This window comes from Selenomonas sp. oral taxon 137 str. F0430 (assembly GCF_000183625.1).
GTDB classification, from domain to species: Bacteria; Bacillota; Negativicutes; order Selenomonadales; family Selenomonadaceae; genus Centipeda; species Centipeda artemidis.
This window is the reverse complement of the sequence record NZ_AENV01000009.1, coordinates 57,672-173,014: the sequence shown is the minus strand read 5'-3', so window position 1 is coordinate 173,014 and position 115,343 is coordinate 57,672. Positions and strand designations below refer to the sequence as shown.

Below are 115,343 nucleotides of genomic sequence, written 5' to 3'. Positions count from 1 at the left end.
AAGATTCCCGTCTTTGCGGCAGGCGGCATCCTGACGGGACAGGATATCGCAGATCTGCATAAACAGGGCGCCGACGGCGTACAGCTCGGCTCTCGTTTTGCCGCCTGCGTGGAGTCCAACGCGGCACCGTCGCTCAAAAGATACTATTTGAAATCGAAAAAAGATGACATCGTGATTATTCACAGCCCCGTGGGGCTGCCGGGGCGCGCCGTTCGCACACCGTTTTCGGCGCGGATCATGGAGGGACCCGTACCGCCGACGGTCTGCGATCGGTGTCTTAAGCACTGCGATCATCACTTCTGCATTATCCGTGCGCTCTCGCGTGCACAGCAGGGGGATCTCGAGACAGGGCTCGTGTTTACAGGCGAATACATGCCGCGCATCGACCGGATTTTGAGTGTTCATGAGATATTTGAAGAGCTGAAACAACAGCTCGAGGCAGCGAACTAGAGTGTCCGAGGATGCTCCGGGAAAGGAGTCGATTGGTTTGAAGAAGAGAATTGTCGTTACGGGGGTTGGTCCCATTACGCCGATCGGCATTGGAAAGGACGCCTTTTGGGACGCCTTGCTTGCGGGGAAAAACGGTATTGATAAGATCACTCGTTTTGATGCGACGCGCTACGCTGCGCAGATTGCAGGCGAAGTCAAGGACTTTAGTATCGACGGTTATATCGATAAGAAAGAGGCAAAGCGCATGGATCGCTATGCCCAGTTCGCCGTTGTGTCCGCAGGCATGGCGATCGCGGATGCGGGGCTTGACCTCAATGCAGAGGATCATGACCGCATCGGCGCCTATGTCGGTGCGGGCATCGGCGGCATTGAGACCATGCATAGTACCTATGAGCGGCTTTTCGACAAAGGTCCCGAGCGCGTCAGCCCCTTCTTCATTCCGATGATGATTGCCAATATGGCGGCAGGACAGGTTGCCATCAACTACGGTCTGCACGGGCCTGTCTCTTGTGTCGTGACGGCATGCGCGACGGGGGCGAACTGCATCGGCGATGCGTTCCGTGTGATGCAGCGCGGGGAAGCGGACATTATGATCGCGGGCGGTACGGAGGCATCGATTTCCGAGGCCGCCAGTGCGGGCTTTGCGGCGATGAAGGCGCTCTGTACCGATCATAACGACGATCCTGCACATGCATCCCGCCCGTTTGATAAAAACCGCTCGGGCTTCGTCATGGGCGAGGGTGCGGGGCTGGTCGTGCTCGAGACCCTCGAACATGCCGAGGCACGCGGCGCGCATATCTATGCGGAGCTTGTCGGCTATGGTTCAAACTCGGACGGTTACCATATTACAAGTCCGGCACCGCAGGGCGAATATCAGGCGAAATGTATGCGTCTTGCCCTCTCGGATGCAGAGATGCAGCCCGAGGATATCGACTATATTAATGCGCACGGTACCTCGACGCATATGAACGATCTCTGCGAAACCGAGGCGATTAAAACGGTGTGGGGCACAGCGGCAAAGGATGTTTCCGTATCCTCCGTTAAATCCATGACCGGGCATCTGCTCGGTGCTGCGGGCAGCGTAGAGCTGATCGCAACCGTACTCGCCGTTGAAAACGACATGCTGCCGCCGACAATTAATTACGAGACGCCGGACGAGGGGCTGGATCTTGACTATGTGCCGAACGTCGCACGTGCAAAGACGGTTCGTGCCGCGATTTCGAATTCCTTTGGTTTCGGCGGACATAATGCATGTCTCGTCGTTAAAAAATTTGAGAAGTAGCGCAATGGCGGAAGGACTATCGCCCGCACGGCGTGCAGAGCTGGAACGGCTTGCCGCGCATATGGGCGTTGCGTTTTCCAATATCGCCCTGCTCGACGAGGCGCTGACCCATCCGTCCTATGCAAATGAGTCGCGTGACTCTATACCGCATAATGAGCGCCTGGAGTTTTTAGGCGATGCTGTGCTGGAGCTTGCCTCCAGCACATATTTATATAAGCACTTTCCACAATGCAGCGAGGGGGAGCTGACCAAGATGCGCGCAAGCCTTGTGCAGAGCGATACGCTTGCGCGGCTTGCGCGTCGGCTGCATCTGGGGAGGCATCTGCGTCTCGGGCATGGAGAGCTGCGCGGCGGCGGTGCCGATCGGCAGAACAACCTTGAAAATGTATTCGAGGCAGTCATTGGCGCCGTTTATCTTGACCGCGGATGGGAATCTGCACGAGATTATGTATGCACGCAGCTTGTACCGGAGATTGGAAATGTGCAGCCCGCACAGGTGCGGTGCGACTATAAAACTACCTTGCAGGAGCACGTGCAGAAGGATCGGCACATGTCGGTTGCCTACGAGCTTGTCGGAGAGAGCGGGCCGGATCATGACAAACGGTTTACGACCCGTGTTTTGGTCGGCGGAGAAACACTCGGCGAGGGAACGGGCCCAAGCAAGAAAAAGGCTGAGCAGCAGGCGGCTGCGCACGCGCTTTCGAAGCTCGGACAGAGCTAAAATTTCAGTTAAACTTATCGGTGTGTGGGATTTCATTCCTTGACTTTTCCAACATGCTTCGATAATATAAAGTTGCTATGGCAGGGAGTCCCGTGCGGATACCTGCCGTTTCTTCATAGAGAGTATATTTAGCGGAGAAGAAACATTGTCCGAGGGAATGGGACAAAGAGGAGGTTTTTTATTTGTTTGGCATCAAGAAGAGCGTATTTGCACTTATTTCTGTGCTCGTATGCAGCATACTCATGGCAGGGTGCGGCGGCGGGCAGCAGAGCGGTACGCGTGCGACCCAGGTCAAGGCGATGAATGTCCTGCAGCAGGATACGCCGCTCACGCATGTGTACGCAGGACAGATTGTCGGAACAGACGAGGTGAATATCCAGTCGCGTGTTTCCGGCAACATCGTGGAGAAATATGTGCAGGGCGGACAGCTTGTCACGGCGGGGCAGCCTCTCTACCGCATTGACGACCGCCAGTACCGCAGCGCGGTGCTTCAGGCGCAGGCGACGCTCGCGCAGTCCGAGGCGACGCTTAACAACGCGCGTATGGATCTCTCTCGATACGAGCAGCTCTATGCCGATGCCGCGATCTCCGAACAGACCTTGACGACCCAGCGTGCGCAGGTGAGTGCCTACGAGGCAGCGGCAGCCGCAAACGCCGCGCTTTTGCGCCAGGCACAGGAAAACCTCGACGATACGACTGTCTATGCCCCTATGACGGGTCAGCTTTCTGTGAACGATGTGGGCGTCGGCACCTTTGTCTCGGCAGGGACGACAACGCTCGTCTCCATGGGGACATCGAACCCCATCTATGCGCAGTTTAGCCTCTCGGAGAACGAATACCTGAACTTCGTGGAGCAGGCGGCGCAGCAGAGCGGTATCGGCGGCGTCATCGTACAGCTGACCCTTTCGAACGGATCGAAATATCCGCTCACCGGACACATCGCAACGGCAGATCGCGCACTCGCCACGAACACGGGCACGCTGACGCTCAAGGCTCTCTTTGACAACCCCGACGGACTCCTTCTTCCGGGCATGTTTGCCCGTGTCAGCCTTATCGGCGATACCATTCCAAACGCACTGCTCGTCCCGGAGCGTGCAGTGCAGCAGCTCCTCGGCAAATCCTTCGTCATGGTTGTCGGTGACGGCAATAAGGCCGCCGCACGCACGGTGACACTTGGTGATAAGGTCGGCAGCTACTATGTCATCAAGGACGGTATAGATGCCTCCGATATTGTTGTTGTCGAGGGACTTACGACACTCCAGGAAGGCGGCGATCTTGCCGTAACAATGGTGACGCCGGACGAGATGGGCTTCTCCATCGACGGGGATGATTCCGACTTTAACACGCGTGCCCTCACGCCCGCGGAGTAAGGAGGAAACCCTTTGGCAAAATTTTTCATTCATCGTCCGATCTTTGCGATTGTCATCGCGTTGATGATCGTCATTGTCGGAACGATTGCAGGATTTTCTCTGCCGATCGCGCAGTACCCGCAGATCTCGCCGCCGACGGTCGCGGTCTCCGCGTCTTATACGGGGGCAAGCGCAGCCGTTGTCAACGAAACCGTTGCGCAGGTCATCGAGGAACAGGTCAACGGAACGCAGGGCATGGATTATATGGACTCCACGTCCGACGATACTGGACGCTATAGTCTCTCCGTGACCTTTGAGGTCGGCACGGACGGCGACATGGACGCCGTGAAGGTGCAGAACAACGCGGCGGGAGCAAACGCCAGTCTCCCGTCCTCCGTGCAGTCCGCAGGCGTGACCACGCGCAAATCCTCGGGGCAGATGGCGTACTTCGTCTCGCTGTACTCCGAGGATGGCAGCTATGACCGCGCGTTTATGAAGAACTATGCGACGCTCTACTTCCTCGACGCCATCAAGCGCGTCAACGGTGTCGGCGAGGTTCAGGTCTTTGGTGCGGATTACGCCATGCGCGTCTGGCTGAATCCGGATCGCCTCGCAGAGCTAGGACTCACCGTCGCGGACATCACGGCGGCGATCAACGAGCAGAACGTGCAGGCGCCCGCGGGCACGGTCGGCGGAATGCCGACGGTCAACGGTCAGGAAAAGCAGTTCACGGGCAAGGTACAGGGACGACTCACGACGCCTGAGGAATTTGGCAACGTTATCATCGCCTCGGGCAAGGACGGCTCCTTCGTTCGTCTGAAGGACGTCGCGCGAATCGAGACGGGACAGCGGCAGAACAATATTGTCGCAAAATTTAACGGCTATCCTGCCGTCGGTTTCGGCATTCAGCTCACCTCCGATGCGAACGCAATGACGACCATCGCCGAGGTGCGCAAGATTTTGGATGATGCCGAGGCGAATTTCCCGCCCGGACTCAAGATGAAGTCTATCTTTGACAGTACGGACTACATCAACGCCTCCATTAGCGAAGTTGTGCATACCTTTGTCGAGGCGTTGCTCCTCGTCGTTCTTGTCATCTTCGTGTTCCTGCAAAGCTGGCGCGCGACGGTGATCCCTCTGCTCGCGGTTCCGGTGTCTCTTATCGGAACGTTCGGCGCGTTTGTGCTGCTCGATTTCTCTATCAACACACTGACACTGTTTGCGATGGTTCTTGCGATCGGTCTCGTCGTCGATGACGCGATCGTCGTCATTGAGAACGTCGAGCATCATATGGAAAGCGGACTCTCGCCGATTGACGCCACCGAGCGCGCGATGGCGGAGGTGCAGGGACCTGTCGTCGCGATCGCGTTCGTACTCGCGGCGGTCTTTGTCCCCGTTGCATTCCTCGGCGGCATGATGGGCGTCCTGTATAAACAGTTTGCACTCACCATCGCCATCTCGATGGCGCTTTCCGCGTTCGTTGCGCTCACACTCACACCCGCGCTCTGCGCGCTCATGCTGAAGCCGAAGAAGGAAAATGCGAAAAAGGGATTCCTCGATCGCTTCTTCGATGGATTCAACAATTGGTTCAACCGTGCCCGCAAAGGCTATATCGGCATCGTCACAAACTCGATCCGCAAATCGAGGATTGCCATTGTGTTCCTGCTGATCGTCTGCGGCGTGACTGCGCTCATCTATAAGAATCTCCCGTCCACCTTTGTTCCCGAAGAAGATCAGGGCTATATGATGATTGCGATTCAGCTCCCCTCGGGAACCTCCACGAACCAAACGCAAAAAGTTGTGGACAAGATCCAGCAGGCGGCGCAGCGCGAGATTGATGGGCAGAGCGCTGTCATGTCCATCAATGGATTTGACATCCTCGCGGGCGGCGCGAACTCCAACGGCGCCGTCATCTTTGTCGGCATGAAGGATTGGTCGCAGCGTCCGGGCTTTGCACAGTCTGTCACGGCAGCGGTATATAAGATGTTCCGCGTCGGCGCGATGGAAGCGCCCGAAGCGCTCGTCATCGCCATCAATCCGCCGGCGCTTCCGGGACTCGGCAACGTTGGCGGTTGGTCGCTCGAACTTCAGGATATGACCGGTCATACAGATCTCGAACTCAACGATCTCGTGAACGGGATTCTCGCCGAGGCGAATACGCGTCCCGAGCTACAGGGCGTGCGTACGACGTTTAAGATCAACGCGCCGAGTTATCGGTACGAGATCGACCGTGAGAAGGTCAAAAATCTTGGCGTCGAGCTCACCGATGTATTCACCGCACTCCAAGTCAACTTCGGCGGCTATGAAGTCAACGACTTCAACCAATTTGGACGCACCTACAAGGTTGTTCTCCAGTCCGACGTCACCTATCGCACGGAGGCGGAGGCGGCAAAGTTCGTCTTTGTCCGCAACTCCTCAGGCGGCATGGTTCCACTCGACACGCTCCTAAAGCCCACACTCACAACGGGACCGACCCAGATCAGCAGATTTAACGGTGCGCGCTCGATCACCATTCAGGGGAGCGCGGGGCAGGGCTATAGCTCCGGTCAGGCGATGAACGCCATCACCGAGATCGTGCAGAAACACGCCCCCTCGGGCTACAACATCGAATGGTCGGGGCAGAGCCGCGAAGAGCGGAAATCTGCGGATTCCACCATGCAGGTGCTCGCGCTTGCCCTCGTATTCGTATTTCTCGCGCTCGCAGCGCTCTATGAGAGCTGGAGCGTACCGTTCGCTGTCCTGCTCACCGTACCGACCGGCATCTTTGGGGCGCTCTTCTCTGAGTACGCGCTCGCGTTCATCTTCGGTATGATCGGGATACCCGCCGCGGGCTTCCAGAACAGCGTTTATATGCAGATCGGTGTCATCATGGTCATTGGTCTTGCGGCAAAGAATGCAATCCTGATTGTTGAATTTGCAAAGGTTCGTGTGGATCGCGGCATGGATCCACTGAAAGCTGCAATTCAAGCGGCGGGGCTGCGGCTTCGCCCGATCCTTATGACGTCATTTGCGTTCATCATTGGCTGTCTGCCGCTTGCTATCGCATCCGGCGCAGGCGCTGCTGCGCGTAACGGTATGGGCGTCGCCGTCGTCGGCGGTATGCTCTTCGCAACCGCCCTCGGCATCTTCCTCATTCCGGTCTTCTATGTCGTTGTCGATCGTATCGCGCGAATGCTTGGCGGCAGAAAGAAACCAAAGATAAAGACTGCAGATGAGTACATGTAAAAACTGAATCAAACGACGATCCGTTGGAAAAAGGACGCTTGCACGGTTTGCGCAGGCGTCCTTTTCACGTATGAATCGTATGAGATCAGTGGGGGAATATCAGCTGAACCAGGAGCATATAAACGATTGTTCCTCCCGCCATGGAGATCAGCATTTGCCGCAGGCGGATGTGGAGAATCGCGGTGACGGCAATACCGATGAGCTCGGGGAGACCGTGGTCGGCGCGGAGGAATGAGGTGTCTTTGAGACAGTAGACGACGAGCATCCCGAAGACGGCGGCGGGCAGCACATTCCCGAGATAGCGCACGAGCGGCGGTGCAGGCTTATTGCCGGTGAGAAAGAGGAAGGGAAGCGCGCGCGTCAGAACACTAGCGAGAATACAGAGCGCAATCGTAATGCATTGCTCGAAAAAGGTCATTTCGCCGCCCTCCTCTCAAGATAGGGGCGCGCGATCAGGCAGACCGTTAGGATGACCGTCATCGTGGGGATCATAAAAGCATCCCTGCCAAATACCGTAAGACAGATACCCGCCGCAGCAAGCCCCAAAACACCGGTATAATGCTGTGTGTCATTCATCCACTGCTCAATGAAAATGACCACGAACATCGCGGTCATTACAAAATTGATGCCTGTCGTATCAAACGGCAGACTGCCGCCGATGAGACCGCCGAAGACCGCGCCCGCCACCCAGTAAACGTGATTGAGCAGCGTGACGAAGAACATAAACCAGCCCGCATCGACGTCATGCGGGATCTTTGCCGTATAATTGACCGCAAAGGATTCGTCGCACATACCGAAGATGAGATAGGGCTTCTTCCATCCCGTACCGCCGTATTTTTCAAACATGGAGAGCCCGTAAAATATATGGCGCGCTTGTACCATGAGCGCGAGGAGGAACGTCTGCATCGGGGCAAAGGGACTGAGGAGGAGCGCCACGGCAATGAACTCGAGCGAGCCGCCGAAGATCAGCGCGCTCATAAAGAGGGGATACCAAAACGAAAATCCCGACGCATTCATATAGACGCCGTACGCGACGCCGACAAACCAAAATCCGGCGAAGATGGGAACGGTATAGGGGAACGCGGCACGCAGGGCAGCAAGCCGCGTACTCTTAGTGTTCACGTTTTGCTCCAATCGCATTCGTCCGTATGCGCGGCGAGCACGCCGATCGCTTGGAGCGTCGAATAGATGCAGGTCGAGCCGACGAATTTCATCCCGCGTTTTTTGAGATCCTTTGAGATCGTGTCAGAGAGGGGAGAAGTTGTCCGCAGAATACAGCTCTCGCGGATGGATTTGCCGTCCGTAAAGCCCCAAATATAGCGGTCAAAACTGCCGAACTCCGCCGCGATCGCAAGGAAGATGCGGCTGTTTACGATGCTCGCCTCGATCTTGCGGCGATTGCGGACAATGCCCGCATCCTGCAACAAGGTATTGACCTTCGCCGCATCAAACGCCGCGACTCGTTCGGGGACGAATCCCTCGTACGCGCGGCGAAAATTCTCCCGCTTGCTTAGAATTGTCGCCCATGAGAGCCCCGCTTGGAACGTCTCGAGAATCAGCAGCTCATAGAGCGCACGGTCGTCGTGGAGCGGAACGCCCCACTCCTCATCGTGATATTTTATATAGATAGGATCGTTTAACCTCACCCAAGGGCACCGCTGCTTACGCCCGACCGTCATTGTCCCGCCTCCTTCGATAAGAAAAAGCCGGTGCTTGTCGGGGCTCCGGCTCGTCGATGTTATGCTTATATTCTAGAGAAATTTGTACCTCTTGTCAACAGGGATCGTCCGGTTCCTGAGGCTCATCAAAGGCGGCGTCGCTGCGTGCGGCGGTACGGTCTGCCGCAGCGTGGAGACCTGTTAGTGCGGAAAACGGGGCAAACTGTCCGGCACGGTCTCTGAGCGACATGGGGGGATGTCGCTTTGAGACATGGTGTGGTAAACGTATGATGTCCGCATAGTCGGAAATACTGCGTATGGGTCGCTGCATCTGTATGCTCCTTTTACTGCGTTATGCTTTATGTCCGCCGATTTGGCTGTTGCGCAGCCGTGCGGTAGCGTCTTCAAGGAGATTCGCGCCGCGCAGAATGGCATTTTTTCCATAGACCTTTTTGATAGCGACAATGGCTTCCTGCAGGGCATGATTTTTCACGTGAGATTTTTTATCCGCTTCTGTGAGTGACGCCTGTGCGGTTTCTTCTGCGGAAAATAGGTCAATCTGCTCGATTGGCGGAATCTCGTCCGTACGCATAAGATGATGTGCGGAGATACTGAGACGGCGGATGAGGAGCGCGGGATTTATGATCTCGTCGTAGAGGGCAGTGAGCGCCTCCATTATGGTATGGGTGGAAGTACCGCGCTCCACGAGCGCTCTTCCGTGTGCCGGCCAGGGAACACGGCGTCCATAGCGGTCGAGTCGGATACGCCCCCGGTATGCGGTGCTGATTTCGGGACGTGTCAAGCATTCGATGTCATAGCCGACAGTCAGTTCAAGGCGATCGGTCGTGAGGTGCTTCTCTGCGAGCTCAAGAGACAGCGCATCTGCCATTTCCCAGACAATGAGGCGTGCTTTCTCTGCATTGTACGGATTTTGAAGGACTTGTCCCATATGGGTGCTGCGCGATTTCGGACGATAGCTCTTGATGTCCTCCATGCGGACAGGTTCATGTCCCCAGGCATGGTCGATGAGAAGTTCGGCTTGAATGCCGAAGAGCCGGTAGAGCAGGTCTTCGTTAAGCGGTTCCCGCGGATTGCCGAGAGAACAGCGTGCGATGTCGCCCATGGTATAGAGACCGTGAGCTTCAAGCTTCTTGGCCGTTCCTCTGCCGATGCGCCAAAAATCAGTGAGCGGCGTATGTGCCCAAAGGCGGCGGCGGTACTCCAATGCGTCGAGTTCTGCGATGCGTACGCCGTCCGCATCGGGCGGAATATGCTTCGCTACAATATCCATGGCAATTTTGGCAAGATAGAGATTTGTGCCGATGCCCGCCGTGGCGGTGATGCCGGTTTCACGGAGCACATCACGGATGAGACGAATGGTAAACGCATGTGCCGAGATGCCCTCTGTGTCCAGATAACTCGTTGCGTCGATGAATACTTCGTCGATGGAATAGATATGAATGTCGGCAGGGGCGATGCGCCGGAGATAAATCTCATAGATGCGCATACTGTAATCCATATAGAGTGCCATGCGCGGCAGCGCAATATGGTAGGAAACGGCGAGGGACGGACGATTTGCGAGCTCTTTTGCGTCTGTACTTTCGCCCGTGAGTTCCCGGCGGGGGGCGCGGATACGCCGTCTCCGGTTGACTTGTTCGATTTGGCGGATGACCTCAAAGAGCCGCGGACGTCCTCCGATGCCGTGTGCCTTGAGTGCGGGGGAGACGGCGAGACAGATGGTTTTGCTCGTACGGCTTTCATCCGCGACAACGAGATTGGTCGTTAGGGGATTGAGTCCGCGCTCAATACACTCGACGGAAGCGTAGAATGATTTGAGATCGATTGCGATATAGGTATGTTGCTGCACATTGGGCTCCTCCTTTTTGTATAGTATAGCACATGCGTTTGTAAAATGTAAATCATTTTGATCCGAAGTACTGAAAAAGGGAAAAAGGACTTGTTGTCGAATATTTTTCATAGAATAAACGCCAAAGGAGCAAATCTCATGAATCTCATCGTCACGGGCGGCGCCGGATTTATCGGTGCGAATTTTGTCTACTACGAGCTGCGTACGCATCCGGAGGATCGCATTGTCTGTTATGATGTGCTGACCTATGCGGGGAATATTGCGACACTCGACGAGGCGAAGCGGTCGCCGAACTTCACCTTTGTGCGTGGCGATATTGCCGACCGTGCGGCGGTGTATGCGCTGTTTGAACGCGAGAAGCCCGACGTTGTGATTAATTTTGCCGCCGAGTCGCATGTGGATCGCTCCATCGAGAATCCCGAGATATTTTTGCAGACAAATATCATCGGCACGAGCATCCTGCTTGATGCATGCCGCAAATACGGAATCACACGCTATCATCAGGTTTCGACGGACGAGGTCTACGGTGATTTGCCGCTTGACCGTCCCGATCTCTTCTTTACCGAGGAGACACCCCTGCACACATCGAGCCCGTATTCCTCCTCAAAGGCGGGCGCGGATCTCCTCGTGCAGGCATATGCGCGCACCTACGGCATACCCGTATCGATCTCTCGCTGCTCGAACAACTATGGTGCGTTCCAGTTCCCGGAGAAACTGATCCCACTCATGATCATCCGCGCGCTGCGCGGGGAGAAGCTGCCCGTCTACGGCGACGGTCTCAATGTGCGCGATTGGCTCCATGTGGACGATCACTGCGCGGCGATCGATGCCATCGTACGCCGGGGGGACGCAGGGGAGATCTACAATGTCGGCGGTCATAACGAGCGATCGAATATCGACGTCGTTCGTACTATTCTTCGCTTACTTGGCAAAGGGGAGGAGCTCATCTCCTATGTTGAGGATCGCAAGGGGCATGATCGCCGCTATGCCATTGATCCCGCGAAGATCGGGCGCGATCTCGGCTGGCAGCCGGAGACCTCGTTCGAGGATGGCATCCGCAGCACGATTCGCTGGTATGAGGAACATCAGGAATGGTGGGAAGACATCGTGAGCGGATCGTACCGGCTGCGCAACGAGGCTGCGAGATAAGACGGGGCTCTTTGTACCGAAAATTCAGTATTGACATTGTGTAGGCTTTTCGCTATACTACCATTTGTCAGCGCTTAGGCGCGGGGGCATAGCTCAGCTGGGAGAGCGCTTGCATGGCATGCAAGAGGTCAGGGGTTCGATCCCCCTTGTCTCCACCATATCGGATGCTAGAGGATGTGAGAGAAATCTCGCATCTTTTTTGTTTGCTTTTGGTAAAATAAAAACCGCATCGCTTCTCAAAGCGATACGGATTCATATCAATGGTGCATCCGGGGGGATTCGAACCCTCGACCCACGGCTTAGAAGGCCGTTGCTCTATCCAACTGAGCTACGGACGCGCTGGTCGGGATGACAGGATTCGAACCTGCGACATCTTGCTCCCAAAGCAAGCGCGCTGCCAAACTGCGCTACATCCCGATACCGCACTATTATAATGAGCGATACGGGAAAAGTCAATACAGAGAGCCGACTTGAAGAGGCGTCCTATTTCACAATATGCTTGCCGCCGAGGAAGCGCGGTTTCCAGTAGTCGTTCGAAAGAGTGTCGATGCGGACGCCTTTGCTCGTGGAGGCGTGGATAAATTCGCCCTTGCCGAGATAGATGCCGCAGTGGGAAGCACCTTTTTCATACGTTTCGAAAAAGACGAGGTCACCGGGGACGAGCTCCTTTGCGCTCTTTGTCCTAAGCCCCAGTTTATACTGCTCATCCGCTGTACGGGGGATGGCGATGCCCTGCTTTTGAAAGACGTACTGGAGGTAGCCGGAGCAGTCGAATCCCTTTGGTGTTGCACCGCCGAATACATAGGGCGTCCCCATATATGCCTTCGCCGTTTTAATGATGCTCGAGACTTTGCTCGCGGGGAGGATGGGCTTGCCGTTCGGTGCAAGAGGCAGGGTATCCTGCTTTGCCGGCGGCGGAACGTCGACGCCCCACGGGCGCGTGGCAGGTGCATCCTTGAGTGCACGCCATGTTGCGTTGTTGACGACGCCCGTGATTTTTATTTTGCTGTCACGCTGGAATTCGGCAACGGCGCGTTCGGTATCTTTATCAAAGACGCCGTTGGCATTTTTGATCTTATAGCCTGCGTTTTGGAGCGCTTGCTGGAGGACGAGTACTTCGTGTCCGTGCGAGCCTTCCCGGAGCGTCGGCGACGCGGATGCCGTGCCGGCTGCGAGTGAGAATGCAATGCCGGTGCCGATGAGGAGTTTTGCGAGGCGTTTCATGACGGTTCTTCCTTTCCGTATCAATGCGGAAGTTTGTTATCCGTGCCGGACGTGTTCGAGTCCTTGACTCAGGAAGCTGAGCACATGCTCGTCGTCTACGGAGTAGAGAACTTCCTTGCCGTCGCGGCGGAACTTGACGAGGCGTGCGTTGCGCAGGACGCGCAGCTGATGTGAGATCGCGGATTGTCCCATGCCGAGACCGTCGGCGATGTCATAGACGCGCAGTTCCTGCTCTGCAGCGAGCAATGAGATGATCTTGATGCGTGTGGGATCGCCGAGCGTCTTAAAGAGGTCGGCGAGATGCTGTGCGGTGTCTTGGTCAATGCATTTCAGAGGGGCGGCAGAAGTCATTCTTCCGGAGTCCTTTCTTATCAATAAATCTTGTTAATCTCAAATCCATTCTCTGCGAGGGCGCGAATGATGCGGTCGATGTGTTCCTGACCGTGCGCCTCGACAGTGACGGTGAGCTGCACTTTTTTGAAGCTGTCCGTGACCATGCTCTGATCGTGGTCGAGGCGTATGACGTTCGCGTCCAAATCGGTGAGGATCTGTGCGACGTTGAGCAGCTGTCCGGGTTTGTCGGGGAGCTGCACGGCGAAGCGGAAGACGCGTCCGCGTGAGATGAGCGCCTTTGAGATGAGTGCGGAAATCGTTGAGATGTCTATGTTGCCGCCGCTGACGAGAACGGCGATCTTCTTGCCGCGTATGTTGAGTTTTGGCAGTGCGGCGAGGGGGAGTACGCCAGCGCCTTCGGCGATGAGTTTGTGCTTCTCAATGAGGGAGAGCAGGGCACTCATGATCTCCATCTCGGAGACGGTGATGATCTCATCAAGATAACGGCGACAGAACTCGAATGTGAGCGTGCCCGCCGTCTTGACAGCGCAGCCGTCGGCAACGGTATCGGCGGAGGGGAGCGTGATGAGCTTTCCTCCGGAGAGCGCCGCCTTCATGCAGGCGGCATTTTCCGGCTCGACGCCGATGATCTTCACATGCGGGTTGACGAGCTTTGTTCCAAGGGCTACGCCTGAGACAAGACCGCCGCCGCCGACAGGAACAAGAATCGCATCCACGTCTTTGAGCGCGTCGATGATCTCGAGTGCGATCGTGCCTTGACCAACAATGACATCGCGGTCGTTGAACGGGTGGATGTAGACGAAGCCTTTCTCCTTTTGGAGCGCTAGACTGTGCGCGTAGGCGTCGTCGAAGCCGTTGCCGTGCAGAATGACCGTCGCACCTAGTGCGCGGGTCGCCTCGACCTTTAGAATCGGTGTCGTGGCAGGCATACAGATGACGGCGTCAACACCGAGTTTTTGTGCGGCATAGGCGACTCCCTGCGCATGATTGCCCGCCGAGGCGGTGATGACGCCGCAACGCCGCTCCTCCTCGGTGAGCATGCTGATGCGGTTGTAAGCGCCGCGCAGTTTGAATGCACCGGTGGTCTGGAGGTTTTCGAGTTTGAGATAGGCGGCGTTGCCGGAGAGATCGGAGAAGTACTCGCTGTATATGAGCGGGGTCTTTCGCACAATGCCCTCGAGCTGTTTTGCGGCGGCATAGATGCTCGCAATCCCTGTCGATGAAACGATGACCTCTTGTTCCGTTTGTATTTGATCGTCTCCCATGTGCATGCTGCCTCCATATTACTTGCTTTTTATTTAGGTCAGTCTATCATTTTCGCCGTGGAACGTCAAATATTTTTGCACAAAAGCAGTCAGAATAAAGAAGGATTTCGACGCATTTTCAAGAATAAATACTATAACAGGAAGGGGGACGTGATGGACGCTTGTTTGCTGTATGCACGGATTCTCGTTCCTGTCGACGGCTCGGAGGGAGCGCTTCGCGCAGCGCAAAGCGCAGGGGAAATTGCCCGCGTGACGGGCAGCACGATAGACTTCCTCTACGTCACGCCCTTTGACGAGCGCACGGACGACGGTGCGGCATCATGGCTCCCGGAGACGGTGACTGCTTCTGCATCGGCACGTGCGCAGGAGATTTTCTCCGCAGCGGCGGCGGTTTTGCCCGCAGGTGTCGCGTATAGCAGCTTCCTGCGTGTCGGGAGTACTGTTGAAGAGATTCTGCGCTTTGCCGATGAGGAGGAGAGCGCACTGATTGCCATTGGTGGGAGAAAAACTTCGCGCGTGAGCGGTATTCTGCTCGGGAGCGTTTCGCAGGCAGTGCTCGAACGTGCGCATACGCGTATCTTGGTGGCGGGGCGGGCGTGAGTTTTGCGATAGAGTGGTTTAGGTTCTTTGAGGAAAAGGAGGAACTGCCATGATGAAGAATATTTTGGTGCCGGTGGACGGTTCGGAAGGCGCTGACCGCGCCATTGAAAAGGCGGTCATGCTGGCAAAGCTCTGCAATGCGAAGGTAAACTTCCTCTACGTTGCAAATATTAATCAGCTCGCCATCAACGCGGTGCTTTCGGATGCGATTTTGGACTCCGTAACGAAAGCGGGGAATGTGATTCTTGAGCGCGCGATGGAGATGGTGCCGGAGGGCGTCGAGAAGGAGTCGTTCTCGGATACCGGTTCGCCGGCGGTCGTTGTCCTCGACTTTGCGGAGTCGAACAACATCGACCTCATCGTCATGGGCAGCCGCGGGCTTGGTGTTGTCAAGGGCGTACTCCTCGGCAGCATCAGTCAGTACGTTGTAGAACAGGCAAAATGCCCTGTGCTCGTGGTTAAGTAAATTTTGTAAATTTCTGTGGGGCTGCTGCGGCGTATGTTCGCGGCAGCTCCCTTTGTCGTGTATGCCGAGATTTTAGGAGAGAAAGGCAGAGGTCTATGGATGTGCGCAGCCGCTTTATGCGGACTGAGATGTTGCTCGGCGTGGCCGGTATGGCGCGGCTTGCGGGCGCCTCCGTCGCTGTGTTTGGTATTGGCGGCGTCGGTTCGTTTACCGCCGAGGCTCTCGCCCGTGCGGGTGTTGGGCATTTGACACTCGTTGACAACGACTGCGTCGATGTGACGAATATCAACCGGCAGATCCACGCATGTACGGATACCATTGGGATGCCGAAGGTCGAAGCAATGACGGCGCGCATTCACGGTATCAACCCGCACTGCAAGGTGACAGGGATGCAGGCGTTTTATCTGCCGGAGAATGCGGATGATTTTTTTGCGCAGCGTTATGATTATGTCGTGGATGCGGTGGATACGGTGTCGGCAAAGATTGATCTGGCGCGCCGGTGCTGCGCACGCGGCATACCGATCATCTCGAGCATGGGGGCGGCGAACAAACTCGATCCGACACTGTTCGAGGTATTGGACATCTACGAGACGAAGGTGGATCCGCTCGCGCGTGTGATGCGGAAAAAACTTAAGGAGTATAACGTGCCGCATCTCAAGGTCGTCTGCTCGCTCGAACGTCCGCAGCATCCGACCGGCGGAAAAGAGCCCCCTGCCCCCGGCAGGAACAGCTTGCCGGGGAGCGTCTCTTTCGTTCCGCCGGTCGTGGGGATGATTATAGCGGGCGAAATCATTCGTGATCTGTTGGGGATTCATGTGGAGGTATCGGCATGAAGATTTCTGTACTTGGATGCGGGCGTTGGGGCTCCTTTCATGCGTGGTATGCACATCGGATCGGACATGAGGTCATGCTGTGGGGACGGGAAGGCTCGCCGCATCTCGCGCAGCTCTATGCGTCGCGGCGGAACGAGTTCCTGACGATGCCCGAGGCGGTGCGGCTCACGGATGATCTTGCGGCGGCGCTTCGATTTGCGGATACGGTGATCATCTCGATTCATGCACAGGCGCTGCGCAGCTTTCTGTGTGATCTCAATGCTGCGGGAATGACCGGTCTGCTCACAGGAAAGCAGGTGATCCTCTGCATGAAGGGGATCGAGATCGGCACAGGAAAGCGGCTGACAACCGTCGTGCATGAGGAGCTTGGCGATACAGTACGTCCCCTCGTATGGGTGGGCCCCGGGCATGTGCAGGATTTTGTACGCGAGATTCCAAACTGTATGGTGATTGCGGGGGAGGAACGCGAGGAGCTGCGCGCGCTTGTTGAGGAAATTTCAAGCCCCTTGATTCGTTTCTATTATGGAGAGGATCTGCTCGGCACGGAGGTTGGTGCGGCGGCAAAGAACGTCATTGGTCTTGCCGCAGGGATGCTGGACGGGTTGTCTTATGGCAGCCTCAAGGGCGCGCTCATGGCGCGCGGCACGCGAGAGCTCTATCGGCTCGTGCAGGCGATGGGCGGCGACGGTGAGACCATCTACGGACTTTCGCATCTCGGCGACTATGAGGCAACGCTGTTTTCGCCGCACAGCAACAACCGCCGCTATGGCGAAGCGGTGGTACGCGGCACGGCGGATGAGTTTCATAAGATTGCCGAGGGGGTCTATACGTCGGAGGCTCTCATGGCGCTCTCGCAGAAATACGGCGTTGATTTGCCCATCTCCGAGACCGTCTATGAGATTGTCGTACGCGGTGCCGATCCGCGGGAGCAGCTGACACGGCTGTTCCTCCGCGCGACCAAGGGGGAGAAGGATTAGGATATGAGCGAAATACGAAAACATATCGATGTCGTTGCCGGCGCGATCCTGCGCGAAGGAAAGGTATACGGCGCCTGCCGCAGTTACGGTGACTACGCGGGGACGTGGGAGTTCACGGGCGGCAAGGTGGAGCCGGGCGAGACAGACGAAGCGGCGCTTATCAGAGAGATTCGTGAGGAACTCGGCATTGAGGTTACTGTGGAGGAGCTGCTCGGCACACTGGATCACGACTATCCGGAGTTCCACATGAATATGCGCCTCTATATCTGCCGCCATGTATCCGGCGAGCCGGAGCTGCGGGTACACTCGGAGGGACGATGGCTTGGGCTGCAGGATCTTTATACGGTGCGATGGTTTGAAGCGGATGCGGAACTCATCCGCCGGCTTGAAGCATATCTGCGTTGACAATGCTCCCTTTGCAATGCTATAATACACAGCGAGCCGACAGGCTCCACGCGCCGAAGTGGCGGAATTGGCAGACGCAGCAGACTCAAAATCTGCCGTTGGCAACAACGTGCCGGTTCGACCCCGGCCTTCGGCACCACAGCAAATATCCCTACGGGGTAATCTCCCTAAGAGCAGCGCAGAGCTCTTAGGGATTTTTTTACAGCAAGTCAAAACACTTGAAACTATACGTATATCACGGGTAATATTCGGCGGCGACGGGTTGACACATACGTCGGAAACGTGTATATTTGACAGAAAAATTTGATGAAGAAACAGAAAGGAAGGGTCAAGTTGGCACATTATTACACGGAGCCATCCCACACATTTGGAGAGTATTTGCTCATTCCGGGATACTCCTCGGCAGAATGCTTTCCGGCGAATGTTTCTCTGCGCACGCCGCTCGTCAAATTTCACCGAGATGAAGAGCCGGCGCTTTCAATGAATATTCCGCTCACATCTGCAATCATGCAGGCCGTTTCGAACGATACAATGGCAATTGCACTTGCTAAACAGGGCGGCATTTCATTCATTTATGGATCGCAGAGTATCGCAGAGGAAGCGGCGATGGTTTCCCGTGTAAAAAATTATAAATCCGGGTTTGTCAGCAGCGATTCGAATATCAGCCCGGAGACGACGCTCGGCGGCGTGCTCGATCTGCTCGCAAAGACAGGGCATTCGACGATGGCAGTAACCGAGGACGGTTCCGCCAACGGGAAACTTGTCGGAATTGTGACGAGCCGCGATTATCGCGTATCGCGCATGTCGCTCGATACGAAGGTCGCTACATTTATGACGCCGTTCGAAAAACTCGTTTGGGCGGATGCAGATTCCACGACGCTGACACATGCGAACGATCTCATTTGGGATCATAAGCTCAATATGCTCCCGCTCGTAGATAAAAATCAACGTCTTCGCTATATGGTGTTCCGCAAAGACTATACGGATAATAAGGAAAACGATCTCGAGCTGACGGACGACAACAAGAGCTATATTGTCGGTGCGGGCATCAATACGCGCGATTATGCCGAACGCGTGCCTGCACTTATAGCGGCGGGCGTGGACGTCCTCTGCATCGATTCCTCCGAGGGCTTTTCCGAGTGGCAGCGGCTCACGATACAGCATATTCGTGAGGAATTTGGCGATGCGGTAAAGGTTGGTGCGGGCAACGTTGTAGACGGGGAGGGATTCCGCTTCCTTGCAAATGCAGGCGCAGACTTTATCAAGGTCGGTATCGGCGGCGGTTCTATCTGCATCACGCGCGAGACAAAGGGCATAGGGCGCGGGCAGGCGACGGCGCTCATCGATGTCTGCGCGGAGCGCGATAAATATTATAAGGAAACGGGCGTCTACATTCCCATCTGTTCCGACGGCGGCATTGTTTACGATTATCATATGACGCTCGCGCTCGCAATGGGGGCAGATTTCCTCATGCTCGGGCGCTACTTCTCCCGGTTCGACGAGAGTCCGACAGATCGCGTCATGGTGAACGGTACCTATTATAAGGAATATTGGGGCGAAGGGTCGAACCGTGCGCGCAACTGGCAGCGCTATGACCTCGGCGGCAGTAAAAAACTTTCCTTTGAAGAAGGCGTGGATTCGTATGTGCCTTATGCAGGACCTCTGAAGGAAAACGTCGAGACAACGCTTTCGAAGATTCGCTCAACCATGTGCAACTGCGGTGCACTCTCCTTGCCGGAGTTCCGTGACAAGGCAAAGTTGACGCTTGTCTCCTCGACCAGTATTGTCGAGGGCGGGGCGCATGATGTGATATTGCGCGACAAGCTCGGTCGCGACTAAGAAGGCGTGACACGCGATTTTGGCGCATCGCTGTGTCACTGCGAAAAATCCTGCGGTCGACGTAGGTTTCATCTGCGCCTTCCCTTGTATTTTTCTTGTTCCTTGCGCTGCATCCAAACTTCCGCGTCACTCAGGTTGCGGTATAAGGCGCGATCTTGGCGCACAGCGGTGTCATGTCGTCGAATGCTTCGCTAGGAGTAGCTTTTGACTACGCCGTCGCGCGCATTCTCCTCATTCCTTGCTATGCATCAAATCTAGCGCGTCACTTGGGTTACGGTAAAACGCGCGATTTTGGCGCATAGCTGTGTTGCTGCGAAAAATCCGGTATTCGACGTAACTTATATTTACATCGAATACCGGATTTTTCTATGCCCTTTGCATAAATGTACGATAGGTTTTCTCCATCTCCTTGCGTGTCTTGGTCGCCGGCCATAGTTCGCCGAGCGCGCCCTCGCGCATTCCGGCAGAGAGGTGATCGTAGAGCAACGGATTTTCCATGCCGAGTCTCGCGATGAGCTCCTTCACTGTTTGACGCGTCGTATTGCCGTTATGCGGGCAGGGGGACGGCAGCGGTGTGAACCCATGATATCGTATCGCGTCGATGAGTTCCTGCTCGCGGAAGTAGACGAGCGGACGAATAACCGTCAGATTTGTCCGCTCCAGATAGGTCTTTGGACGGAATGTGTTGAGCTGCCCCGAATAGAAGAGGCTCATTAAAAATGTCTCCACTGCGTCATCATGATGGTGCGCGTATGCCACCTTGTTCATATTATGCTCCGCAGCGTAGCGGTTCACGGTGCCGCGTCGGAAGAATGCACAGGTGAAACAGGGGCTTTTATCGTCCTGTGCCGCTATCGTTCCCGCAATGTCCACATCTACAACCTCATAGGAGACGTCAAGGCTTTTGCAGAACGCGGCGATGGCATCCGTATCGAACGGCTCGTCGAACTGCGGGTTTACCGTAAATGCCGCGATGGAGAAATCTTTTTTTAACCGCTCGCGCAGAATAGCGAGCGCATAGGTTAGGAAGATGCTGTCCTTGCCGCCCGAAACACCAATGAGAATGCGGTCGCCGTTCTCGATGAGTTCGAACTCGACCACCGCGCGCATGAGTTTGCTGAAATAAGACTGCGGTATATTGATATTCATGAATCCTAAAACTCCCACCTATTCCTGCCAGCAGAGATAGACGCCGAGAATGCCGCGCTCTAAATGAATGGAGAAGCGCCGTGCCGTATTCTTCGGAGAAATGATATTGCTGATGGTTGTTGATGCACGTGCGGAGATCACTGTGCCTGTTAGCTCCCAATGCAGCCCCTGTGTCGTTACCCCCGCACATTCCTCCGTAAAGGGGAGTAAGGAAATGGCGCGCGGCATCTCGTCACATGCGATAGAAATCGATTCACCGCCGTGTAAATAGAGGAGCGCTTCCTTTTCATCAATCAAAATGCACGGAACGGGCGCGTGCGCGCAGATCGCAGCAGTACTGAAAAGATGATCCAAACGACCGCCAAACGCCGCCGTCAAAATGATCAGTGGGCGCGTGAAATGCTGTGCCGCAATTCGGAGAGAAAGAGCCGTATCCGAATCGTCTTTTTCCACAGGGAAGCGATATACCTCTGCTCCGTGCTCGACCGCCCAAGCCCATGCTTCTGGAGAAGCGCTGTCTCCGTCACCAATCAGTAGGGAGGGGGACTTTGAGACTGCACGACACAGATTGACACCTTTGTCAATTGCCAAAATATGAGATGTAATGCCGGACTTTTCCATTGCGGATAGAAGATCTGTGAACCATGTCGGAGAGGGAGCACGTCCGCCCCCTATACAAATCAGTAGTTCTGCAGCAGCACAGGGAAGAGTGACATGTATTCCGGAAAGAGAAAGCGTATGCATAGACGCTGCTCCTTTCTATATATTATGAATTATAGCATAAGATTTTTGACATAAACAATGAAAATTATCAAAAAAGGGGCTTGACGCAAAAAAAGACCTATGTTATATTATATAAACCGCGCCGATATGAGGAAATAATCTGAAAACGGCACGAGATGTACCCTGAAAACTACACAATGCAGAGAGGTTAGAGATAATCTAACCGAAGCCAGATGCAACATCGTTGATAATTTGGTCAACGAAAACAATTCTTTTACAGAATGACATTAATGAGTCGAGTGAGGCTCTTCTTTTACGGAGAGTTTGATCCTGGCTCAGGACGAACGCTGGCGGCGTGCTTAACACATGCAAGTCGAACGGAGCGAATGAAAGCTTGCTTTTATGAGCTTAGTGGCAAACGGGTGAGTAACACGTAGACAACCTGCCGATCAGATGGGGACAACATTCCGAAAGGAATGCTAATACCGAATGGCGTGTACGGGAGGCATCTTCCCTACATGAAAGATGGCCTCTATATATAAGCTATCACTGATCGATGGGTCTGCGTCTGATTAGCTGGTAGGTAAGGTAACGGCTTACCTAGGCGACGATCAGTAGCCGGTCTGAGAGGATGAACGGCCACATTGGGACTGAGACACGGCCCAGACTCCTACGGGAGGCAGCAGTGGGGAATCTTCCGCAATGGGCGCAAGCCTGACGGAGCAACGCCGCGTGAGTGAAGAAGGTCTTCGGATCGTAAAGCTCTGTTGAAGGGGACGAACGTACGCAGTGCGAATAGTGCTGAGTAATGACGGTACCTTTTGAGGAAGCCACGGCTAACTACGTGCCAGCAGCCGCGGTAATACGTAGGTGGCGAGCGTTGTCCGGAATCATTGGGCGTAAAGGGAGCGCAGGCGGCCATGTAAGTCTTGCTTAAAAGTTCGGGCTCAACCCCGTGATGGGCAAGAAACTATATGGCTTGAGTGCAGGAGAGGAAAGCGGAATTCCCAGTGTAGCGGTGAAATGCGTAGATATTGGGAGGAACACCAGTGGCGAAGGCGGCTTTCTGGACTGCAACTGACGCTGAGGCTCGAAAGCCAGGGGAGCGAACGGGAGTAGATACCCCGGTAGTCCTGGCCGTAAACGATGGATACTAGGTGTGGGAGGTATCGACCCCTACCGTGCCGGAGTTAACGCAATAAGTATCCCGCCTGGGGAGTACGGTCGCAAGACTGAAACTCAAAGGAATTGACGGGGACCCGCACAAGCGGTGGAGTATGTGGTTTAATTCGAAGCAACGCGAAGAACCTTACCAGGTCTTGACATTGATTGACAGGGATAGAGATATCCTATTCTCTTTGGAGACAAGAAAACAGGTGGTGCATGGCTGTCGTCAGCTCGTGTCGTGAGATGTTGGGTTAAGTCCCGCAACGAGCGCAACCCCTGTCCTTTGTTGCCAGCATGTAGTGGTGGGCACTCAAAGGAGACTGCCGCGGAGAACGCGGAGGAAGGCGGGGATGACGTCAAGTCATCATGCCCCTTATGACCTGGGCTACACACGTACTACAATGGGACGGACAGAGAGCAGCGAGAGAGCGATCTTAAGCGAACCTCAAAAACCGTTTCTCAGTTCGGATTGCAGGCTGCAACTCGCCTGCATGAAGTCGGAATCGCTAGTAATCGCAGGTCAGCATACTGCGGTGAATACGTTCCCGGGTCTTGTACACACCGCCCGTCACACCACGGAAGTCGTTCACACCCGAAGCCGGCGCAGCCGTCTAAGGTGGGGAAGGTGACTGGGGTGAAGTCGTAACAAGGTAGCCGTATCGGAAGGTGCGGCTGGATCACCTCCTTTCTAAGGTGCTATGCTGTCGAAGAAGCGAACCGCAAGGCGAAGCTGATTCGGTAACAGCATGTATGCGAAAACGTCCAACGAATCGAGCCGTAAGGCGAAGATGAGTTGCTGACGTTGACCGCGCACTAAGCTGTTATAAGCAAGTAACAGGTCGACATCTGGCATAACTCTGCATTGTCTAGTTTTGAGGGTATATTATCCTCTATAAGGAATCCTGCATATGCAGGAAAACCTAAGCGAAGTGGGAGCAATCCTGATTCGCGTCTATTGTTCACTGAAAACTACACAGAAGAAACATTTAAGAAAATCTAAAAAGAAATGACAAAAGTCATTTTCACTGAGGTCATCTATCACGGCAACGAGATAGAAAGAAACAGAATAGATTTTCCCAAGCAAATTAGGATAAAGCGAAAATACCTTTTAGTCGTAAGACGTAAGTCAAGCGAAGAAGGGCATACGGCGGATGCCTAGGCGTTTCGAAACGAAGAAGGACGCGATAAGCTGCGATAAGCCATGGCGAGCTGCAAGTAAGCATTGACCCATGGATTTCCGAATGGGGCAACCCGGCAGGAGTAATGACCTGTCATCCTACTTTCGAGGTAGGAAGACCCACCCGATGAACTGAAACATCTAAGTAGTCGGAGGAAAAGAAAACAAAGGTGTTCTGCTCATGAATGGGCTGGATGCAGATCGACAGGATATTTACTTCTCAGCAAGGAAGAAGACGGAGTCGTAGTCGGAAGCTACGGCGACGGCTGATGACACAGCTGAGGAGGAAATAGACCGAGAGATGCGCCAGAATGTTCATGAGTAGAGCACAGTGATTCCCTGAGTAGCGGCGAGCGAAACGGGAGGAGCCCAAACCAGAGGACTTCGGTTCTTTGGGGTTGCGGACCTGCAACAAGCTTCATCATCTAGTGGAAGTATCTGGGAAGGTACGGCGAAGAGAGTGAGACCCTCGTACACGAAAGAAGAGAGAGTGGGCAGGAATCCAGAGTACCACAGGGCACGAGGAACCCGGTGGGAAGCAGGGTGGACCACCATCCAAGGCTAAACATGACGAAACGACCGATAGCGGAAAGTACCGTGAGGGAAAGGTGAAAAGAACCCCGGGAGGGGAGTGCAAAAGAACCTGAAACCGTATGTCTACAAACAGTCGAAGCACAATCAATGTGCGACGGCGTGCCTATTGAAGAATGAACCGGCGAGTTGATTTATACTGCGAGGTTAAGCGGGAGACGCGGAGCCGCAGCGAAAGCGAGTCTTAAGAGGGCGGAAGTAGTATGGATCAGACCCGAAACCACAGTGATCTATGCATGTCCAGGTTGAAGCTCAGGTAAAAATGAGTGGAGGACCGAACCGGTGAGTGTTGAAAAACTTTCGAATGAGGTGTGCATAGGGGTGAAATGCCAATCGAACGTGGAGATAGCTGGTTCTCCCCGAAATAGCTTTAGGGCTAGCCTTAAGCGAATAACCATAAAGACGGTAGAGCACTGATCGGGCAAGGGGCGTAAAGCCTACCGACCCCAGTCAAACTACGAATGGCTTATATGGGCAGCTTAGGAGTCAGCGTGCGAGTGATAAGACCCGTACGCAAGAGGGAAACAGCCCAGACCGCCGGCTAAGGTCCCAAATGCTGTGCTAAGTGGAAAAGGATGTAGGACTTCGAAAACAACCAGGATGTTGGCTCAGAAGCAGCCACCATTAAAAGAGTGCGTAATAGCTCACTGGTCGAGAGGCCCTGCGCCGAAAATATCCGGGGCTCAAGCACAGAACCGAAGCCGCGGCAAAGTAGTAATACTTTGGGTAGGGGAGCGTTCTTACTTGGAAGAAGGCAGACCGGAAGGACTGCTGGACGAGTAAGAAGTGAGAATGCCGGTATGAGTAGCGAAACGACAGGTGAGAATCCTGTCCACCGAAAGCCTAAGGGATCCTGGGCAACGCTCGTCGCCCCAGGGTAAGTCGGGACCTAAGCCGAGGCGTAAAGCATAGGCGATGGACAACCGGTGAAAATTCCGGTACCGGGTCAGTTTGTTTGAGGATGGAGTGACGCAGGAAGGAAGCTGAGCGCGCGACTGGTTGGGCGCGTCGAAGGCGGTAGGCTAGTACGGAGGCAAATCCCCGTACTATAAGGCCGAGAACCGATAGATAGGAGAGACTACGGTCAATCTGAATTCAGCCGCACTACACTGCCAAGAAAAGCTTCTAACGAGAACTGATCCGCCCGTACCAAAACCGACACAGGTAGGCGGGGAGAGAATCCTAAGGTGCGCGGGAAAACCCTCGTTAAGGAACTCGGCAAAATGCATCCGTAACTTCGGGAAAAGGATGGCCGGAGGTTGTGAAGTTATTTACTGATGGAGCGACAGCCGGCGGCAGAAAAGAGGCCCAAGCGACTGTTTACCACAAACACAGGTGCCTGCGAAAGCGCAAGCTGAAGTATAGGTGCTGACGCCTGCCCGGTGCAGGAAGGTTAAGGAGAGTTGTTAGTCTTTGGGATGAAGCAGCGAACTGAAGCCCCTGTAAACGGCGGCCGTAACTATAACGGTCCTAAGGTAGCGAAATTCCTTGTCGGGTAAGTTCCGACCCGCACGAAAGGCGTAACGATTTGGGCACTGTCTCAACGAGGGACCCGGTGAAATTGAAATACCTGTGAAGATGCAGGTTACCCGCGACTGGACAGAAAGACCCCATGGAGCTTTACTGCAGCTTGGCATTGGTCTTTGGCATATAACGTACAGGATAGCCGGGAGACTGGGAAAATATCTCGCTAGAGGTATTGGAGTCACCGTTGGGATACCGGCCTTTATATGCTAAGGATCTAACCGGAATGTTAACAGCATTCGGGACAGTACCAGGCGGGCAGTTTGACTGGGGCGTCGCCTCCGAAAGAGCAACGGAGGCGTCCAAAGGTTCCCTCAGCGCGGACAGAAATCGCGCGCAGAGCATAAAGGCAGAAGGGAGCTTGACTGCGAGACTGACGGGTCGAGCAGGTACGAAAGTAGGGCTTAGTGATCCGGTGGAAGAGAGTGGAATTGCCATCGCTCAACGGATAAAAGCTACCCTGGGGATAACAGGCTAATCTCTCCCAAGAGTCCATATCGACGGGGAGGTTTGGCACCTCGATGTCGGCTCATCACATCCTGGGGCTGAAGCAGGTCCCAAGGGTTGGGCTGTTCGCCCATTAAAGTGGTACGTGAGCTGGGTTCAGAACGTCGTGAGACAGTTCGGTCCATATCCATCGCGGGCGCAAGATACATGAGGGAGGCTGCTCCTAGTACGAGAGGACCGGAGTGGACGAACCAACGGTGTACCGGTTGTCCTGCCAAGGGCACGGCCGGGTAGCTGCGTTCGGAAGGGATAAACGCTGAAAGCATCTAAGCGTGAAGCCCGTCCCGAGATGAAGTATCTCATCTCAATAAGAGAGTAAGACCCCTTGCAGAAGACGAGGTAGATAGGCTGGGCGTAGAAGTGCGGCAACGCATGCAGCTGACCAGTACTAATCGGTCGAGGGCTTGATTTATTGATGGAAAGTGCGCAGCACTTTCCATGATGACAGGTTATTTCGCAACTAATTTGCAAAAGAGTTTCTTCTGTCTAGTTTTGAGTGAACGATAGGTAGTTTACTCAAGTATGCGGTGATGATGCCCGGACGGTTCCACCTGTTCCCATTCCGAACACAGCAGTTAAGCGTCCGCAGGCCGAGGGTACTTCGTTGGAGACGACGCGGGAGAGTAGGTAGTTGCCGCAATGGGACTCGTGAATCGCGTGGTTCACGAGTTCTTTTACAAAATATTATAACGGCGGCTTTGGTGAAGCGGTTAACACACTGGATTGTGGCTCCAGCATGCATGGGTTCGATCCCCATAAGTCGCCCCATAGGGGTATAGCTCAACTGGTAGAGCAACGGTCTCCAAAACCGTAGGTTGTGAGTTCAAGTCTTACTGCCCCTGCCATTGAAATTTACCGTATTGCTCTTGCGATACGGTCTTTTTTATGTTCTTTTTTCCTTGTCAAAGATTCAATAATAGTGTAGAATGACACATGTGCAAAACTGCATATACTTATTGTGAATCTAAGGAGGAGATATACTCATGAAGAGATTTGTCCAAATGGTGCTTGTGCTCTGCCTCACGCTGTTTGCCGCGCAGGCAGGAGCGTCCCCTTATTCCGACAAGGTGACACTTCCCGAGGGGGCTGTCATTACGAATGTGAACCGTTTGGCTGTCGGGGCTCCTCTCTATGTACAGGTGGAGGATACTTCGCCGTCGCTTGAGATTCTGACGCAGATTGTTTCGGATGCGAGCCGTATCACACGTGCGAATATTGTTCCCTATGATATGGTCGTCAAGGGAATTCAGGAGTCGAAGGGGGTTGATCTTAAGACGCTCCCCCGCCGCGATGCTGCAAAGATCTTTAAGGAGAATGTTGCGGACTATGCGGACGCCTATATTATTCTGACTGTAGCAAACAACAGCCGGACGACGTTCTTCTTTGATGTTTACCGCTCCGGTTCGAACGATCTCCTCTACACCTATGAGGTTCGTGCGAACAAGTCGGACGGCAATACGGTTGCGACGTTCTCCAGCCTTTCCGAGCAGTTCTATAAGAATTGGCAGCGTTCGGTCGAAGAGCAGAATAAAGGAAAATAAGATTATTGTACGTTGCGAGAGATTGCTGCACTTCTGTGCGGCAGTCTCTCTTTATTATTTTACAGATCTCAAAAAAATTCAATTTTTATCCTGTACAATAACCATACCTACCGGATAGAAAAATACCGGGCGGACGATGGGAGGGCGCCTTCAAAAAACTACCTTGCAAAGTTGAAAAACGTCGATGAAGGAGCCTATAAAGTCTTGAAAACCATAAAAAATTTGAAACCAAGAAAGATCGATAATATTTTTTACGTAAATTATCTTGCCTCCCTGAAAAAAATATGATAAGATGACTGCGTTGTTAGGATGAATACTTGTCACTAAATACGGTGAGTACATTTGCTAAGGAAGGAAGAGATAAATGGGTGAAAATTCATTCTTTTCCCGCATGAAAGATACATTTTCAAGCGTGGTGAACTCATTTATGCCGATGATGGAAGAAGAGTTTGAAGAGGAGATTGCGCAGGAGCGCGCTTCTCAGAAGGCGGAGATGCGGCGGGAGACATCTGCGCTGCGGGAGCGTCGGGTCGCTAATGGTGGAACGGTCTCATATGACACCTCTTCCTATGGCGCAGGGACTTCCGCCTCGGCGATGCATACGACCTCTACCGGGGATTCCGGTACGCAGTTCACTGTCCATACGACGAAGGTTGCGGAGCTGAAGGTTCGTATTCATCGTCCGCGTCGCTATGACGATGCTGCGCCTGCCGTGGTTCAGCTCAAACAGGGAATTGCGATCGCGGTTAATTTCGACTGTATGAATGAACCTGAGCGCCGCCGTGTCTGCGACTTCCTGAACGGCGCCTGCTATGTTCTGCATGGTTCGGCACGTGTCATTTCGAGCACGATCATTCTCTACGCACCGAAGGGCGTGGACGTGAGTGAAGCAATGACCATGGCAAAGTAATTTTACGATATTGTTTATGTACACGGAGAGATGATGTTCGCTCCGTGTTTTTGTTTGCAAAGAAATTTTTTCCGAAGCGTTGTTTTACATCTGTTCTTATGTTATAATACTCGGCAGTGTGAAAAAGCACGCGATTCCGATAGCCAACCTGTGCTGCTGATGCGGTGGTATGGCACATGAGGAACGCGGAAGAACAACAGGAGGTATATTCATGGCAGTCATTTCTATGAAGCAGCTTTTGGAGGCAGGCGTCCACTTCGGACACCAGACGCGCCGCTGGAACCCGAAGATGGCGCGTTACATCTTCACGGAGCGCAACGGCATCTACATCATCGATCTGCAGAAGACGGTGCGCAAGGTGGATGAGGCGTACAACTTCCTTCGCAGTGTTGCGCAGGAAGGAAAGTCCGTACTCTTCATCGGTACGAAGAAGCAGGCGCAGGAAGCGATCCGCGAGGAAGCTCTGCGTGCGAATATGTTCTATGTCAACGAGCGCTGGCTCGGCGGTATGATGACGAACTTCCAGACCATTCAGCGCCGTATTCACCGTCTCAAGGAGCTTGAGGCGATGGAGGAGAACGGGACGTTCGAGGTTCTGACGAAGAAGGAAGTGCAGGGACTGCGCCACGAGATGGAGAAGCTCGAGCGCTATCTCGGCGGAATCAAGGATATGAACCGTCTGCCGGGTGCACTCTTTGTCGTTGACCCGCGCAAGGAGCGGATTGCGGTCGCCGAGGCACGCAAGCTCAATATCCCCATCGTGGCGATTGTCGATACAAACTGCGATCCGGACGAGATCGACTATGTGATCCCCGGAAACGACGATGCGATCCGCGCGGTGAAGCTCCTCACGGGCTGTATGGCAGACGCCGTGCTCGAGGGCAATCAGGGCGGCGCAGCGGAAGAAGCTGCGGCTGAGTAAGGAATAAAGAGGGGGTAAGGGAGTGTTATCCCTTGCCCTTTTTTGATGAAGGCGATCAATGCAATAGGAGGCATACAATGGCAACAATTAATGCTGCAATGGTAAAGGAACTGCGCGAGCGTACGGGCGCAGGAATGATGGATTGCAAGAAGGCGCTCGCTGAGACCGACGGAGACATGCAGAAGGCGATCGACTACCTGCGTGAAAAGGGAATTGCAAAGGCGGAGAAGAAGGCCGGCCGCGTTGCGGCTGAGGGGGCTGTGACGGCGTATCTCTCGGCTGATGCGAAGGTTGGCGTGATCGTTGAGATCAACTGCGAGACGGACTTTGCGGCGGGCAACGAGCAGTTCCGTGCGCTCAGTGCAAAGGTCGCAAAGCATATCGCTGAGACCGATCCCGCAGATCTCGACGCGCTGAATGGAAGCACTCTTGACGGCAAGGATGTCGCTGCCCTCATCACGGAGGCGACAGCAACGATCGGTGAGAAGATTTCCCTGCGCCGATTTGCACGCTATGAGAGTACAGGGCGTGTTGCAACCTATATCCATATGGGCGGCAAGATCGGCGTGCTCGTAGAGCTCACGGGCGGCGATGAGCAGCTCGGCAAGGATATCGCGATGCAGATTGCGGCGGCGATGCCTCTGGCGATCGACCGTTCCGGCGTGACGGCAGATCACATCGAGCACGAGAAGGAAGTACTGCGCAAGCAGGCGCTCGAAGAGGGCAAGCCGGAGAAGATTATCGAGAAGATGGTCGAAGGGCGCATCAATAAATTCTACGAGGAAGTCTGTCTGCTCGAGCAGAAATTCGTGAAGGATCCCGAGAAGAAGATCTCCGAGGTGCTCGGAGATGTTCAAGTTAAAGCGTTCACACGCTTCCAGCTGGGCGAGGGCATCGAGAAGAAGCAGGAAGATTTTGCTGCTGAAGTTGCTGCACAGATGCAGTAATAGACCGAGAAGGAGAGCTGCCTGCCGGCAGCTCTTTTTTGCAGAGATAAAGCGGATTTTTTTAGAAATCTATGCTATAATGTCGCAGAGTAGAGAGCGTGACAGGAGGAATCATCTTGGATGCGAAATATCGCCGTATCGTTTTGAAACTCAGCGGGGAAGCCCTTGCGGGCGAGCAGGGATTCGGCATCAATCCCTCTGTGGTCGAAGAGATTGCCGCACAGATCAAGAAGGTGCGCGATCACGGCATCGATGTTGCGATTGTTGTCGGTGGCGGTAATATCTGGCGCGGGCTTTCGGGCAGTGCTAAGGGCATGGATCGTGCTACTGCGGACTATATGGGCATGATGGCGACGGTGATGAACGCTCTTGCCCTGCAGGATGCGCTTGAGAAACAGGACGTCGATACGCGCGTACAGAGCGCGATCGAGATGCGTCAGGTCGCGGAGCCGTACATTCGCCGCCGTGCGATTCGCCACATGGAGAAGGGGCGCGTCGTGATCTTTGGCGCGGGGACGGGTAATCCATACTTTTCGACGGATACGACGGCGGCGCTGCGTGCCGCAGAGATTGAAGCAGACGTGATCCTCATGGCGAAAAAAGGAACGGATGGCATCTATGATTCCGATCCAAACAAAAATCCGAATGCAAAGCGGTTTGAGAAGCTGGCCTATATCGATATTCTGCAAAAGGGGCTTGCAGTCATGGATGCAACGGCAACGAGCCTGTGTATGGATAATAAGATTCCCATTGTTGTGTTCAGCATGGATCGCTATGAGAACATTGCACGCGCTTCGTTTGGAGAGGCGATTGGAACGACCGTAGGAGGCGAAGCAAAATGATCAAGGAGATTCTTTCAAAGCACGAAACGAGCATGACGAAGGCGATCGAATCGCTGCGCCGCGAGTTCTCCTCGCTGCGGGCGGGGCGCGCGACGCCGAATCTCCTCGACAAGGTGATGGTGCCGTATTATGGCACGCCGACATCGGTCAATCAGCTGGCGAAGGTGACAGTGCCGGAGCCGCACATGATCGTTATCACGCCGTGGGAGAAATCCGTGCTGCACGATATCGAGATCGCGATTTCCAAATCGGATCTTGGTCTTTCGCCGAACTCCGACGGCAATGTGATTCGCCTTGCGATTCCTCAGCCGACGCAGGAGCGACGGAAGGAACTCATCAAGACAGTCGGAAAAAAGACGGAAGAGGCGAAGGTCGCTCTGCGTAATATCCGCCGCGATGCGAACGAGGCGATCAAAAAACTTGAGAAGGATAAGGAAATCAACGAGGACGAATCTAAGCGCGGTCAGGAATCCGTGCAGAAGCTTGTGGATAAATTCGTGAAGCAGATGGAAGAGATGCGCGCCGCGAAGGAAAAAGAGGTTATGGAGATCTGATGCCGGCCGTCTATGAAGGGCGCCCTTGGGCAGATGTACAAATGGAACTCGATGCCGCAGGAATCTCCTATGCGCTGTGTCAAACGTGCGCGCCCCGGGATTTTTTCAAAACGGATGTACGGCAGCCTTATGTTGTTCGGACACGAGAGCTGCATGGAGTATTCGAAGTGACACTTGCTTTCGCTCCGAAACGAAGTCTTTCACTTGCAGAAGATGATGAGATACGCTGCTAAGCGGAAAAGCATTACCCCTTCCGGCAAAGCCGGAGGGGGATTTTGGCAGTGAGATACAGAGAAGTGGAACCTCTAAGGGGAGACGGAGCGCCATGTGGAAAAAGATTTTTGGCGGTGGGGCAACGGATGCCGCTTCGCACGATACCTCGCCGATATGTGCGGTTCGTTGTGAAAATATGCCGCATCATCTCGCTATTGTTATGGATGGTAATGGTCGCTGGGCAAAGGCGCAGGGGCTTTCACGGTCAGCGGGACATGAGGCGGGCGTGCGCACGCTCAAGCGTATTGTGCGTGCGGCGTCCGATATGGGGATCGAGGTACTCACGGTATATGCGTTTTCAACGGAGAACTGGAAGCGACCTCCGATAGAGGTGGATTTCCTCATGCGTCTCTTTGATTCGTTCCTCCAAAAGGAAATTGAAGAGATGCACCGGGAGAATGTACGGATTCATTTCATAGGGCGACGCGACCGTTTCGGTGATCGATTTCGACGTCGGATGCAGGAAGCAGAGAACCTCATGGCAAATAATACAGGGCTTCGATTTAATGTCGCGGTGAACTACGGCGGTCAGGATGAGATCCTGCGTGCGGCACATAGTCTTGCTGAACGCGTTGCCTCGGGGCAGCTTACCCCGAAGGATATTGATGAGACTGTGTTCTCAAATGAATTGGATACAGCGGGAGATCCGCCCGTTGATCTGTTCATTCGAACGAGCGGGGATCTGCGTTTGAGCAATTTTCTTCTATGGCAGTCTGCCTATGCTGAGTTCTACTTTACGGATACGCTGTGGCCGGATTTTACGCCGGATCACCTTGCGGCGGCAGTGGAGGACTTCGCGGGCAGAACACGCCGATTCGGAGGGCTCACCGCAGAGGATTAGCATAGGAGGCTGTCTTTGATTACACGCATTATTTCCGGTATCGTCGGCATCGGTTTGTCTGCCTATATCATTCAGGAGGGGGGACGAACGTTTGGGATTGCGGCGGCAGTCCTTGCCATGCTCGCTTGGATTGAGTTTACACGGGCATTTTCGCATCGCGGAGGCAACCCAACGCTTTTTACGGGCGTGCTTGGTATCGCCGGGATCCTGTACGGCGCTTTTTATGGGCAGCACGATTTTATTTTGCTTTCCATTATGGCGGCGACGCTGCTTGCCGCGCTTAGCTGTGTGCTCCTGCGTGGGGATGTATCCGTTCCGGACGTTGGGATCTCCATCGCGGGGATCTGCTATATTGGACTGCCGTTTGCGCATCTCATGATGCTGCGGCAGCTCTCAGGGAACCTGTATACGACACCTATTGGAACGTTTGACCTTGGCACGGCGATGGTATGGGTCATGTTTATTGGAACATGGGCCAGTGACAGCTTTGCCTATTTCGCCGGAAATGCGTTTGGCTCCCATAGACTTGCACCTGCAATTAGCCCGAATAAAACAATAGAGGGCTTTGTTGGAGGGCTTCTCGGCACGGTAGGCGTAGTCGTTGGGCTTGGATATTTCCTGCATTTTCCGCTCGAATATATGGCGGGGCTCGGCTGTGCGATCGCGATTCTCGGCACGCTCGGCGATCTTGTGGAATCCATGATGAAACGCCATACGGGCATCAAGGACTCGGGCGCGATCATCCCGGGACACGGCGGCGTATGGGATCGGTTTGACAGCGTGCTGTTTACGGCGCCGCTCGTTTACTATTATACGATTTACTTTGTGCTTCGATAATCACGGCATCATAAAGGAGACCCGATGTTAGAGAAGATTGTTGCAACGATTTTTGTATTTGGACTCTTGGTCTTTGTCCATGAACTGGGACATTTTATTACGGCGAAACTGACGGGGATGCGCGTCGATGAGTTTGCTATCGGTTTTGGACCGCGCCTCGTGAGCTTTCGCTATGGGGAGACAGTTTATTCTATCCGTATTGTACCGCTCGGCGGGTTCAACGATATTGCAGGAATGACGCCCGATGACAACGAGGCGGGGGAGCGCGGCTACTGCCGCAAACCGATTCTGTCGCGCATGTTCGTGATCCTTGCAGGTTCTGCGATGAACCTCATTCTGCCCGTTGTGCTCTTTTTTGGAATTTTCTTCTTTGCGGGGGTACAGACGCCGAATCCCGCGCCGGTGCTCGGCACGGTGCTTGCAGATCAGCCTGCGGCGCAGGCGGGGCTCTTACCGCAGGATCGCATTGTTGCGATTGACGGGAAGCCAATAGATACGTGGCAGTCGATGGTCGAGATGATTCGTGAGAATCAAGGAAATGTGCCGCTCACGATGCAGATCGACCGTGCGGGGCAGGATTTGACCGTCAGTGTGACGCCGCGTTACGATGCGGCGCAGAATCGCGGTTATATCGGCATTGTCAACGCCTTTAACAGTACCTATCCGGGATTTTTACAGTCCCTTACGATGGCGTTTGAGCGCACGGGCATGATCATCGTGATGATGCTCGACGCGCTCTACCGCATCATCCTCGAACTCTCCGGCTCCGAACTGGCGGGACCGATCGGCGTCGCACAGATGGCAGGCGAGGTCGCGGAGATGGGCATTGTGCCGCTGCTGAACTTTGCCGCACTCCTCAGTCTCAACCTTGGCATCATCAATCTGCTGCCGGTACCCGCGCTCGACGGCGGACACTTCCTTACGCTCTGCGTCGAGGCGGTGCGCGGCAAGCCGCTGAGCCCGAAGGTGATGCATTATATTCAAAACGCGGGTGTCGGGCTCATCATCTTGCTCATGCTGCTCGCGATGAAGAATGATGTCGTCCGTATCTTTGCAGGAGGCTGACCGCCCTTATGCTCACATATGAACGCCGAAAGACACGGCAAATAAAAATCGGGAGTATTCCTATCGGCGGCGGTGCCCCCATCTCCGTGCAGTCGATGTGCAATACCAAGACCACGGACACGGAAGCAACCGTACAGCAGATCCGCGAACTTGCGGCGGCGGGCTGTGACATCGTGCGCGTCGCCGTGCCGGATATGGCGGCGGCGCAGAATCTTGGAAATATTATCCGTCAGGTCAAGACGCCGCTCGTTGCGGACATTCACTTCGACTATAAGCTCGCGCTCGAGGCGATGAAGCAGGGCATTGCCGCACTGCGCATCAATCCCGGCAACATTGGCGGGACGGAGCGCGTCAAGAAGGTGGTCGCAGCAGCGCGCGAGGGCAGCATCCCAATTCGCATCGGCGTCAATGCCGGCTCGCTCGACCATAAGATGCTCAAACAATACGGCGGCGTCACGGCAGAGGCACTTGTCGCGTCCGCAATGGAGCATGTGCGTGTCCTTGAGGAACTCGATTTTTACGATATGAAGATCTCGCTCAAGGCGCATGATGTCCCGCTCACTCTTGCGGCATACCGGCTGATGAGCGAGCGCGTAGACTACCCGCTGCATCTCGGTATCACGGAGGCGGGAACGGCGGGGACGGGCATCATCAAGTCTTCGGTCGGCGTCGGCGCGCTTCTCGCGGAGGGCATCGGCGATACGATCCGCATCTCGCTCACGGGCGATCCCGTCGTTGAGGTACGTACGGCGAACGAGATTTTGAAGGCGCTCGGGCTCAAGGAATACGGTCCCACACTCGTCGCCTGTCCGACCTGCGGGCGCACGAGCATCAATCTCGTGGAGATTGCCGAAAAGGTGGAAGAGCGGCTGCGCGGTATGGAGGATCCCATTGAGGTCGCCGTCATGGGGTGCGTCGTCAACGGTCCCGGCGAAGCGCGCGGCGCGGATGTCGGCATCGCGGGCGGCAACGGCGAGGGGCTGATCTTCCGCAAGGGAGAAGTCGTGCGCAAGGTGAACGAAGAGGAACTGCTGTCCGAGCTGTTTAAGGAAATAGACGCGATATTGGAGGAACGCAAGCAATCATGAGAGCAACGAATCTTTATGCGCCGACCCTTAGAAATACACCCGCCGAGGCGGAGATCGCAAGCCACCGGCTCATGTATCGGGCAGGACTCATCCGTAAATCCGCGGGCGGTATGTATACCTATCTGCCTCTGGCGTGGCGCACGCTCCGCAAGATCGAGCAGATCATCCGTGAGGAGATGGATGCGGCGGGCGGTCAGGAGATCATGATGCCGATTCTTCAGCCCGCCGAGCTGTGGGAAGAGAGCGGGCGTTGGGGGGCATACGGCGCGGAGATGATGCGCATCCAGGATCGCCACGAGCGCGCGTTCTGCCTCGGCCCCACACACGAGGAGATGATCACGGCGCTCGTGCGCGACGAACTGCGCTCCTATAAGCAGCTCCCCGTGATGCTCTATCAGATTCAGGATAAATTCCGTGACGAGCGCCGCCCGCGTTTCGGCGTCATGCGCAGCCGAGAGTTCATCATGCAGGATCTCTACTCCTTTGACAAGGACGTTGAGGGAATGCACGAATCCTACCGCAAAATGTACGAGGCGTATACGAATGTCTTTACGCGCTGCGGACTGAACTTCCGCGCGGTGGAGGCGGACTGCGGCGCGATCGGCGGCGGACGTTCCGAGGAGTTCACCGTGCTCGCGCCCGAGGGCGAGTCGCGCATTGCCTGCTGTGATGCATGCAGCTATGCGGCGAGCGATGAGAAGGCGCAGCTGCGTCCCCTCGACGCGCCGGATGAGGCGGAACTTCCCCTTGAGAAGGTCTCGACCCCGCACACGAGCACGATCGCACTGCTCGCGGAGTTCCTCAAGATTCCCGTCGAAAAGACGATCAAGGCGGTAGCGTATCAGACGGAGGAGGACGTGCTCGTCCTCGCCTTCCTGCGCGGCGATCACGAGGTCAACGAGGTGAAACTCGCGAACGCCGTGCCGGGCGCTCGCGAGCTGCGCATGGCGGATGAAGCCGCCATCCGTGCAGCGGGGGAATGCCCCGGTTTTATGAGTCCCATCGGCATCAAGGAGGGGACGCATATCGTCGTTGACGAGACGGCAATGCGGATGAAGAACGCCGTCTCGGGCGCGAACGAACAGGACTATCACTATACGAACGTCAATCCTGTCCGTGATTTTGCCCACGTGACAGTCGCCGATATTCGTCTCGTCGCCGAGGGGGATCTCTGCCCTGCCTGCGGCGAGGGGCATCTCCATATCAGCCGGGGCATTGAGGCGGGACAGATCTTTGCGCTCGGGACGAAGTACAGTGAGGCAATGCAGGCGAACTTCCTCGATGTCGACGGCAAACTCAAGCCCCTGCAGATGGGGTGCTACGGCATCGGTGTCGGGCGTACCATGGCTGCCGCCATTGAGCAGAACCACGACGAGCACGGCATTATTTGGCCGCGCGCGATTGCGCCCTATGAAGTCGTCGTCGTTGCCGTCAATGCAAAGGTGGAAGAACAGCTCGCTTATGCCGAGGAGATCTATGAGGAACTGCGCGCGGCGGGCATCGATGTCCTGCTGGACGACCGCAGGGAACGCGCGGGCGTCAAGTTCAACGACTGCGACCTCATCGGATACCCCGTGCGCATCGCCATCGGTCCGAAGACGATCGAAAACGGCTCGATAGAGGTTAAGCTGCGCCGTACGGGCGAACTTGTGAACTTTGCACGCGATACCTACCTCAAAGGCGTCCGCGATATGCTTGCGGCGCTTTGAGGGCAGAGGGGCACCGCAGTTTTCTGCGGACGTATTGAAAACACCGCATGTAATTGATATAATGATCGTGTCGAAATAAATGTTGACTGACTTGGAGGTGGCTGCTATGATTCGCCCATTGCCGTTCAATTTGAAAGAGAACGCTGAGAAGGGACAAGAGATGCTTGTCAAGGTGCTGGAAGCGATCGTGGATCATTCCTTTAACCCGTTGGATAAGGTCGGCGGCATGATCTTCCCGTTTCGTGTCGATGTGATCGACTGCGAGAACCGCTATGAACTCTTCGCGGAGCTGCCCGGTTTTTCGAAGGCGGCGATACAGGTAACGGTACACGAAGGCGGTCGGCTTAAAATCAGGGCGGAGCGCGATGACACGGACTTTGCCGATGCTAAATTCCTCTGCCGTGAGCGCAAGAAGGGCGTCTTTGAACGCGTTTTCTTCGTGGATGATATTGAGGAAAACGGGATCACGCTGTCGTATGAGAACGGTATCCTGCATGTGATTGTACCCAAGCTCGAGGAGACGAGCAGCTGCCGTGTCTTTACGGTTCAGTGAGAGTGATTCGTGTAGGGGATTTTTGGAGGGAATTGTATGGCCGAAGATCGGGACTGGGAGATTTTTAAGCAGAAATTAAAGGCGAAGACAGAGATCGATCTCGACCTTTATAAAGAACCGCAGATGAAGCGGCGCATCAATAATTTGATCACGCGCGCGGGACATAAATCCTGCACAGAATACTTTGACCATGTGTGTGGAGATAAGGATGAATTTGCGGCATTCATCGAGTATCTGACCATCAACGTGTCGGAGTTTTTCCGCACGCCGGAGAAGTTCAGCAAGCTCGAGACGGATGTCATTCCCGATCTCCTGAAGCGCTCGCCGAAGCTCAACATTTGGAGTGCGGGATGCTCGATTGGGGCAGAGCCGTATTCGCTTGCGATCATCATGAAGGAGATGACGCCGGGAACGAAGCACCGCATCCTTGCATCCGATCTCGACATCGAAATTCTCGCAAAGGCAAAGCGGGGCGTCTACACAGCGGACGAGATCAAGAGCATGGCGCCGGAGCGTCGCCGCAAGTATTTCAACGAGGAAGGGGAGCTCTTTGCCGTAAAGCCGGAGATCAAGAGCATGATCGAATTCAAGCGGCACAATCTCCTGCAGGATAAGTTCGAGACGGGCTTCGACCTCATTCTCTGCCGCAATGTCGTGATCTACTTCACGGATGAGGCAAAGGATCAGCTCTATCGGCATTTCTTTGACGCGCTCAAACCGGGCGGAATTCTCTTTGTCGGTGCGACGGAATCAATCCTGAATTTCCGCAAGATGGGCTATACGAGCTTCCAGCCGTTCTTTTATCAGCGGCCGCTTGAGTCGTGACGGCGGCGGAGCAGCTCGTGCTCCTGCAGCGCCAAATCGCGTGGGCGGCGGAAAAGACGGCGTTTTACCGCGACGCGTTTGCGCGCGCGGGCGTTTGCGCGGGCGATGTGCATACGCCGGCGGATATGAATCGTCTGCCGCTCTTGGAGCGTGCGGCATGGGAAGGGGCGGGCGCCCCTTTTTTCATGCTCGCACTGCCGCTCTCGGGGCTGATGCGCATGAGCCTCTTGCGGGATTCGGCACATGAGCGCGGTATCTTTCATTGCTGTACGCAGGAAGACGTCGCCCGCCGGGTTCGGTCGGCGGCGCAGATGCTTTCGGCGGCGGGGATCAATCGTGCGAGCAACGTGCTTCTCGTCGGAGATTTTACCGACAGCAGAATGCTTGACCTTCAATATGCGCTGGATACACTCGGGGCTATGACCATGCCGATTGGGACGGATGCGTCGGCGGCGGACATCGATCGGATATTAAGCGTCATCGTGCCGGATACCGTCATTGTGTGGGAGAACCTTCTTTCACCTGTCGCGGCAGCATTGCAGGAAAAGCGGATTATGCTGCATCGGCTCGTCACCGTCGGTGCGCGGGTTATGCCGCAGGAGGAAACGCGTGCGATTTCCGGAAATTTTGCGAGAGGGCACGTACATCTCTATACCGACGCCGTACTTGGGGCATTGATCGCGGGCGGTGCGATCGGCGGCATGCGGATTGACGCGGAACAATTTTTTGCAGAAGCCCTCGATGCTGCGGGCGCAGGGCATACGGAGGACGGCGCCGCAGGGGAACTCGTTCTCTCGACGATTGCAGCGGAGGCCATGCCCGTTCTGCGGTATCGTACGGGAAGAGCGGTGCGGTTCGTGCGGCGCGCCGCAAGCGGCAGCACATCTGAATTATACATCACGGAGGGATGAACGTGGCGGACGAGAGACTGATTGCGGCGCTGGACGTTCCGACGCGGGCGGCGGCGGAGCGCCTTGTCACGCGTTTGGGGAGCAGCGTCGGATACTATAAGGTCGGCATGGAGCTTTTCTATGCGCTTGGCGGGGAGATTGTCACATGGCTGAAGGAACGCGATAAGAAGGTTTTTCTCGACCTCAAGCTCCACGATATTCCGAATACGGCGGCGCAGGGGCTTTGCTCGCTCCTGCGCCTGCGTCCGGATCTGCTCAACGTCCACACGGCGGGCGGCCTGCGCATGATGCGAACGGCTGCCGAAGCCCTGGGCAGGGCTTCGGAGGAGCAGGGCGTACCATGCCCGAAGCTCATCGGCGTGACCGTACTCACGAGTATGGACGCTGCGGATTGGACGGGACTTGGACATGTGGGCACGATTGAGGAAGCGGTGCTTCGCCGTGCGCAGCTTGCGCAGGAGGCGGGACTCGACGGTGTTGTGGCATCGCCGCAGGAAACGGCGCGTATTCGGCGTGCATGCGGGGCCGGTTTTCTCATCGTGACGCCGGGCATCCGTCCCGCAGGCGTATCGAATGACGATCAGCGGCGCGTGACGACGCCGGCGGAGGCGATCCACGCGGGAGCCTCGCATATCGTCGTGGGGCGTGCGATCTCAGGCGCGCAGGATCCGCGCGCGGCGGCGGAGCATATTTTACGAGAGATGGAGGAAGCATGATGACGCAAGAGGAAGTACGCGGCCTGCTGCTCGAAACGGGCGCGATTATGGAGGGACATTTTCTCCTGACATCGGGACGGCACAGCGCGCAGTATGTGGAGAAATTCAACGTGCTGCAGCATCCGCTGCATACGCAGCATCTCTGCGAAGCGATGGCGGAGAAGTTCAAAAACGCCGGGATAGAGACCGTGGTCGGCCCCATGACGGGCGGCATCCTGCTTGCGCATGAAACGGGCAAGGCGCTCGGTACGCGTGCGATCTTCACGGAGCGTGTGGCGGGGCGCATGACGTTCCGCCGCGGCTTTACACTCCGTCCGGGAGAGCGTGTGCTCATCGTTGAGGACATCGTGACGACGGGCGGATCCATTAAAGAGGTCATTGATGTTGTAAAGTCTCTCGGCGCCGTTCCGGTCGCCGTCTCTATGCTGGTTGACCGCAGCGGAGGCAAGGCGGACTTCGGCGATGTGCCGAAAACGGCGCTCCTCACGATGGACGTGGAGAGCTATGCGCCCGAGGAATGCCCGCTTTGCAGAGAGGATGTTCCCATGACCAAGCGCGGACGCACGGGGAAATAGGGCAGCAGACGGATGGCAGATTCATACACGGAGAAGGTGGACGCCGCTCTTGCGGATTGGCCGAAATTACAGGAGCTCCCGCAGGAAATCGCGGGCTTCCGACGCAGCTGTGAGCGGAGGCAAGAGGACGCGCAGTATGAGTTCTTTCGCTATGATCATGCAGATCTGCACCGTGCCGCGATCGGATTTTACGATGCAGTGACCGATTCGTATAAACTGCGCGTGCAGATCGGCGTTGTGAGCTATGCGTTGCCGTCCTTCGTCTGTAAGGAACTGGGGCGCTTTGGGGACGAGCTGGATGTCTATCTGCCGCGCGTGATGGAGGATCTTCTCGCAGAAACGCTGCATACACAGGAGCTGCAGACGATCTGTGATGCGGTTCTCGCGTGGGAGTATGGAGCGGCGCTGCCGGAGGAATGCGAGGGCTTTGTGCTCTTTATTCGTCCCAAATCCCCTGCGGCACTGACGAACGGCTCCTATCTCGTCATTGACTATGTAGACTTTTCGCAGGAGAGCGACGTCGGCATTTACTACAATTTTTATCGCGATGAGTTTTTTTGCGAGTATCATATCTGGGGTATGCCGTACGTCAGTTATGATTTTGACGCGGTGGATCTCGAAGAGTTGGAACAGCGGCTCAAGCTGTACCTGGTGCGCTATCTAAAGATGGTGGCGGCGGAGGCGGCAAAAGGACGCCCCGCATAATGTTTTTGTGAAAGAGAGGAAGACGTGCAGAAAGAGCAGTTGCAGTCACTGCGCGGCGATGTACTCAGGCGTGCGGAGGAGCAGTTCCTACGCATCGACGGCATTGCGGAGTATAATACGAAAAAGGTGCTCGACGCCATGCGTGAATGCCGTGTGTCGGATGCGCATTTTGGGGTGAGCTTCGGCTATGCATACAGCGATCTCGGGCGGGAGAAGCTGGACGAGCTCTATGCGCGTGTATTCGGTGCAGAGCGCGCTCTCGTGCGGACACAGTTTGTCTCGGGAACACATGCGCTCGCCACTGTGCTGTTCGGACTCCTGCGTCCCGGAGACGGGCTTGTCTCCATTACGGGAACGCCCTATGATACCATGCAGACGGTCATCGGTTATGCGCACGAGAGCACCGGATCGCTGAAGGAATTTGGCATCAAATACGACGAACTCCCCATGCAGGACAGCGGCGTTGACCTTGCAGGAATTTCCCGTGTAATTACGCCCGAGACGAAGGTGGCGCTCATTCAGCGCTCACGCGGGTACAGCGAGCGCCGCCCGCTCAGCATCGCGGACATCCGGGAGATCACTGCGCGCGTGAAAGCGGCGAATCCCGGATGTATCTGTTTCGTGGACAACTGCTACGGCGAATTCGTTGATACCTCTGAGCCGACTGACGTGGAGACCGTCGACATCATGGCAGGATCGCTCATCAAAAATCCCGGCGGCGGACTTGCGCCGACGGGCGGTTATATCGCAGGACGAAGCGACCTTGTGGAAGCTGCTTCCTATCGTCTCACCGCGCCCGGCATGGGGGATGAGCTCGGGGCGAGTCTCACATCGAATCGACTGATCTTTCAAGGGCTGTTTCTCGCACCGCATATTGTGGCGCAGGCGCTCAAGGGCGCAGTCTTTGCCGCTGGGATCTTTGAGGGCTTGGGGTTTCGGACATTTCCCAGCTTTATGGAGGAACGCGGCGACATCATTCAGGCGGTCATCCTTGGAGATGCGGAGCGGATGAAGGCATTTGCACGCGCGATACAGGCAACGTCACCCGTAGATTCGTTCGCTGCGCCCGAGCCGTGGGATATGCCCGGCTACGCCGATCAGATCATCATGGCGGCAGGGACATTTGTACAGGGGGCATCCATTGAGTTGAGCGCGGACGGTCCGATGCGCGCGCCGTACTGCATTTATTTGCAGGGCGGTCTGACCTTCGAACACGCGGCACTCGCCGTGATGGCGGCAGCGGAGGCGGTTACGGCATCGTTATGATTTGACGGGCGAAGTGTACCGTTATTATATCGGGGGGAACACAGATGAATTATCGTCAATTAGGAAATCTCACCGTCTCGTCAGTAGGGCTTGGGTGCATGGGGATGAGCCATGCGTACGGTGCGCCCGCAGATAAGAAGGAGATGCATGCGCTGATTGCCGCGGCAGTCGACATGGGGATCACTCATTTCGATACGGCGGAGGTCTACGGTTCGCCCGACGATCCGCATGACAATGAGCGTCTCGTCGGTGCGGCGCTCGCGCCCTATCGGGAAAAGGCCGTCATTGCGACGAAGTTCGGCGTCTCGTTCGATATGTCGCTGCTCAAACAGGGGCGCAGCCCAATCGTGACGGATGCGCGTCCGGAGGTAATTCGTTCCTCTGTGGAGGGCTCACTGCGCCGGCTGGGCACGGATTACATCGATCTCTACTATCAGCACCGCGTTGATCCCCAAATTCCCGTCGAGGAGGTTGCGGGCGTCATGGGAGAGCTCATCCGGGAGGGTAAGATTCTCCACTGGGGCATCTCCGAGGCGACGGAGGAGGATATTCGCCGCGCACATGCGGTCTGTCCCTTGACGGCGGTGCAGAACCGCTACTCCATGATGGCGCGCGGCTATGAAAAGCTGTTCCCTGTGCTCGAGGAACTGAATATCGGCTTTGTCGCTTTTTCACCGTTTGCGAACGGCGTCCTCACCGGGGCATACGGCAAGGGTGATGCGTTCGATGCAAAGAACGACATGCGTGCGCGGATGCCGCAGTTTACACCCGAAGCGATGGAAGAGAATGTGGCGCTGCTCGAGCTCCTGCGCGGATTTGCGGAGGAAAAGGGCGCGACGAGCGGGCAGATCGCACTTGCGTGGATGCTCTGCAAGAAGCCGTACATCGCGCCGATCCCTGGGACGAGGAAGATCGTGCGTCTCAAGGAAAACGCGGGGGCTGCCGACATTGCACTCTCTGCCGCCGAGGTTGCGGCAATTGACGAGAAACTTTCCGATATGCCGATGTCTGCCGTGTTTGGAGGATCGGGGTCATAAGTGTTCAATAACAACCGGGCTGCCGTACTTGCATATAAAATGTAAGTACGGCAGCCCGGTTTTTCTCTATAGGAAACCTTTTCATACGGTATAGAAATTCCTCATGCGATTTCTTTATTCATGAATGATGTTCAATATTGATATAGTCTATAACTATAGAAGTAAACTATATAAAAGAAGTATTTCATTTTTTTTCAAAAATGTGCTAGAATAAATTAAAGTTATGGAAGGAATAGATCATGATTGAGATCCGATTCGAGGGAGTTGGTCAGGTATTTGACGGTCGACAGGTATTAGGCAATCTGACCTGCGTCGTTCGCGGCGGGCAGATCACAGCGGTTGCGGGAGCGAACGGCAGCGGGAAATCGACGCTGCTTCGTCTCGCGGCACGGCTCATGCTCCCGACGTCCGGGACGGTGACAACGCTCCGTGACGGCGTGGCGGTGCGCGGGGCGGCGTACCGCGCGATGCTCGGCATGGCAACGCCGGAGATGGAACTCTACACGCGTCTCACGGTGCGGGAGAATCTTTCGTTCCTGCTCGGGGTGCGCGGCGTGCCACATGAAGAAGAGGTATTACACGAGCTCTTGGAGCGTGTCGGGCTTTCCCCGGACATTTTGCCGCGCACGGCGGGGCAGCTCTCGACGGGGATGCGCCAGCGTGTGCGGCTCGCCGTACTCTTCGGCAGTGACGCCGCGGTGTGGCTGCTTGATGAGCCGGGGCTCGCGCTCGACGACGCGGGACGCGCACTGCTCGGCGCCGAGGTACGGCGGGCAACGGAGCGCGGACGGCTCGTTCTCTGGGCGACGAATGACCGCGAGGAGAAGGAGGCAGCAGATGCGTGCATCGAGCTTTGATGCGGCGTGCCGCGTCGCCTATAAGGAACTCCTCGACGGTGTGCGCCACCGCGCCGGCTATGTGACGATGGGGATGTTCGCGCTGACCGTGATTGCGTTCATGAGTATGTCGCTTGCGGGGGATATGCCGGATGCGCGGCAGGCGGCGACGCTCTACTGGATCGTGCTCTTCTTCGCGGCGACACTGCAGGGGGAACGGCTCTTTGCGGAGGAAGCGGCGGCGGGAACGCTGCTCTTCCTGCGGATCTACGTTCCGGCACAGGCGGTGCTGTTTGGAAAGATGGCGGCGCATCTTATCACACTGCTCGTTCTATCTGTCCTTGTGATGCCGCTGGTCATTGTTCTGATGGACGCGATGTTCATGCTCGATGCAGCGTTTCTCGTTGTTCTCATTCTCGCACTTTGGGGGATGGCGGCGGCGGATACATTGCTTGCGGCAGTCGCGTCGTCTGCCAGCGTACGCGGAGGACTCGTCCCCGTGCTGCTGCTGCCGTCGATGCTGCCGATCCTCCTGCCAGCGATTGCGGTCACGGCGGGATCGACTGAGACATCGCTGTTCGGCGGGATTTTACTTTATGATTTGGTGCTTACGGTAGGGGCGTCGATCCTGTTTGATGCTCTGTGGATCGAGTCGTGAGGAAGGAGGAGAACCGTATGTTGCTCGGCGCAATCGGTGTTTTGACACTCGCGGCGCTTTACACGATATTTTTTGTCGTTCCTCCTGCCGAGGGGCTCGGAGAATATGTGCGCATCGCGTTCTTTCACATTCCCGTGGCGTGGGTCTCGGTCATCGCGTTCTTTTACGCGGCGTATCGCGGCGGTCGCTATCTGCGGACACGCGATCTCGCGCACGATGCGGCGAGCGCACGCTCGGCGGTGCTTGGTCTCGTCTTTACGCTGCTCGCGACGGGGAGCGGAGCGATTTTTTCAAAACTTACATGGGGGGCATATTGGAACTGGGATCCGCGGCAGACAACCATCTTTGTCCTGCTCCTCATCTACGGCGCGTATGCGACGCTGCGCATGACCATGCGCGATGAGCGCGCACGGGCGTCCGCGTCGGCGGTCTATGCACTCTTTTCCTTTATCTCCGTTCCGTTCCTCGTCTTTATCCTGCCGCGCATGTTCTTCTCGCTGCATCCGTCGCCCGTCATCAACGGCGCGGGACGGCTTGATATGGATACCGTCATGCTGGGGACGCTCTTGCTCTCCCTGCTCGACGCAACCCTCGTTTACGTTTGGCTGATGAAACGGAGGCTCACATGAAACGCACCTATCTCTTTATCGGATTAATTCTTGGTTTTATCGGATATGCGGGCTATTTCTTCGCGGACTCCGTGACCCCCTATGTCGGTATCGCGCAGGCGCGGGCGGCAACGCGCAGCGTGCAGGTCAAGGGGCTGCCGGATAAATCGGTTGCGGCACATATGGAGGATGACGCGTTTGTGTTCTCCATCGCCGACGAGGATACCGGCGAGACGATGCTCGTTCGCTACAAGGGCATCAAGCCCGACACTTTCGACGAGGCGTATCATATCGTCGCCGTCGGCAAATATGCGGACGGTACGTTCAACGCGGATAAACTTCTCATCAAATGCCCGTCGAAGTACGAGTCGCAGAAGGGCAAGGTCACCGTATGATCGGAACCGTCTTTCTCGGCGCTGTTCTCCTTTTCTCCCTCGGCGCTGTGGTCTGCGAGCTGCAGGAGAAACGGAGCGAGGGCGATATTTGTGCCTATCTGGCGGGGGTCGCGTCGCTCGGGGCGGCGGCAGCGCTCTTTGCCGCGATCCTCACGGATGACTTCGGCTATGCCTACGTCGTTAGCTACTCGTCTATCGAGCTGCCGCTGCTCTATAAAATCTCGGCCTTTTGGGCTGGACAGCAGGGATCGTTTCTCCTATGGCTTGTCATTCATGCGCTCGTCGGCGCACTGCTTGTGCGCCGCAGTGCGATGGGGCGGGCGGGACGCATCGTCTATCAGTTGCTCACGGCGCTCCTTGTGTTCCTCGTTTTGATCAAAAGCCCCTTCGCGTATGCGGAGACGATCGTGCCGGACGGCAACGGGATGAACCCGCTGCTGCAAGACCCATGGATGGCAGTGCACCCGCCGATCATCTTCATGGGCTACGCGCTGCTCGCCGTGCCGTTTGCCTACGCGCTTGAGAGCATGATCGCGGCGCCTTTAGACGGCAAGTTCCTTGCGCCGATGCGCCGCTGGGCGCTCGTTGCATGGGCGTTCCTCGGCGCAGGCATCTTCATCGGCGGCTACTGGGCGTACAAGGTGCTCGGCTGGGGCGGCTACTGGGGCTGGGATCCCGTGGAGAACTCCTCCCTCGTGCCGTGGCTGCTCTCCTGTGTACTCATTCATCTGATCTCTGTGGCGCGTGCGCGGCGGGGCGCATACTACCTCGTCCACCTCGCGGCGATATTCTCCTACGCGTTCGTGCTCTACGGCACGTTCCTCACGCGCAGCGGCATCCTCGGCGATTTCTCCGTGCACTCGTTTGCAGGCTCTGACATCGGGTTCTACATCGCCATTGCCAACGGGCTTGTGCTCCTCGCGGGACTGGGGATTCTCGCCGCGCGGATTGAGCGCCTGCCGAAGGGCGATGTCTACGGAACGCACAAGAGCCGTGCGTTCTTCACACTCCTCGGGATGCTGCTCATCGTATTCATCACGGCGGTCGTATTCTTCGGCATGTCGATGCCGCTCATCTCGGGACTGATCGGCGAGAGCGCGGCGGTGGATACGAGCTACTATGTGCGGACGTCGCTGCCGATCGCGGTCGTGCTCGCGCTGCTCATGGGATTTGGGGTTCTGCTTCCTCATGCGGAGGGGCGTGTCGTTCGACCCGTTTGGATCTTCGTCGTTACCGTGCTCGGCGGCATTGCCGCGGGACTTGCGGGCGTTACGGAGATTGCGCCGATCTTCCTCGCCGCGTTCGGGAGCTTTGCCGCGGCGGCGGCGGTTGCGGCGTTTCTAAGTCGCCGACTCGGAGGCGGCGGTCTCCTCGCCCATGCGGGGGCGGGGCTTGCGCTCCTCGCCTTCGTCCTTTCGGGCAGCGGCAGTCAAACGACGACCGTGACGCTTACGCCCGATGAGCCGCAGGAACTCTACGGACACACAGTCGTCTATCGCGGGCAGGCGTTCGCGGAGAGCGGCAAGGAAAAGTCCTATCGCTACGAGGTGGACGGCGCGGCGTGCGAAGCGGTGACAAAGCTCCGTGCGAACGGCGAGGATGCGGCGAGAGAGCCGGCGATCGCGCGGACGCTCCTCGGTGACATCTATATCGCGCCGACGCCGACCTCGGCGGAGCGCGGCGAGATGATCCTGCACCGCAATCAGACCGCGATGGGTGTGGACGACTATGCCTTCCGATTTGAGAACATCGCCTATGAGCCGCAGGGCGGCGGCAAGACGCTCGTCACGGCGGATGTCGCCGTGACGGACGGCGAGACGGTCGAGACGGCGCAGCCGAGCATCCTTGCCACGGAGCGCGGCGGCACCTCGCAGCCCGTGGAGGTCATGGGCGGAAAGTTCCGGATCCGCCTCACGGGGGTCTCGGGAGACGATCGTGATATCCGTCTCGAACTCCTGCCCTCTGTGGATGAGGAAGCGGCGCTGCCGGTTGCCGCATCGGTCAGCACGAAGCCCGGAATATCGCTCCTCTGGCTCGCCTGCGTTCTCGTCGTTCTCGGCGGACTTACAGCGGCACGGCGGATGCCGCAGGGCAAAGGAGGTGGATCGGAACGTGAGTTTTAGGAATATTTCAGAAGGGAGGAAGGAAACATGAATCTAAAGCAGCTTTTGGAACGGCACACGCTGCGCTGCATCGGCGGCGGATTTGTACTGGCGCTCATTGTCGTTGCCGGCGGGATGCTCATGGACAAAGCGTCGGCATCGCCCGTATTCTGCGGCATGTGTCATGCGATGCAGCATGAGTCCGCGACGCACGCCGTGTCCTCGCACCAAAAGATTGCCTGTGTGGAGTGTCATCTGCCGCACGACAACGTCGTCGTCTACTACTTTGAAAAAGGAAAGACGGGGATGCACGACACGCTCCATCAGGTGCTCGACGATTATCCCGTCCACATTAAGATCTCGGATCACGGTCGGGACATCGTGAATGACAACTGCCTGCGCTGCCATACCGCAACCATGAGCGCCGTATGTGTGGACAAGGGCAAAGACGGCAGTGCGACCTGTACGAAGTGTCACAGCAGCATTGCGCATGGTTCCAATCCTTTGGAAGGAGGGATAAGAGTTGAGTAGCAAACAGAAAATCATCGCGGGGGTTGCCGGCGTCTGCGCCCTGTTCTTTGGATTCGTTGCCGTTCGTATCGGCGCGCAGCCGAACGATGCGAGTATGAAACTCGTCCAAATTTCCAAGGAGAACAACGCGCAGATTGGCAAAGAGGCGTACAAGGATGCCTACCCGCTGCAGTACAACTCGTTCATGAAGAACAACATCGAGTCTCCGTCGCCCACAGGATACGGCGGCAGCATGGAAGGGAACTCGCATCTCGAACATCAGCCCGAGATGCTGGAGAATTTTAAGGGATATAAATTCTCCATCCAGTATGACGACGACCGCGGTCATACCTATGCGGGCTACGACCTCCTGCATACGAAGCGTCTGCCGGGGCAGAAGGGCAGCTGTATCGTCTGCAAGGGCTCCTATATGTATGACGTCTGCTTCAAGGAGGACGGCTGGGCGTTTGCCTCCAAGCCGTTCATGGAAGTTGCGGAGAATATCTCGGACGATCAGTGGTTCGGATGCTCGACCTGCCACGATCCTGACACGATGGAGCTGCGCGTCTATCAGCAGGGATTCATCGAGTCCATGGCACGGCGCGGCATCGACGTGAACGCCGCGAGCCACAACGAGATGCGCGCCTACGTTTGCGGACAGTGCCATACGGAGTATTACTTCACGGCTGAGGACGGCCGCGTGGCGCATCCCTATGAGAACGGTTTTGATGCCGAGGACGAGTACCGCTACTATCAGTCGGGGCAAGCGGGCGGATTCAAGGGCGACTGGCTGCATCCGGACTCCAAGACGATGATGCTTAAGGCGCAGCATCCGGACTTCGAGTCGTGGGCAACGAGCGTTCATGCGGACGCGGGCGTCACTTGCGTGGACTGCCATATGCCGTATATGCGTGACGACGGCAAGAAGTACACTTCGCACTGGATGACGAGTCCGCTCAAGACGACGAAGGAGTCCTGTCTCAAGTGTCACGACGAGAGCGAAGAGACGCTCGTCGCGCGTGTCAAGACCATTCACGACAACACGTTCCGGCTCCAGCGCATCGCGGGACAGACCGTCGCAAAGGCACATCTCACGATCAAAGCCGCGATGGAAGCGGGTGTTCCCGACGCTGCGCTTGAGGATGCACGGGCAAAAGTACGCGAAGCACAGTGGTACTGGGATTGGGTCGCAGCAGAGAACGGTGTCGGCTTCCACAACCCGGACAAGATGACGCGTACCGCAGGTCTCGCCATCGATCTCGCCCATCAGGCGATCGAGTCGGCAGAAGCCGCACGCTACGGATTCCAACCACTCTGAGAGCAGTTTAAGGCACAAAAAAGAATCGCTTCGGCGTATCTTTTTTTTGTGCGGTCAAATCATCTCACTCAAATCATGCCGCTCATCCAAATGAGCCGCAGCCCGAGCGCGAACATTGCGGCGGCAAGCAGGGTGAGAATCATCTTGGACTTTGCCTTCCGCGAGAGCGCCGCGCCAATCTGCGCACCGACTGCCGCACCGATCGAGATGCATATGGCGGGCGTCCAAATTACATGACCGAGCCACACATGACTGATCACACCGAATGCAGCGGAGGCGGCAAGGACGAAATGCGAAGTTGCCGTCGCCGCGTGCACGGGGAAATTCAGCAGATAGACCATCAGCGGCACATGAATCACGCCGCCGCCGATGCCAAAAATACTTGATAGGAATCCAACGCCAAGACTTGAACCGATACCAAGCGAGCGATTGAAGGTAAAATTGGCAGGCAGCTCATGCACATCCACATGCGTCTTGTGCGTCGCATTCCAATACATCATGCACGCCATGATGAGCAGGAACGCTCCGAATGAAACGTAGAGCATCGGCCCCGTAAAATCGTCCACAATGTACGAGCCGAGGAAGGCACCGGGGAGTGTTGCAAGAGCAAACGGCACGGCGGCAGGGAAGTAGACCCTCTTTTGCCGTATATACGCTGCCGTTCCTGAGAGCGCATTCGCAAGGACGATCACGAGCGACGTTCCTGTAATTTGTGCTGCCGTGTGAAAATACGGATAGATCCCCCCGTCCGACAGGAAAAAGATGAAAATCGGCACACAGATGAGGCCCCCGCCGATGCCGACAAGCGTCCCGAACGTCCCGACAAATACCCCGAGGATAAGAAAGAGCAGAATATCAATCCCCATAAGAAAACCCTCCCAAAACATTGATGCTATTGACCATTATAGCACATAGGAATCGTTAGACAAGAGGACTTTCTTATGATAAAATAAAGCGGAAGGAGTCGATTTCGTATTGATATGTATTTTCATTCAGCGTGCTTCTTCAAAAGTTACAGGAGAAAGGAGGCAGGAGGAGAATTTGCCGGAAAGTCCGTTTGCATATCTTCGTGTATTCTTAAAAGAAAGAAGTGACAAGCAATGGTTACATTTCTTGGCGCGCTCGCGACGCTCATTATCGGCTATCTTGTCTACGGCGCACTCGTAGACAGAGTTTTTGGGCGCACGGGCGAGACCGCACCTGCCGTTCGATTGGAGGACGGCGTGGATTACATTCCGCTCCCAACGTGGAAGGTATTCCTTATTCAGCTGCTCAACATCGCAGGACTGGGCCCCATCTTCGGCGCACTCGCGGGCGCACTGTGGGGACCGAGCGTCTATCTGTGGATCGTCTTCGGTACGATTTTTGCGGGCGGCGTCCACGACTTCCTCTCCGGTATGATATCGTTCCGTGAGGACGGTAAGAGCATCTCGGAGATTGTCGGGAAAAATTTGGGGCACATCATGCTCCAGGTTATGCGCGTATTCTCCATCGTCCTGCTCGTCCTCGTCGGCGTCGTCTTTATGACCGGCCCCGCGATGCTCCTTGCAAAACTTACGGGGCTTGAGATGCTCCTGTGGCTCGCGGTTATTTTCATCTACTACACGCTCGCGACGCTTCTGCCGATCGATCAGATCATCGCGCGTTTTTATCCGCTCTTCGGCATCTGTTTGATTGTCATGGCGCTCGGCATCATGGGCGGAATGCTCTTCGGCGTCGGCGGACATACCATGCCTGAGATGACGCTTGAGAACCTCCATCCGAAAAATCTGCCCATCTGGCCGCTGCTCTTCATTACCGTTGCGTGCGGCGCAGTCTCCGGATTCCATGCCACACAGTCTCCGATCATGGCGCGCTGCCTGAAGGATGAAAAGATGGGGCGTCCCGTATTCTACGGCGCGATGGTCGCCGAGGGTATCATCGCGCTTTGTTGGGCAGCCGCAGGCGTCACCTTCTACGATAGTACAGCGGGACTTGGTGCCGCACTCAAAGAGGCGGGACCCGGCGGCGTTGTCTATGACATCTGCGTCGGATTCATGGGCGCGATCGGATTCGGCGGCGTGAGCATCGGTGCGATCCTTGCCATGCTTGGCGTCATCGCGTGTCCCATCACCTCGGGCGACACCGCGTTCCGCTCCGCGCGGCTGACCCTCGCTGACTGGTTGGATATCCCGCAAAAAGAGGCGTCGAAGCGTCTCATGATCGCCGTTCCCATGCTCGGCATCGGTCTTATCCTCTCGCAGATGGATTTTTCCATCATTTGGAGATACTTCTCGTGGGCAAACCAGACCCTCGCCATGATTACGCTTTGGACGGGCACGGCATATCTCTATCTGCACAAACCCGGCTCCTACGCCTACATCATCGCCATGCTGCCCGCCATCTTCATGTCAGCGGTCACGACGACGTACATCCTGCAGGCGCCCGAGGGCTTTGGACTGCCGACCAATATCACCTATCCTGCCGGCATCGGCTTTGCCGTACTCTTTACCGCGCTCTTCTTCCGTGCATTTATCCTGCGCAAGAGAACTGCATGAACAACGTTTCTTAAAAATACAGAGGCGCCCATGTTTGGATACCATGGGCGTCTTTTCTATCGCACGTATGGAATACAATAGATGACAAATATTTCTATTTATGCTACAATAACTTCATCTTAGGACAGAATACGAATCCGTTCACGCAGCAATAAGGAGGCAATATTTACATGGCAAGCAGCGAAGAGAAAGATTTGCAGAAGAAAGTACAGCAGAGCGCGGCAGGCGCAGACGTGCATGAGGGCGGCGCAAAGGCGGAGAAGTTCCAAAAATTCCTCAAGGAGAACGACATCAACTTCTTCGAGTCGCAGACCCTTGCCGACGAGTTCCATACCACGATTTTCCGTTCGCGCATCGAGGCGAAGGGGCAGATCATGCCGATGGCGATCTTCATCGACGACAGTATCTTTACCATCATTCGCACGCAGGTTGCAACGGGCATCAACGCAAAGAATATCGAACGCATCAAGGATCACCTCAACGCACTGAATGCGGAATACAAGATCTTCAAATACTATCTCCGTGAGGACGGCAACATTTACCTCGACATCTGCGTGCCGTTCGTCGACGAGACCTTCGACAGCCGCATGATTCAGACGCTCCTCCCGATCCTCGTACAGCAGCTTGAGACCGTCTATGAGGATCTCATGGCAGTCGTCTGGGCAAAAGAATAATCGATGATCACCTGACATTGGAAAGGGACTGCAAAGAGGTCCCTTTTTCTATGCACAGAATCCTATGATGCAGCCCCCTTGATTTCTCTCTCAAATCTCAGTACAATAAACACCGGCAAAGGAGGAACGGCATGGATTTGAACAAACTCATCGGCGGACGGCAATTTTGGACGATCATTGCCGTCCTTGCTATCCTCCTTGGAGCACTGCTCCTCCTTGCAAAACCGCAGGATAAATCCGAACCCGTGCCGACGCCCGCCGCGGATGATACGCAGGTGCTCGTTCTCAACTACCATATGGTCAACTCCATGTTCATTTCGCTCGCTGTCGAGCCGGAGGACTTTGATTGGCAGATGAAATATCTTGTCGACCACGGCTATCATACCATCACCCCCGACGAACTCTATGACTTCCTCGCGGGCACGGGGAAACTCCCGGAACGTCCCGTCCTCATCACATTCGATGACGGCTACGTTGATAACTATACGACCGCCTATCCCATCCTCAAAAAATACAACCTCAAAGCCACTATCTTCGTTGTCACCGGATTCCTCAGCAAACGCAAAGGATACCTCACATGGGATCAGCTCCGCGAAATGGAACAGCACGGCATCACCATAGAGTCTCATACTGTCACACACGCGCCGCTGCCCGAACTCTCTGACGACCGCATCCGAGAGGAACTCGTCGAATCTAAAAAACATGCCGAACGCGAACTCGGACATCCCATCGAATTTATTGCCTACCCCACGGGTGTCCACGACCTCCACATCGCTCAGATCGCACAGGAGGCGGGGTATAAGGGCGGATTCACCGTCAAATACAGCAACGTCGACCGGAACAGCAATGTCTTTGCCATGGAGCGCGTCCCCATCTTCCGCACGGCAAATACCAACAAGGATTTTACCGATCGTCTGCGCTATACGTCGAATATCACACAGTACGGATGGGTGAGGAATTAGAGCTCTGAGCTCAATCATTTTATTTAGGCAAAATATTTTGTCGGCAATATATTTTTTACTTTGCAAACATGAAACGTTATGTTATAATAAACGCGTTGAATCTGAGTGCAGGAGTGCGTACGAGAGGGAACAAGGATACTCCGTCCTCCTCCCGCATTAGGATCAAAATAATTTTTGACGGCGGGAACATCCCGCAAGGAGGAATTACCATGAAGAAGACTCTGGCAGCAGCGCTCGCGGCAGCGCTCACGATCGGCGCGGCATCGACCACGTTCGCAGCGGCGAATCCCTTCTCCGACGTGCCTCGTGATCACTGGGCATACGACGCCGTGACGCAGCTCGCAGCGGACGGCGTTGTCGAGGGCTACGGCGACGGCACGTTCCGCGGCGACCGCAACATCACGCGCTACGAGATGGCGCAGATGGTTGCAAAGGCAATGGCGAAGGGCGATATGTCCGCATCGGATCGCGCGCTTGTCGACCGTCTTGCCGCTGAGTTCGCAGACGAGCTCAACAACCTCGGCGTCCGCGTCTCCAACCTCGAGCGCAACGCGGACATGGTGAAGTGGAACGGTTTGCTCCGTTATACTTACTCCAGCACGCGCACAGACACCTCGGCAACAAAGACTACGAAGAAAAATATGAACCGCCTCCGCTTCCGTCTCCATCCGACGGCAGAGGTCAACAAGAACTGGAGCGTCAAGGCACGTCTGCAGGCGGATATCCAGCTCGACAAGGACACGAGCAGCGATGTCGCACTCAAGTGGGCATATGCGAACGGTACCTATGACAACTTTAATGTTCAGCTCGGTAAGTTCCCTGTGTTCTCCGATGTTGACCAGGGGCTTGTCATGGATGATGACATGTCGGGTGCACAGGTACAGTTCGGCAGCACAGTGAAGGCGAAGCTCTTTGCGGGACGTATCTCTGACTTTGCCGTTGATGTCGCTGCAAATCCCCCGAAACCGGCATATTATGATGTTGCTGCGAACTATCAGGGCATTGAGCTGACCGGCATGGCGGGGGCGCTCAGCCTCGGCGCAGGCTATCATCACCTGAACAGCGAGTATTTCACTAACGCGTACGGCAAGAAAAATGCAAGCATCTGGTCGGTCGGTGCAGGCTACAACTTCAGTAATGATGTCAAGCTCTTTGGCGCTTATGCGAAGAATACGGAAGCAAAGGATCTGAGCAGCAAGCAGGATCAGGCTTATAACATTGAGCTGAGCTACAAGGGCGCGAAGAAGTCGGATCCCGGTTCTTGGGGGCTGTTCGTCGGATATCGTCACCTCGGTCAATATGCTTCGCTCCTCCCGACCTATGATGCTGCAATGCAGGGCTATAAAGGCTGGGAAGCAGGTCTGAGCTACGGCTTTGCAAAGAACGTCACGGGTAAGCTCAACTACTTCCATGGCAAGAGTATTGCCGATAAGGACCTGAAGGGCAAGAAGCTGTTCGCACAGGTCGACTTCTCCTTCTAATCTCTCCACAAGTATATATTCCCATTCCTCTGTGGGATGGGATCAAAAAAAGAGTGCCGTTCGGCACTCTTTTTTGTGTCCGATCTTGAGCCGCATGTGCTCTTCGATCGAATGTCGTGTCCTTTACGTTGTGGCTGCAAAAGCTGGATGATATTGAAGCGATTTACTGCGAAAAGGGAGATATATTCTGCATGTTGGTGTACACGACGTAAACTTAGAGAACCTCCCGCAGCACCCATGCGATGAGGTGTTCGCTGCACGGAACGCCGACACGGTCGGCAGCGGATTTTGCCTCATCGGAGGCATCGGCGGGCGCGATGCCGATGTCTGCCATGCGCAGGAGGGCGGCGTCGTTCCCATAGTCGCCGCACGCGACGACGCAGCGTCCGGCATAGGCGGGCATGGCGCGCAGAACCTCCGCCATGTCGCCTTTGGACGTATGCGGCGCGACGTATTCCAGATAGTTCACCTCGGAGTAGAACGAGGTCGAGATCTTATCAATGCCGAGTTCCTTTGCAAGCCGTTCGACAAAGGTTAGATTGACGGGGGCATCGTTGATGAAGAACTTGAGCCATGTTTCCTCCTCCACGTCACGCAGTGTGCAGTGCTTTACGTTGTAGAATTCGCCTTCCAGACGCGGATCGTCGTTTTCCTCCGGGCTGATGACGATGCAGTCCTCAGTGGTGTAGACCTCGACACAGGCACGCGGGAACTGGTAGAGCACACGCGCGGCGAAGTCACGCCAAATATCTCCGTCGAGCATGCGCATCTCGAGCACCTTGTCTTCCTTCAAATCCTTCAGCATTGCGCCGTTGAAGAAGATGGCGGGCGCATTCACGGTAATGCCCTCAAGGTAGGGGAGTGCGGAGCCGGGAGACCGCCCTGTCGCAGGGGCAAATGCGCCGCCGCGCGCGGTGAACTCGTTGATGGCGCGCAGATTCTCCTCGGAGATGATCTCATAGCGCGGGATGATCGTGCCGTCGAGGTCGCTGATCAGGAGGATATCATCGTATCTTTTTTCATTCATAGCGCATGGATTTCCTTTAGATAATTTTCCATCATTTTTCGCCCGTCGGGCGTCAGGATCGACTCGGGGTGAAATTGGATGCCCTCGATGGAGAGCGTCTTGTGACGTACACCCATGATCGTGCCGTCCGCCAGTTCACTCGTGATCTCAAGTACATCCGGCAGTGATGCGCGCTCGATGATGAGAGAGTGGTAGCGTGCAACGGTCGTTTCCTGCGGTATATTACGGTATAGCCCGGTGCCGCAGTGACGGATGGGAGAGGACTTCCCGTGTACAATCTCCGGCGCACGCACAACGCGACCGCCGAATACCTCGCCGATCGCCTGATGCCCGAGGCAGACGCCGAGGATGGGGAGCGTGCCGCCGAGCTCCCGTATGACCTCCTCTGTGATGCCCGCGTCCTGCGGCAGCCCGGGTCCCGGGGAGATGATAACGCCGTCATAGCCGCGTGCACGAATTTCATCAACCGAAATCATGTCGTTGCGTACGACCTCAATGTCGGCGCCGATATTTCTGAGCAGCTGATAGACGTTGTAGGTGAAGGAGTCGTAGTTGTCAAGCAAAAGCAGCATTGTTCTCCACCTCCTCTACCACCTGAAAGAGCGCCTTGGACTTCTGCAAAATCTCGAGGTATTCCTTCTCCGGCACGGAGTCCTTTACGATGCCAGCGCCCGAGCGGATGACCGCCGTGTCGTCATTCTCGATGCACATGGTACGCAGGGTGATGCACATGTCCATATTGCCGCGGAAATCCATATAGCCGACCGTCCCGGCGTAGAACCCGCGCGGCGATTCCTCGAGCTCGTGAATGATCTCCATCGCACGCAGTTTCGGCGCGCCGCTGACCGTGCCCGCGGGGAATGCCGCACGCAGGACGTCCATCGGCGCGTAGTTGGGCGCGATCTCGCCGACGACACTGCTCACCATGTGCGAGACATGTGAGAACCGCTCAACCGCCATGAGCTTCGGCACGCGTACTGTGCCCGGCATGCTGACACGTCCGAGGTCGTTGCGCGCGAGATCGACGAGCATCGCGTGTTCGGCACACTCCTTCTCATCTGCGCGGAGATCGGCGGCGAGCACCGCGTCCTCTTCGTCCGTCGCGCCGCGTTTCCGCGTCCCAGCAATGGGGTAGGTATAGACCGTGCTTCCCGCGACCTTGATGAGCATCTCGGGTGACGCGCCGACGAGCTTCACCGTGCCGAAGTTGTAGTAAAACATGTAGGGCGACGGGTTGACCTGCCGCAGCCGCCGGTAGAAGAGGAACGCAGGGCGCGTGATCTTCTCCGTAAAGCGGTAGGAGGGGACGACTTGGAAAATATCGCCCGCGTAGATGTGCTCCTTTGCCTGTTCGATGACCTTGAGAAAGCGGTCGGGCGGCGCCGCGTGCCGCGCCATGAAATCCACGGGCGCAGATCGCGTCGAAAGGGGGGATGAGGGCGGGGAGAAGGGGGCAGCAAGGCGCACGCGCATCTCCGCAATCCGTGTGCGGATCATGTCGTAGAGCTCTGCGGGATCGTCGCCCTCCTTGATGTCCGCGAGATAGTGCAGATGCGCGCTCCCGCGCAGGGCATCGCAGACGACGAGCCAGCGGCACATCATGAACTGCCCGAGCAGATCCTCGCCGCCAAGCGCAACACCGCGCACGCGGTCAAAGGTCGCGGCGGTCTCATAGGTGAAATAGCCCGCAAGCCCCCCGTGCACGAGCGGCAGAGGCTCTTCACCTGCAGGAACGGCGGGGGTGAACCGTGCGGCATACGTCTTCATCGTCTCGTGCGGCGCGCCCTCGACGACCTTCATCAGACCGTTCTCGTTGACGATCAGCTTATCGGCAAAGACCTGCACGCGCACGAACGGCTCGCCGCCGATGAAGGAGTAGCGTCCGAACTGCTGCTGCGTCGTATCGACGGACTCCATGATGTAGCCCTTTTTCTCGCCGACCAATTTATAGTAGACGGAAACAGGCGTATCCAGATCCATCGTCAGCTCCGTGGAGACGGTGATGAGATTTGCAGTTTTACTGTAGGATATGAAATCTTCTTTACGCGGCGTTAGTTTCATCCGTTGATCTCCATGACGACGTCGCGCTCTTTCCGGCCGAGGATCCATCCGAGCACCTTCAGCTCCGCGTAGAGCATCTGCTGCTGTTCGCGGTTGTTCTCGCGGCTGAGCTTCAGCTGCTTGTACTGCTTGCGCCCGAGATTGTAGCGTGCGAGGATTTCCGCCTCGCTCCGCATCTTGTGCCTTCCGCCTGCGTGCATCCGTACGAGTTCTTCAACGTCCGCATCCGTATAGGTCGGCTCTTTTGGCGGAGCCGCCATTTGGCGAACGAGATTCGTGATGTCCTGATCGCTCATGTCCATAGAAGATGCTCCCTTCGTTACGTTCTACAATTATATTGAAATTAGTTTTTGTGAACTGCCATACCGAGTGGTGCGGCTAAAATGTATGATTATACGGCAGCGCTGCGTGCTTCGAGATATCTTATCATCGCGTCGGCGACGTGCTTTGCGTCCTTGACGACCTGCACGACGTTCCAAGGCCCGAGGACGACGTCGCCTGCGGCAAATACGCCGTCGCGCTCCGTCATGCCGTTCTCGTCGATCTTAACCAGCCCCTTCTCGTTGAGTGTCACACCCTTCGTTGTACGCACAATTTTGTCCTTGACGCCCTGGCTCGCCGCAATGACCGTGCTGTCGGCGGGGATAAGGTAGGGCGCGCCCTCACTGATGAGGTTTTGCTCCTCGTCAAAGACACGGTCGTACATCATCGGACCCTCCGGGGTGACGGAGTGAATACCCTTGGCATATTCAATTTCGCAGCCGTCCATGAGCGCGTATTCCAGTTCACGGTCGCTCGCAGAGATGCCGTTGCGCCGCGCGTAGATGGTGACGTAGCGGCTGCCCTTGCGGATCGCTGTGCGCGCCACGTCCATTGCCGAGTTGCCCGAGCCGATGACCGCGACACGGTCGCCGAGGTGATAGACGTCCGGATTCTGGAGGTAGTTGACCGCATAGTGGCAGTTGCCGAGCGTCTCGCCGGGAATTTTAAGAGCCTTGGCGCGCCATGCGCCCGTCCCCATGAAGATCGCCTCGTACCCGTCGCGGAAGAGATCGTCCACGCGGAGCGCACTGCCGATGGTCGTGTTCGGACGGATGTGGATGCCGAGTGTTCGCAGCTTTTCTCCATAGCGATCGATTGTGGAGGGCGGCAGACGGAAATCGGGGATGCCGTAGCGGAGCATTCCGCCGATCTGCTGCATCCGCTCAAAGATCGTGACGCCGTAGCCCTCCTGTGCGAGCTTCACCGCGACGACGATGCCCGCGGGACCCGCGCCGATGACGGCGACGTTGTGACCATTGTAGGACTTGCGCGTGAGAACGAGCTTATCGAGGTAGGTGTCGGAGATGTAGTGCTCGATGCTCGAGATCTGGATCGGCGCGCCGCGTCGTCCCTGAATGCAGTTGCCCTCGCACTGCGCGTCGTGGTCGCAGACGAGTGAGCAGAAAACGCTCATCGGATTATTGTCGTAAAGCATTGCGCCTGCTTCGTTGATTTTCCCATCGAGGAAGAGACGGATCATCTCCGGGACGTTGGTTTGAACCGGGCATCCCTTGATGCGGCAGAGCGGTTTTTTACACTGGAGACAGCGGCGTGCCTCGTTGATTACATGAACGGCCATGGAAAGATTCCTTTCGTTTGTTTCCTAAAATAATTGTATACACATGAGTAATTATAACATACTTTCGGGATGATACAAAAGAATTTTAGAGTAATTGATAAATGCTTTTATAGGACTTTAGGCTTGACAATAATATAAAATAACGATAAGATGCATTAAAAAAGATGGGCAGATAGATTATTGTTTTATGTTCAAGGAGGATGGTATCTTGCAATTCAAATCTATTAGGACAAAGTTTCTAGCATTTGTTCTTCCTGTCGTGCTCATCGGGTTTCTCGTGTTCTTTGGTGTCAGTTACAAGACGGCAAGCGACATGCTCGATGCGAATGCAGAGACGATTGGCGTCGGCATTGGAAAACAGGCGGGATTGGATGTACGGCGGGTTTTTGAAAGCAATAAAGCGCATTTGGAAGAAATAGCGTCCGACGACGCGTTTCTGCATGGGGATGATGCTGCAAAAATTGCCAAGATGAAGCAAGTGAAGCAGAATGCGCAGGTATTCTCTGTGATCTCTTATCTTGATATGACAGGGAAAGGGTTCAGCGTTGAAGGCGAACAGATCGAGCGTTCCGGTCGGGATTATTTCAAAAAAGTCATGCAAACACAGCAGACCGTGATCTCAGAGCCGCTCATATCGGGGAGTACAGGAAAAGTTGCCACGGTCATTGCGGTTCCCGTGAAGGCGAACGGCACCGTTATCGGAGTGGTGACCGGAACGGTCAAGCTCTCGAATTTCAACGATGATCTTAAGAACCTTTTTGTGCACCGTACAGGTCATATGATGATTGCGGACGAATCCGGCATTGTTATTATAGATCCGACGGATGAGTCGCAGGTTGGTAAACTTGATCTCAGCAAAGATATTCCAAACAAGCCGAATGGGGCGCCGCTTGTCGCGGGATTTAAGGAATCACTGATAAATAGTGGATAATCACAGCCAGCTGATCCGCAGACACAAATTTCACAAATTGCAATACAAAAGAGCGTGCAACACTGCTCTCATTGCCCCTTTTTCTTCCCCGAATCGCCCATTTCACCGGGAAATTTTGGAAAAAGGGCGCACTTATCCCATTGTCATGCAGAACGCCCTCTGCCTTCCTGCCCTCAAACACATGACGAGGTTCGCCGATGCAAAGAGCAGATAGTAACGGAGCAGGTTCTTCTTGATGCCACGATACCTTGTCCTGCCCGCTTGGAACAGCCGCTTCACAATGAGGAACGGATGCTCCACCTTGCAGCGGATGGAAGTTTTCTCGTGTTCGATCTTCTTGTCCCAGTTGACTCCTGCATACGCCTTTGTTGTGCGGTTCTTTGAAGGTCTTTTCGCAATACGGTAATCCACGCTCGATAGATGAGGATCTTCAAGGATTTCTGCGCGCTTTTCCACGCCGAGATACCCAGAGTCCCCATAGACGCTGTGGTCATCCGCTCGGATCAATGCGTGCGCCTGCACGATGTCATGCACGTTGGCTGCTGTCCCTGTGATTGTATGAACGTAGCCTGTTGCCGCATCCGTACCGGAATGAATCTTCATGCCGAAGAACCATTGATTCCCTTTCCTGACGGAGTGCATTTCAGGGTCGCGGGTCTTCGTGGTGTTCTTGGTCGAGCTTGGTGCATGGATGATGGTGGCGTCAACGATTGTACCGCCGTGCATGATGAGTCCTGCGGCGTCCAGCCGCTCTTTCACGTCGTCGAACATCTTGCGGGTGATGTCATGCTTTTCCAGCAGGTGTCGAAAGTGCAGGAGTGTCGTAGCATCCGGTGTCCGTTCGATGGAGAAGTCGATCTTCAGGAAGCGCTTCATGGCATAGCTGTCATAGATTGCATCCTCGATTCCCTCGTCCGAGAGACCGAACCAGTTCTGCATGAGATACATGCGCAGCATCGTTTCGAGCGGGATTAACTTCCTGCCACGCTCTTTCTGGACGTAGAACGGCGCAATGAGTTCCATCCATTCTTTCCAAGGGATGATGGATTCCATGGCATCCAGGAAGGCTTCACGCTTTGTTGTTCTGTTACGGTTTGCGTATTCCATGTCTGTAAATGTTTGCTGCACCATTTTTGTCTCTCCCTCATCGTTTATTGTTTTTCTCTATTGTAATCTTTCAAGGCAGAGTTGCGCAACATAAGAATTTATCAGTGTTTCCTTAAGGATGTCCTCGACAAGAACGATTCGACCGTTGTTCACTATGTGGATGGGAACGGCGAGGATCTGACGGCAATGCTCGTACCGGTGCAGCTTGACGGCCGCCGCTGGGTCGTGATCGGCGAGGTGGCGACGCGTGAGGTTCGTGAGGAAGCAAACAGTCTCCTCGGCATTCTCGCAGGGCTGACGCTCGTGATGCTTCTTCTCGTGTCGGGCATTGTCTTCATGATGACGAACAGCTTTGCCGTCAATATTAAAAAGGTGGTTCACGCATGTGATCTCCTGAATGACGGGGATCTGCGCGACAGACCGAAGACAATCACCTCGGAGGATGAGCTGGGGCAGCTCTCCGACGGCTTCATCAAGATGCGCAGGACGCTGCATGATCTCATCAACAATGTCCAGTCCCATGCCCTTGAGCTCTCTAAGTCGGCGGAAGCAGTATCGCATGCGTCGCAGCAGTCGGCGGATGCATCGACGCAGGTGGCGGACACCATCACGGAGATTGCTGCAGGTGCGGAGAAGCAGCATGAGTCGGCAGTCTCGGTGACGAACGCGGCGACGGCGATCTCGGAGCATACGGCGACGATGTCGGAGCGTGCGGAGGAAGTCGCCGCGGTCACGAACAATACCATCGAGCGCGTCCGCGAAGGGCGTCACTCGATTGACAAAGTCGTGAGCTACATGCAGCAGATCAAGACCGGATCGGAGACGGTCGACGCCGCAATTACGGCGCTTGGAAAGAGCTCTGAGGAGATCAGCCACAGCGTTGACGTTATCGCGAGCATCGCGGAGCAGACAAACCTGCTCGCGCTCAACGCCGCCATCGAAGCGGCGCGTGCGGGTGAGCACGGGCGCGGATTTGCAGTCGTCGCCGAGGAAGTCCGCAAGCTCGCCGAAGAATCGGGCGAGTTCTCCAAGAAGATCTCGCAGACGATGCAGTCCGTGCAGTCCGATATGGAGCGCGCCATTGAGGCGGGCAGGCGCGGCGGTGAATACGTCAGCAACGGTCTGACCTCGGTGCAGACCGCGGATGAAGTATTCCAGTCGATTTCGGCTGCGATTCAGCAGCTTGATGCGGGCGTGAAGGGCATTACCGACGGCATTCGTCAAATGGACAGCGAGACGCAGACGGTACGCGAGCAGATTGTCTCCGTGCAGGAGGTCAGCATGTCAAACGCGAGCGGTGTGCAGTCTGTTTCGGGCGCGGCGCAGGAACAGTCGGCATCGATGGAAGAGATCTCGGCAGAGACACGGACACTCTCGAATCTCGCGGATCAGCTTGCCGGGGAAACAAAGGTGTTCAAACTGTAATTTATACAGCGATACAGAGGAGGCGGTGTATACCGCCTTTTTTCTATGTTCAAAGAAGAATTTGAATGTTTATTACCATTATATATTCATGATTTAATTACGATGCATCTTGTTAATGCTGATAAAATGTGATACGATGCATCTTAACAGTCGTATATAAATGGACGTGTTATGATAATTTTTGAGGAGAGAGGGAAAATGCAATTTAAGTCTATTCGGACGAAGTTTCTCGCCTTCGTCCTGCCGGTCGTATTGATCGGTTTTCTCGTATTCTTTGGCGTGAGCTATAAGATGTCGAGCGGCATGCTTGACGAGAATGCCGCAACGATCGGCAAAGGCATCGGCAAGCAGGCGGCGCTCGAGGTGCAGCGTGTTTTCGGCATGAACGAGGTGCAGCTGGAGGCAATGGCGCGTGATGACTCCATGATCCATGGGGATGACGCCACAAAGCTCGCGAAGATGCAGGAGCTCAAGAGGGATACGGATGTATTCTCGAACATAGGCTACATCAATCTCGACGGCACCGGGTTCGATGTGGACAATAACGTTCTCAACCGTGCGGATCGCGAGTATTTTAAGAGGGCGGTACAGACGCAGAAGACCGTTATTTCAGAGCCTGTCATCTCGTCGATTACGGGGAAGGTCGTTGTGGTCATTGCGGTTCCGGTGAAGGACAACGGTGTGCTCAAGGGCATCATTGCGGGAACGGTCGGACTTTCGAACTTCGACGAGAAGCTTGCATCGATGGCGACGTACAAGACGGGACAGCTTGTTGTTGCGGATGAGTCGGGACTCGTCATCATCCATCCGAACGAGCAGCAGCAGGTCGGCAAGCTTGACTTCAGCAAGGAAGTATCGAGTGTGAAGATTTCGCCGAGCCTTGTGACGGCGTTCAAGGAAGCCCTCGATAAGGATGCGCCCGCGACGGCACACTATGAGCGTGAATCCGGTGAGGAGATGACGGGCATTCTCGTTCCGGTACATCTCGAGGGGCGTCGCTGGGTCATCATGTCCGAGGCGTCGGACAACGAGATCCTCGCAAGCGCACATCATCTTCTTCTGATCCTTGCGGGGCTGACCATCGTGATGCTTCTTGCCATTTCGGCGATCATCTTCTTCATCTCTCATAATTTTGCGGAAGGCATCAAGCGCATTGTCCGCGTCTGCGAGATTCTGAACAGCGGCGATCTGCGTGAGATACCGAAGACCATTACGTCCCAAGACGAGATGGGGCAGCTCTCTGACGGGTTCATCCAAATGAGCCGCACGCTCAACAAGCTCATCAAGGGGATTCAGGCGAATGCGGGTGATCTCTCCGAATCAGCCGGGGCGCTGACGGATGCATCCCAGCAGTCGGCAGAGGCGTCGAACCACGTTGCTGTGTCTATCACGGAGATTGCGGAAGGCGTCGAGCGTCAGTCGGAGGCATCTCGCTCCGTATCAGAGGCCGCGGCGGCGATCTCGAATCATGCGGCGGAGATGTCCAAGCGTGCAGAGTCAGTGGCTCAGGTGACGAGCGATACGGTCGAGCGCGTCAACGAAGGACGCCGCTCCATCGATGAAGTCGTCAACTACATGCATCAGATCAAGACGGGATCGGAGACCATTGAGGGCGCAATCACGGCGCTCGGCAAGAGCTCCGAGGAGATCAGCCGCAGTGTCGACGTGATCGCGGGCATCGCGGAGCAGACAAACCTGCTTGCGCTGAACGCCGCCATTGAAGCGGCACGTGCGGGCGAGCATGGACGCGGCTTCGCGGTCGTTGCCGAGGAAGTTCGCAAGCTCGCCGAGGAGTCAGGCGAGTTCTCGAAGAAGATCTCTCAGACAATGCAGTCCATCCAGGGCGATATGGATCGCGCAATGGAGGCAGGAAAGAGCGGCAGCGCGGACGTCGCGCGCGGGCTCGAGTCCGTGCAGACGGCGGACGGGGTGTTCCAATCCATCTATGACGCCATTCAAAAGCTAGGCGACGGAGTGCAGAGCATCACGGCGGGCATCCAGCAGATGGAGGGTGAGACGCAGACGGTGCGCACGCAGGTCGAAGAGATCCAGAAGGTCAGCACGGCGAATGCAGACAACGCGCAGAACGTCTCCGCGGCGACAGAAGAACAGTCGGCTTCGATGGAAGAGATCGCGGCATCGACGCGTCGCCTGTCGAATCTCGCCGAGGAGCTTGCCGAGGAAACGAAGAAGTTTAGACTCTAAAACAAGCAGCATTTTCAAAATCGGGGCATTGCACTTGCAGTGCCCCGTTTGCTGTTGTATGATAGGGGATATACAAAGGAGGCGGTTTCATGGGAAAAGCAATGATCATCGGCGCGGGCGGCGTGGCGAGCGTCGCCGTGCATAAATGCTGCCAAAACCCGGAGGTGTTCGAGGAGATCCTGATCGCGTCGCGTACGAAGTCGAAATGTGATGCGCTGAAGGCGAAACTGGACAGCGGCAGGACGAAAATCCAAACGGCGGCGATCGATGCGGACGACGTTGCGGCACTCACCACGCTCATTTGTGAGTTTCAGCCGGAGGTCGTTCTCAATCTCGCGCTTCCTTATCAAGATCTGCACATTATGGATGCGTGCCTTGCGGCGGGCGTACATTATGTGGACACGGCGAACTATGAGCCGGAGGACACGGCGAAGTTCGAATACAGCTGGCAGTGGGCGTACCGCGACCGATTCCGCGACGCGGGGCTGACCGCATTGCTCGGGTCGGGCTTTGACCCGGGCGTAACGGGCGTATTCAGCGCGTACGCACTGAAGCACGAGTTTGACGAGATCAACTACATCGATATCCTCGACTGCAACGGCGGCGACCACGGTTATCCATTTGCGACGAATTTTAACCCCGAGATCAACATCCGCGAGGTCTCCGCGAACGGCAGCTACTGGGAGAACGGAAAATGGGTCGAGACGAAGCCGATGGAGATCAAGCGCGTCTACGACTTCGCCGAGGTCGGGAAGAAGGACATGTATCTGCTCCATCATGAGGAACTCGAATCCCTCGGGAAAAATATCAAGGGCATTCGCCGCATCCGCTTCTTTATGACGTTCGGCGAGAGCTATCTGACGCATCTGCGCTGTCTTGAGAACGTCGGCATGACGTCGATCGAGCCGATCGACTTCGAGGGACACAAGATCATTCCGCTCCAATTCCTCAAGGCGGTGCTCCCCGATCCCGCGAGTCTCGGCCCGCGGACAAAGGGCAAGACGAACATCGGCTGTATCTTCCGCGGGAAGAAGGACGGAAAAGAGAAAAATTACTACCTCTATAACGTCTGCGACCACGAGGAATGCTACAAGGAGGTTGGCTCGCAGGCAGTTGCCTACACGACGGGCGTGCCCGCGATGATCGGCGCGATGATGGTCATGACGGGCAAGTGGAAAAAGCCGGGCGTCTACAACGTCGAGGAGTTCGATCCCGATCCGTTCATGGACGCGCTGAACCGTTGGGGTCTGCCGTGGCAGGAGAACCGCAATCCTGTCCTCGTGGACTGATGGCGGCGCGATGCGCCGATTGGCGTCCCGAGTGGGCGGCGGTGCCGACGCCCTCCTATCTCGTCTATGAAGAGCTGTTGACGCACAATCTCGAAATCCTCAAGGGGCTTGCGGAGCGCACGGGGGCAAAGGTGCTGCTCGCGCAAAAATGCTTCTCGATGTACTACTACTATCCGCTCATCGGGCGGTATCTGGCGGGGACGACGGCGAGCGGCATCTATGAGGCGCGTCTCTCGCAGGAGGAGATGGGCAAGGAAAATCACGTCTTTAAGCCCGCCTATGAAGCGGAGGAGATCACTGCGCTCGCGGCGATCTGCGATCACATCGTATTCAACTCCTTTTCCCAGTGGGAACGATTCGGCGCGGCGGCACGCGCGCAGGGGGGATCCTGCGGCATCCGCATCAACCCGGAGCGCTCGACGCAGGAGCAGGCAATCTACGACCCGTGCGCGCCCGGCTCGCGCCTCGGAGTGAAGATCGCGGAATTTCCGGAGACCCTGCCCGAGGGGATCGACGGTCTGCACTTTCACACACTCTGCGAGCAGGGGGCGGACGCACTCGCCGTGACGCTCGCGGCGGTGGAGGAGAAGTTCGGGAAATATCTGCACGGGCTGAAATGGCTGAATTTTGGCGGCGGACATCACATCACGCGCGCGGACTACGACGTCGCACTGCTGGAAGAGTTGATTCGTCATGTGCAGGAGACCTACGACGTCGCCGTTTACCTCGAGCCGGGCGAGGCAGTCGCGCTGAATGCGGGGTATCTCGCGGCGTCCGTGCTCGATGTGCGCGCGGACGGCAACGTGATCCTCAATACGTCCGCCGCCTGTCATATGCCCGATGTGATCGAGATGCCCTACCGCCCGCCCGTCGTCGGCGCGGGCGAGGCGAGGGAGAAGGCGCATACCTATACGCTCGCGGGGCCGACCTGTCTCGCGGGCGACACGATCGGGACGTATTCGTTTGACGCGCCGCTCGCGCCGGGCGACCTCGTGGTGTTCGGCGATATGGCGATTTACACGATGGTGAAGAACAACACGTTCAACGGGATGCCGCTCCCGCACATCGTCGCCGTCGATCCGTCGGGCGCATGGGAGACTGTGCGCTCGTTCGGATATGAGGACTTTAAGATGCGGTTGTGAGCCGGATAGCAGAAATCAAAGGAGTGTGAGCGGATGAGGGAGCAGACCGGGGGCGTCGTGGATACGGCGCGAGCGGAACGTGCGATGCATGAATTTCTGACGGCGCTCGGGATCGATCTGCGCTCGTGCGGCATGAGGGAGACGCCCGCGCGGGCAGCCGAGATGTATGCGGAGCTATTTGCGGGACTGCGGAGCGATACTGCGGTGCTGTGGGCGGAGACGATGACCGAGGACACGGCGGGACTCGTCGCTGTGCGGGATATTCCCTTTTACTCCATGTGCGAGCATCATCTGCTCCCGTTCTTCGGGACGGTCGATATTGTCTACCGTCCGCAGAGCGGGCGCGTGGCGGGGTTCGGCGTATTTACGCAGCTTGCCGCACTCTATGCGGCGCGTCCGCAGCTGCAGGAGCGGCTGACGGCGCAGATCGCGGATGAGATCGTGCGCGGTCTCGGGGCGGCGGGGGTGCTCGTCGTCGTTCGCGCACAGCAGCTCTGCATGATGATGCGCGGAGAGCGCGCACACGGGACGCGGACGGTTACGGCGGAATACCGCGGCGCGTTCCGGTCGGATGCGGCGGAGACAGCCGCCGCGTGGAAGATGCTGGGAGTACATGAATGACGGCAAAGAGAATCTATCGTTTTCGTGACGGAAAGAACCTGACCCTCGGCGCGCGCACGCTCGTCATGGGCATTTTGAACGTGACGCCCGACTCGTTCTCGGACGGTGGGCGGTGGAACACGCGGGAGCGTGCGCTCCGGCATATGGAGGAGATGGTGCAGGACGGCGCGGACATCGTCGACGTCGGCGCGGAATCGAGCCGTCCAGGATTTGTGCCGATGAGTGCTGCCGAGGAGATGGAGCGGCTGATGCCGCTGCTCGAAGCCGTCCTACGGGAATGCCCCGTGCCCGTTTCCGTCGACACGTTCAAGGCGGAGACGGCGCGTGCGGCACTCGCGGCAGGGGCGCACATCCTCAACGATATTTGGGGACTGCAATACGCCGAAGAGCCGGGCGAAATGGCGCGCGCGGCGGCAGCGGCGAACGTGCCCGTCGTCGTCATGCACAATCAAAATGGTACGGATTATGCGGGGGACACCATCGCGTCGATGCGGGAATTTTTTAGCGTCTCCATGGAAATCGCCGACGTGGCGGGGCTGTCTAGGGAGAACATCATCCTCGATCCCGGCATCGGCTTTGGCAAGACGCCCGCAGCGAATATGCATGTGATGCGGCGCATGGACGAACTGATTTCCTATGACGGGGCGCACTATCCACTGCTCCTCGGCGCGAGCCGCAAGAGCTTCATCGGGGCGGCGCTTGACCTGCCCGTGGAGGAGCGCATGGAGGCGACGGGCGCGGCGTGCGTCCTCGGCATCCTGCGCGGCGCGTCTATTGTGCGCGTGCATGATGTGAAGCCGATCGTGCGCATGTGCCGGATGACGGATGCGATACTGAGGGCGTAATATGGATCGAATTTTTTTGCGCGGCATGGCATTCTCGGCATGTCACGGCGTGCTCCCGCATGAACGCGAGAACCCGCAGCGCTTTGTCGTGGATGCGGAGCTGCTGATCGATTTGCACGAGGCGGGGGCGCGGGACGACCTTGACGCGACGGCGAACTACGCGGAGCTCTATGAGATCGTGCGCGCCGTTGTGGAGGGCGCGCCGAAACGCCTCATCGAAGCCGTCGCCGAGGAGATCGCGGTGCGCGCTCTCGATGCGTTCCCGCGCGTACGCGCCGTGCGAGTGACCGTGCATAAGCCGGACGCACCGATCGGCGGCGTATTCGCCGATGTGGGCGTCGATATTGTGCGCCGCAGGGGACAATGACGATGCGGACGGCATACGTCGGGCTCGGGGCAAATCTCGGCGACCGCGGCGAGACGATGCGGGAGGCTCTGCGCCGCATCGCCGCGCATCCCCGGATGCGGCTTGCGGAGGTATCGGCGTTCTACGAGACGCCGCCGTGGGGAAAGACGGATCAGCCGCCGTTTCTCAATGCTGCGGCCTGCATCGAGTTTGACACGACGCCGCAGGATCTGCTTGCAGCGCTGCAGAATATAGAGCACGCACTCGGCAGGGTGCGGCGCGAGCATTGGGGTGCACGTACGATCGACCTTGATATCCTGCATATCGACGGCGTGGAGACGGCGGGGGAAGAGCTTATACTGCCGCATCCCTATCTCTGTGAGCGCGCCTTTGTGCTCGTGCCGCTCGCAGAGATTGAGCCGCGCCTTGTCGTGCGCGGAAAGACGGTGACAGCGTGGTGTGCGGGAGTTGATACGTCCGGCATTGTGCGCGCGCCGGAGCTGGCCGCACCCTATCCGCTCGAACTCATCGCGGCGGTGGATGAGGATATGGGCATCGGGCGCGCGGGCGGACTGCTGACGTCCTGCGCCGAGGATATGGCGCATTTCCGTGCGGAGACGACCGGGGGCATCGTCATCATGGGGCGGCGCACGATGAAGAGCCTGCCGGGCAAGCAGCCGCTCGCAGGACGGGAGAACATCGTGCTCTCGCGGACGCTTGACCGCGCGGACGGCTTTCATATCGTACACGACCTCGCGGCGCTTTGGCATCTGCTCGGGCGGCTGGATTCCGATGCGGCGCGCCGCATCTTTGCGATTGGCGGGGAGGAATGTTACCGCGTGCTCCTGTCGTATGTGCATCGCGCGCATGTGACGCGTCTCATGGGCAGATACGGCGCGGATACCTTTCTGCCGCCGCTCACGGATTTTGCACGGACGGCGGCGCGCGCAGGAAAAGACTGTATCTTTGAAATTTACGACAGAATCTAGGAAGAATGCGATGGCAAAAGCAATTTTTCAAAACGACTGGCAGGAGCTGCTTGCACCGGAGATGGCACAGCCGTATTACCGTGAGCTGCGCGCGTTCCTCATCCAGGAATATCGAACGCGGCGCGTTTATCCCGATATGTATGCGATTTTCAATGCGATGCACTATACGAGTTTTGCCGATACGAAGGTTGTCATCCTTGGACAGGATCCCTATCACGGCGACGGGCAGGCGCACGGGCTTTCGTTCTCCGTGCAGGTCGGGATTGCGCCGCCGCCGTCCCTGCTCAACATCTACAAGGAACTGCAGGATGATCTCGGCATCGCGCCGCCGAACCACGGCTGTCTCATCCCGTGGGCGCGCCGCGGCGTGCTCCTCCTCAACACCGTGCTCACCGTCCGCGCACATGCGGCGGCGTCGCATCAGGGGCATGGCTGGGAGCAGTTCACGGATCACATCATCCGTCTGCTCGGCGCGCGGGAGCGTCCGCTGGCGTTCATCCTGTGGGGCAGTCCCGCACGGCGCAAGCGCGCGCTTATCACGAATCCCGCACATTTCATCGTCGAGTCGCCGCATCCGAGCCCGCTCTCGGCACACCGCGGATTCTTCGGCAGCCGCCCGTTCTCGCGCGTGAACGATTTCCTCGTACGCGCGGGTGAGACGCCGATCGAGTGGGCGCTGCCGCCGGCAGAGGAAATCAATGTATGAACGAAAGTCTCGTCTCGAAAGGAGCATCCATATGAATATCAAGGGAATGCGTCTCGTCTGCGCACTTGGACTCGTCTTTTGTCTCGGCGGCTGCGGCGCGCCGGGCGCGTCGTCGAAGGCATCTGCGGAGATGCCGCGCGGCATCGTACAGAAAAATCAGCCGAAGGACGGGCAGGCGGAGATCTATCTCGCGGGCGGATGCTTTTGGGGGACGGAGCTCTATACGAGTCTCGTGTACGGTGTCGTCTCCGCCGAGAGCGGCTATGCGAACGGCAAGACCGTGAACCCGACCTATGAGGAGGTATGCAGCGGCAGCGGACATGCGGAGACGGTGCATGTCGTCTACGATCCGCGCATTGTATCGCTCGACGAGCTGCTGAATGTGTTCTATGACTCGATTGACCCGACGACGCAGGATCGGCAGGGCAACGACGTCGGGCGGCAGTACCGTTCGGGGATTTACTATGTGCCGAACGCGGACGGGAGCGAGACGGCGGACGAGCGCACGATCCGCGCATCGCTGGACGCGCTGCAAAAACGCATCGGCAAGCCGATCGCCGTTGAGATGGGCCCGATTGTGAATTTTTACCGCGCGGAGGAGGGGCATCAGGAATACCTCACGAAGAACCCGAACGGCTACTGCCACATCTCGCCCGCAAAGATCGCGGAGATGCGTGAAAAGCGTGCCGCAGCGGAGAAAGCTGCCGCAGAGAAGCAGACGCCACAGCGTCCGAGCCGCACCTATGAAAAGCCGTCGGATGCGGAGCTGAAGGAAAAGCTGACGGATATGCAGTACGCGGTGACGCAGGAAAAGGCGACCGAGCCGCCGTTCCGCAACGAATACGATCACGAATTCCGCGCGGGCATCTACTGCGACATCACGACGGGCGAGCCGCTCTTTGTCTCGACGGACAAATATGACTCGGGCTGCGGATGGCCGGCGTTCTCGCGCCCCATCGACGATGCGCTCATCGCGGAGCATGAGGATCGCTCGTTCGGTATGGTGCGCACGGAGGTCACGGCGGCGGGCAGCGGCGCGCATCTCGGGCATGTCTTTGACGACGGCCCGCAGGCGAGCAGCGGCCTGCGCTACTGCATCAACAGCGCTTCCCTGCGCTTTATCCCGAAGGAGGACATGGAGGCGGAGGGCTACGGCGACTATCTCTATCTTCTTGAAAATCAATAAAGCTCATAACTGTGCCGCTTCCGGGGATTGCGGTGCAGCGCTGTATTCTTGTTTCAATGGAAAGAAGATGTTTTTATGAAAATGGAAAAGGGGAAAATTCTTGCGCGCCTGGTTTGCGGCGCACTGCTCGCGTCCGGTCATCACGCCTATGCTGCATCGGCAGCAGATGATGCGCAGGGCATGGACACCTACACGCTGGGGGACGTCGTTGTGACGGCGACTCGAAGCGAGAAGAACGATGTGGATGTTCCGGCGGCGACGACGGTGATCACGGCGGATGAGATCAAGGCGAGCGGAGCGGCACATGCGTCCGATGCGCTTGCACAGGTCAATGGATTTACATACAAATCCTTTGGCCCGAACGGCGCGTCGATGGGATCTATGACGAACGAGGTGAATCTGCGCGGCGTAAAGGGCGGCGCGCTTGTACTCATGAACGGCAATCCGATCTCGTGGCGCGGAAAATACAATCTCGATGCGATTCCGGCATCCGCTATCGAGCGCATTGAGGTTGTGAAGGGCAGCGGATCCGTGCTCTACGGCAGTGAAGCGGTGAGCGGCGTTGTCAATATCATCACGAAGCAGCACGTGCAGAACGAGGTTCATGCAGGATTCGGCAGCTATGGACAGCGCAGTGCCGGCATGAGCGTCGGGGATGACCGCTTCAGCGTGTATTATAACTACGATAAGTGGGGGCATCAAAACGGGCTGACCTATACGAATGTTGCTCAGACGCGCTTCAAGGGAGAAACACGGACGGACATTCATGATGTAGAGAAGAAAAATCTCGGCATCGGCTATCATATCAACCCGCATTTGGATTTCCTGTTCAATCTCTATGAATCCTCCGCGCGTTACCAACGCTATGTGACGGCGCGTCATGCGGGCAGCATCCCACTGACGATTGGGGAGCCGTATAATAACCGCAAATACGAGACGAGGCAGTACGTCACCCAGCTCAACTACCATGATGCGGATTGGAAAGGAAGTCTGTACTTTAACACGAGTACGATGGAATTTGCGGGCGCGACGTATTTTAATACGAGGAGCGGGGCGCGCACCCCGGACGGGTTCTATGATTCGCGCGAGAAAAATATGACCTACGGGCTGGATCTTCAGCGGACATGGCAGGTGACGCCAAAGGCAACGGCGATTTTCGGCATTGACTTCGAGCATGAATACTATGCCGCGCTCCCGACGGTCGCGAGTAATAAGGACGACCGCTATTCCCGCAACAATTGGGGCGTTTTCGGACAGTGGGAGCAGCGCTTTGACGAGCGCAATACGGGAATCTTCGGCTTGCGCGAAACGTGGACGACAGGCGCGGCGAAGCGGCAGAATTTCCACAATCTCAGCGCGTCGGGGCAGTGGCTGCATAAACTGAACGCCGAGAGCAGTCTATATTTGAACATCAGTCAGTCGTTCGTCATGCCGACCTTCGCGCAGATGTACGGGGAGAACGGGCGGCAGCTGCCTGCATCCAATCTGCGTCCGCAGACGGGGGTTAATTACGAAATCGGCTGGAAAAAATCGCACGGCGGACACATATGGAAAGCCGCACTCTTCCATATGAACGTCAAGGATAATATCACGGCAAAGGTGAATACGGGAAGAACCGAATATCAATACACGAATGAGGATTTCCGCAATACGGGTGTGGAGCTCTCCGCGGATATTAGGGGGACGCACGGATTTTCCTACAACTGGGGACTGACGTGGCAGAACCCGGAGACGAACAGCACGTCTGTTGCGGGCGGGTGGGATCGCGCGTTTGGCAAGATTCAGCTTACGGGCGGCATACACTATCAAAAAGGGAAATGGAACTCCGCACTCACGGCGTCCTATCTCGCCTCGCGCGTGCAGTCACCGTCGGCACAGCGTTCCTATGCGGCAAAGCCTTATCTGCTCACGACGTGGAACACAAGCTATGCGCCGGACGATCACAGTGAGATCAGTCTGCGGATTGACAATGTGCTCGACCGCAAGGATACGACGATGCACAGCGGAACAGTTTATTATACGGCGCCTATCAATTATCTGCTGAGTTACAGCTACAGGTTCTAAAGGGATAGACGCTGCGAAACGATTTAAGGGAGAATCGAAATGGTGCAGCTCATCAATGTTTCAAGTGCGGACTGCGACATCTGCAATCTGCCGGGCGGAACGCCGCAGGGCGTGGAGTCTCTTTTGCAGCGCTATGGGCTTGACGGCATTGAGTTCATGGTCTGCGATGCAAAGGACACAGGGCTTTTTCCCCGACGCATCGTGCGCGGCGTTCATCTGTGGTTTTACCCCTCTTGGATGCATTTTTGGCACGGCAATGCAGAGCTCCTTGCACGCGACTATTCACCCGAGCAGGTGCGCTGCATCTTCGGTGACTCGCGCGAGGAGTGGCTGACGCGCTTTCGTGATAACTTCCGCGTCGCGGGAGCGTGCGGGGCGGAGTACGCCGTCTTTCACGTTGCGCACACGGGGCAGGGCGAGATCTTTTCGCGCAATTTTTTCTACGACGACAGGGATGTCGTCGAGGGGACGATCGAGGTTGTGCGCGAGCTCGTCTCGGCGCTGCCGCAGGACTGTATGCTGCTCTATGAAAATCTCTGGTGGCCGGGGCTGACCTTTCGCGATCCCGTGCTTGCCGCGCGTCTCATCGAGGAGACACCGCATGAGCACACGGGCTTCATGCTCGACACGGGGCATCTCATGAATACGAACTGGGATCTGCGCACGGAGGAGGAGGGCGTCGACTATGTGCTCGATACGATCGAGGGGCTTGCACGATATGACAAGGAGCTAGCCGAACGCATCCGTGGGCTGCACCTGCATCAATCGCTCTCGGGGGCGTATGTGCGCACAGTGCAGGAGGCGGCGCGGCGCGGCGAGATGCCGGAGCACCCGACGCCGCAGGAGTCCATCGACTATGTGCTGCGCATCGACCGGCACGCGCCGCTCCATACACCGCGTGCGCGAGAGATTATCGACCGCGTGCGCCCGCAGTGGCTTGTCCATGAGTTTATCCCCACGGATACGACGGATTGGAAGGAAAAACTCGCGGCGCAGACGGCGGCGATTCGGTGATGACTGTGTGATAAAATATTAATTGTCTTATAAAGAGCCTTTTCATATATGGTGTTCTATGGTACAATCTCTGAGAGAATGGGATGAGACTTTTGTCGTATGGAGGGATAAGAATGGTAGGAAAGAATGCGGAGACGGCGCCGGAGATCGGCGGTGACGGGATCTCTGCAGTGATTGATCACCTTGTTGCGGGACATGAGAAGAATGAGCTGTTCGAGAAGGTATCCGGCGGCACGCCATATGCGGCGGAGCTGAACGAATTGATCGTGTGCGTCAACGAGGAGCTGGAGTATCAGCGGTTCCGGCTGCGTACGGTGAACGAAGCGGTGCACTCGGGCATGTGGTACATGAAGATCAATGCGGACTTCAGCATCGCGTATGCCATATGGTCGGACGAGTTCCGCCGCATGATCGGGTTCAAAGGAGAATCAGATTTTCCGAACAAGGTGGAGTCATGGAGCTCGCGTCTGCATCCGGAGGATGTGGATCACACGATCAGCTCGTTTACGAAATGCATTAAGGATCTGAGCGGTCACACGCCGTACGATGTGGACTACCGGCTCAAGGTGCATGACGGCAGCTATCGCTGGTACCATGCGTCCGGCAACGTTGTACGCGATAAGAACGGACATCCCGAGGAGATCATCGGCGTCTTTGTCGATATTGACGCGGACAAAAAGAATAAGGAATCCTTGGAACAGAGTACGCAGAAGAAAGAGCAGTTCTACAAGGAACTGGGGACGATGCTGAGCAGTCTCTACGCATCCATCGACGGCATCACGGGCAGTGTGAGCGAGACGACGGAGCAGACCGTCGAACTCTCGGGCGTCCAAGAGGAGATCACAAAGGCTGCCGAGGATGCCTGCGGGCAGACGGAGAACACGCTCAAGATGACGGAACTCATCATGAATATCTCCAAGCAGACGAATCTCCTCGCACTCAACGCATCCATCGAGGCGGCGCGCGCAGGCGAGGCGGGGCGCGGCTTTGCCGTCGTCGCCGAGGAGGTACGCAAGCTCGCGGACAGCAGCCGCGACGCGACGGCGAAGATCGTGGAAGCCCTCGGGTCGATGCAGACGGCGACGAACAACATCGTCGATAAGATCAACTCGATCAGTCAATTGATCGAAAATCAGGCGTCGAATATGAAGGAGATCAGCGCTTCCGTCGAAGAGGCGAAGGCGATGTCGAACAACATCGAGGAGCTTTCGCGGAATCTCTAAGTATAAGACTTTTGCAGGGGCTGTAACGAAATTGTGTTTTTGACACGTTTGTTGCAGCTCTTTTTTGCGCACGTTACAACAAAAAAGAGCTGGTCGATAAATAAAAAATATGGAAAAATACGGTTGAGTTTATGCATCTGCGCTCCTATAATAGAGAATAACAGGAACAGAAAGGAGCGGATACGATGGACAGCGAAAAGAACGGGACGCTCAGCCGCAGGAATTTTCTCAAGGGAAGCGCGCTTGCCTTTGGCGGTTTTATCGCTGCGCCCGCCCTGCTCGCGGGATGTGGGGAAAATCCGAACGATCGATTGATCCCGCCTTCGCCTCCGGCGGCGCCGCCTCCTCCGCCCGCATGGCTCGGCACGGCTCCCGAGATTCCGGATGGAAAGATCGCCGAGGAACGCGTCGCCGATGTGGTAATCGTCGGCGCGGGACTTGCCGGCCTGACCGCCGCGCGTGCGGCATCGGAACACGGCGCGTCGGTTCTCGTCATGGAACGGGGAAGCACATGGCAGTGCCGCAGCGGGCAGTACGGCACGATCGGCAACCGCTATCAGCGGGAACTCGGCATCACGTTCGACAAGAACGAAGCGATTCTCGAGAACATGAAGCAGATGGGCTATCGCTCGGATCAGCGCATGTGGAAATACTGGGCGGATCACAGCGGCGAGGATTTTGACTGGATGCTTGACCTTGCGCCCGCCGTCCATCTGATGAAGGAAACGGACACGGAGCTTGACCGCACGAAGATCAATCTCATGATGATGCACTATCCGCTGCCCAAGGGATACAACCGTGCAGAGGAGAACAGCCCGACCTATCCGACGGTCATGACGCTCCTGCCGAGTCAGGAACCGCTCCTCACGCTCGTCTATGAGAAATGCCTTGCGCAGGGGTGCAAATTCATCTTTGCGACGCGCGCGCAAAAACTCATCCGTGAGGACGGGGACGGGCGCGTCACGGCGGTCGTCGGCGAGGACATTCACGGAAAATTTGTCAAATGCACGGCGCGCAAAGCGGTTGTCCTCGCGACAGGAGACTACGGCAACAACAAGGAAATGATGTCGTATTTCGTGCCGTGGGCGGTCGATTACCTCAACGTCTTCCCGAATCGTGACGCATGGGACAGCCCCACGAATACGGGTGACGGGCACAAGATGGCGGCGTGGGTCGGCGGAAAAATCGAGGATGGACCTCACGCCCCCATGATTCACACGCTTGGCGGTCCTCTGGGCGTGGACGCTTACCTGTTGCTGAACGACGACGGGAAGCGGTTCGTCAACGAGGACATTGGCGGACAGCAGCTCTCCTGCGCCATCTATCGGCAGCGCAGCGATTATGCGTGGCAGATTTTCGATGCGAATTTTCCGGAGCAGCTCGGCGCGATGGGCGTCTCGCACGGCAGTGTGAACCACTGCGTCCCCGCCGCGGAAAATCCGAAGCTCCCGCCCGACTGCCAATGGGCGATCGGACGAACATCCTATACCTCCGTGGAGGATGTAGAGAAAACGCCCGGGCTCGTGCGCGCGGATACGCTCGAGGAGCTTGCCGCCGCGCTTGCGCCCGAGCGCCCCGCCGTACAGCGCACGATCCTCTCGGAGATCGCGCGCTACAACGCGCTCGCACATGCGCATCTCGACACGGACTTCGGCAAAGCATCAAAGCGGCTCTTCCCGATTGAAAAGCCGCCGTTCTATGCAGGAAAGATGCTCGGCGGCGCGCTCCTCGTCAATATGGGCGGACTGACGGTGAACCCGGAGGACGGCAACGTACTCGACAGGGGTTATCACGGCATTCCGGGGCTGTACGCCGTCGGCAACACACAGGGCGGGCGGTTCGTCGGGGACTATCCCGTCGTGACGGCGGGTGTCAGTCACGCCTTTGCCCTCGTGTACGGGCGGCTCGTCGGCAACGTCGTCGGCAAACTTTGAGGAGGGAGTATGATGCGATTCTTATCCAAACTCAAACGTCCGCGCGTGCTCTTGCTCCTCGTCATCTGCGCTGCGGCGGCAGGATTCGGCACGTTCGCGCTGCTCTCCGCGGTGAGCGCCAAGCCCGCCTTTTGCGCGACCTGCCATAACATGCAGCCCGAATACGACAGCTTCACACACGACGGCTATCTTGCGAAGGCGCACGCGGACATGGGCGTGACCTGCCACGACTGCCACGAGCCGACGATTGCGCAGCAGATGAAGGAAGGATGGCTCTTCGTCACGGGCAATTACGAGAACCCCATGCCGAAGTACGGCTTCAAGAACGAGCAGTGTCTTTCCTGTCATGATTTCGAAGCGGTAAAGCGCACGACCGCGCACTACGGCAAGGAGAACCCGCACGATCCCGTCCATCTCGCCGGGAACGAGAACCCGCAGCAATGCATGGACTGCCACAGTATGCATCACAAACAGTCGGCGAAGAAATGCAGCGCCTGCCATCCCGTGAGCTGGAAGCTCGACGCGAGCTGGGAACAGTGAGCGCGGAACGGGACAATTTATCTATATGTAGATATAAACAAAAATAATTATTAAAAAGGTGAAAATATTAGTTGACAGGATACGTCTGCGGTGCTATGATAATTCCAACAAAAGGACATACCCAATCGGTCGGCATCGGCGCGGTTGGTTCAGCACAAAAGGAGGATGTTCAATGTCTCAGATCAATAAGGAAATCAGTGATTTTAAGGTAGACGCGTTCCAGAAGAAGGAAGGCGCCGCACAGGGCGAGTTCAAGCAGTACACGAAGGCAGACCTCAAGGGCAAGTGGAGCGTGTTCTTCTTCTATCCGGCGGACTTCACGTTCGTATGCCCGACGGAGCTTGCGGATCTGCAGGAGCAGTACGCGGAGTTCCAGAAGCTCGGCTGCGAGATCTTCGGCGTCTCCTGCGATTCGCACTTCGTTCACAAGGCATGGCATGAGAGCTCCGAGCTCGTCGGCAAGCTCACCTATCCGATGCTCGCGGATCCGACGGCGAAGCTCGCACGCGACTTCGACGTCTACATCGAAGAGGACGGTCGTTCCGAGCGCGGCACGTTCGTCGTGAACCCCGAGGGCAAGATCGTTTCCTACGAGGTCAGCGCAGGCAACGTTGGACGCAACGCCGCAGAGCTTATCCGCAAGGTGCAGGCGCTCCAGTTCGTCGCTGCGCACGGCGATGAGGTTTGCCCCGCACGCTGGAAGCCGGGCGAAAAGACGCTGAAGCCGAGCTTCGATCTCGTCGGCAAACTCTAAGACGCTATATAGGGCACTTTGCGAGGGCGCTCGTAAAGTGCTTTTTTTCTATGAAAAGACAGGGGTGTACGGATGGACAAAATGTATGATGCGGTCATCGTCGGCGGCGGCCCTGCGGGACTCTCCGCCGCAATCTACCTCGCGCGTGCCAAATGCAAGGTGCTCGTCGTCGAGAAGGAAAAAACGGGCGGGCAGATCACCATCACCGCCGATGTCGTCAACTATCCGGGACTCGGGAAGATCAGCGGCGCGGAGCTCGCCGCGCAGATGGAACAGCAGGCGCGCGGATTCGGCGCGGAGTTCCTGTCCGCCGAGGTCATCGGGCTGAAGCTCGACCAAGACGTCAAGGAGGTCGAGACGACCGCAGGCACTGTCGAAGCGCTCAGCGTCATCCTCGCGACGGGCGCGAATCCGCGCAAGGTCGGTTTTGCAGGGGAGAAGCAGTTCCAAGGACGCGGCGTCGCGTACTGTGCGACCTGCGACGCGGAGTTTTTCACGGGGATGGATATCTTCGTCATCGGCGGCGGTATGTCGGCGGTGGAGGAGAGTATGTTCCTCTCGCGCTACGGCAGATCGGTCACGATCCTCGTGCGCGGCGACAAGTTCCGTGCGCCGCAGACGGCGGTGGACGCGCTCGCGAAGTATGACAACATCAGCGTGCGGTTCAACACCGTCGTCGATGCCGTCGGCGGCGAGACGATGCTCTCCTATGCCGATATCCGCAACGATGTGACGGGCGAGACGCAGCATTTCACACCGAAGAGCGGCGAGACGTTCGGTGTCTTTGTCTTTGCGGGGTATGTGCCGAACACAGCGCTGTTCCGCAATCTCGTCGCACTGAATGAACAGGGCTACATCATCACGGATGAGCGACAGGAGACGAATGTCAAAGGCGTATTCGCGGCGGGCGACGTCTGCATCAAAGAGCTGCGCCAAGTCGTGACGGCGGTCTCCGACGGTGCGGTCAGCGCGGTCGCGGCGGAGCGTCATGCGGCGGCGCTGCATGACCGCCTGCATCTGCCCGCGTTCTCGCGTCCCGAGGTCGATACGGCGCGCCTTGAACAGCGCAAGAACTCGATCGAAAAAGATGCGGCGGAGGGGAACGAGACGAATTTCATCTCCGCGGAGATCCGTGAGCAGCTCGCTGCGGTGTTCGAGAAATTCGCCGCCCCCGTGAAGGTCGTCGGTCACTACGACGGCGGCGATCTCTCGGCGGAGCTGCGCGGCTTTATGGAGGAGTTCGCGGGGCTGACGGACAAAGTGACCTATGAGGCGAAGCAGGATGCCATAGGCGAACCGGGCGTCGAGTTCCTGCGCGCGGACGGCACGTCGAGCGGCATCACGTTCCACGCGGTGCCGGGCGGGCACGAGTTCAACTCGTTCATCCTCGCGCTCTACAATGTCGCGGGACCGGGACAGGAACTGCGCCCCGAGACGCAGGAAAAGATCGCGCGCATCACGAAAGACGTCGATGTGAAGGTGCTGATGTCGCTTTCCTGCACGATGTGTCCCGACGTGGTGGCCGCGGTGCAGCGCATCGCGGCGGCGCGTGAGAACGTCCGCGCGGACATCTATGACATCCGCTATTTCCCGGAGCTGAAGGAGAAGTACAGCGTCATGAGCGTTCCCTGCATGATCGTCGGGGAGGATCTGCACTTCGGCAAGAAGAACATCGACGAGATCGCCGATATCCTGGCAGGATGACGCCGCGCTCGCACGCCCCTGAGCAAGGCGTGTTTCCTTTGAAAAAGGGACGACTGATGTTTGCCGGTATCCATATGTTTTTGTGTATGTATTTTAGCAAAGGAGAGTCCATCATGGAGCTGAAGGGTTCACAAACGGAGAAGAATCTTTGGGCGGCGTTTGCCGGCGAGTCGGAGGCGCATACGAAGTACCTGTACTACGCGTCGCAGGCGAAGAAGGACGGTTACGTTCAGATTTCGGACATCTTCAACGAGACGGCGGTCAACGAGAAGGCGCACGCCAAGATTTGGTTCAAGCTTGTCGCCGGTATCGGCGATACGAAGGCGAACCTTGCCGCCGCGGCCGCGGGAGAGAACGAAGAGTGGACGAGTATGTATCCAGAGTTCGCACGCGTGGCGCGTGAAGAGGGGTTCGACAAGATCGCCCGTCTCTTCGACGCGGTCGGCAAGATTGAGCAGAGGCACGATACGCGCTATCGGATCCTTCTCGAAAATGTCGAGGAGGGACGCGTGTTCAAGCGCGATGAAAAGATCATCTGGCAGTGCCTGAACTGCGGCTATGTCTGCGAGAGCCCGCAGGCGCCGATGAAGTGTCCGGTCTGCGAACATCCGCAGTCGTTCTTTCAGCAGGTTGTGCAGAACTACTGAGGCGTGAGATGGATTTTTGCGCTCTACCGTGATTTCCAACCATATGAAAAGGAGCTGTTACACACGTTCGTGCAACAGCTCCTTGTTTTTGAGGAGAACGTATATGTCCATGCGAAAAAAATTCGATCTGTCCGCGTACCTCGTGATCGGCCCGGAGAATACGAACGGGTGCCCCGTTGCGCGCGTGATCGCGGAGGCCGTGCGGGCGGACTTTACCTTCGTTCAGATTCGGTCCAAAACGGCCGAGGCGCGGGAGCTCATTGACCTTACGCGTGCGGCGGCTGAGATTATCGCGGCACAGGAAAAGTCCGAGCGGGTCGCGCTCGTCGTCAACGACCGTCTCGACGTTGCGCTTGCCGCGCGGGACGCGGGGATAAAGGTGGACGGCGTCCATGTCGGACAGAGCGACATTCCGCCCGAGATATGCCGGAAATATTTGGGCGAGGATGCCGTCGTCGGCCTCTCCGCGCGGACGTCTGCGCTCATTGACTACGTGCGCGCGTGCGATACCTCCTGCATCGACTACTTCGGCGCGGGGCCGCTGCACCCGACGGCGACGAAACCCGATGCGGGGCGGGATGCGGCGGGGCATATCGTGACGCGCAGCCTCACGGAACTCTCCGAGCTGCACCGCGTGAGCCCCCTGCCCGTCGTCGTGGGCGGCGGGGTCAAGGCAGGCGATCTGCCCGCTCTGCGCGCTGCGGGCGTCGAGGGATTCTTCGTCGTCAGCGCCGTGGCATCCGTCGCGCATCCCTTCGCCGCCGCGGATGAACTTGTACGCACGTGGCGCGCAGCAAGATCATAGGTACGGCAGTTTATTTCTCGTAGTATTTCAGGAGACTCTGCGTTCCTTCCGCGCCGAGCCCTTTGTCCTCGAGGGTGCGGGCCTCTTCGAGTACTTGCCTTAGAACGGGAAGCGTGAGACCGCGGGCGCTCCCCGTCTCCACGCCGATATTCATATCTTTGATGAAGTGTTTGAGCATAAAGCCGGGGTCAAAATTGCCGTCGAGCGCCATGCGCACCATATGGGACATCTGAAAACTCGCCGCCGCGCCGCCCGAGATGGAGGCAAAGACCTTTTCGACGTCCAGTCCCATTGTTTTCGCATAGGCAAACGCTTCGCATGCGCCCGCCAGCGCACCCGCAATGGCGATCTGGTTCGCCGCCTTGGTCTTTTGTCCCGCACTCGCCGCGCCCTCGTAGATGATGTTCGACCCCATCGCGGCAAAGACGGGGCGCATCGCGTTGAACGCGTCTTCGTCTCCGCCGACGAGGATGTTCAGCGTGCCGGCGCGCGCGCCCATATCGCCGCCCGTGACGGGGGCGTCGAGCGCATAGATGCCGCGGTTTTTCGCCTCCTCGTAGATGCGCGCGGCGAGCGTGGGGGAGGAGGTCGTCATGTCCGCGGTGTACGCCCCCGGCGCGAGATTGTCGAGAATACCGTCCGCACCGAGGTATAGTTCCTCGACATCGGCGGGGTAGCCGACAATCGTGATGACCACGTCCTGTCCCTTCGCGCACGCGCCCGGCGTATCGCAGTAACGCGCGCCGCGCGCGACGAGCGCGTCCGCCTTTGATTTCGTACGGTTGTAGACGCTCAGCTCGTAGCCCGCATCCATGAGATGCCCCGCCATGGGCGCGCCCATCAGCCCGAGGCCGATAAATCCGATCTTTTTCATCAGGTATCCTCCTTTTCGTCTCCGGTTCGTCCTGCATTCAGTGTAACAGGCGGGCGGGGAACTGTCTACAAAATCCTGCGGAACGGCAGGATTTTTTCATTTGATTTCGAATGTTATAAGACAAGACGAAGGCAGAATCAAAGCGAAGGGAGCATCCATATGCGGCTGGAATTTCTAGGGGCGGCGCACGTTGTCACGGGATCGTGCTATCTACTCCATACGGGCGATCGCAAATATCTTGTGGACTGCGGCATGTATCAGGGGACGCGCCGTCTGCGCGAGATGAACTATGAGCCGTTCCCGTTCAACCCTGCGGAGATCGAGGCGATCTTTTTGACGCACGCGCACATCGACCACTGCGGGCGCATCCCACAGCTCGTACGCGAGGGATTTCGCGGGAAAATCTACGCGACCAAGGCGACCTGCGACCTCGTGCGCATCATGCTCCCGGATTCGGCGCACATCCAAGAGAGCGACACGGAGATCATGAACCGCAAGAACGCACGCCGCAGCGAGGCGCCGGTCATGCCGCTCTACACGCAGGCGGATGCCTTTGCCGCGCTCGAGCACTTCGAACCCGTGCCGTATCACGGCATGTTGAACGTAGACGACCTGCATCTGAAATATTACGATGCGGGGCATATCCTCGGCTCTGCGATTCTCGAGATGACCGTGACGGAGAACGAACAGCAGACGAAAATCGTATTTTCGGGCGATCTCGGTCAGCCCAATCAACCCATCCTGCGCGATCCCGAGCCGATCGCGGGCGCAGATTTCCTGCTCGTCGAGTCCACCTACGGCGACCGCGTACACCGCGACTACGATAAGGAAACGGCGCTCCTCGAGGTCATCCGCGACACGATGGATCGCGGCGGCAACGTCATCATCCCGTCCTTTGCCGTCGGCAGAACGCAGACACTGCTCTATTATTTTTACCGTCTCTGGAAGGCGGGACGGCTCGACGGCGACATCCCCATCATCATCGACAGCCCGCTCGCGATACAGGCGACGCGCGTATTTCTAAGCAACTACGAGGACTTTGACGAGGAGTCAATCGCGTTTTTTGGGAAAAACGGCAAGATTCCCGCGTTCCCTCAGGTGCGCATCGCCGAGTCCGCCGCGGACTCGCGCGCGCTGAACTCCGCCGAAGGCTCGGCGATTATCCTCTCGGCCTCCGGGATGGCGGATGCGGGGCGCGTCCTGCATCATTTGAAACACAATCTATGGCGTCCCGAATCGACCGTGCTCTTCGTCGGCTATCAGGCGGAGGGGAGCCTCGGGCGGCGGCTCGTCGACGGCATCAAGCGCGTGCGCGTCCTCGGCGAGGAGATCGCGGTCAAGGCGCAGATCAAGATGCTCGACGGATTTTCTGCGCACGCGGATGCGGAGCAGATCGTCGACTGGATGCGCGCGCTCACCGCGCCGCGCCCGGCGAAGGTGTTCCTCGTGCACGGCGAGGGACACGCGCAGGAAGCGCTGCGCGAACGCATCAACGAGGAACTAGGGCTCGAGGTCTATGCGCCCTTCCTCGGCGATGCCGTAACGATCTCAGGGCGCAGCGCCATCCTCATCCCCTCGCAGAGCGCCGCCGTCTCCGTCGAAGCGGAGATGGAGGACGTCATGCGCGACTTCGACGCCGAGTACCGGCAGCTGCGCAAGGCGATCATCCGCACCGTCGTTCGCCACCCGCAGCTCATGGAACCCATCATCCGCACCATGCAAAAGGCGCGCACCTACTTCAAAAAACTCGCCGCACCGTATCAAATCTAAAGGGATAAAACCATGAAAATGACTGAACAATATCGTGCCGAGATCGAAAAAGCAAAAGAAGCATTAAGAGACATCAAAGAGCGTGGCGATGAGGCGATCGGCGCATCGTGGGAAGATGTGAGAGAGCAGCTTTTTTCGCCGGAAGAACGAGCCGTCTCTGATTTGCGCGTTGCTCGGATACTCGAATTGATACATGCGCGCAAGGAAAAAGAAGTCGGTTCATCGTACAGCATCTAAGGAAAAATAATGAAAATGAGTAAAGAGTACGCCGAAGCGATAGCACAGGCAAAAGCGAACTATCAAGACGCGTTAGAACGCGGCGAAGCTGCCAACGGCGGAGATGTATTGGCGTATATGGATTCCATTTTGACGCCGCAAGAAATAGCGGAAAGCAATCTGCGTGTTGCGCTCATCGGCGAACTGATCAAAGCAAGAGAAGAGAAAGGAATCAGTCAAAAGAAACTCGAAGAGCTCAGCGGCGTCCGGCAGCCGTCATCGCGCGCATGGAACGGGGATATACCAGCCCGCAGATCGACACGCTGTTAAAAGTGCTCGCGCCGCTCAGGAAAACCCTCTCAATCGTACCGCTGCCGACCGCATAACTACATCCAGACAAACGGAGACGCCCGCCGCACCGATGCACTGCGGGCTTTTTTCATGCTAATGTTCTTGTATACCCTCCATATATGTATTAATTGCATGAAAATATCAATATCTTGTATGTGAGGATGTGTCTCATACACTTGCATAGTTCTGACAAATACGTTAAAATAGGGAAGCCTAAAAAGGGCTTTCCTATTTAATATATATTAAGTGATAGTAATACACTGTACTTAGTATGGATATGACAGGTGGTGTTACATTGGAATCCCCATTTCGTGTTGGGGTGGACGTCGGATCGACGACGATCAAGCTGGTCGTGCTGGGCGAGGAGCATGAGATCCTCTACAAGAACTACGCGCGCCACTTCTCGGAGATCGGCAGAGCCCTACAGGAAAACCTCACGCAGCTCAAGGAGATCGTCGGCACGTCGAAATTCTCGTTCGCGCTGACCGGCTCGGCGGGCATGGGCATCGCACAGCGTATCGGACTGCCGTTCGTGCAGGAAGTCGTCGCGTGTGCCTCGGCAGTGCGCCGTCTCATCCCCGAGACGACGACCGCAGTGGAGCTCGGCGGCGAAGATGCGAAGATTACCTATTTCGGCGACGCGCCGGAGCAGCGCATGAACGGTGTCTGCGCGGGCGGCACGGGATCGTTCATCGATCACATGGCGTCGCTCCTCTCGACCGATCCCATCGGGCTGAACGCACTCGCCGAGAAGGGCAAGCGCGTCTACGCTATCGCTTCGCGCTGCGGCGTATTCGCCAAGACTGACATACAGGCGCTCATGAATGACGGCGCGGAGAAAGCGGACATTGCACTCTCCATCTTCCAAGCGGTCGTCAACCAGACCATCGGCAACCTCGCGCAGGGACGCCCCATCGACGGCAATGTCGCATTCCTCGGCGGACCTCTGCACTTTCTCCCCGAACTGAAAAGACGCTTTATCGAGACATTGAAACTCGACGCGGATCACGTCGTCGATGTGGATTACGGCAATTATTTCGTCGCGGTCGGTGCGGCGCTCTCGGATGATGCCCGGGCGATTGATATGCGGGAGATGCAGGAGTGTATTGCGCGTGCGGAAGAGGCGGCGGCAGCCGAGACGCGGACAGCGGACTTTACACTGTTCCGCGATGCGGCGGACTACGCCGCGTTCAAGGCGCGACATGACCGCGACAAGGTAAAACGTGCGGAGCTTGCGGACTACCGCGGCGCGATCTGCATCGGCATCGATGCAGGCTCGACGACGACGAAGCTCGTCGCGATCGGCAGCGACAAGCAGCTCCTCTACACGTCCTACGGCAGCAATCACGGCTCGCCGCTCCAATCGGTCATCAGCGCCCTGCGCGAGTTTTACGCCGTTATGCCCGAGGGTGCGCATATTGCGGGGGCAATGACGACGGGCTACGGCGAGGCGATCGTCAAGGCGGCGCTCCACGCGGACGGCGGCGAGGTCGAGACCTTTGCCCATCTGCGCGCGGCGCAGGAGTTCTGCCCCGATGTCAGCTTCGTGCTCGACATCGGCGGTCAGGATATGAAGTGCTTCTTCGTGCAGGACGGCAGCGTCGGCAACATCACGCTGAACGAAGCGTGCTCGGCGGGGTGCGGCTCCTTTATTCAAAATTTCGCCGAGGGACTGCATCTGACGCCCGGCGAGTTCGCGGCAAAGGCGATTGATGCTAAAGCTCCCGTGGATCTCGGCACGCGCTGCACCGTCTTTATGAACTCAAAGGTAAAACAGGCGCAGAAGGAAGGCGCGGAGGTCGCCGACATCTCGGCGGGCATTGCTCTTTCGGTCGTTAAGAATGCGCTCTTTAAGGTCATGCAGCTCAAGGACGTATCGACCCTCGGCGACAAGATCGTCGTGCAGGGCGGCACGTTCTACAACGACGCCGTTCTGCGCTCCCTAGAAAACATCCTCGGCAAGGACGTCATCCGCCCCGACATCGCGGGACTGATGGGCGCATACGGCGCGGCGATTCTCGCGCTCGAGACGGGGACAGAGACGTCGACGCTGCTCGGCGCGGAGCAGCTCGGGAATTTCGAGACCAAGACGAGCTCTTACCGCTGCGGCAAATGCGGGAATAAATGCCTCATCACCATGCAGCAGTTCCCGAACGGCGAGCGCTACTTCACGGGCAACCGCTGCGAGCGCGGCATCGGCGGCGAAAAACACGAGGAGGACGCGCCGAACATCTACAAGTTCAAGTACCGCCGCGTGTTCAAGCATTACAAATCGCCTGCAGACCCGCGCCGCGGCAAGATCGGCATTCCTCGCACGCTCAACATGTACGAGGACTATCCGTTTTGGTTCACGTTCTTTGACACGCTCGGCTACGGCGTCGTTCTCTCCGGGAAATCCTCACCCCAGCTCTTTTATAAGGGCATGGCGACGATCCCGTCGGACTCGCTCTGCTATCCCGCGAAGCTCGCGCATGGGCACATCGTCGACCTCGTCGAAAAGGGCGTCACGACGATATTCTACCCCTGCGAGCCGCACAATATGGACGACAAGCCCGGCAGCGGAGCGAACAATTTCAACTGTCCGATCGTCGCGTCCTACGCCGAGAACATCCGCGGTAACATGGACATCCTGCGCGAGAAGAATATTCGCTTCCTCCAGCCGTTCCTCCCGATCAACGACCGCAAGCGCATGATCGAGCGTCTGACGGAGGAGTTCGGCAAGATCGAGGGCATCGGCAAGAAGGAGATCGCCGCCGCCGTGGACGCGGGCTACGCCGAGATCGCGCAGTACCGGCAGGATGTGCGCGATTACGGACAGCAGATCCTCGACCGCATCGAGAAGACGGGCGAGCATGCGATTCTCCTTGCGGGGCGTCCCTATCATGTCGATCCCGAGATCAACCACGGCATCCCCGAGATGATACAGTCGTACAAACTTCCCATCCTCTCCGAGGACGCGGTCTACCATATCCCCGTGCAAAAACGCCGTCTGCAGGTCGTCAACCAGTGGAGCTACCACGCGCGTCTCTACCATGCGGCGCAGTTCGTCGCGGAGCATCCGAACGTCACGCTCATCCAGCTCAGTTCGTTCGGCTGCGGACTCGACGCCCTCACCACGAGCGAGGTGCGCGAAATTCTCGAGTCGCACGAGCGCATCTACACGATGATCAAGCTCGACGAGGTGTCGAACCTCGGCGCGGCGCGGATTCGTCTGCGCTCGCTCATCGCCGCGCTCGCACGCCGCGAGACGCCCGTTTACCACGAGGCGCCCGTCATCGAGCGTCCGCGCTTTACCGAGGACTGCAAAAAGACGCACACCATCCTCGCCCCGCAGATGGCGCCGATCCATTTCGACCTGTTCCAAACGACCATGCGCAAGCACGGCTACAACGTCGTCATCCCGCCGATGCCGGACAAAGCGGCGATCGACATGGGACTGCGCTACGTCCACAACGACATGTGCTATCCCGCGATCGTCGTCATCGGACAGCTCATCTCCGCGCTCAAGGCGGGGATGTGCGATGCCGACCACACGAGCATCGCGCTCTTTCAGACCTGCGGTGCATGCCGCGCGACGAACTACCTCGGCGTCCTGCGCAAGGCGCTGCGCGACGCGGGATTCCCGAACGTCGCCGTCTTTGCCGTGCGCGGACTCCCGGAGGAGACCGATTCGTTCTCGTTCAGCCGCGAGATGATGGTCGACGCGGTGAAGGCAGCCGTCTACGGCGATCTCCTGATGAACGTTCGCAACCGCATGATGCCGTACGAGCGCGTCAAAGGCGCGACGCAGGCGGCATTTGACAAATGGATGGCGCGCGCTAAGGACGAACTCGAGCACGGCAATATCTTTAAGTTCCGCCGCACGGTGAAGGACATCGTGCGCGACTTCGACCATATCCCCATCGACGAAAATCTTTGGAAGCCAAAGGTCGGCATCGTCGGCGAAATCCTCGTCAAGTACCACCCCGTTGCGAACAACGACATCGAGACCGTACTCATGAACGAGGGCGCGGAGGTCATCATGCCCGATTTTATCGACTTCTTCCTCTACTCCGCGTACGACCCCATCGCGCAGCACAAACTGCTCGCGGGCTCGTATAAGGATAGGCTCTTCGGACGCATGTTCATCAAGGTCATCGAGTTCTTCCGTGCCCCCATGCGCAAAGCACTCGAATCGAGCCGCCACTTCCGCCCGCCGCAGTCCATCGACCACACCGCCGAGCTTGCCGCGCGCCATGTCAGTCTCGGCAACATGGCGGGTGAGGGATGGTTCCTCACGGGCGAGATGGTCAAGCTCATCGAAGAGGGCGTCCCGAACGTCATCTGCCTCCAGCCGTTCGGCTGCCTGCCGAACCACATCACGGGCAAGGGCGTCATGCACGACCTGCGCAAAGCCTATCACGGCGCGAACATCACCGCGATCGACTGCGACGCAGGCTCGAGCGAGGTCAACCAGCTCAACCGCATCAAGCTCATGCTTGCAACGGCGAAAGAGCGGCGTCCCGAGAATGCTGCACCTGTAAAAGAGCATAAAGCTGCGGCAGAGTACACGTACTGAAATATCATAGAGCGACAGCATTGACGTGAAAGGCGTTTTTGCAGCCGCTCTTTTTATTTTTCAAAAACATGTTTCACGAACAAAAAAACGCGAAAAATATGTTCCTAAAACTATTGACCGAACAGGTTTTCTGTGATATATTATGTCCGAACAAAAGTTTTGGGAATATATATGCGAAAATAATCCGGACGGAGGGATATCTATGAAACGCATCGGTCTTACACTCAGCCTTTTTACACTCATATGGATGGTCGTATCGTCGCTTCATCTGACGAATCCCTATCTGCGCTCGTCAGAGTTCATGGAGATCTCGGTGGAGAGAGGCGACAGCGTCTGGACGATTGCACGCAAGTACACGACAAAGGAGAGCATGGCGCAGGAGCTCGAGGAAGCCATCATCGAGATCAATGGGCTGCCGCCCAATGCCGCGCTCTATGCAGGACGCCGTCTGCGCATTCCGATGATTGATCCGCCCGAGCAGCTGCAGGCAATGGCGGAGCATAAATCCCTTGACACACCCGCGTATGCGTCTTATAATGGCGTTACCAAATAGGGTGGAATTATAACGGCCTTGTCCCTAGCGGGATAGGATTTCCTATCCCACGGGGCAGGGCTTTTCTTGTATGCATATTGGGAGGAGAGCGTTCTATGGTAAAGCTGACACTGCCGGATGGATCTGTTCGCGAGGTGGAGCACGGAACGACATTACTGGACGTCGTGAAACAGATGAGCAATTCGCTCGCGAAAAAAGCACTGGCGGCAAGCCTCGACGGCAAAACGGTCGATCTCATGACGCCCGCGACGAAGGACGCGGCGTTTCAGGTACTCACCTTTGAGGATGCGGGCGGCCGGCTTGCTCTGCGCCATACCTGCTCGCACATCATGGCGCAGGCGGTGAAGCGTCTCTATAAAGATGCGCATGTGCAGCTCGCGATCGGTCCTGCGATCGAGAACGGCTTCTACTATGACTTTGACATGGAGCACCGGCTTACGGATGCCGATCTGCGCGACATCGAAAAGGAAATGAAGAAGATCGTCAAGGAGAATCTCAAGCTCGAACGTCGCGAGATTCCGCGCAGCGAAGCGATCGCCTACTTCAGGGAGAAGGGTGAGAACTATAAGGTCGAGCTGATCGAGGATCTGCCCGAGGACGTGACGATCTCGACCTATACGCAGGGGGAGTTCACCGATCTGTGCGCAGGGCCTCACGTCCTCTCAACGGGCAAGGTCAAGGCGTTGAGGCTCCAGAGCATCGCGGGCGCGTACTGGCGCGGCAGCGAGAAGAATAAGATGCTCCAGCGCATCTACGGAACGGCGTTCGAAAAGCAGGAAGAACTCGACGCGTACCTCCATATGCTTGAGGAAGCGGAAAAGCGCGACCATCGGAAACTTGGGCGCGAGCTCGATCTCTTTAGCCTGCATGAAGAGGGACCCGGATTCCCGTTCTTTCATCCGAACGGCATGATCCTGCGCAATGAACTCCTGAACTACTGGCGCGAAGTGCATCGCCGCTACGGGTACAGTGAAATCAGCACGCCGGTCATTCTCAGCCGTAAACTGTGGGAGACGTCCGGTCACTGGTTCCACTATCGCGAAAATATGTATACGACGCAAATCGACGAAGAGGACTATGCGATCAAGCCGATGAACTGCCCCGGCTGTATGCTCGTCTATCGCTCGCAGCTCCACAGCTACCGCGACTTGCCGCTGCGGCTCGCCGAACTCGGTCTCGTCCATCGGCATGAGCTCTCCGGTGCACTGCACGGACTCTTCCGCGTGCGGAACTTCACGCAGGACGACGCGCATCTCTTCGTCACGCCGGAGCAGATCGAGGGCGAGATTCAGCACACGATCGACCTCTTTGACGAGGTCTACCGCACGTTCGGGCTTTCGTACAAGGCGGAGCTCTCCACGCGCCCCGACGACTCGATGGGTTCGGACGAGATGTGGGAGCTGGCGACAAGTGGTCTGCAAAAAGCGCTCGAGAACCGCGGTCTCGATTACATCGTCAACGAGGGCGACGGCGCGTTCTACGGGCCGAAGATCGACTTCCACCTGCGCGACTCGATCGGTCGTACATGGCAGTGCGGCACGATCCAGCTCGATATGAGCCTGCCGGAGAAATTCGATCTGACCTATGTCGGCGAGGACGGAGAGAAACACCGCCCCGTCATGCTCCATCGCGTGGTCTACGGGTCGATTGAGCGGTTCATCGGTATCCTCATCGAGAACTTCGCGGGAGCGTTCCCCGTGTGGATGACGCCCGTGCAGGTACGCATCCTGCCCATCACCGAGCGCCATGCAGAGTACGCAGAAGAGCTGCGCAAGCGCATGTTCGACCGCGGCATCCGCGTAGAAGTGGACAACCGCAACGAAAAGACGGGGTATAAGATTCGCGAGAGTCAGGTCAAAAAGACGCCCTACACGCTCGTCGTCGGCGATCAGGAGCAGGAATCCGGTACCGTCGCCCTGCGCAAGTACGGCGAGAAGGACAGCACGGTCATGTCCGCGGACGACTTTATCGCGTTTGTAGAGAAAAAGATCGCCGAGCGCTCGCCCGAGTATTGACAACAACGGTAAATTGTGATAACATGCCTTTTGTTGAAAGCAGAAGCCACCGCTTCTCACCTGCGGGCAAAGATGTCCGGCGGGTCGATATGGAACTTTTTAGGGTGGCTTTATGCCGCCCTTTTCTATTGCCGGATGGCACTGCGGTGCATCCAAAACAGGAGGTGTTCTTGCCATAAGCAGGGAATCTTTGCGAATCAATGAGGAAATCCGAATCCGCGAGGTGCGTGTCACCGGTGCGGCGGGGGAACAGCTCGGCATTATGCCGACGATCGAGGCACTTCGCATGGCGGAGGAACAGCATCTTGATTTGGTCGAGGTTGCGCCTAACGCAAGACCGCCCGTCTGCCGCATCATGGACTTTGGGAAATTCCGCTATGAGCAGCAGAAACGCGAGAAAGAAGCGAAAAAGAAGCAAAAGACCATCAGCATCAAAGAGGTCAAGCTCCGTCCGAACATCGACGAGCATGATTTCAATGTGAAGCTGAAAAATGCGCTTCGCTTCGTCGAAGAGGGCAACAAGGTCAAAGTGACGATCATGTTTCGCGGAAGAGAGCTCTCCCATCCGGAACTCGGGCGCGTGGTTCTGGACCGCGTCTCCGAGCGGATGGGAGACCTCGTGAGCATCGAGCGCGGGGCAAAGCTGGAGGGGAAGAACATGACCATGATTCTCTCCCCGAAGGCGCAGAAGCCCGCCAAGGCGTCAAAGCCCGCGAAGCAGGAAGATAAAGGAGGAAACGACGATGCCAAAAATTAAGACGCGCCGCGCAGCTGCAAAGCGCTTTACCGCCACGGGGAGCGGCGAGTTCCGCCGCAACAAGGCATACAAGAGGCACATTCTCGAGAAGAAGTCCCCGAAGCGCAAGCGCAATCTGCGCAAAGCAGCGCTCGCCGATACGTCGGATTACAAGCGTATCCGCAAGATGCTCCCCTACGCATAATTGGGGCATATATGAAAACCCAAGTCTGATGGGTAGGAAACAGGAGGAATCGCAATGCCAAGAGTAAAGAGCGGTGTCACAGCGCATCGTCGTCATAAAAAGATCCTAAAGCTCGCCAAGGGCTACCGCGGCGCACGCAGCAAGCAGTTTAAGAAGGCCAATGAGACAGTCATGAAGGCGCTCTATTACGCCCGCCGCGACCGCCGTGCGAAGAAGGGAACGTTCCGACGTCTCTGGATCGCGCGTATCAATGCCGCTGCACGTGCGAACGGCATATCGTACAGCCGTCTGATCGCAGGCCTGACGAAGGCAGGCGTCGAGGTCAACCGCAAGATGCTCGCCGATCTCGCCGTTGCAGATGCGGCTGCATTTACGCAGCTCGTCGCCGTGGCGAAGGAAAATCAATAAGACGGGAGTGCGTTCGATGAGTCGATAGATTCATCGGACGCTTTTTTAACATGAAAAAACTTGAACGCATCACAAGCAAATCCAACAGGCTTGTACGCCTTGCCCACGCTGTTGTGCATATGCCGAAGCGAGCGAAAAAAGAAGGGCTCTTCGCGGTGGAGGGGCTGCGCCTTGCCGAATCAATAATGCAGTCCGAGTGGCGCATACGCTTTGCGTTCTTTACCGATCGCGGCGGTGAAAGCCTGGCTGCCGCACAGCTCGTCGAGAAATTGTGTGAGCGGAGGACGCCTGTCTATCTTATTTCAGATGAACTATGTGCCGAGCTCTCGGATACCGATACGCCGCAGGGGGTTCTTCTCATTGCAGAACGTGATCCGGGTACACCGTTGAAGAGGTTTATGCGGCCGTGTTCCAATGAGCCTCATCCTCTTTATGTCGTTCTTGATCGCGTGCAGGATCCGGGGAATGTCGGAACGATTCTGCGCACGGCCGTTGCTGCGGGGGCAAGTGGAATTGTCCTCCTGCGCGGCTGCGCGGATATTTACAATAATAAAGTTGTGCGCGCGGCGATGGGCGGTCTTTTTTATATGAATGTTGCTCAGGGCGTCGAAGAAAAAGATTTTTTGCAGTGGGCGCAAGAGCGGTCGCTGAACCTTTACGCTGCCGCATGTGATGACATGGCGCAGGAACATATTCATACGGATTTCACCAAAACGACCGCCGTTGTATTTGGGAATGAAGCGAACGGTGTGTCGTCTGCGATTCTTGCACGTGCGCGGCGTGTCTATGTCCCCATGTTTGGACCGGTGGAATCGCTGAACGTCTCTGCTGCGGCTGCGGTGATTCTTTATGAGTGTGTTCGCCAGCGCATATTTGTTGAATAAAGATATAGGGCTGCTGCATAAACACATTGTGTCCTATGCAGCAGCCCTTTTTGTTGTATGCGTCAATTGGGGGGCGTATCGTATGGGGATTATTTGGGCAGGAAGGAAAGCACCCTTTCTCTCGAGACAAGACCGATGGATTCGTTTATAATCTCTCCGGAATCAAAAAATAGGAGGGCAGGGAGACTCATGATACCGTATCTTTCGGCGATATTCGGAGCGTCGTCCACATTCAGCTTGCAGACCTTAATATTCGGGTACTCATCTGCAATTTCCTCCAAGATCGGCGCCAGCATCCGGCAGGGCGTACACCACGACGCCCAAAAATCGACGATCACAAATTTCTTGTCCTGCAAAACCTCGGCATCAAATGTCTCCTCCGTCAATTCAATAATACCCATAAGTGAGCCTCCCTTAGAATACGATTTTATGTTCCGTTGTTTCCATCATATCAGAGAATACATTTTTTTCAAGGTTTTTGTAAAACTTTTTAGGAAAAAGGCTTAATTATATACTTTTATTAATATCCGGCAAGGGGATATGCTGTTGAACGGTTGCATGAAGCGGCGATCCGTAATATAATAATGAGAAATAACTATGGGTATCGGTTCGGGATAGAAAAGCGAGGCAGGATTTATGAGCGGGAAGAAGAGGATCACGTTGAGCCCCGTGCTTAAAGAGCATAAATTCATCTACGATTTGATGAAAAATACGACCTCTGACTACGCATTTATGATGGATCCGGTGGAGGGCATTTTCCTTGCCTCACCTAGTTTTGTGCAGGCATACGATCTCCCCGCGGAGACGCTCGAGAATATCAGCGGAGTTCTTGGGCCCTTTGTTTATATGCAGGATCGTAAGCCTCTCGCTTCGCTCTTTGCCTCGGTGAACAGCCTGACCGAAGGCAGGGAGCGGCAGCTTGATTTCCGTATGCGCGACGCAAAGGGGAATCTCTCGTGGCTGCGTCTCAAAGGAAAGATTGGTCTTGCGAAAGACGGCACGCCGAATCTCTTTGCCGGAACGATCAGTCAGCTCGCACGGCGCAACTCTGCAGACTCCGTAACGGGGCTTCTCAACCGCTATCAGTTCGTCGAGGATCTGACGGCGGCACTTCGTACGGCACGCGAGACCGGCGGGGGCGGGGGTCTCCTCGTTATGGGCGTTGATAATTTCCGCACGGTCAACGAAGCGTTCAACCACGAGGTCGGCGATATTATCCTGCGTCAGATCTCGGAGCGTATTCTGCAAAATATTCCGCGCGGACTCTCCCTTTATCGCCTCGACGGTGATGAGTTCGGACTCATTTACCCCGATGCGGACGAGGAGATGCTGACGGAGTTCTTTATCCGTGTGCAGCGCGAGTTTGCACATCCACAGGTCTACGACGGGCGGCAGTACATCGTGACTGTCTCTGCGGGCATGGTGTTCTATCCGCAGTCCGCGCGCGATCCGCTCATCCTGCACAAATACGCGCAGGCGGCGCTCGACGCTGCAAAGTCGGGCGGGAAGAACCGGCTCAGTGCGTTCTCAAAGGAAGTCTATAACCGCTGGCTGCGCTCCCTGACGATACAGGAGCAGATCCTTCAGGATGTCAAGGCGGGCTGCCGGAACTTTGAGCTTTACTTCCAGCCGCAGGTGGCGGGAGACGACCGGCATATCGTCGGTGCGGAGACGCTGCTCCGCTGGAAGAACAGCAAGGGCCGCATGGTTGCGCCGATGGAGTTCATCAAGATTCTTGAGGAAACAAAGACCATCGTACCTGTAGGCCGTTGGATCTTTGAACAGGCGCTGCGTACGTGCAAGGAATGGCGGCGGAGCATTCCAAATTTCAGCATGAGCGTCAATATGAGCTATGAGCAGATTAAGGATCTATCCTTCCTCGAATTCATTGACGACTGTCTGAAGCGGCACGATATGCCGCCCGATTCCGTTGTCCTCGAGCTGACCGAGAGCAAGATCGTCGGCGATATGAAATTTGTCAACGCGCGGTTTGACGCGTTTCGCAGTCACGGTATCAAGGTGGCGATGGACGATTTCGGAACAGGGTATTCCTCGCTCGCTTCACTGAAAAATCTCAACTGCGACATCGTAAAAATCGACCGCGCATTCGTCATTCGGATTCTTGAAAATCACTTCGATCAGAAACTCGTCGAGTATACGGTGGATCTCTGTCACAGCATCGGCATGACGACCTGCATCGAGGGGGTGGAGCGACCAGAGGAGTACGACTGTCTCGTAAAGATCTGCAAGACGGATACGATACAAGGGTATCTCTTTGGACGTCCGGAGCCGCAGGAGGCGTTTGAGAAAAAGTTCTTGGGGTTGTAATGGCAAGAGAAAAGACACAGGAAGGTTTGACACTGCTTGGTGAGCAGCGTACCGACTACGGCTACGACTATACGCCCGAGGTGCTGGAAACCTTTGCGAATAAACATACGGATCATGATTACTGGGTGCGGTTCAACTGCCCCGAGTTCACGACGCTCTGTCCCATCACCGGGCAGCCGGACTACGGGACGATTTACATCTCTTACATGCCCGCCGAGCGCATGGTGGAAAGCAAATCGCTGAAGCTTTACCTTGTCAGCTTCCGCAATCACGGGGATTTTCACGAGGATGTTGTGAACGTTATCATGCGCGATCTCATCGCGATCATGGCACCGAAGTACATCGAAGTGCAGGGCAAATTCCTCCCGCGCGGCGGTATCTCCATTGATCCGTATGCGAACTATGGCATCCCAGGGACGAAATACGAAGCGCTCGCATGGGAGCGTCTATCGCAGCATGACCGCGTCCCGGAACGCGTGGACAACCGCTGATGGCAGGGCAGAAGCGAATCGCCCTCATCAACGACGTCACGGGATTTGGACGCTGCTCGGTCACAGTGCAGCTTCCCGTTATTTCCGCGATGCGCGTGCAGGCATGTCCTCTGCCGACGGCGATTCTCTCCGTGCACACGGGATTCCCGCATCACTATCTCGACGACTATACCGAGCGTATGCGCCCCTATATGGAGAATTGGCAGGAGAACGGGCTGACCTTTGATGCCATTTTGACGGGGTTCCTCGGATCGGAGGCGCAGATTGACGTCGTGCTTGAGTGTATCGCACGGTTCAAGAGGCGGGAGACGATTCTCGTCGTCGATCCCGTCATGGGGGACAACGGCAAGCTCTATTCCTCCTATACGCCCGCGCTTTGCGTGAAAATGCGGCGGCTCATCCCGTATGCGGACGTCGTGACGCCGAACCTTACGGAGGCATGTCAACTGCTCGGGATTCCGTATCCTGAGGGCGGACGGACGGATGACGAGATGCTGGAGCGTATGGCGGCGGACATTGCAGCGATGGGACCGCGCGACGTCGTTATCACGGGACTGCACGCGGGGGAGCGGATCAAAACATATCTCTATGAATCTGGTAAAGGGCGTTCCTTTGACAACGAGAAGATCGGCCGCGACCGCTCGGGATCAGGCGACGCGTTCGCCGCAATCATCGCGGCATCACTCGTGCGCGGCATCCCCCTCGAGACGGGCGCACGCCGCGCGGCAGACTTCATCGGGCATTGTCTGACGTATGCGGAGGAGTTAAATTTGCCGTGGAATTGGGGGCTTCCTTTTGAGGAGTACCTCGCGGAACTTACAATGTGACGCGGGATTTTCGCGCCTGCCGTCGTCATGGAGGAAGCCCTCGTATCGTGGGCGAACCCGGCAAGTAATGCCTTTCAAACTTAATAAATATCGTGGGATCGGATACGCCGCGCGGCGCGTCCGATTCCTTTCTCATTTCTGTGTATCGTTTTAGGAGTATATTATGATCGTCTATGCAACGCATCGGGGAGGGCGTTATCTTCCTATAGAGGAGAGCCTGCGTGAGCAGCCGACAGGGAAGCGCAGTATCTATGTCAACATCACAAACGACTGTAATTGTGACTGCGTATTTTGCCTGCGCAGCATGAAGGAGATGGCGAAAGAATCCTCCCTCTGGGTGGAGCATGATCCGAGTACGGGGGAAATCCTTTCCGAACTGGAGCGGCTGCCGTGGGAATATGTCGGTGAGATCGTTTGCTGCGGATTCGGCGAGCCTCTGATGCGTCTTGAGACCGTGCTTGACGTCCTGCACTATGTGAAGGAAAATCATCCCGATGTACCGACGCGTGTCAACTCCAACGGGCTCGGGGAACTGGAGCACGGATGCGAATTTGCAGAGCGGTTCAAGGGGATTCTCGATACCATCTCCATCAGTCTCAACGCATCGAATGCCGAACGCTATCTCGCTCTTACGCGCTCGCAATTTGGCATACAGTCCTTCGAAGCGATGCTCACCTTCGCCGAGCACTGCAAGCCCTATGTGCCGAACGTCATCCTCACCGTTGTCGAAAAGGTCGAGGACGCGGAAGAGATCGCGCTCTGTCGTAAAATCTGCGAGGAGAGGGGCTTGACACTACGCGTGCGTCCCTATGAAGAGAGCTGAAGAAAGTAGATTTTTTCGTGTGAATATGATAAACTGGTTTTTGATAATTTTGCGATAGAAAACGGAGCATATATGCGAGATACCCACGGTTCCGTGCTGATACAGGAGGACGATATGGACGAAAAGATCAAAGAGCTGAGAGAGCGCGCCCGCACGGCGATTACGGAGAAGGCAACGTCGCTCGGAGAACTGGGCGATATCCGCGTAAAATTCCTCGGGAAGAAGGGCGAGCTGACGTCCCTCCTGCGCAGCATGAGCGCCCTCGTCGCCGAGGAGCGTCCGCGCATCGGCAAGATCGTCAACGAGGCACGCGAAGAGCTCGAGGAACTGCTCGCGGCAAAGTCCGAGGAACTCTCGTATCGGGAACTCGAGGAGCGCATGGCACGCGAGCGCATCGACGTGACGCTGCCGGGGCGTACGGGCGAGGTCGGGCATCTCCATCCGCTGACGATCACGCTGAACCGCATCAAGAAAATTTTCCTCAACATGGGGTTTACCATCGAGGAAGGCCCCGAGATCGAGACCGACTATTTCAACTTTGAGGCGCTCAACCTGCCGAAGGATCATCCTGCACGCGACATGCAGGATTCTTTCTATATCACCGAGGACATCCTGCTCCGTTCGCAGACGTCACCCGTGCAGGCGCGCACGATGCAAAAGAGCGAGCCGAACGCGCCGATCCGCATGATTGCGCCCGGGCGCGTCTACCGGCGCGACTCCTACGACGCGACACATTCGCCGATGTTCACGCAGGTCGAGGGACTCGTCATCGACAAGGGCATCTCCTTTGCCGATCTCAAAGGGATGCTTGAACTCTGCCTGCATCAGCTCTTTGATAAAGATGTAAAGGTGCGCTTCCGCCCGAGTTTCTTTCCGTTCACAGAGCCGTCGACTGAGGTTGATATTTCCTGTTCCTCCTGCCGGGGCGCGGGCTGCCGCGTGTGCAAGGGAACGGGCTGGCTCGAGATCCTCGGCGCGGGCATGGTGCATCCGAACGTCCTCTCCATGAGCGGCTACGACCCTGCGGTCGTCTCCGGCTTTGCGTTCGGTATGGGCATCGAGCGCATCGCGATGCTCGCGTACGGTGTGGACGACCTGCGCCTGTTCTACGACAACGACGTGCGGTTTTTGCATCAATTCTAAGGAGGCGTAAGAATGCAGGTTTCCATCAAATGGCTGAAAGACTATGTGGATATTGACGAGACGGCGGAGGAAATCGCGGATCGCCTCACGATGGCAGGCATCCCCGTGGAGCGCATCGTACGCGCCGACGAGGGGCTCGAGAAGGTCATCACGGCGCACGTCGAAGAGGTCACGCCGCATCCGGACTCGGATCATCTGCGTATCTGCCGGCTGAATATCGGCAAAGAAGAGCTTCTGCAAATCGTAACGGGCGCACAGAACGTACAGGCGGGGGATATTGTTCCAGCTGCGCTTGTCGGCGCCGTCTTGCCGGGCGGGAAAAAGATCTCCAAGGGCAAGCTGCGCGGCGTCCCATCGAACGGTATGATGTGTTCGGCGGGCGAGCTTGCGATCGACACGACGGGGCTGCCCGAGGAGCAGGTCAACGGCATCTACATCCTGCCCGCGGACACACCCGTCGGAATTCCCGCAGCACAGGCTCTCGGGCTGGACGACGTGGTGCTTGAATTCGAGCTGACGGCAAACCGCGCGGACTGCTTCAGTGTCGTCGGCATCGCGCGCGAGGTGGCGGCGCTGACGGGAAAAACGCTCCGTCTTCCGCAGATCGCGGTGGTCGAGTCGTCTGCCGAGCGTGCGGCAGATCTCGTAAGCATCAATATTGCGGAGGAGGAACTTTGCCGCCGCTTTTCCGCGCGTGTCCTGTGTGATGTTAGGGTCGCACCCTCACCTGCATGGATGACGGAGCGTCTGCGCGGCGCGGGGATTCGCGCCATCAATAACGTCGTGGACGTGACGAATTTCGTCATGCTCGAACTCGGTCAGCCGCTCCACGCCTACGACTATGACGCGGTTGCGGGGCATACACTGACGGCGCGCCGCGCGCGGGCGGGCGAGCTGCTGCACACGCTCGACGATTCCTCCCGCGTCGCTGTGGGAGACGAGCTCGTGATCGCCGACAGCGAAAAGCCCGCGGGACTTGCGGGCATCATGGGAGGACTCGAGTCAGAGATCACCGAGGGGACGACCTCGGTCATACTCGAGGCGGCATCGTTCCGCAGCGCCTCGATTCGCCGTACGGCGCGCCGGCTCGGGCTGCACTCCGAGTCCTCGGGGCGCTTTGAGCGCGGCGTGGACGAGACGGGGACGGTGCGCGCCGTCACGCGCGCGGCGCAGCTCCTCGCTGAGATGGGGGCCTGCAAAGTGGCGGAGGGCGTCGTTGACGTTTATCCCGCACCGGAAGAACCGGCCGCGTTCACGTTCAGCGCACGCGCTGTCGCTGAGCGCATCGGGGCGAATATCCCCGGCGACTGGATGGCGTCGGCGCTCCGCTCTCTCGGCTTTGGCGTGGAGGAACAGGAACTCGAGACCTATCGCGTCGCCGTCCCTTCGTGGCGCGGCGACGTGACCCTCATGGAGGATATTGCCGAGGAGGTAGCGCGCCTCTATGGCTACGACAACATCTCGGCGCGGATGCCGGCGGGCGCAGTTCTGCAGGGGCATCAGAGCGAGATGCAGGATTTTGTTGATACAATGCGCGATGCGCTTGCCGCGCTCGGCATGACCGAAGAACTCTCGTTCAGCTTTACGAGTGAAAAGACGCTCGATCACCTCTGTGTTCCTCCGGACAGTCCGCTGCGCCGGGCGATACCGATTTTGAACCCGCTGACGGACGAGTATCCGCTCATTCGCACGACGCTGCTCACGAGCATTCTCGAAAACGCCGCCCGCAACATCGCGCGCAAGAACATGGATCTGCGCCTCTTTGATATCGCGCCCGTCTTTTTCCCGAAGGAACTGCCCGTCACAGAGCTCGCAGAGGAGCGTATCATGGTTGCGGGACTCTTCACGGGACGGCGCAGCCCCCTCGCGTGGGACACGAACGGCGAGATGGTCGACTTCTATGACATTAAAGGCGTTGCCGAGCGGTTCCTCGCGGCGGTCGGCGTGCAGAAATACACCGTCGAGCCCGGCACGCATTTTGCCATGCATCCCGGCAAGACCGCGTTCTTTAAGAAGGGGCGCGAGGTTGTCGCCGTACTCGGCGAGATCCATCCGACGGTCGCGGAGAACTTTGGCATATCGCAGAATGTCTGCGTCTTTGAGATGGATGCCGCCGTGCTCATGCGTTATCGCAAAAAGAAGAGCGCGATAGAGCCGCTGCCCAAATACCCCGCCGCGACGCGTGATCTTGCCGTCCTTGTCGATGCGGAGCTCTCAGCGGCGGAGATCGAGCGTGTCATTGCGAAAAAAGGCGGAAAATATTTCCGCAGCGCCACACTCTTCGACGTCTATATGGGGAAGCAAGTAGATGCCGGCAAGAAGAGTATGGCGTTCCGCCTGCATTTTCAATCAGACGAAAAGACCCTGACCGACGAGGAAGTGGACGCCGCATTTTCGAGTATCCTGCAGGCGGCGGAGAAGGAGCTTCATGCGCAGCTGCGCGGATAAAAGGCGGTGAGAGCCATGGCAGAGGAAAAAAAGAGATGCAGCGCGTCAACATCAGTATGTTCGGGCTGTCCTATCAGCTTAAGACAGACGACCCTGCGCGTCTCAAGCGTCTCGCGGCGGAGGGCGACCGCCGCATCAAGGAGATGTCCCGCCGCGTGCGGAGCTTTGATGTGAAGCGGATCGCCGCCCTGACCGTCCTGCAGATGATGGACGAATATGACCAGCTCAAACACGACTATGACGAGTTGGTACAACTCCTTGAGGAAAAGTAAAAAGCGCTATATGCCTTTGTGCAGCACCACCGCGTGTTAATATTTTCGCATCGCGCGGCATCGCTATTGACAGCGCATAGAGAGTATGGTAATATGCTTTGACGTAGGTATTCCTGCGTGTTCGGGCATGTGCCCGTTCCCAACCGCACGGCGAGGTCTCAAATCGGAATGTCCAAACCGGAAATTTCGAACCGCAGCCGGCGAGTAACGATATAGGGAGGTGTTTTCATGTATGCAATCGTAAAGACAGGCGGCAAGCAGTACAAGGTCGCGGAGGGCGATACCATTTTCGTGGAGAAGCTTGAGGCGGGCGAGGGCGAAGCCGTCGTTTTTGATGAGGTTCTGACGGTTGTGAGCGGCAGCGACGTCAAGGTCGGTCGTCCGACGGTTGCCGGGGCAAAGGTCACGGCCAAGGTTGCGGCGCACGGCAAAGGCAAGAAGATTTTGATCTTTAAGTACAAGGCAAAGTCGAACTACCGCAAGCGTCAGGGTCATCGTCAGCCGTTCACGAAGGTGGTCATCGAGAAGATCGAGGCATAATCTTTGTGATCGCGGTCGATATTTTCACCAATCACAGAGGGCAAATCACGGGCTGTCGTGTCAAAGGACACAGCGGAACGGCGGAGCATGGACAGGATATTGTCTGTGCCGGCGTATCGGCGCTCACGCAGTCCGCGCTTCTCGGCATAATGGAGCATCTGCATCGCGCCGTCACTTATGACATAGCGAGCGGGAATCTCGATATGCGGCTCGATGCGCCGCCGGACGAATGCACAGAGGCGATCCTGCGCACCATGTATATGGGGCTTGCGGAGATTGAGAAGATCAGCCCAAAGGGTATAAAAATTCATGAAATTAGGGGGTGAACATATTGTTCTCGTTTGATTTACAGCTTTTTGCACATAAGAAGGGCGTAAGCTCGACGCGCAACGGTCGTGACAGCCATTCGAAGCGTCTCGGCGTGAAGGAACAGGCGGGCACGCATGTGACGGCGGGCAGCATTCTCGTTCGTCAGCGCGGCACGCATTTCCATCCGGGACATAATGTCGGCATTGGCAAGGACGATACGATCTTTGCGAAGATTGACGGCAAGGTCGCTTTTGAGCGCAAGGGGCGCCATCAGCGTCAGATCAGTGTGTATCCGCTTGCGGAGGCCGCTGTTTAATTTGCACTAAATATGCGGATGCCTGTACCGAGGGGTGCAGGCTCTTTTCTATAGGGGGACGTATGCAGTTTATAGACCGCGCGCATATCACGGTAAAGGCGGGGGACGGCGGACATGGAAAGTCCGCGTTCCGCCATGAGAAATTCATGCCCAAGGGCGGCCCTTCGGGCGGTGACGGCGGGCGCGGCGGCGATGTTGTCTTTCGCGCCGACCGCAATCTGAATACGCTCCTCTCGTTCCGCTTTCATCGGAAATTCACGGCGAAGAACGGCGAGAACGGCGAGTACAAGAATCAGTACGGCAGGAATGCCGCGCCGCTCTATGTGAACGTCCCGCCCGGTACGATCGTGACGGACGAGACGACGGGCGAAGTGCTCGCCGATCTCGCCGAGATCGATACGGAGGCGGTCATTGTCCGCGGCGGGCGCGGCGGACGCGGGAATGCGAAATTCGCAAACGCAGCGAACCGTGCGCCGACGTTCGCGGAGTTCGGCGAGCCGGGGGAGAGCCGCAAACTCGTCCTCGAGCTGAAGCTGCTCGCGGACGTGGGGCTTGTCGGCTATCCGAGCGTCGGGAAATCCAGTCTCGTCGCGTCCTGTTCGGCGGCGCGCCCGGAGATCGCCGACTACCACTTTACGACACTCACGCCCGTGCTCGGCGTCGTGCAGACGGACTATGAGAAGAGCTTCGTCATGGCTGACATTCCGGGGCTCATCGAGGGCGCGGCAGACGGCGTGGGGCTCGGACATGACTTCCTGCGCCATGTGGAGCGGACGCGTCTCATCCTGCACATCGTCGATGCCTCGGGCATCGAGGGGCGCGATCCTGTCGAGGACTATCATAAGATCAATGCGGAACTGGCACGCTACAGTGAGAAGATCGCACGGCGCACGCAGATCCTCGTCGCGAATAAGATCGACCTGCCTTCCGCCGCGGAGCATCTGCCGCGCCTGCGGGAACTGGCGGAGCGTGAGGGCATCGAGTTCTTTGAGATCTCGGCGGCGACGCGTGCGGGTGTGCAGGAGCTCATCGACCGCGTTGCGGCGTGGCTTGACGCCTATGTCCCGGAGCCGGAGACAGAGGAAGAGGATGTCGTCGTCTACGATCAAAACGCGGACGACGATGAAAAGGTAACGATTTCGCGCAACGACGCGGGAGATTTCATCGTCGCGGGCAAGGCGCTCGAAAAGCTCGTCGCGATGACGAATTTCAACAACGACGAGGCTGTGCGGCGGTTTCAGTACATCTGGCGGCTCAAGGGGCTGGATGAAAAACTGCGCGCGCGCGGCATCAAAGAGGGCATGACCGTTCATATCGGCGATATGGCGTTCGATTATCAGGACTAAGGGAGGAAATCATTTGCTGCGCAATTCGCTGACGAGTAAGCAGATTCGTAAACTGCGCTCCCTCGGCATGACGGAGGAAGCCGTTGTGATGATCGGCAAGGAGGGCGTGAGCCCCGCGGTCGTCACATCGGCGCGCGAGGCGATCAAAAAGCGCGAGCTCATCAAGGTGCGCGTCCTGCAAAATGCGCCCGACGAGCCCGTCGACGCGATCACCGTGCTCGCGGAGCGTGCCGATGCAAATCTTGTGCAGGTCATTGGCAGGAACGGACTGCTGTTCCGTCGAAATTTTGATCAACCGAGGATTGAGCTGTGAGCACGCGTGCGCGTCTGCGTGAAGCGAAACGCATTGTCGTCAAGGTGGGGACGAGCACCCTCACGCATCCTGCGGGCGGGATGAACCTGCGCCGCATCGAGCATCTTGTCCGCGAGCTGATCGACGAAGCAAATCAAGGAAAGGATATTCTGCTCGTCACGTCGGGCGCGATTGCGGCGGGCATGTCGTCGATCGGCATGAAAGAGCGTCCGCAGAGTGTTCCTGCACGTCAGGCGCTCGCCGCGATCGGACAGGGGGCGCTGCTCCATATCTACGAGAAGTTTTTCCATGAGTACGGGCGTACCATGGCGCAGGTGCTTCTCACAAAGGAGAATGCCGCGCGGCATCATCAGTATATGCACGCGCGCCGTGCCCTCCTGGAACTGCTCTCAATGGGGGCTGTTCCGGTCATTAATGAGAATGATGCGGTTGCTGTGGATGAGATCAAGATCGGCGACAACGATACGCTCTCTGCAGTGGTCGCGGCGCTCGTCGATGCCGATGCCCTGATTATCCTGTCGGACATTGACGGCGTTTATACGGCGAATCCGCGGACGGATGCATCGGCAGAGCTAATGGATGAGATTCCGGAGATTACGCCTGCGATTGAGCGGTTGGCAGGCGGTGCCGGATCGGCGCAGGGGACGGGCGGTATGCAGACGAAAATCGAGGCGGCAAAGATCGCGCAGAATGCGGGCGTGACGATGATCATTGCGCGCGGGGACGACGACGGAATGATCCGCGGGATTCTGAGCGGTGCGCAGATCGGCACGGTGTTCCCGGCGCGTGAGGCGCATCTGCGCACGCGCAAGAGCTGGCTTGCTTTTGGCAGGCATCTCGCGGGGGAACTGCGCGTTGATGCCGGATGTCTCCGGGCGATGCGCGGCGGCGCTAGTCTCCTCGCAGTCGGTGTGACGGATGTCTGCGGCACGTTTTCTGCCGGCGATACGGTGCGTGTACTTTCACCCGAGGGACAGGAGGTTGCGCGCGGCATCGCCGCCTATGGTGCGGCGGATATTGCGCGGCTGATGGGGCACCGGGCATCGGATTTTCCTGCGCTTGTACCGGATGCGGTGCATGAGGAGATCATTCATCGGGATAATATGGTGCTGATGGTGTAAGGAGCGGGCTATGACGATCGAGCAGGAGATTCACACACAGGCGGAAGCGGCAAAGGCGGCGTCCTATCCGCTTGCCGCGCTGCCGCCGGGCATTCGCAATGATGCGCTCTGCGCGATGGCACAGGCGCTGACGGATTACCGTGCGGTGATTTTGCAGGCCAATGCGGCGGATATGGAGGAGGCTGCGGCGGCAGGCATGAAGTCCTCCTATTTGGATCGTCTGCACCTCGATGACGTGCGCATTGAGGGGATGGCGGAGGGGCTGCGGCTGACTGCCGGTCTGCCCGATCCATTAGGACGCGAGGACTTCTCCGTGCGCCGCCCGAACGGGCTGGAGATTCGCCGCCTGCGTGTTCCGCTCGGTGTGATCGGCATCATCTATGAAGCCCGGCCGAATGTGACGTCCGATGCCGTCGGGCTGTGCATCAAGTCCGGCAATGCGGTTCTCCTGCGCGGCGGCTCCGATGCGCTGCGTTCGAACCGTGCCGTAGTGGATGTACTCGCGCGTGCCGCATATGCGGCCGGGGTTCCGCATGGCGCCGTTCAGCTGCTGGCGATGAAGGATCGCGCTGCCGTTGACGTGATGACACATCTGACAGGGCTGCTCGATGTGATTATCCCGCGCGGCGGTGCGGGGCTGATTCGCCGAATTGTGGAGTCCAGTACGGTGCCCGTCATTGAGACGGGGGCGGCGTCTGTCACGTTTATGTGGATCGTGCGGCGGATCTTACGACTGCGCTGCGTATTGTCCGCGATGCAAAGGTATCCCGCCCGTCCGTCTGCAACGCGGCGGAGACCCTGCTCGTGCATGAGGATGCGGCACCGGCATTTTTGCCGCGTCTTGCCGAAGTCCTCCGTGCAGACGGCGTGGAGCTGCGCGGATGCGCGCGCACGCTTGCGATTTTGCCCGATGCCGTCCCCGCTGTCGAAGAGGACTGGCGGACGGAATACGGCGAACTCATCCTCTCCGTACGCGTTGTTCCGGATATTTCCGCGGCAATCGCGCACATCAACCGTTATAATACGGGGCATTCGGAGTCGATTGTGACGAACGATATACATGCGGCGCATCGGTTTCAGCACGAGGTCGATGCGTCGACGGTCTATGTCAACGCTTCGACGCGGTTCACGGACGGATTTGAGTTTGGATTTGGAGCGGAGATCGGCATCAGCACGCAAAAGCTTCATGTGCGCGGTCCGATGGGGCTTGATGCACTGACGAGCACGAAGTATCTTGTCTACGGGGACGGGCAGGTGCGCAGTCCCGCCGATATCCCTTGATTATGTGCCGCATGATCGGATATTTGCGCACCCTGCGGCAATATGTCCACAGTGTGAAGGGACGTCGCGATACATTTGATTATATCGAAGCCGCCGCGACCTTTTTCCTCCTTACATTGCTTGTCCTGATAGCCCTCTCCGCTGTGAGGTGAGACGATATGAGCAGACGAATCGGTATCTTGGGCGGAACATTTGACCCGATTCACATGGGGCATCTCATTACCGCAGAGATTGTGCGTGTGTCTGCGGCATTGGACGAGATCATTTTTATCCCTGCGGCACGCCCTCCGCACAAGGAGAATAAGGGAGAAGCCCCCGCTGAGGATCGGCTGCTCATGGTGCAGTGTGCGGTTGAGGGGAATCCCGCGTTCTCTGTGTCGGATATTGAGCTGAGAAGAGAAGGACCTTCCTATACAGTCGATACCATTGCGGCACTGAGCGAGCAGCTCGGGGATGCGGAGCTGTTCTTCATTACGGGGGCGGATGCCATGAACGATCTCTATCACTGGCATGAGCCGGCACGTCTCCTGCGCTCCTGTGTGTTTATCGCAGCGGCGCGTCAGGGGGTCGAACTGGATGAATTCCGCCTTGCAGAGCAGTTCTCGCCGGAGGAACGCAGCCGTATCCGCATTGTGCCGACGCCGCATTTGGAGATCTCCTCGACGATGATTCGTATGCGCGTTCGGGCGGGGATGTCGATCCGCTATCTCGTGCCGCGCGCAGTTGAGCACTATATTGAGGAAAGGGGGCTTTACCGTGCCCATGACAAAAAGCTATGAGGAGATGCACATACTGCTCGAGCAGCATCTTAGTCCAAGCCGCTACCTGCATTCGCTCGGCGTTGCGGATACTGCCGCTGCGCTCGCGCGCCGCTTCGGCATGAACGAGGAGCGGGCACGCATCGCAGGCCTCCTCCATGACTGCGGGCGCATGTATGAGACGGCGCAGCTCCCCGCCGAGGCACGGCGGCGCGGGATCCCCATCGGAAAGATCGAGGCGGCGATGCCTCTTCTGCTCCATGCTTATGTCGGCGCATATCTCGTTTATGAGATCTACGGCGTCGACGATGCTGCCGTTGCACAGGCAATATGGCGTCATACGGTCGGTGGGGAAAATATGACGGCACTTGATAAAATCGTCTACTTTGCCGATATGATCGAACCGTCGCGTGCCTATCCCGAGGTGGAAAAACTGCGCGAACTTGCGCGGACAGCACCGCTTGACGAGATGATGCTTGTCGGACTGACGGATTCCATTCTCTTTGTCGCACAAAAAGGGGGGCTGATTCATCCGGATACGGTGACTGCGCGAAATGAGCTGATTTTGGGGAAAGCGGCTCGGTTTGCTTGACGGCAGAGGGGAAGAGGAGGAAGCAATGCAAGGGTATGATGCGGAGGAACTTGCTGCGCAGCTCGCGAGCGAAAATTCACGCGAGAACATAGAGAAACGCCGCCGCCGGCGGAGACGCCGCCGCCGCATAGCGTTTGTACGCGGGTTCTTCCGTTTGATTTTTACGCTTGCACTGCTCGTTGGCATCACGGTTGCGGGGTACTATCTGATCAGCTGGGGCGTGCAGGCATACCGCGATATGCGCGATATGTATGAGGCATATCTCGTGCGTCAGGAAGAGAACCGCGGCGCGGTGGATGTGCGCTTCGACGGCTATACGAATGTGCTTGTACTTGGTCTCGACGACGCGGTAAATGCGGATTATGTGCCGGAAAAGCGCGCGGACGCAATTCTGCTCGTCAGTATGGAGAACGCGACGGGCAAAGTGCGGATGCTCAATATCCCGCGCGATACGTGGGTGACGATGGCACAGGATCGGGGCGAGACACGCCTGTCGAACGTCTATGCCGTCGGCGGTGCACCGCTCATGGTGCGGACAATCAATCAAATGTTTGATATCTCCATTCATCAGTATGTCGTGATCGACCTCGACACTTTTGCGCGGATCGTGGATGCGCTCGGCGGTGTTGACGTCTACATTGCGCATGATATGGACTATGACGATCCCGAGTCGGGGCTTTCCATCCATATGCGGACGGGGTATCAAAACCTTGACGGGCAGGCGGCGGAGAACTATCTGCGCTACCGCAGCGATGAACTCGGTGATGTGGGGCGCACGCAGCGGCAACAGCGATTCATCAAGGCGTTCTATGCCAAGCTCCTGCGTATGGATACCCTGCCCAAAGTGCCGGAGATTGCCGATATTCTAAAGCGCGACGTGACGACGAGCGCGGAGCTGTTCGACTCCATACATATCGGCAACGTCATTCGGAAACTGAGTACCGATCCCCCCCGTACGATCATGCTCCCGGGGGCGGTATCCCGTGACGACGATACGGTATGGATCATGGATCGTGCCGCGACGGACGAAGTGATTCAGGAGCTGTTCCCTCCGGAAGAGACGGCGGGAACACAGCAGTAGGAGGAAAGAATTTGACCGAGCAGGAAAAATGCATTGCCGTCTGCAAGGCGGCGGATGAGAAAAAGGCGCGTGACATCGTTACGATGGATATGCGTGGGCTGATGTCGACAAACGATTATTTCGTCATTTGCTCTGCAAATACGGCGACGCAGGTACGCGCTATTGTGGACAATATTGAGGAAAAGCTCGAAGAAGCAGGCGTCTCCTTCCTCCATAAAGAAGGCTATCGCGAGGGCGAGTGGGTTCTGCTCGACTACGGCGATACGGTGGCGCATGTCTTTCAGCAGGAAGCGCGCGAGTACTATGCGCTCGAACGCTTGTGGGGCGACGCGAAGCTGACGCCGTACGAGGAATAGACGTTCATGCAGGACGAAACGGGAACGCGCACCGTGCGCCCTCCGCGCCGCGGCAAATACGGACCGAGTCAGGTCGCCGAGCTCCTTGCCGTGCGCGAAAGCGAGCAGGGGCTCTTTCTTGATGCTGAGACCGGGAACACGAACGACGATATTCTTCTGCATAACTTGCAGCAGACGGCTCCCGTCAAGATCGGCGACCGTATCCGCGTCTTTCTATACCTTGATCCAAAGCGCCGCCTCACGGCGAGTATGCGGATCCCGCGCATGGCGGAGGGGCAGGTTGCACGGCTGCGCGTCATTAATGTGACAAAGGAGGGCGCGTTTCTTGATGTCGGTGCGGAGCGCGGCATCTTCCTGCCCTATGCAGGGATGCGCGGACGCCCGAAGGTCGGTGAAACGGTCTGGGCGAAGCTCTACACGGATAAATCAGGTCGTCTCGCTGTGACGATGGAAGTAGAGGACGAGCTGCGGCGCGCATCGCGTCCCGCCGAGGGGGTGCACGTCGGGGATATGCTGACGGGATCCGTCTACAACATCACAGAGCGGGGCGCATTTCTCTTTACCGACGAGCGCTATATCGTCTTTATTGACCACAAGGAGATTCCCGTACGCCCGCGTGTCGGCGAGCGCATTACGGTGCGCGTGACCTACCTGCGCGAGGACGGCAGACTGAATGCCTCCCTGCGTCCGCCGAAGGAGCAGGCGCAGACGGCGGATGCCGCGGCGATCCTCGCGCTGCTGACGGCACACGACGGAAAGATGCCTTATACCGATGCGACCTCGCCCGAGGTGATCCGTGATCGCTTCCACATCAGCAAGGCGGCGTTTAAGCGTGCACTGGGGCATCTTTTGAAGGAAGGCCGCATCTTTCAGAGCAGCGGATGGACGTGTTTATGTGAAGAAAATAAAAACTCCTAGAAAATTTTCGTCGGATAGGCAGGAATTTTTTCCCAAAGGGCGAATACAGAGCTTAGCAAACAATGTTTAGCATGGGGGAGAGAGATAAATGGCAGATACGGTTACTGAAGAGAAAAAAGGTATCCTGCTTGAGACAGGGACGAATGAGTTTGAGATCGTCGAGTTCAGCATAGGGAAGGTGAACTACGGCATCAACGTCGCCAAAGTGCGCGAAGTTATCACCCGCGCTCCGGTCACTGCAATGCCCGAGGCACACCCCTATGTAGACGGATTGTTTACACTGCGCGGCAAGGCAATTCCGCTCGTCAACATGGCACGCTGTCTCAATCTCCAAACGGCTGATGAACTGCAGAATATCATCGTCACGGAGATCAACAACTATGACATCGGCTTCCTCGTCGGGAGTGTCTATCGCATTCACCGTATCTCGTGGAAGAATATGGAGCCCGCGCCGAATGTCGGCGAAGGATCGCGTGTCGTCGGCATCATCAAGATGGAGGATCGTATCGTTCTCCTGCTTGACTTCGAGACGATCATCGCGGAGATCAATCCCGAGATTAATCAGAAGCTCACAACTGTTACGGAAGCAAATCAAGATGCAAAGAGCCGGCGCGGCACAGCACA

Annotated in this window: 110 protein-coding genes, 6 tRNA genes, 3 rRNA genes and 2 pseudogenes (2 of these 121 cut by a window edge); 100 read left to right on the top strand and 21 right to left on the bottom strand. The window is 56.9% G+C overall.

From position 1 onward, the window contains the following. From HMPREF9162_RS08010 to HMPREF9162_RS07990, 5 genes are all read left to right on the top strand, one after another. Positions 1-450: the 3' portion of a nitronate monooxygenase family protein gene (locus HMPREF9162_RS08010; protein WP_026761892.1), read on the top strand. The gene continues 498 nt to the left of window position 1, outside the view; 450 of the gene's 948 nt are visible here — the last part of the coding sequence; the start codon falls outside the window, past its left edge; its stop codon occupies positions 448-450. A 37-nt stretch (positions 451-487) separates the two neighbouring features. Beyond that, a complete protein-coding gene (gene fabF / locus HMPREF9162_RS08005; protein WP_009752838.1) occupies positions 488-1,732 on the top strand; it encodes a beta-ketoacyl-ACP synthase II in 1,245 nt (414 codons plus the stop codon). 4 nt (positions 1,733-1,736) lie between these two features. Beyond that, positions 1,737-2,453 (top strand): ribonuclease III, encoded by a 717-nt coding sequence (gene rnc, locus HMPREF9162_RS08000; protein WP_009372004.1) that lies wholly within the window; start codon positions 1,737-1,739, stop codon positions 2,451-2,453. Between the two features lie 182 nt (positions 2,454-2,635). Further along, the gene (locus tag HMPREF9162_RS07995; protein WP_009372003.1) at positions 2,636-3,823 is read left to right on the top strand and encodes an efflux RND transporter periplasmic adaptor subunit; all 1,188 of its coding nucleotides are present in this window, start codon (positions 2,636-2,638) and stop codon (positions 3,821-3,823) included. Between the two features lie 12 nt (positions 3,824-3,835). Beyond that, positions 3,836-7,027, top strand: coding sequence for an efflux RND transporter permease subunit (locus tag HMPREF9162_RS07990; RefSeq protein ID WP_009372002.1), 3,192 nt, complete (start codon positions 3,836-3,838; stop codon positions 7,025-7,027). 85 nt (positions 7,028-7,112) lie between these two features. Here HMPREF9162_RS07990 and HMPREF9162_RS07985 read toward each other — a convergent pair whose 3' ends face one another. The 5 genes from HMPREF9162_RS07985 to HMPREF9162_RS07970 form a co-directional block, all read right to left on the bottom strand. Then, entirely contained in the window at positions 7,113-7,445 is a 333-nt protein-coding gene (locus HMPREF9162_RS07985) for a branched-chain amino acid transporter permease (RefSeq protein WP_009372001.1), read from the bottom strand. Further along, complete coding sequence (locus tag HMPREF9162_RS07980) at positions 7,442-8,167, bottom strand: AzlC family ABC transporter permease (RefSeq protein WP_009372000.1); 726 nt, start codon at positions 8,165-8,167, stop codon at positions 7,442-7,444. The genes HMPREF9162_RS07985 and HMPREF9162_RS07980 overlap by 4 nt, the downstream gene beginning before the upstream one ends. Next, entirely contained in the window at positions 8,146-8,706 is a 561-nt protein-coding gene (locus HMPREF9162_RS07975) for a DNA-3-methyladenine glycosylase I (RefSeq protein ID WP_009371999.1), read from the bottom strand. Before HMPREF9162_RS07975 ends, HMPREF9162_RS07980 begins: the two co-directional genes overlap by 22 nt. Before the next feature lie 94 nt (positions 8,707-8,800). Beyond that, positions 8,801-9,016 (bottom strand): hypothetical protein, encoded by a 216-nt coding sequence (locus tag HMPREF9162_RS12000; protein ID WP_039969043.1) that lies wholly within the window; start codon positions 9,014-9,016, stop codon positions 8,801-8,803. Between the two features lie 21 nt (positions 9,017-9,037). After that, on the bottom strand, positions 9,038-10,552 hold the full coding sequence (locus HMPREF9162_RS07970; RefSeq protein ID WP_009752823.1) for a type VI secretion protein ImpB: 1,515 nt from the start codon (positions 10,550-10,552) through the stop codon (positions 9,038-9,040). 138 nt (positions 10,553-10,690) lie between these two features. Here HMPREF9162_RS07970 and rfbB point away from each other — a divergent pair, with 138 nt between their 5' ends. Beyond that, the gene (gene rfbB, locus HMPREF9162_RS07965) at positions 10,691-11,701 is read left to right on the top strand and encodes a dTDP-glucose 4,6-dehydratase (RefSeq protein ID WP_009349124.1); all 1,011 of its coding nucleotides are present in this window, start codon (positions 10,691-10,693) and stop codon (positions 11,699-11,701) included. 82 nt (positions 11,702-11,783) lie between these two features. Further along, positions 11,784-11,859, top strand: a tRNA-Ala gene (locus HMPREF9162_RS07960). A gap of 103 nt (positions 11,860-11,962) precedes the next feature. Here HMPREF9162_RS07960 and HMPREF9162_RS07955 read toward each other — a convergent pair. The 5 genes from HMPREF9162_RS07955 to ilvA form a co-directional block, all read right to left on the bottom strand. Next, positions 11,963-12,039: transfer RNA gene (locus tag HMPREF9162_RS07955), tRNA-Arg, on the bottom strand. A gap of 2 nt (positions 12,040-12,041) precedes the next feature. Then, a tRNA-Pro gene (locus tag HMPREF9162_RS07950) sits at positions 12,042-12,118 on the bottom strand. 66 nt (positions 12,119-12,184) lie between these two features. Then, a complete protein-coding gene (locus HMPREF9162_RS07945; protein ID WP_009349123.1) occupies positions 12,185-12,925 on the bottom strand; it encodes a C40 family peptidase in 741 nt (246 codons plus the stop codon). A gap of 36 nt (positions 12,926-12,961) precedes the next feature. Continuing rightward, positions 12,962-13,276 (bottom strand): helix-turn-helix transcriptional regulator, encoded by a 315-nt coding sequence (locus HMPREF9162_RS07940; RefSeq protein WP_009349122.1) that lies wholly within the window; start codon positions 13,274-13,276, stop codon positions 12,962-12,964. 20 nt (positions 13,277-13,296) lie between these two features. After that, a complete protein-coding gene (gene ilvA / locus HMPREF9162_RS07935; RefSeq protein ID WP_175282258.1) occupies positions 13,297-14,544 on the bottom strand; it encodes a threonine ammonia-lyase in 1,248 nt (415 codons plus the stop codon). 153 nt (positions 14,545-14,697) lie between these two features. Between ilvA and HMPREF9162_RS07930 the strand changes: the two genes are divergently transcribed. The 7 genes from HMPREF9162_RS07930 to HMPREF9162_RS07900 all read left to right on the top strand — a co-directional run bounded on the left by HMPREF9162_RS07930 (position 14,698) and on the right by HMPREF9162_RS07900 (position 19,664). Then, entirely contained in the window at positions 14,698-15,144 is a 447-nt protein-coding gene (locus HMPREF9162_RS07930) for a universal stress protein (RefSeq protein ID WP_009752867.1), read from the top strand. A 49-nt stretch (positions 15,145-15,193) separates the two neighbouring features. Continuing rightward, positions 15,194-15,610, top strand: a complete 417-nt coding sequence (locus HMPREF9162_RS07925) for a universal stress protein (RefSeq protein WP_009752883.1) — start codon at positions 15,194-15,196, stop codon at positions 15,608-15,610. A gap of 95 nt (positions 15,611-15,705) precedes the next feature. Next, a complete protein-coding gene (locus tag HMPREF9162_RS07920; protein WP_009438965.1) occupies positions 15,706-16,443 on the top strand; it encodes a ThiF family adenylyltransferase in 738 nt (245 codons plus the stop codon). Next, a complete protein-coding gene (locus HMPREF9162_RS07915; protein ID WP_009349117.1) occupies positions 16,440-17,420 on the top strand; it encodes an NAD(P)H-dependent glycerol-3-phosphate dehydrogenase in 981 nt (326 codons plus the stop codon). Before HMPREF9162_RS07920 ends, HMPREF9162_RS07915 begins: the two co-directional genes overlap by 4 nt. A gap of 3 nt (positions 17,421-17,423) precedes the next feature. Beyond that, on the top strand, positions 17,424-17,825 hold the full coding sequence (locus tag HMPREF9162_RS07910; RefSeq protein WP_009349116.1) for a (deoxy)nucleoside triphosphate pyrophosphohydrolase: 402 nt from the start codon (positions 17,424-17,426) through the stop codon (positions 17,823-17,825). Positions 17,826-17,877: 52 nt separating this feature from the next. After that, positions 17,878-17,964, top strand: a tRNA-Leu gene (locus HMPREF9162_RS07905). 194 nt (positions 17,965-18,158) lie between these two features. Continuing rightward, positions 18,159-19,664 carry an IMP dehydrogenase gene (locus HMPREF9162_RS07900; RefSeq protein ID WP_026761880.1) on the top strand — a complete coding sequence of 502 codons (1,506 nt, stop codon included), beginning with the start codon at positions 18,159-18,161 and terminating at the stop codon, positions 19,662-19,664. Positions 19,665-20,030: 366 nt separating this feature from the next. On the opposite strand, the gene HMPREF9162_RS07895 is transcribed toward HMPREF9162_RS07900, so the two are convergent. Then, the gene (locus HMPREF9162_RS07895; protein ID WP_009752862.1) at positions 20,031-20,813 is read right to left on the bottom strand and encodes a tRNA 2-thiocytidine biosynthesis TtcA family protein; all 783 of its coding nucleotides are present in this window, start codon (positions 20,811-20,813) and stop codon (positions 20,031-20,033) included. Between the two features lie 18 nt (positions 20,814-20,831). After that, positions 20,832-21,557, bottom strand: coding sequence for a thiamine diphosphokinase (locus HMPREF9162_RS07890; RefSeq protein WP_009438962.1), 726 nt, complete (start codon positions 21,555-21,557; stop codon positions 20,832-20,834). A gap of 291 nt (positions 21,558-21,848) precedes the next feature. Between HMPREF9162_RS07890 and HMPREF9162_RS07885 the strand changes: the two genes are divergently transcribed. The 32 genes from HMPREF9162_RS07885 to HMPREF9162_RS07730 all read left to right on the top strand — a co-directional run bounded on the left by HMPREF9162_RS07885 (position 21,849) and on the right by HMPREF9162_RS07730 (position 51,046). After that, positions 21,849-23,391: ribosomal RNA gene (locus HMPREF9162_RS07885) — 16S ribosomal RNA — on the top strand. Between the two features lie 436 nt (positions 23,392-23,827). After that, positions 23,828-26,914: ribosomal RNA gene (locus HMPREF9162_RS07880) — 23S ribosomal RNA — on the top strand. Between the two features lie 111 nt (positions 26,915-27,025). Further along, a 5S ribosomal RNA gene (gene rrf, locus HMPREF9162_RS07875) occupies positions 27,026-27,142 on the top strand. The 16S, 23S and 5S rRNA genes sit together here with 2 tRNA genes alongside, the layout of an rRNA operon. A 52-nt stretch (positions 27,143-27,194) precedes the next feature. Further along, positions 27,195-27,270 (top strand) — tRNA-His (locus HMPREF9162_RS07870). 1 nt (position 27,271) lies between these two features. Beyond that, positions 27,272-27,347, top strand: a tRNA-Trp gene (locus HMPREF9162_RS07865). Positions 27,348-27,485: 138 nt separating this feature from the next. Beyond that, positions 27,486-28,043 carry a hypothetical protein gene (locus tag HMPREF9162_RS07860; RefSeq protein WP_009752840.1) on the top strand — a complete coding sequence of 186 codons (558 nt, stop codon included), beginning with the start codon at positions 27,486-27,488 and terminating at the stop codon, positions 28,041-28,043. A 364-nt stretch (positions 28,044-28,407) separates the two neighbouring features. Then, positions 28,408-28,953, top strand: coding sequence for a cell division protein SepF (locus tag HMPREF9162_RS07850; protein WP_009349094.1), 546 nt, complete (start codon positions 28,408-28,410; stop codon positions 28,951-28,953). Positions 28,954-29,164: 211 nt separating this feature from the next. Then, positions 29,165-29,875 carry a 30S ribosomal protein S2 gene (gene rpsB, locus HMPREF9162_RS07845; RefSeq protein ID WP_009349093.1) on the top strand — a complete coding sequence of 237 codons (711 nt, stop codon included), beginning with the start codon at positions 29,165-29,167 and terminating at the stop codon, positions 29,873-29,875. A gap of 77 nt (positions 29,876-29,952) precedes the next feature. Continuing rightward, on the top strand, positions 29,953-30,822 hold the full coding sequence (gene tsf, locus HMPREF9162_RS07840; RefSeq protein ID WP_009349092.1) for a translation elongation factor Ts: 870 nt from the start codon (positions 29,953-29,955) through the stop codon (positions 30,820-30,822). Between the two features lie 116 nt (positions 30,823-30,938). Beyond that, complete coding sequence (gene pyrH, locus HMPREF9162_RS07835) at positions 30,939-31,664, top strand: UMP kinase (RefSeq protein ID WP_009657951.1); 726 nt, start codon at positions 30,939-30,941, stop codon at positions 31,662-31,664. Further along, entirely contained in the window at positions 31,661-32,218 is a 558-nt protein-coding gene (frr, locus tag HMPREF9162_RS07830; protein ID WP_009349090.1) for a ribosome recycling factor, read from the top strand. Before pyrH ends, frr begins: the two co-directional genes overlap by 4 nt. Before the next feature lie 12 nt (positions 32,219-32,230). Further along, positions 32,231-32,389 (top strand): hypothetical protein, encoded by a 159-nt coding sequence (locus tag HMPREF9162_RS12615; protein WP_156791301.1) that lies wholly within the window; start codon positions 32,231-32,233, stop codon positions 32,387-32,389. A 154-nt stretch (positions 32,390-32,543) separates the two neighbouring features. Then, entirely contained in the window at positions 32,544-33,332 is a 789-nt protein-coding gene (locus HMPREF9162_RS07825) for an isoprenyl transferase (RefSeq protein ID WP_009752849.1), read from the top strand. Positions 33,333-33,347: 15 nt separating this feature from the next. Continuing rightward, positions 33,348-34,169 carry a phosphatidate cytidylyltransferase gene (locus HMPREF9162_RS07820; protein ID WP_009752844.1) on the top strand — a complete coding sequence of 274 codons (822 nt, stop codon included), beginning with the start codon at positions 33,348-33,350 and terminating at the stop codon, positions 34,167-34,169. Positions 34,170-34,193: 24 nt separating this feature from the next. Beyond that, on the top strand, positions 34,194-35,234 hold the full coding sequence (rseP, locus tag HMPREF9162_RS07815) for an RIP metalloprotease RseP (protein WP_009438958.1): 1,041 nt from the start codon (positions 34,194-34,196) through the stop codon (positions 35,232-35,234). 8 nt (positions 35,235-35,242) lie between these two features. Next, on the top strand, positions 35,243-36,322 hold the full coding sequence (ispG, locus tag HMPREF9162_RS07810) for a flavodoxin-dependent (E)-4-hydroxy-3-methylbut-2-enyl-diphosphate synthase (RefSeq protein WP_009752810.1): 1,080 nt from the start codon (positions 35,243-35,245) through the stop codon (positions 36,320-36,322). Continuing rightward, entirely contained in the window at positions 36,319-38,031 is a 1,713-nt protein-coding gene (locus tag HMPREF9162_RS07805; protein WP_009752871.1) for a proline--tRNA ligase, read from the top strand. Before ispG ends, HMPREF9162_RS07805 begins: the two co-directional genes overlap by 4 nt. A 106-nt stretch (positions 38,032-38,137) precedes the next feature. After that, a complete protein-coding gene (locus HMPREF9162_RS07800) occupies positions 38,138-38,584 on the top strand; it encodes an Hsp20 family protein (RefSeq protein ID WP_009752864.1) in 447 nt (148 codons plus the stop codon). Between the two features lie 36 nt (positions 38,585-38,620). Further along, positions 38,621-39,409 carry a protein-glutamate O-methyltransferase CheR gene (locus HMPREF9162_RS07795; protein ID WP_009657941.1) on the top strand — a complete coding sequence of 263 codons (789 nt, stop codon included), beginning with the start codon at positions 38,621-38,623 and terminating at the stop codon, positions 39,407-39,409. Next, positions 39,406-40,320: an AMP-binding protein gene (locus HMPREF9162_RS07790; protein ID WP_009752824.1), complete on the top strand. Its 915-nt coding sequence runs from the start codon at positions 39,406-39,408 to the stop codon at positions 40,318-40,320. Before HMPREF9162_RS07795 ends, HMPREF9162_RS07790 begins: the two co-directional genes overlap by 4 nt. 2 nt (positions 40,321-40,322) lie before the next feature. Continuing rightward, on the top strand, positions 40,323-41,036 hold the full coding sequence (gene pyrF / locus HMPREF9162_RS07785) for an orotidine-5'-phosphate decarboxylase (protein ID WP_009752894.1): 714 nt from the start codon (positions 40,323-40,325) through the stop codon (positions 41,034-41,036). After that, complete coding sequence (gene pyrE, locus HMPREF9162_RS07780; protein WP_009657931.1) at positions 41,036-41,611, top strand: orotate phosphoribosyltransferase; 576 nt, start codon at positions 41,036-41,038, stop codon at positions 41,609-41,611. The genes pyrF and pyrE overlap by 1 nt, the downstream gene beginning before the upstream one ends. A gap of 12 nt (positions 41,612-41,623) precedes the next feature. Then, a complete protein-coding gene (locus HMPREF9162_RS07775; RefSeq protein WP_009657938.1) occupies positions 41,624-42,316 on the top strand; it encodes a hypothetical protein in 693 nt (230 codons plus the stop codon). Between the two features lie 24 nt (positions 42,317-42,340). Continuing rightward, positions 42,341-43,582 carry a methionine gamma-lyase family protein gene (locus tag HMPREF9162_RS07770; RefSeq protein ID WP_009438950.1) on the top strand — a complete coding sequence of 414 codons (1,242 nt, stop codon included), beginning with the start codon at positions 42,341-42,343 and terminating at the stop codon, positions 43,580-43,582. 44 nt (positions 43,583-43,626) lie between these two features. Beyond that, positions 43,627-44,619: an aldo/keto reductase gene (locus HMPREF9162_RS07765; protein ID WP_009752858.1), complete on the top strand. Its 993-nt coding sequence runs from the start codon at positions 43,627-43,629 to the stop codon at positions 44,617-44,619. A gap of 239 nt (positions 44,620-44,858) precedes the next feature. Next, the gene (locus HMPREF9162_RS07760; protein ID WP_009438968.1) at positions 44,859-45,476 is read left to right on the top strand and encodes an ATP-binding cassette domain-containing protein; all 618 of its coding nucleotides are present in this window, start codon (positions 44,859-44,861) and stop codon (positions 45,474-45,476) included. Next, complete coding sequence (locus HMPREF9162_RS07755) at positions 45,457-46,113, top strand: heme exporter protein CcmB (protein ID WP_009752845.1); 657 nt, start codon at positions 45,457-45,459, stop codon at positions 46,111-46,113. Before HMPREF9162_RS07760 ends, HMPREF9162_RS07755 begins: the two co-directional genes overlap by 20 nt. A 17-nt stretch (positions 46,114-46,130) precedes the next feature. Continuing rightward, positions 46,131-46,742 carry a cytochrome c biogenesis protein gene (gene ccsA / locus HMPREF9162_RS07750; protein ID WP_009657936.1) on the top strand — a complete coding sequence of 204 codons (612 nt, stop codon included), beginning with the start codon at positions 46,131-46,133 and terminating at the stop codon, positions 46,740-46,742. Continuing rightward, complete coding sequence (locus HMPREF9162_RS07745; protein ID WP_009752870.1) at positions 46,739-47,116, top strand: cytochrome c maturation protein CcmE; 378 nt, start codon at positions 46,739-46,741, stop codon at positions 47,114-47,116. The genes ccsA (HMPREF9162_RS07750) and HMPREF9162_RS07745 overlap by 4 nt, the downstream gene beginning before the upstream one ends. Beyond that, positions 47,113-49,239, top strand: coding sequence for a cytochrome c biogenesis protein CcsA (ccsA, locus tag HMPREF9162_RS07740; RefSeq protein WP_037350428.1), 2,127 nt, complete (start codon positions 47,113-47,115; stop codon positions 49,237-49,239). The genes HMPREF9162_RS07745 and ccsA (HMPREF9162_RS07740) overlap by 4 nt, the downstream gene beginning before the upstream one ends. Positions 49,240-49,266: 27 nt before the next feature. Next, positions 49,267-49,749, top strand: coding sequence for a NapC/NirT family cytochrome c (locus HMPREF9162_RS07735; protein WP_009752780.1), 483 nt, complete (start codon positions 49,267-49,269; stop codon positions 49,747-49,749). Next, complete coding sequence (locus tag HMPREF9162_RS07730) at positions 49,742-51,046, top strand: ammonia-forming cytochrome c nitrite reductase subunit c552 (RefSeq protein WP_009752857.1); 1,305 nt, start codon at positions 49,742-49,744, stop codon at positions 51,044-51,046. Before HMPREF9162_RS07735 ends, HMPREF9162_RS07730 begins: the two co-directional genes overlap by 8 nt. A 68-nt stretch (positions 51,047-51,114) precedes the next feature. Here HMPREF9162_RS07730 and HMPREF9162_RS07725 read toward each other — a convergent pair whose 3' ends face one another. Then, positions 51,115-51,912 carry a sulfite exporter TauE/SafE family protein gene (locus tag HMPREF9162_RS07725; protein ID WP_009752795.1) on the bottom strand — a complete coding sequence of 266 codons (798 nt, stop codon included), beginning with the start codon at positions 51,910-51,912 and terminating at the stop codon, positions 51,115-51,117. Between the two features lie 234 nt (positions 51,913-52,146). Here HMPREF9162_RS07725 and HMPREF9162_RS07720 point away from each other — a divergent pair, with 234 nt between their 5' ends. The 4 genes from HMPREF9162_RS07720 (at position 52,147) to HMPREF9162_RS07705 (ending at position 56,700) form a co-directional block, all read left to right on the top strand. Next, complete coding sequence (locus tag HMPREF9162_RS07720) at positions 52,147-53,583, top strand: carbon starvation protein A (RefSeq protein ID WP_009752886.1); 1,437 nt, start codon at positions 52,147-52,149, stop codon at positions 53,581-53,583. Positions 53,584-53,753: 170 nt separating this feature from the next. Further along, positions 53,754-54,257: a YbjN domain-containing protein gene (locus HMPREF9162_RS07715; protein WP_009349057.1), complete on the top strand. Its 504-nt coding sequence runs from the start codon at positions 53,754-53,756 to the stop codon at positions 54,255-54,257. A 131-nt stretch (positions 54,258-54,388) separates the two neighbouring features. Then, positions 54,389-55,219, top strand: a complete 831-nt coding sequence (locus HMPREF9162_RS07710) for a polysaccharide deacetylase family protein (RefSeq protein WP_009752898.1) — start codon at positions 54,389-54,391, stop codon at positions 55,217-55,219. Positions 55,220-55,428: 209 nt separating this feature from the next. Then, positions 55,429-56,700 (top strand): porin, encoded by a 1,272-nt coding sequence (locus HMPREF9162_RS07705; protein WP_009657945.1) that lies wholly within the window; start codon positions 55,429-55,431, stop codon positions 56,698-56,700. Between the two features lie 214 nt (positions 56,701-56,914). On the opposite strand, the gene HMPREF9162_RS07700 is transcribed toward HMPREF9162_RS07705, so the two are convergent. The 5 genes from HMPREF9162_RS07700 to HMPREF9162_RS07680 form a co-directional block, all read right to left on the bottom strand. Further along, complete coding sequence (locus tag HMPREF9162_RS07700; protein WP_009752828.1) at positions 56,915-57,727, bottom strand: HAD-IIB family hydrolase; 813 nt, start codon at positions 57,725-57,727, stop codon at positions 56,915-56,917. Next, positions 57,724-58,299 carry an aminodeoxychorismate/anthranilate synthase component II gene (locus HMPREF9162_RS07695; RefSeq protein WP_009752788.1) on the bottom strand — a complete coding sequence of 192 codons (576 nt, stop codon included), beginning with the start codon at positions 58,297-58,299 and terminating at the stop codon, positions 57,724-57,726. Before HMPREF9162_RS07695 ends, HMPREF9162_RS07700 begins: the two co-directional genes overlap by 4 nt. Continuing rightward, positions 58,283-59,788: an anthranilate synthase component I family protein gene (locus tag HMPREF9162_RS07690; RefSeq protein WP_009752836.1), complete on the bottom strand. Its 1,506-nt coding sequence runs from the start codon at positions 59,786-59,788 to the stop codon at positions 58,283-58,285. The genes HMPREF9162_RS07695 and HMPREF9162_RS07690 overlap by 17 nt, the downstream gene beginning before the upstream one ends. Next, the gene (locus HMPREF9162_RS07685; protein ID WP_009752896.1) at positions 59,785-60,090 is read right to left on the bottom strand and encodes a hypothetical protein; all 306 of its coding nucleotides are present in this window, start codon (positions 60,088-60,090) and stop codon (positions 59,785-59,787) included. The genes HMPREF9162_RS07690 and HMPREF9162_RS07685 overlap by 4 nt, the downstream gene beginning before the upstream one ends. An 89-nt stretch (positions 60,091-60,179) precedes the next feature. Then, positions 60,180-61,409, bottom strand: a complete 1,230-nt coding sequence (locus HMPREF9162_RS07680) for an FAD-dependent oxidoreductase (RefSeq protein WP_009349044.1) — start codon at positions 61,407-61,409, stop codon at positions 60,180-60,182. Between the two features lie 208 nt (positions 61,410-61,617). Between HMPREF9162_RS07680 and HMPREF9162_RS07675 the strand changes: the two genes are divergently transcribed. Continuing rightward, positions 61,618-62,340 carry a cache domain-containing protein gene (locus HMPREF9162_RS07675; protein ID WP_009752904.1) on the top strand — a complete coding sequence of 241 codons (723 nt, stop codon included), beginning with the start codon at positions 61,618-61,620 and terminating at the stop codon, positions 62,338-62,340. Between the two features lie 132 nt (positions 62,341-62,472). Here HMPREF9162_RS07675 and HMPREF9162_RS07670 read toward each other — a convergent pair whose 3' ends face one another. After that, on the bottom strand, positions 62,473-63,468 hold the full coding sequence (locus HMPREF9162_RS07670; RefSeq protein WP_175282240.1) for an IS5 family transposase: 996 nt from the start codon (positions 63,466-63,468) through the stop codon (positions 62,473-62,475). A 48-nt stretch (positions 63,469-63,516) separates the two neighbouring features. Here HMPREF9162_RS07670 and HMPREF9162_RS07665 point away from each other — a divergent pair. The 19 genes and pseudogenes from HMPREF9162_RS07665 to HMPREF9162_RS07575 form a co-directional block, all read left to right on the top strand. Then, positions 63,517-64,872: pseudogene (locus HMPREF9162_RS07665) on the top strand (methyl-accepting chemotaxis protein); the annotation flags it as partial. Positions 64,873-65,070: 198 nt separating this feature from the next. After that, entirely contained in the window at positions 65,071-67,077 is a 2,007-nt protein-coding gene (locus HMPREF9162_RS07660; protein WP_009752818.1) for a methyl-accepting chemotaxis protein, read from the top strand. 89 nt (positions 67,078-67,166) lie between these two features. Further along, positions 67,167-68,366: a saccharopine dehydrogenase family protein gene (locus HMPREF9162_RS07655; protein WP_009438954.1), complete on the top strand. Its 1,200-nt coding sequence runs from the start codon at positions 67,167-67,169 to the stop codon at positions 68,364-68,366. After that, complete coding sequence (nspC, locus tag HMPREF9162_RS07650) at positions 68,366-69,508, top strand: carboxynorspermidine decarboxylase (protein ID WP_009752852.1); 1,143 nt, start codon at positions 68,366-68,368, stop codon at positions 69,506-69,508. Before HMPREF9162_RS07655 ends, nspC begins: the two co-directional genes overlap by 1 nt. A gap of 33 nt (positions 69,509-69,541) precedes the next feature. Next, entirely contained in the window at positions 69,542-70,129 is a 588-nt protein-coding gene (gene folE / locus HMPREF9162_RS07645) for a GTP cyclohydrolase I (RefSeq protein ID WP_009438970.1), read from the top strand. Continuing rightward, positions 70,126-70,974 carry a dihydropteroate synthase gene (gene folP / locus HMPREF9162_RS07640; protein WP_009752890.1) on the top strand — a complete coding sequence of 283 codons (849 nt, stop codon included), beginning with the start codon at positions 70,126-70,128 and terminating at the stop codon, positions 70,972-70,974. Before folE ends, folP begins: the two co-directional genes overlap by 4 nt. A gap of 1 nt (position 70,975) precedes the next feature. Continuing rightward, positions 70,976-71,341, top strand: a complete 366-nt coding sequence (folB, locus tag HMPREF9162_RS07635; RefSeq protein ID WP_009752850.1) for a dihydroneopterin aldolase — start codon at positions 70,976-70,978, stop codon at positions 71,339-71,341. A gap of 2 nt (positions 71,342-71,343) precedes the next feature. Next, entirely contained in the window at positions 71,344-72,309 is a 966-nt protein-coding gene (folK, locus tag HMPREF9162_RS07630) for a 2-amino-4-hydroxy-6-hydroxymethyldihydropteridine diphosphokinase (protein WP_037350423.1), read from the top strand. 10 nt (positions 72,310-72,319) lie between these two features. Next, a complete protein-coding gene (locus HMPREF9162_RS07625) occupies positions 72,320-73,015 on the top strand; it encodes a uracil-DNA glycosylase (RefSeq protein WP_009752835.1) in 696 nt (231 codons plus the stop codon). A gap of 31 nt (positions 73,016-73,046) precedes the next feature. After that, positions 73,047-74,201, top strand: coding sequence for a peptide-methionine (R)-S-oxide reductase MsrB (gene msrB / locus HMPREF9162_RS07620; protein WP_009752784.1), 1,155 nt, complete (start codon positions 73,047-73,049; stop codon positions 74,199-74,201). A gap of 75 nt (positions 74,202-74,276) precedes the next feature. Beyond that, positions 74,277-76,265 carry a TonB-dependent siderophore receptor gene (locus HMPREF9162_RS07615; protein WP_037350421.1) on the top strand — a complete coding sequence of 663 codons (1,989 nt, stop codon included), beginning with the start codon at positions 74,277-74,279 and terminating at the stop codon, positions 76,263-76,265. 39 nt (positions 76,266-76,304) lie between these two features. Further along, positions 76,305-77,279, top strand: a complete 975-nt coding sequence (locus HMPREF9162_RS07610) for a sugar phosphate isomerase/epimerase (protein WP_009752791.1) — start codon at positions 76,305-76,307, stop codon at positions 77,277-77,279. A 113-nt stretch (positions 77,280-77,392) separates the two neighbouring features. Next, on the top strand, positions 77,393-78,502 hold the full coding sequence (locus tag HMPREF9162_RS07605; RefSeq protein ID WP_009752811.1) for a PAS domain-containing methyl-accepting chemotaxis protein: 1,110 nt from the start codon (positions 77,393-77,395) through the stop codon (positions 78,500-78,502). A 185-nt stretch (positions 78,503-78,687) separates the two neighbouring features. After that, positions 78,688-80,436 carry an FAD-dependent oxidoreductase gene (locus HMPREF9162_RS07600; RefSeq protein WP_009752786.1) on the top strand — a complete coding sequence of 583 codons (1,749 nt, stop codon included), beginning with the start codon at positions 78,688-78,690 and terminating at the stop codon, positions 80,434-80,436. Between the two features lie 9 nt (positions 80,437-80,445). Beyond that, complete coding sequence (locus HMPREF9162_RS07595; protein WP_009752851.1) at positions 80,446-80,976, top strand: cytochrome c3 family protein; 531 nt, start codon at positions 80,446-80,448, stop codon at positions 80,974-80,976. A gap of 172 nt (positions 80,977-81,148) precedes the next feature. Continuing rightward, complete coding sequence (ahpC, locus tag HMPREF9162_RS07590) at positions 81,149-81,730, top strand: alkyl hydroperoxide reductase subunit C (protein ID WP_009752802.1); 582 nt, start codon at positions 81,149-81,151, stop codon at positions 81,728-81,730. A gap of 72 nt (positions 81,731-81,802) precedes the next feature. Beyond that, positions 81,803-83,434 (top strand): FAD-dependent oxidoreductase, encoded by a 1,632-nt coding sequence (locus HMPREF9162_RS07585; RefSeq protein WP_009752903.1) that lies wholly within the window; start codon positions 81,803-81,805, stop codon positions 83,432-83,434. Between the two features lie 113 nt (positions 83,435-83,547). Beyond that, positions 83,548-84,081, top strand: coding sequence for a rubrerythrin (gene rbr, locus HMPREF9162_RS07580; protein WP_037350416.1), 534 nt, complete (start codon positions 83,548-83,550; stop codon positions 84,079-84,081). Positions 84,082-84,184: 103 nt separating this feature from the next. After that, positions 84,185-84,886 (top strand): thiamine phosphate synthase, encoded by a 702-nt coding sequence (locus tag HMPREF9162_RS07575; RefSeq protein ID WP_009438955.1) that lies wholly within the window; start codon positions 84,185-84,187, stop codon positions 84,884-84,886. Between the two features lie 10 nt (positions 84,887-84,896). Here the strand turns inward: HMPREF9162_RS07575 and HMPREF9162_RS07570 are convergent, their stop codons facing one another. Continuing rightward, positions 84,897-85,760, bottom strand: a complete 864-nt coding sequence (locus HMPREF9162_RS07570) for an NAD(P)-dependent oxidoreductase (RefSeq protein ID WP_009752900.1) — start codon at positions 85,758-85,760, stop codon at positions 84,897-84,899. A gap of 159 nt (positions 85,761-85,919) precedes the next feature. On the opposite strand from HMPREF9162_RS07570, the gene HMPREF9162_RS07565 reads away from it, so the two are divergent. The 10 genes from HMPREF9162_RS07565 to HMPREF9162_RS07520 all read left to right on the top strand — a co-directional run bounded on the left by HMPREF9162_RS07565 (position 85,920) and on the right by HMPREF9162_RS07520 (position 97,456). After that, positions 85,920-87,530, top strand: a complete 1,611-nt coding sequence (locus tag HMPREF9162_RS07565; RefSeq protein ID WP_009438960.1) for an MBL fold metallo-hydrolase RNA specificity domain-containing protein — start codon at positions 85,920-85,922, stop codon at positions 87,528-87,530. A gap of 12 nt (positions 87,531-87,542) precedes the next feature. Further along, positions 87,543-87,767 carry a hypothetical protein gene (locus tag HMPREF9162_RS07560; RefSeq protein ID WP_009657481.1) on the top strand — a complete coding sequence of 75 codons (225 nt, stop codon included), beginning with the start codon at positions 87,543-87,545 and terminating at the stop codon, positions 87,765-87,767. Between the two features lie 9 nt (positions 87,768-87,776). Beyond that, complete coding sequence (locus HMPREF9162_RS12790) at positions 87,777-88,076, top strand: XRE family transcriptional regulator (RefSeq protein WP_009752837.1); 300 nt, start codon at positions 87,777-87,779, stop codon at positions 88,074-88,076. Between the two features lie 292 nt (positions 88,077-88,368). Next, positions 88,369-92,655 carry a 2-hydroxyacyl-CoA dehydratase gene (locus tag HMPREF9162_RS07550; protein WP_009752792.1) on the top strand — a complete coding sequence of 1,429 codons (4,287 nt, stop codon included), beginning with the start codon at positions 88,369-88,371 and terminating at the stop codon, positions 92,653-92,655. A gap of 202 nt (positions 92,656-92,857) precedes the next feature. Then, the gene (locus tag HMPREF9162_RS07545) at positions 92,858-93,208 is read left to right on the top strand and encodes a LysM domain-containing protein (RefSeq protein WP_009752814.1); all 351 of its coding nucleotides are present in this window, start codon (positions 92,858-92,860) and stop codon (positions 93,206-93,208) included. A gap of 95 nt (positions 93,209-93,303) precedes the next feature. Next, positions 93,304-95,223: a threonine--tRNA ligase gene (thrS, locus tag HMPREF9162_RS07540; RefSeq protein WP_009657454.1), complete on the top strand. Its 1,920-nt coding sequence runs from the start codon at positions 93,304-93,306 to the stop codon at positions 95,221-95,223. A 190-nt stretch (positions 95,224-95,413) separates the two neighbouring features. Next, complete coding sequence (infC, locus tag HMPREF9162_RS07535; protein ID WP_009438947.1) at positions 95,414-95,980, top strand: translation initiation factor IF-3; 567 nt, start codon at positions 95,414-95,416, stop codon at positions 95,978-95,980. After that, a complete protein-coding gene (gene rpmI, locus HMPREF9162_RS07530; RefSeq protein WP_009349006.1) occupies positions 95,967-96,164 on the top strand; it encodes a 50S ribosomal protein L35 in 198 nt (65 codons plus the stop codon). The genes infC and rpmI overlap by 14 nt, the downstream gene beginning before the upstream one ends. A gap of 54 nt (positions 96,165-96,218) precedes the next feature. Then, positions 96,219-96,572, top strand: coding sequence for a 50S ribosomal protein L20 (rplT, locus tag HMPREF9162_RS07525; RefSeq protein ID WP_009349004.1), 354 nt, complete (start codon positions 96,219-96,221; stop codon positions 96,570-96,572). 50 nt (positions 96,573-96,622) lie between these two features. Continuing rightward, positions 96,623-97,456, top strand: a complete 834-nt coding sequence (locus tag HMPREF9162_RS07520; protein ID WP_009752861.1) for an RNA methyltransferase — start codon at positions 96,623-96,625, stop codon at positions 97,454-97,456. Between the two features lie 89 nt (positions 97,457-97,545). Here HMPREF9162_RS07520 and trxA read toward each other — a convergent pair whose 3' ends face one another. Further along, positions 97,546-97,857, bottom strand: a complete 312-nt coding sequence (trxA, locus tag HMPREF9162_RS07515) for a thioredoxin (protein WP_009349002.1) — start codon at positions 97,855-97,857, stop codon at positions 97,546-97,548. Positions 97,858-98,092: 235 nt separating this feature from the next. On the opposite strand from trxA, the gene HMPREF9162_RS07510 reads away from it, so the two are divergent. The 20 genes and pseudogenes from HMPREF9162_RS07510 to HMPREF9162_RS07415 all read left to right on the top strand — a co-directional run. Beyond that, positions 98,093-99,784 carry a bifunctional diguanylate cyclase/phosphodiesterase gene (locus HMPREF9162_RS07510; RefSeq protein WP_037350410.1) on the top strand — a complete coding sequence of 564 codons (1,692 nt, stop codon included), beginning with the start codon at positions 98,093-98,095 and terminating at the stop codon, positions 99,782-99,784. Next, positions 99,784-100,275: a preQ(1) synthase gene (gene queF, locus HMPREF9162_RS07505; protein ID WP_009657491.1), complete on the top strand. Its 492-nt coding sequence runs from the start codon at positions 99,784-99,786 to the stop codon at positions 100,273-100,275. Before HMPREF9162_RS07510 ends, queF begins: the two co-directional genes overlap by 1 nt. Beyond that, positions 100,275-101,102 carry a pyridoxamine kinase gene (locus tag HMPREF9162_RS07500; RefSeq protein ID WP_009752863.1) on the top strand — a complete coding sequence of 276 codons (828 nt, stop codon included), beginning with the start codon at positions 100,275-100,277 and terminating at the stop codon, positions 101,100-101,102. The genes queF and HMPREF9162_RS07500 overlap by 1 nt, the downstream gene beginning before the upstream one ends. A gap of 163 nt (positions 101,103-101,265) precedes the next feature. Further along, a complete protein-coding gene (locus tag HMPREF9162_RS07495) occupies positions 101,266-101,925 on the top strand; it encodes a TatD family nuclease-associated radical SAM protein (RefSeq protein WP_009438956.1) in 660 nt (219 codons plus the stop codon). A gap of 114 nt (positions 101,926-102,039) precedes the next feature. After that, positions 102,040-103,068: a phenylalanine--tRNA ligase subunit alpha gene (gene pheS, locus HMPREF9162_RS07490; RefSeq protein WP_009657490.1), complete on the top strand. Its 1,029-nt coding sequence runs from the start codon at positions 102,040-102,042 to the stop codon at positions 103,066-103,068. A gap of 12 nt (positions 103,069-103,080) precedes the next feature. Further along, complete coding sequence (gene pheT, locus HMPREF9162_RS07485) at positions 103,081-105,516, top strand: phenylalanine--tRNA ligase subunit beta (protein ID WP_009752860.1); 2,436 nt, start codon at positions 103,081-103,083, stop codon at positions 105,514-105,516. 35 nt (positions 105,517-105,551) lie between these two features. Next, complete coding sequence (locus HMPREF9162_RS07480) at positions 105,552-105,788, top strand: cell division protein ZapA (protein WP_009752902.1); 237 nt, start codon at positions 105,552-105,554, stop codon at positions 105,786-105,788. A 228-nt stretch (positions 105,789-106,016) separates the two neighbouring features. After that, complete coding sequence (gene rplU / locus HMPREF9162_RS07475) at positions 106,017-106,328, top strand: 50S ribosomal protein L21 (RefSeq protein WP_009752820.1); 312 nt, start codon at positions 106,017-106,019, stop codon at positions 106,326-106,328. Between the two features lie 5 nt (positions 106,329-106,333). After that, the gene (locus HMPREF9162_RS07470) at positions 106,334-106,654 is read left to right on the top strand and encodes a ribosomal-processing cysteine protease Prp (protein ID WP_009348993.1); all 321 of its coding nucleotides are present in this window, start codon (positions 106,334-106,336) and stop codon (positions 106,652-106,654) included. Further along, complete coding sequence (gene rpmA, locus HMPREF9162_RS07465) at positions 106,651-106,953, top strand: 50S ribosomal protein L27 (RefSeq protein WP_009348992.1); 303 nt, start codon at positions 106,651-106,653, stop codon at positions 106,951-106,953. The genes HMPREF9162_RS07470 and rpmA overlap by 4 nt, the downstream gene beginning before the upstream one ends. A gap of 62 nt (positions 106,954-107,015) precedes the next feature. Beyond that, positions 107,016-108,299: a GTPase ObgE gene (gene obgE / locus HMPREF9162_RS07460; RefSeq protein WP_009752832.1), complete on the top strand. Its 1,284-nt coding sequence runs from the start codon at positions 107,016-107,018 to the stop codon at positions 108,297-108,299. A 13-nt stretch (positions 108,300-108,312) separates the two neighbouring features. Beyond that, positions 108,313-108,612, top strand: coding sequence for a YhbY family RNA-binding protein (locus HMPREF9162_RS07455; protein ID WP_009752842.1), 300 nt, complete (start codon positions 108,313-108,315; stop codon positions 108,610-108,612). Next, on the top strand, positions 108,609-109,733 hold the full coding sequence (gene proB / locus HMPREF9162_RS07450) for a glutamate 5-kinase (RefSeq protein ID WP_009438969.1): 1,125 nt from the start codon (positions 108,609-108,611) through the stop codon (positions 109,731-109,733). The genes HMPREF9162_RS07455 and proB overlap by 4 nt, the downstream gene beginning before the upstream one ends. 10 nt (positions 109,734-109,743) lie before the next feature. Continuing rightward, positions 109,744-111,014: pseudogene (locus HMPREF9162_RS07445) on the top strand (glutamate-5-semialdehyde dehydrogenase). Positions 111,015-111,172: 158 nt separating this feature from the next. Next, on the top strand, positions 111,173-111,793 hold the full coding sequence (nadD, locus tag HMPREF9162_RS07440; protein ID WP_009438952.1) for a nicotinate-nucleotide adenylyltransferase: 621 nt from the start codon (positions 111,173-111,175) through the stop codon (positions 111,791-111,793). Next, on the top strand, positions 111,777-112,364 hold the full coding sequence (gene yqeK / locus HMPREF9162_RS07435) for a bis(5'-nucleosyl)-tetraphosphatase (symmetrical) YqeK (RefSeq protein WP_009752905.1): 588 nt from the start codon (positions 111,777-111,779) through the stop codon (positions 112,362-112,364). The genes nadD and yqeK overlap by 17 nt, the downstream gene beginning before the upstream one ends. 25 nt (positions 112,365-112,389) lie before the next feature. Next, complete coding sequence (locus HMPREF9162_RS07430; RefSeq protein WP_009752796.1) at positions 112,390-113,445, top strand: LCP family protein; 1,056 nt, start codon at positions 112,390-112,392, stop codon at positions 113,443-113,445. An 11-nt stretch (positions 113,446-113,456) separates the two neighbouring features. Further along, positions 113,457-113,801: a ribosome silencing factor gene (gene rsfS, locus HMPREF9162_RS07425; RefSeq protein WP_009657505.1), complete on the top strand. Its 345-nt coding sequence runs from the start codon at positions 113,457-113,459 to the stop codon at positions 113,799-113,801. Positions 113,802-113,807: 6 nt separating this feature from the next. Further along, the gene (locus HMPREF9162_RS07420; RefSeq protein WP_009752897.1) at positions 113,808-114,719 is read left to right on the top strand and encodes a S1 RNA-binding domain-containing protein; all 912 of its coding nucleotides are present in this window, start codon (positions 113,808-113,810) and stop codon (positions 114,717-114,719) included. Between the two features lie 88 nt (positions 114,720-114,807). After that, on the top strand, positions 114,808-115,343 hold the 5' portion of the coding sequence (locus HMPREF9162_RS07415) for a chemotaxis protein (RefSeq protein WP_009348981.1). Its footprint extends 415 nt past the window's final position; the window shows 536 of its 951 coding nt (coding positions 1-536); its start codon is at positions 114,808-114,810; the stop codon falls past the right edge of the window.

Bases quoted from the DNA above. Each gene is read 5' to 3' on its own strand.
- HMPREF9162_RS07690 (WP_009752836.1), bottom strand. From the start codon at position 59,788: ATGAAACTAACGCCGCGTAAAGAAGATTTCATATCCTACAGTAAAACT.
- HMPREF9162_RS07595 (WP_009752851.1), top strand. From the start codon at position 80,446: ATGATGCGATTCTTATCCAAACTCAAACGTCCGCGCGTGCTCTTGCTC.
- HMPREF9162_RS07895 (WP_009752862.1), bottom strand. From the start codon at position 20,813: ATGAATATCAATATACCGCAGTCTTATTTCAGCAAACTCATGCGCGCG.
- folP (WP_009752890.1), top strand. From the start codon at position 70,126: ATGACGGCAAAGAGAATCTATCGTTTTCGTGACGGAAAGAACCTGACC.
- HMPREF9162_RS07680 (WP_009349044.1), bottom strand. From the start codon at position 61,409: ATGGCCGTTCATGTAATCAACGAGGCACGCCGCTGTCTCCAGTGTAAA.
- HMPREF9162_RS07725 (WP_009752795.1), bottom strand. From the start codon at position 51,912: ATGGGGATTGATATTCTGCTCTTTCTTATCCTCGGGGTATTTGTCGGG.
- HMPREF9162_RS07510 (WP_037350410.1), top strand. From the start codon at position 98,093: ATGAGCGGGAAGAAGAGGATCACGTTGAGCCCCGTGCTTAAAGAGCAT.
- HMPREF9162_RS07570 (WP_009752900.1), bottom strand. From the start codon at position 85,760: ATGAAAAAGATCGGATTTATCGGCCTCGGGCTGATGGGCGCGCCCATG.
- HMPREF9162_RS07980 (WP_009372000.1), bottom strand. From the start codon at position 8,167: ATGCGATTGGAGCAAAACGTGAACACTAAGAGTACGCGGCTTGCTGCC.
- rfbB (WP_009349124.1), top strand. From the start codon at position 10,691: ATGAATCTCATCGTCACGGGCGGCGCCGGATTTATCGGTGCGAATTTT.
- ahpC (WP_009752802.1), top strand. From the start codon at position 81,149: ATGTCTCAGATCAATAAGGAAATCAGTGATTTTAAGGTAGACGCGTTC.
- HMPREF9162_RS07920 (WP_009438965.1), top strand. From the start codon at position 15,706: ATGGATGTGCGCAGCCGCTTTATGCGGACTGAGATGTTGCTCGGCGTG.
- ilvA (WP_175282258.1), bottom strand. From the start codon at position 14,544: ATGGGAGACGATCAAATACAAACGGAACAAGAGGTCATCGTTTCATCG.
- HMPREF9162_RS07760 (WP_009438968.1), top strand. From the start codon at position 44,859: ATGATTGAGATCCGATTCGAGGGAGTTGGTCAGGTATTTGACGGTCGA.
- HMPREF9162_RS07585 (WP_009752903.1), top strand. From the start codon at position 81,803: ATGGACAAAATGTATGATGCGGTCATCGTCGGCGGCGGCCCTGCGGGA.
- HMPREF9162_RS07710 (WP_009752898.1), top strand. From the start codon at position 54,389: ATGGATTTGAACAAACTCATCGGCGGACGGCAATTTTGGACGATCATT.
- HMPREF9162_RS07700 (WP_009752828.1), bottom strand. From the start codon at position 57,727: ATGAATGAAAAAAGATACGATGATATCCTCCTGATCAGCGACCTCGAC.
- obgE (WP_009752832.1), top strand. From the start codon at position 107,016: ATGCAGTTTATAGACCGCGCGCATATCACGGTAAAGGCGGGGGACGGC.
- HMPREF9162_RS07575 (WP_009438955.1), top strand. From the start codon at position 84,185: ATGTCCATGCGAAAAAAATTCGATCTGTCCGCGTACCTCGTGATCGGC.
- HMPREF9162_RS07940 (WP_009349122.1), bottom strand. From the start codon at position 13,276: ATGACTTCTGCCGCCCCTCTGAAATGCATTGACCAAGACACCGCACAG.
- HMPREF9162_RS07560 (WP_009657481.1), top strand. From the start codon at position 87,543: ATGAAAATGACTGAACAATATCGTGCCGAGATCGAAAAAGCAAAAGAA.
- HMPREF9162_RS07705 (WP_009657945.1), top strand. From the start codon at position 55,429: ATGAAGAAGACTCTGGCAGCAGCGCTCGCGGCAGCGCTCACGATCGGC.
- HMPREF9162_RS07615 (WP_037350421.1), top strand. From the start codon at position 74,277: ATGAAAATGGAAAAGGGGAAAATTCTTGCGCGCCTGGTTTGCGGCGCA.
- HMPREF9162_RS07930 (WP_009752867.1), top strand. From the start codon at position 14,698: ATGGACGCTTGTTTGCTGTATGCACGGATTCTCGTTCCTGTCGACGGC.
- HMPREF9162_RS07480 (WP_009752902.1), top strand. From the start codon at position 105,552: ATGCAGCGCGTCAACATCAGTATGTTCGGGCTGTCCTATCAGCTTAAG.
- rplT (WP_009349004.1), top strand. From the start codon at position 96,219: ATGCCAAGAGTAAAGAGCGGTGTCACAGCGCATCGTCGTCATAAAAAG.
- msrB (WP_009752784.1), top strand. From the start codon at position 73,047: ATGAATATCAAGGGAATGCGTCTCGTCTGCGCACTTGGACTCGTCTTT.
- HMPREF9162_RS07520 (WP_009752861.1), top strand. From the start codon at position 96,623: ATGAAAAAACTTGAACGCATCACAAGCAAATCCAACAGGCTTGTACGC.
- HMPREF9162_RS07925 (WP_009752883.1), top strand. From the start codon at position 15,194: ATGATGAAGAATATTTTGGTGCCGGTGGACGGTTCGGAAGGCGCTGAC.
- HMPREF9162_RS12790 (WP_009752837.1), top strand. From the start codon at position 87,777: ATGAAAATGAGTAAAGAGTACGCCGAAGCGATAGCACAGGCAAAAGCG.
- HMPREF9162_RS07755 (WP_009752845.1), top strand. From the start codon at position 45,457: ATGCGTGCATCGAGCTTTGATGCGGCGTGCCGCGTCGCCTATAAGGAA.
- HMPREF9162_RS07915 (WP_009349117.1), top strand. From the start codon at position 16,440: ATGAAGATTTCTGTACTTGGATGCGGGCGTTGGGGCTCCTTTCATGCG.
- HMPREF9162_RS07795 (WP_009657941.1), top strand. From the start codon at position 38,621: ATGGCCGAAGATCGGGACTGGGAGATTTTTAAGCAGAAATTAAAGGCG.
- HMPREF9162_RS07655 (WP_009438954.1), top strand. From the start codon at position 67,167: ATGGGAAAAGCAATGATCATCGGCGCGGGCGGCGTGGCGAGCGTCGCC.
- HMPREF9162_RS07765 (WP_009752858.1), top strand. From the start codon at position 43,627: ATGAATTATCGTCAATTAGGAAATCTCACCGTCTCGTCAGTAGGGCTT.
- tsf (WP_009349092.1), top strand. From the start codon at position 29,953: ATGGCAACAATTAATGCTGCAATGGTAAAGGAACTGCGCGAGCGTACG.
- folB (WP_009752850.1), top strand. From the start codon at position 70,976: ATGGATCGAATTTTTTTGCGCGGCATGGCATTCTCGGCATGTCACGGC.
- HMPREF9162_RS07860 (WP_009752840.1), top strand. From the start codon at position 27,486: ATGAAGAGATTTGTCCAAATGGTGCTTGTGCTCTGCCTCACGCTGTTT.
- nspC (WP_009752852.1), top strand. From the start codon at position 68,366: ATGGCGGCGCGATGCGCCGATTGGCGTCCCGAGTGGGCGGCGGTGCCG.
- HMPREF9162_RS07975 (WP_009371999.1), bottom strand. From the start codon at position 8,706: ATGACGGTCGGGCGTAAGCAGCGGTGCCCTTGGGTGAGGTTAAACGAT.
- HMPREF9162_RS07565 (WP_009438960.1), top strand. From the start codon at position 85,920: ATGCGGCTGGAATTTCTAGGGGCGGCGCACGTTGTCACGGGATCGTGC.
- HMPREF9162_RS12000 (WP_039969043.1), bottom strand. From the start codon at position 9,016: ATGCAGCGACCCATACGCAGTATTTCCGACTATGCGGACATCATACGT.
- HMPREF9162_RS07610 (WP_009752791.1), top strand. From the start codon at position 76,305: ATGGTGCAGCTCATCAATGTTTCAAGTGCGGACTGCGACATCTGCAAT.
- HMPREF9162_RS07910 (WP_009349116.1), top strand. From the start codon at position 17,424: ATGAGCGAAATACGAAAACATATCGATGTCGTTGCCGGCGCGATCCTG.
- rbr (WP_037350416.1), top strand. From the start codon at position 83,548: ATGGAGCTGAAGGGTTCACAAACGGAGAAGAATCTTTGGGCGGCGTTT.
- HMPREF9162_RS07605 (WP_009752811.1), top strand. From the start codon at position 77,393: ATGGTAGGAAAGAATGCGGAGACGGCGCCGGAGATCGGCGGTGACGGG.
- ccsA (WP_037350428.1), top strand. From the start codon at position 47,113: ATGATCGGAACCGTCTTTCTCGGCGCTGTTCTCCTTTTCTCCCTCGGC.
- HMPREF9162_RS07825 (WP_009752849.1), top strand. From the start codon at position 32,544: ATGTGGAAAAAGATTTTTGGCGGTGGGGCAACGGATGCCGCTTCGCAC.
- HMPREF9162_RS07420 (WP_009752897.1), top strand. From the start codon at position 113,808: ATGCAGGACGAAACGGGAACGCGCACCGTGCGCCCTCCGCGCCGCGGC.
- HMPREF9162_RS07890 (WP_009438962.1), bottom strand. From the start codon at position 21,557: ATGCATACGCTTTCTCTTTCCGGAATACATGTCACTCTTCCCTGTGCT.
- folK (WP_037350423.1), top strand. From the start codon at position 71,344: ATGCGGACGGCATACGTCGGGCTCGGGGCAAATCTCGGCGACCGCGGC.
- pheS (WP_009657490.1), top strand. From the start codon at position 102,040: ATGGACGAAAAGATCAAAGAGCTGAGAGAGCGCGCCCGCACGGCGATT.
- HMPREF9162_RS07735 (WP_009752780.1), top strand. From the start codon at position 49,267: ATGAATCTAAAGCAGCTTTTGGAACGGCACACGCTGCGCTGCATCGGC.
- HMPREF9162_RS07625 (WP_009752835.1), top strand. From the start codon at position 72,320: ATGGCAAAAGCAATTTTTCAAAACGACTGGCAGGAGCTGCTTGCACCG.
- folE (WP_009438970.1), top strand. From the start codon at position 69,542: ATGAGGGAGCAGACCGGGGGCGTCGTGGATACGGCGCGAGCGGAACGT.
- HMPREF9162_RS07800 (WP_009752864.1), top strand. From the start codon at position 38,138: ATGATTCGCCCATTGCCGTTCAATTTGAAAGAGAACGCTGAGAAGGGA.
- HMPREF9162_RS07660 (WP_009752818.1), top strand. From the start codon at position 65,071: ATGCAATTTAAGTCTATTCGGACGAAGTTTCTCGCCTTCGTCCTGCCG.
- HMPREF9162_RS07500 (WP_009752863.1), top strand. From the start codon at position 100,275: ATGGCAGGGCAGAAGCGAATCGCCCTCATCAACGACGTCACGGGATTT.
- ccsA (WP_009657936.1), top strand. From the start codon at position 46,131: ATGTTGCTCGGCGCAATCGGTGTTTTGACACTCGCGGCGCTTTACACG.
- nadD (WP_009438952.1), top strand. From the start codon at position 111,173: ATGAGCAGACGAATCGGTATCTTGGGCGGAACATTTGACCCGATTCAC.
- HMPREF9162_RS07805 (WP_009752871.1), top strand. From the start codon at position 36,319: ATGAGAGCAACGAATCTTTATGCGCCGACCCTTAGAAATACACCCGCC.
- rseP (WP_009438958.1), top strand. From the start codon at position 34,194: ATGTTAGAGAAGATTGTTGCAACGATTTTTGTATTTGGACTCTTGGTC.
- HMPREF9162_RS07430 (WP_009752796.1), top strand. From the start codon at position 112,390: ATGCAAGGGTATGATGCGGAGGAACTTGCTGCGCAGCTCGCGAGCGAA.
- HMPREF9162_RS07745 (WP_009752870.1), top strand. From the start codon at position 46,739: ATGAAACGCACCTATCTCTTTATCGGATTAATTCTTGGTTTTATCGGA.
- rpmI (WP_009349006.1), top strand. From the start codon at position 95,967: ATGCCAAAAATTAAGACGCGCCGCGCAGCTGCAAAGCGCTTTACCGCC.
- HMPREF9162_RS07545 (WP_009752814.1), top strand. From the start codon at position 92,858: ATGAAACGCATCGGTCTTACACTCAGCCTTTTTACACTCATATGGATG.
- HMPREF9162_RS07550 (WP_009752792.1), top strand. From the start codon at position 88,369: ATGGATATGACAGGTGGTGTTACATTGGAATCCCCATTTCGTGTTGGG.
- HMPREF9162_RS07985 (WP_009372001.1), bottom strand. From the start codon at position 7,445: ATGACCTTTTTCGAGCAATGCATTACGATTGCGCTCTGTATTCTCGCT.
- rpsB (WP_009349093.1), top strand. From the start codon at position 29,165: ATGGCAGTCATTTCTATGAAGCAGCTTTTGGAGGCAGGCGTCCACTTC.
- yqeK (WP_009752905.1), top strand. From the start codon at position 111,777: ATGACAAAAAGCTATGAGGAGATGCACATACTGCTCGAGCAGCATCTT.
- HMPREF9162_RS07715 (WP_009349057.1), top strand. From the start codon at position 53,754: ATGGCAAGCAGCGAAGAGAAAGATTTGCAGAAGAAAGTACAGCAGAGC.
- rnc (WP_009372004.1), top strand. From the start codon at position 1,737: ATGGCGGAAGGACTATCGCCCGCACGGCGTGCAGAGCTGGAACGGCTT.
- frr (WP_009349090.1), top strand. From the start codon at position 31,661: ATGATCAAGGAGATTCTTTCAAAGCACGAAACGAGCATGACGAAGGCG.
- HMPREF9162_RS07600 (WP_009752786.1), top strand. From the start codon at position 78,688: ATGGACAGCGAAAAGAACGGGACGCTCAGCCGCAGGAATTTTCTCAAG.
- queF (WP_009657491.1), top strand. From the start codon at position 99,784: ATGGCAAGAGAAAAGACACAGGAAGGTTTGACACTGCTTGGTGAGCAG.
- rplU (WP_009752820.1), top strand. From the start codon at position 106,017: ATGTATGCAATCGTAAAGACAGGCGGCAAGCAGTACAAGGTCGCGGAG.
- pyrE (WP_009657931.1), top strand. From the start codon at position 41,036: ATGACGCAAGAGGAAGTACGCGGCCTGCTGCTCGAAACGGGCGCGATT.
- HMPREF9162_RS07945 (WP_009349123.1), bottom strand. From the start codon at position 12,925: ATGAAACGCCTCGCAAAACTCCTCATCGGCACCGGCATTGCATTCTCA.
- ispG (WP_009752810.1), top strand. From the start codon at position 35,243: ATGCTCACATATGAACGCCGAAAGACACGGCAAATAAAAATCGGGAGT.
- thrS (WP_009657454.1), top strand. From the start codon at position 93,304: ATGGTAAAGCTGACACTGCCGGATGGATCTGTTCGCGAGGTGGAGCAC.
- HMPREF9162_RS12615 (WP_156791301.1), top strand. From the start codon at position 32,231: ATGAAGGGCGCCCTTGGGCAGATGTACAAATGGAACTCGATGCCGCAG.
- trxA (WP_009349002.1), bottom strand. From the start codon at position 97,857: ATGGGTATTATTGAATTGACGGAGGAGACATTTGATGCCGAGGTTTTG.
- HMPREF9162_RS07495 (WP_009438956.1), top strand. From the start codon at position 101,266: ATGATCGTCTATGCAACGCATCGGGGAGGGCGTTATCTTCCTATAGAG.
- HMPREF9162_RS07695 (WP_009752788.1), bottom strand. From the start codon at position 58,299: ATGCTGCTTTTGCTTGACAACTACGACTCCTTCACCTACAACGTCTAT.
- HMPREF9162_RS07850 (WP_009349094.1), top strand. From the start codon at position 28,408: ATGGGTGAAAATTCATTCTTTTCCCGCATGAAAGATACATTTTCAAGC.
- HMPREF9162_RS07720 (WP_009752886.1), top strand. From the start codon at position 52,147: ATGGTTACATTTCTTGGCGCGCTCGCGACGCTCATTATCGGCTATCTT.
- HMPREF9162_RS07685 (WP_009752896.1), bottom strand. From the start codon at position 60,090: ATGGACATGAGCGATCAGGACATCACGAATCTCGTTCGCCAAATGGCG.
- pheT (WP_009752860.1), top strand. From the start codon at position 103,081: ATGCAGGTTTCCATCAAATGGCTGAAAGACTATGTGGATATTGACGAG.
- HMPREF9162_RS07775 (WP_009657938.1), top strand. From the start codon at position 41,624: ATGGCAGATTCATACACGGAGAAGGTGGACGCCGCTCTTGCGGATTGG.